Source organism: Paenalcaligenes hermetiae (assembly GCF_039543645.1).
Taxonomy (GTDB): Bacteria; Pseudomonadota; Gammaproteobacteria; order Burkholderiales; family Burkholderiaceae_B; genus Paenalcaligenes; species Paenalcaligenes hermetiae.
In genome coordinates, this window is record NZ_BAABKD010000009.1 from 287,621 (window position 1) to 402,963 (window position 115,343).

114 protein-coding genes and 1 tRNA gene (2 of these 115 running past the window's edge) are annotated in these 115,343 nt (G+C 48.7%); 63 read left to right on the forward strand and 52 right to left on the reverse strand.

Features of this window, described 5'->3' with window-relative positions; translation table 11 throughout:
* From ABD980_RS07095 to ABD980_RS07140, 10 genes are all read right to left on the reverse strand, one after another.
* Positions 1-359: the 5' portion of a F0F1 ATP synthase subunit epsilon gene (locus ABD980_RS07095; RefSeq protein WP_300646904.1), read on the reverse strand. Its footprint begins 64 nt before the window's first position; 359 of the gene's 423 nt are visible here — the first part of the coding sequence; it begins with the start codon at positions 357-359; its stop codon lies off the left edge, out of view.
* A 13-nt stretch (positions 360-372) separates the two neighbouring features.
* A complete protein-coding gene (atpD, locus tag ABD980_RS07100; RefSeq protein ID WP_260650174.1) occupies positions 373-1,791 on the reverse strand; it encodes a F0F1 ATP synthase subunit beta in 1,419 nt (472 codons plus the stop codon).
* 45 nt (positions 1,792-1,836) lie between these two features.
* Positions 1,837-2,751, reverse strand: a complete 915-nt coding sequence (gene atpG / locus ABD980_RS07105) for a F0F1 ATP synthase subunit gamma (protein WP_300646914.1) — start codon at positions 2,749-2,751, stop codon at positions 1,837-1,839.
* Positions 2,752-2,815: 64 nt separating this feature from the next.
* On the reverse strand, positions 2,816-4,357 hold the full coding sequence (atpA, locus tag ABD980_RS07110) for a F0F1 ATP synthase subunit alpha (RefSeq protein WP_300646903.1): 1,542 nt from the start codon (positions 4,355-4,357) through the stop codon (positions 2,816-2,818).
* Between the two features lie 36 nt (positions 4,358-4,393).
* Positions 4,394-4,930, reverse strand: a complete 537-nt coding sequence (locus ABD980_RS07115) for a F0F1 ATP synthase subunit delta (RefSeq protein ID WP_260650176.1) — start codon at positions 4,928-4,930, stop codon at positions 4,394-4,396.
* Between the two features lie 14 nt (positions 4,931-4,944).
* Positions 4,945-5,415 (reverse strand): F0F1 ATP synthase subunit B, encoded by a 471-nt coding sequence (locus ABD980_RS07120; protein WP_260650177.1) that lies wholly within the window; start codon positions 5,413-5,415, stop codon positions 4,945-4,947.
* A gap of 141 nt (positions 5,416-5,556) precedes the next feature.
* Positions 5,557-5,799, reverse strand: coding sequence for a F0F1 ATP synthase subunit C (atpE, locus tag ABD980_RS07125; RefSeq protein ID WP_260650178.1), 243 nt, complete (start codon positions 5,797-5,799; stop codon positions 5,557-5,559).
* 106 nt (positions 5,800-5,905) lie between these two features.
* On the reverse strand, positions 5,906-6,787 hold the full coding sequence (atpB, locus tag ABD980_RS07130) for a F0F1 ATP synthase subunit A (RefSeq protein WP_260650179.1): 882 nt from the start codon (positions 6,785-6,787) through the stop codon (positions 5,906-5,908).
* Positions 6,788-6,828: 41 nt separating this feature from the next.
* A complete protein-coding gene (locus ABD980_RS07135) occupies positions 6,829-7,263 on the reverse strand; it encodes an ATP synthase subunit I (protein WP_260650180.1) in 435 nt (144 codons plus the stop codon).
* Between the two features lie 297 nt (positions 7,264-7,560).
* On the reverse strand, positions 7,561-8,337 hold the full coding sequence (locus ABD980_RS07140) for an enoyl-CoA hydratase (RefSeq protein ID WP_345370624.1): 777 nt from the start codon (positions 8,335-8,337) through the stop codon (positions 7,561-7,563).
* 32 nt (positions 8,338-8,369) lie between these two features.
* Here ABD980_RS07140 and ABD980_RS07145 point away from each other — a divergent pair, with 32 nt between their 5' ends.
* From ABD980_RS07145 to ttcA, 4 genes are read left to right on the forward strand one after another with little or no spacing between them, the layout of a single operon-like run.
* Positions 8,370-10,148 (forward strand): M61 family metallopeptidase, encoded by a 1,779-nt coding sequence (locus tag ABD980_RS07145; RefSeq protein WP_345370626.1) that lies wholly within the window; start codon positions 8,370-8,372, stop codon positions 10,146-10,148.
* Positions 10,129-10,890: an SDR family oxidoreductase gene (locus tag ABD980_RS07150; protein WP_345370628.1), complete on the forward strand. Its 762-nt coding sequence runs from the start codon at positions 10,129-10,131 to the stop codon at positions 10,888-10,890. Before ABD980_RS07145 ends, ABD980_RS07150 begins: the two co-directional genes overlap by 20 nt.
* A 19-nt stretch (positions 10,891-10,909) precedes the next feature.
* Positions 10,910-11,281, forward strand: a complete 372-nt coding sequence (gene folB, locus ABD980_RS07155) for a dihydroneopterin aldolase (RefSeq protein WP_345370630.1) — start codon at positions 10,910-10,912, stop codon at positions 11,279-11,281.
* Between the two features lie 2 nt (positions 11,282-11,283).
* Complete coding sequence (gene ttcA, locus ABD980_RS07160) at positions 11,284-12,243, forward strand: tRNA 2-thiocytidine(32) synthetase TtcA (protein ID WP_345370632.1); 960 nt, start codon at positions 11,284-11,286, stop codon at positions 12,241-12,243.
* A 28-nt stretch (positions 12,244-12,271) separates the two neighbouring features.
* Here ttcA and ABD980_RS07165 read toward each other — a convergent pair whose 3' ends face one another.
* A complete protein-coding gene (locus ABD980_RS07165; protein WP_345370634.1) occupies positions 12,272-13,087 on the reverse strand; it encodes a helix-turn-helix transcriptional regulator in 816 nt (271 codons plus the stop codon).
* A gap of 1 nt (position 13,088) precedes the next feature.
* Complete coding sequence (metH, locus tag ABD980_RS07170) at positions 13,089-16,871, reverse strand: methionine synthase (protein WP_345370636.1); 3,783 nt, start codon at positions 16,869-16,871, stop codon at positions 13,089-13,091.
* A 350-nt stretch (positions 16,872-17,221) separates the two neighbouring features.
* Here metH and ABD980_RS07175 point away from each other — a divergent pair, with 350 nt between their 5' ends.
* The 7 genes from ABD980_RS07175 (at position 17,222) to ABD980_RS07205 (ending at position 24,462) form a co-directional block, all read left to right on the forward strand.
* The gene (locus ABD980_RS07175) at positions 17,222-19,063 is read left to right on the forward strand and encodes a TonB-dependent receptor domain-containing protein (protein WP_345370638.1); all 1,842 of its coding nucleotides are present in this window, start codon (positions 17,222-17,224) and stop codon (positions 19,061-19,063) included.
* Positions 19,063-19,875, forward strand: coding sequence for an ABC transporter substrate-binding protein (locus ABD980_RS07180; RefSeq protein ID WP_300646892.1), 813 nt, complete (start codon positions 19,063-19,065; stop codon positions 19,873-19,875). The genes ABD980_RS07175 and ABD980_RS07180 overlap by 1 nt, the downstream gene beginning before the upstream one ends.
* Before the next feature lie 81 nt (positions 19,876-19,956).
* A complete protein-coding gene (locus ABD980_RS07185; protein WP_260650339.1) occupies positions 19,957-20,769 on the forward strand; it encodes a thiazole synthase in 813 nt (270 codons plus the stop codon).
* Positions 20,762-21,598, forward strand: a complete 837-nt coding sequence (gene thiD / locus ABD980_RS07190; RefSeq protein ID WP_345370641.1) for a bifunctional hydroxymethylpyrimidine kinase/phosphomethylpyrimidine kinase — start codon at positions 20,762-20,764, stop codon at positions 21,596-21,598. The genes ABD980_RS07185 and thiD overlap by 8 nt, the downstream gene beginning before the upstream one ends.
* 44 nt (positions 21,599-21,642) lie before the next feature.
* Entirely contained in the window at positions 21,643-22,377 is a 735-nt protein-coding gene (locus tag ABD980_RS07195) for a 5'-methylthioadenosine/adenosylhomocysteine nucleosidase (protein ID WP_345370643.1), read from the forward strand.
* A 57-nt stretch (positions 22,378-22,434) separates the two neighbouring features.
* Positions 22,435-23,115: a protein-L-isoaspartate O-methyltransferase gene (locus ABD980_RS07200; RefSeq protein WP_260650192.1), complete on the forward strand. Its 681-nt coding sequence runs from the start codon at positions 22,435-22,437 to the stop codon at positions 23,113-23,115.
* Positions 23,116-24,462, forward strand: a complete 1,347-nt coding sequence (locus ABD980_RS07205) for a TolC family outer membrane protein (RefSeq protein WP_345370646.1) — start codon at positions 23,116-23,118, stop codon at positions 24,460-24,462.
* 10 nt (positions 24,463-24,472) lie between these two features.
* Here ABD980_RS07205 and ABD980_RS07210 read toward each other — a convergent pair whose 3' ends face one another.
* The 7 genes from ABD980_RS07210 to ubiE all read right to left on the reverse strand — a co-directional run bounded on the left by ABD980_RS07210 (position 24,473) and on the right by ubiE (position 30,549).
* Complete coding sequence (locus ABD980_RS07210; RefSeq protein WP_345370648.1) at positions 24,473-24,958, reverse strand: adenylyltransferase/cytidyltransferase family protein; 486 nt, start codon at positions 24,956-24,958, stop codon at positions 24,473-24,475.
* 1 nt (position 24,959) lies between these two features.
* Entirely contained in the window at positions 24,960-25,811 is an 852-nt protein-coding gene (locus ABD980_RS07215; RefSeq protein WP_260650195.1) for a ferritin family protein, read from the reverse strand.
* Positions 25,812-25,965: 154 nt separating this feature from the next.
* Positions 25,966-27,519 carry a ubiquinone biosynthesis regulatory protein kinase UbiB gene (gene ubiB, locus ABD980_RS07220; RefSeq protein ID WP_300646886.1) on the reverse strand — a complete coding sequence of 518 codons (1,554 nt, stop codon included), beginning with the start codon at positions 27,517-27,519 and terminating at the stop codon, positions 25,966-25,968.
* Between the two features lie 3 nt (positions 27,520-27,522).
* A complete protein-coding gene (locus ABD980_RS07225; protein ID WP_345370652.1) occupies positions 27,523-28,161 on the reverse strand; it encodes a ubiquinone biosynthesis accessory factor UbiJ in 639 nt (212 codons plus the stop codon).
* 51 nt (positions 28,162-28,212) lie between these two features.
* Complete coding sequence (locus tag ABD980_RS07230; RefSeq protein WP_300646883.1) at positions 28,213-29,187, reverse strand: Tim44 domain-containing protein; 975 nt, start codon at positions 29,185-29,187, stop codon at positions 28,213-28,215.
* A gap of 103 nt (positions 29,188-29,290) precedes the next feature.
* Positions 29,291-29,710, reverse strand: coding sequence for an acyl-CoA thioesterase (locus tag ABD980_RS07235; RefSeq protein ID WP_300646882.1), 420 nt, complete (start codon positions 29,708-29,710; stop codon positions 29,291-29,293).
* A gap of 74 nt (positions 29,711-29,784) precedes the next feature.
* Entirely contained in the window at positions 29,785-30,549 is a 765-nt protein-coding gene (ubiE, locus tag ABD980_RS07240; protein ID WP_260650200.1) for a bifunctional demethylmenaquinone methyltransferase/2-methoxy-6-polyprenyl-1,4-benzoquinol methylase UbiE, read from the reverse strand.
* Between the two features lie 147 nt (positions 30,550-30,696).
* Between ubiE and phoB the strand changes: the two genes are divergently transcribed.
* From phoB to ABD980_RS07255, 3 genes are read left to right on the forward strand one after another with little or no spacing between them, the layout of a single operon-like run.
* Complete coding sequence (gene phoB / locus ABD980_RS07245; RefSeq protein WP_260650201.1) at positions 30,697-31,404, forward strand: phosphate regulon transcriptional regulator PhoB; 708 nt, start codon at positions 30,697-30,699, stop codon at positions 31,402-31,404.
* Positions 31,405-31,413: 9 nt separating this feature from the next.
* The gene (phoR, locus tag ABD980_RS07250; protein WP_345370655.1) at positions 31,414-32,712 is read left to right on the forward strand and encodes a phosphate regulon sensor histidine kinase PhoR; all 1,299 of its coding nucleotides are present in this window, start codon (positions 31,414-31,416) and stop codon (positions 32,710-32,712) included.
* 43 nt (positions 32,713-32,755) lie between these two features.
* Positions 32,756-33,184 carry a VOC family protein gene (locus tag ABD980_RS07255; RefSeq protein WP_377536111.1) on the forward strand — a complete coding sequence of 143 codons (429 nt, stop codon included), beginning with the start codon at positions 32,756-32,758 and terminating at the stop codon, positions 33,182-33,184.
* 30 nt (positions 33,185-33,214) lie between these two features.
* Here ABD980_RS07255 and ilvA read toward each other — a convergent pair whose 3' ends face one another.
* Positions 33,215-34,723 (reverse strand): threonine ammonia-lyase, biosynthetic, encoded by a 1,509-nt coding sequence (gene ilvA, locus ABD980_RS07260; RefSeq protein ID WP_345370657.1) that lies wholly within the window; start codon positions 34,721-34,723, stop codon positions 33,215-33,217.
* A gap of 133 nt (positions 34,724-34,856) precedes the next feature.
* On the opposite strand from ilvA, the gene ABD980_RS07265 reads away from it, so the two are divergent.
* Together ABD980_RS07265 and ABD980_RS07270 are read left to right on the forward strand one after the other, a co-directional pair.
* Positions 34,857-35,399: a YqaA family protein gene (locus ABD980_RS07265; protein ID WP_345370659.1), complete on the forward strand. Its 543-nt coding sequence runs from the start codon at positions 34,857-34,859 to the stop codon at positions 35,397-35,399.
* 115 nt (positions 35,400-35,514) lie between these two features.
* Positions 35,515-39,447, forward strand: a complete 3,933-nt coding sequence (locus tag ABD980_RS07270; protein ID WP_345370661.1) for a DUF3683 domain-containing protein — start codon at positions 35,515-35,517, stop codon at positions 39,445-39,447.
* A gap of 48 nt (positions 39,448-39,495) precedes the next feature.
* Here ABD980_RS07270 and ABD980_RS07275 read toward each other — a convergent pair whose 3' ends face one another.
* The 9 genes from ABD980_RS07275 to ABD980_RS07315 all read right to left on the reverse strand — a co-directional run bounded on the left by ABD980_RS07275 (position 39,496) and on the right by ABD980_RS07315 (position 48,809).
* The gene (locus ABD980_RS07275) at positions 39,496-40,719 is read right to left on the reverse strand and encodes an MFS transporter (RefSeq protein ID WP_345370663.1); all 1,224 of its coding nucleotides are present in this window, start codon (positions 40,717-40,719) and stop codon (positions 39,496-39,498) included.
* A 110-nt stretch (positions 40,720-40,829) separates the two neighbouring features.
* Entirely contained in the window at positions 40,830-41,276 is a 447-nt protein-coding gene (locus tag ABD980_RS07280) for a DMT family transporter (RefSeq protein WP_345370665.1), read from the reverse strand.
* 54 nt (positions 41,277-41,330) lie between these two features.
* Positions 41,331-41,894 (reverse strand): adenine phosphoribosyltransferase, encoded by a 564-nt coding sequence (locus ABD980_RS07285; RefSeq protein WP_260650341.1) that lies wholly within the window; start codon positions 41,892-41,894, stop codon positions 41,331-41,333.
* A gap of 87 nt (positions 41,895-41,981) precedes the next feature.
* Positions 41,982-43,649: a thiol reductant ABC exporter subunit CydC gene (gene cydC, locus ABD980_RS07290; protein ID WP_345370667.1), complete on the reverse strand. Its 1,668-nt coding sequence runs from the start codon at positions 43,647-43,649 to the stop codon at positions 41,982-41,984.
* Positions 43,646-45,364, reverse strand: a complete 1,719-nt coding sequence (gene cydD, locus ABD980_RS07295) for a thiol reductant ABC exporter subunit CydD (protein WP_345370668.1) — start codon at positions 45,362-45,364, stop codon at positions 43,646-43,648. Before cydD ends, cydC begins: the two co-directional genes overlap by 4 nt.
* An 11-nt stretch (positions 45,365-45,375) precedes the next feature.
* Entirely contained in the window at positions 45,376-45,495 is a 120-nt protein-coding gene (cydX, locus tag ABD980_RS07300) for a cytochrome bd-I oxidase subunit CydX (protein WP_345370669.1), read from the reverse strand.
* Positions 45,496-45,507: 12 nt separating this feature from the next.
* Positions 45,508-46,668, reverse strand: coding sequence for a cytochrome d ubiquinol oxidase subunit II (gene cydB / locus ABD980_RS07305; protein WP_345370670.1), 1,161 nt, complete (start codon positions 46,666-46,668; stop codon positions 45,508-45,510).
* A gap of 12 nt (positions 46,669-46,680) precedes the next feature.
* Complete coding sequence (locus ABD980_RS07310) at positions 46,681-48,249, reverse strand: cytochrome ubiquinol oxidase subunit I (protein WP_300646584.1); 1,569 nt, start codon at positions 48,247-48,249, stop codon at positions 46,681-46,683.
* Positions 48,246-48,809, reverse strand: a complete 564-nt coding sequence (locus ABD980_RS07315) for a GbsR/MarR family transcriptional regulator (RefSeq protein WP_300646593.1) — start codon at positions 48,807-48,809, stop codon at positions 48,246-48,248. Before ABD980_RS07315 ends, ABD980_RS07310 begins: the two co-directional genes overlap by 4 nt.
* 189 nt (positions 48,810-48,998) lie before the next feature.
* Between ABD980_RS07315 and ABD980_RS07320 the strand changes: the two genes are divergently transcribed.
* The 10 genes from ABD980_RS07320 (at position 48,999) to ABD980_RS07365 (ending at position 56,361) form a co-directional block, all read left to right on the forward strand.
* The gene (locus ABD980_RS07320; RefSeq protein ID WP_345370671.1) at positions 48,999-49,994 is read left to right on the forward strand and encodes a KpsF/GutQ family sugar-phosphate isomerase; all 996 of its coding nucleotides are present in this window, start codon (positions 48,999-49,001) and stop codon (positions 49,992-49,994) included.
* On the forward strand, positions 49,994-50,602 hold the full coding sequence (locus ABD980_RS07325; RefSeq protein WP_345370673.1) for a KdsC family phosphatase: 609 nt from the start codon (positions 49,994-49,996) through the stop codon (positions 50,600-50,602). Before ABD980_RS07320 ends, ABD980_RS07325 begins: the two co-directional genes overlap by 1 nt.
* Complete coding sequence (gene lptC / locus ABD980_RS07330; protein WP_345370675.1) at positions 50,602-51,192, forward strand: LPS export ABC transporter periplasmic protein LptC; 591 nt, start codon at positions 50,602-50,604, stop codon at positions 51,190-51,192. Before ABD980_RS07325 ends, lptC begins: the two co-directional genes overlap by 1 nt.
* A complete protein-coding gene (gene lptA / locus ABD980_RS07335; RefSeq protein WP_345370677.1) occupies positions 51,189-51,743 on the forward strand; it encodes a lipopolysaccharide transport periplasmic protein LptA in 555 nt (184 codons plus the stop codon). Before lptC ends, lptA begins: the two co-directional genes overlap by 4 nt.
* Positions 51,744-51,748: 5 nt before the next feature.
* Entirely contained in the window at positions 51,749-52,507 is a 759-nt protein-coding gene (lptB, locus tag ABD980_RS07340) for an LPS export ABC transporter ATP-binding protein (protein WP_260650217.1), read from the forward strand.
* 152 nt (positions 52,508-52,659) lie between these two features.
* Positions 52,660-52,986: a ribosome hibernation-promoting factor, HPF/YfiA family gene (gene hpf, locus ABD980_RS07345; protein ID WP_260650218.1), complete on the forward strand. Its 327-nt coding sequence runs from the start codon at positions 52,660-52,662 to the stop codon at positions 52,984-52,986.
* A 147-nt stretch (positions 52,987-53,133) separates the two neighbouring features.
* Positions 53,134-53,613, forward strand: a complete 480-nt coding sequence (locus ABD980_RS07350) for a PTS sugar transporter subunit IIA (RefSeq protein WP_260650219.1) — start codon at positions 53,134-53,136, stop codon at positions 53,611-53,613.
* Positions 53,597-54,535, forward strand: coding sequence for an HPr(Ser) kinase/phosphatase (hprK, locus tag ABD980_RS07355; protein ID WP_300646591.1), 939 nt, complete (start codon positions 53,597-53,599; stop codon positions 54,533-54,535). The genes ABD980_RS07350 and hprK overlap by 17 nt, the downstream gene beginning before the upstream one ends.
* 15 nt (positions 54,536-54,550) lie before the next feature.
* Positions 54,551-55,426 carry an RNase adapter RapZ gene (gene rapZ / locus ABD980_RS07360; protein ID WP_260650221.1) on the forward strand — a complete coding sequence of 292 codons (876 nt, stop codon included), beginning with the start codon at positions 54,551-54,553 and terminating at the stop codon, positions 55,424-55,426.
* On the forward strand, positions 55,423-56,361 hold the full coding sequence (locus ABD980_RS07365; RefSeq protein WP_345370681.1) for a septal ring lytic transglycosylase RlpA family protein: 939 nt from the start codon (positions 55,423-55,425) through the stop codon (positions 56,359-56,361). Before rapZ ends, ABD980_RS07365 begins: the two co-directional genes overlap by 4 nt.
* On the opposite strand, the gene rsmI is transcribed toward ABD980_RS07365, so the two are convergent.
* Positions 56,358-57,281, reverse strand: coding sequence for a 16S rRNA (cytidine(1402)-2'-O)-methyltransferase (rsmI, locus tag ABD980_RS07370; protein ID WP_345371145.1), 924 nt, complete (start codon positions 57,279-57,281; stop codon positions 56,358-56,360). The two genes, ABD980_RS07365 and rsmI, sit on opposite strands and share 4 nt — an antisense overlap.
* Position 57,282: 1 nt before the next feature.
* On the opposite strand from rsmI, the gene ABD980_RS07375 reads away from it, so the two are divergent.
* The 6 genes from ABD980_RS07375 (at position 57,283) to ABD980_RS07400 (ending at position 61,371) form a co-directional block, all read left to right on the forward strand.
* Positions 57,283-57,744, forward strand: a complete 462-nt coding sequence (locus ABD980_RS07375) for a YraN family protein (RefSeq protein WP_345370683.1) — start codon at positions 57,283-57,285, stop codon at positions 57,742-57,744.
* Between the two features lie 138 nt (positions 57,745-57,882).
* Positions 57,883-58,476 (forward strand): phosphoheptose isomerase, encoded by a 594-nt coding sequence (locus ABD980_RS07380; RefSeq protein WP_300648936.1) that lies wholly within the window; start codon positions 57,883-57,885, stop codon positions 58,474-58,476.
* Entirely contained in the window at positions 58,473-59,195 is a 723-nt protein-coding gene (locus ABD980_RS07385; RefSeq protein WP_345370686.1) for a BON domain-containing protein, read from the forward strand. The genes ABD980_RS07380 and ABD980_RS07385 overlap by 4 nt, the downstream gene beginning before the upstream one ends.
* On the forward strand, positions 59,192-59,689 hold the full coding sequence (locus ABD980_RS07390; RefSeq protein WP_300648932.1) for a peroxiredoxin family protein: 498 nt from the start codon (positions 59,192-59,194) through the stop codon (positions 59,687-59,689). Before ABD980_RS07385 ends, ABD980_RS07390 begins: the two co-directional genes overlap by 4 nt.
* Positions 59,690-59,771: 82 nt before the next feature.
* Positions 59,772-60,671, forward strand: a complete 900-nt coding sequence (gene argB, locus ABD980_RS07395) for an acetylglutamate kinase (protein WP_260650228.1) — start codon at positions 59,772-59,774, stop codon at positions 60,669-60,671.
* A 4-nt stretch (positions 60,672-60,675) separates the two neighbouring features.
* Positions 60,676-61,371, forward strand: coding sequence for a pyrimidine 5'-nucleotidase (locus tag ABD980_RS07400; RefSeq protein ID WP_260650229.1), 696 nt, complete (start codon positions 60,676-60,678; stop codon positions 61,369-61,371).
* 49 nt (positions 61,372-61,420) lie between these two features.
* On the opposite strand, the gene ABD980_RS07405 is transcribed toward ABD980_RS07400, so the two are convergent.
* The 6 genes from ABD980_RS07405 to hemA all read right to left on the reverse strand — a co-directional run bounded on the left by ABD980_RS07405 (position 61,421) and on the right by hemA (position 66,311).
* On the reverse strand, positions 61,421-62,107 hold the full coding sequence (locus ABD980_RS07405) for a dienelactone hydrolase family protein (protein WP_300648929.1): 687 nt from the start codon (positions 62,105-62,107) through the stop codon (positions 61,421-61,423).
* 40 nt (positions 62,108-62,147) lie between these two features.
* Positions 62,148-62,726 (reverse strand): UbiX family flavin prenyltransferase, encoded by a 579-nt coding sequence (locus ABD980_RS07410; protein WP_300648927.1) that lies wholly within the window; start codon positions 62,724-62,726, stop codon positions 62,148-62,150.
* Positions 62,719-63,051, reverse strand: coding sequence for a Grx4 family monothiol glutaredoxin (gene grxD, locus ABD980_RS07415; RefSeq protein WP_260650232.1), 333 nt, complete (start codon positions 63,049-63,051; stop codon positions 62,719-62,721). Before grxD ends, ABD980_RS07410 begins: the two co-directional genes overlap by 8 nt.
* A 9-nt stretch (positions 63,052-63,060) precedes the next feature.
* A complete protein-coding gene (gene prmC / locus ABD980_RS07420) occupies positions 63,061-63,873 on the reverse strand; it encodes a peptide chain release factor N(5)-glutamine methyltransferase (RefSeq protein ID WP_345370690.1) in 813 nt (270 codons plus the stop codon).
* Positions 63,874-63,883: 10 nt separating this feature from the next.
* The gene (prfA, locus tag ABD980_RS07425) at positions 63,884-64,963 is read right to left on the reverse strand and encodes a peptide chain release factor 1 (RefSeq protein WP_300648923.1); all 1,080 of its coding nucleotides are present in this window, start codon (positions 64,961-64,963) and stop codon (positions 63,884-63,886) included.
* Positions 64,964-65,033: 70 nt separating this feature from the next.
* A complete protein-coding gene (gene hemA / locus ABD980_RS07430; protein WP_300648921.1) occupies positions 65,034-66,311 on the reverse strand; it encodes a glutamyl-tRNA reductase in 1,278 nt (425 codons plus the stop codon).
* A gap of 203 nt (positions 66,312-66,514) precedes the next feature.
* Between hemA and ABD980_RS07435 the strand changes: the two genes are divergently transcribed.
* Positions 66,515-66,590: transfer RNA gene (locus ABD980_RS07435), tRNA-Phe, on the forward strand.
* Between the two features lie 132 nt (positions 66,591-66,722).
* Here ABD980_RS07435 and ABD980_RS07440 read toward each other — a convergent pair.
* From ABD980_RS07440 to ABD980_RS07450, 3 genes are all read right to left on the reverse strand, one after another.
* Positions 66,723-68,285: a methyltransferase regulatory domain-containing protein gene (locus tag ABD980_RS07440; protein WP_345370692.1), complete on the reverse strand. Its 1,563-nt coding sequence runs from the start codon at positions 68,283-68,285 to the stop codon at positions 66,723-66,725.
* 68 nt (positions 68,286-68,353) lie between these two features.
* Positions 68,354-68,830 carry a hypothetical protein gene (locus tag ABD980_RS07445; RefSeq protein ID WP_345370694.1) on the reverse strand — a complete coding sequence of 159 codons (477 nt, stop codon included), beginning with the start codon at positions 68,828-68,830 and terminating at the stop codon, positions 68,354-68,356.
* An 11-nt stretch (positions 68,831-68,841) separates the two neighbouring features.
* Complete coding sequence (locus ABD980_RS07450; protein ID WP_300647726.1) at positions 68,842-69,357, reverse strand: hypothetical protein; 516 nt, start codon at positions 69,355-69,357, stop codon at positions 68,842-68,844.
* A gap of 408 nt (positions 69,358-69,765) precedes the next feature.
* Here ABD980_RS07450 and ABD980_RS07455 point away from each other — a divergent pair, with 408 nt between their 5' ends.
* Positions 69,766-70,470, forward strand: a complete 705-nt coding sequence (locus tag ABD980_RS07455) for a TerC family protein (RefSeq protein WP_345370697.1) — start codon at positions 69,766-69,768, stop codon at positions 70,468-70,470.
* Between the two features lie 176 nt (positions 70,471-70,646).
* Positions 70,647-71,069, forward strand: coding sequence for an Hsp20/alpha crystallin family protein (locus tag ABD980_RS07460; RefSeq protein ID WP_260650240.1), 423 nt, complete (start codon positions 70,647-70,649; stop codon positions 71,067-71,069).
* A 48-nt stretch (positions 71,070-71,117) separates the two neighbouring features.
* On the opposite strand, the gene ABD980_RS07465 is transcribed toward ABD980_RS07460, so the two are convergent.
* Complete coding sequence (locus tag ABD980_RS07465) at positions 71,118-73,283, reverse strand: ATP-dependent helicase (protein WP_345370699.1); 2,166 nt, start codon at positions 73,281-73,283, stop codon at positions 71,118-71,120.
* Positions 73,280-74,008: a SapC family protein gene (locus ABD980_RS07470; protein ID WP_260650242.1), complete on the reverse strand. Its 729-nt coding sequence runs from the start codon at positions 74,006-74,008 to the stop codon at positions 73,280-73,282. Before ABD980_RS07470 ends, ABD980_RS07465 begins: the two co-directional genes overlap by 4 nt.
* Before the next feature lie 96 nt (positions 74,009-74,104).
* Here ABD980_RS07470 and ABD980_RS07475 point away from each other — a divergent pair, with 96 nt between their 5' ends.
* From ABD980_RS07475 to dhbA, 13 genes are read left to right on the forward strand one after another with little or no spacing between them, the layout of a single operon-like run.
* Entirely contained in the window at positions 74,105-75,148 is a 1,044-nt protein-coding gene (locus ABD980_RS07475) for a FecCD family ABC transporter permease (protein WP_345370703.1), read from the forward strand.
* Positions 75,149-75,157: 9 nt separating this feature from the next.
* Positions 75,158-75,952 (forward strand): ABC transporter ATP-binding protein, encoded by a 795-nt coding sequence (locus ABD980_RS07480; RefSeq protein WP_345370705.1) that lies wholly within the window; start codon positions 75,158-75,160, stop codon positions 75,950-75,952.
* Positions 75,949-77,079, forward strand: coding sequence for an ABC transporter substrate-binding protein (locus ABD980_RS07485; RefSeq protein ID WP_300647738.1), 1,131 nt, complete (start codon positions 75,949-75,951; stop codon positions 77,077-77,079). Before ABD980_RS07480 ends, ABD980_RS07485 begins: the two co-directional genes overlap by 4 nt.
* The gene (locus ABD980_RS07490; protein WP_345370708.1) at positions 77,076-77,882 is read left to right on the forward strand and encodes an alpha/beta hydrolase; all 807 of its coding nucleotides are present in this window, start codon (positions 77,076-77,078) and stop codon (positions 77,880-77,882) included. Before ABD980_RS07485 ends, ABD980_RS07490 begins: the two co-directional genes overlap by 4 nt.
* Positions 77,879-78,544 carry a 4'-phosphopantetheinyl transferase family protein gene (locus ABD980_RS07495; RefSeq protein ID WP_345370710.1) on the forward strand — a complete coding sequence of 222 codons (666 nt, stop codon included), beginning with the start codon at positions 77,879-77,881 and terminating at the stop codon, positions 78,542-78,544. Before ABD980_RS07490 ends, ABD980_RS07495 begins: the two co-directional genes overlap by 4 nt.
* A 26-nt stretch (positions 78,545-78,570) precedes the next feature.
* The gene (locus ABD980_RS07500) at positions 78,571-80,214 is read left to right on the forward strand and encodes a (2,3-dihydroxybenzoyl)adenylate synthase (protein WP_345370711.1); all 1,644 of its coding nucleotides are present in this window, start codon (positions 78,571-78,573) and stop codon (positions 80,212-80,214) included.
* Positions 80,207-80,458, forward strand: coding sequence for a phosphopantetheine-binding protein (locus ABD980_RS07505; protein WP_300647746.1), 252 nt, complete (start codon positions 80,207-80,209; stop codon positions 80,456-80,458). Before ABD980_RS07500 ends, ABD980_RS07505 begins: the two co-directional genes overlap by 8 nt.
* Before the next feature lie 14 nt (positions 80,459-80,472).
* On the forward strand, positions 80,473-84,369 hold the full coding sequence (locus ABD980_RS07510) for an amino acid adenylation domain-containing protein (RefSeq protein ID WP_345370714.1): 3,897 nt from the start codon (positions 80,473-80,475) through the stop codon (positions 84,367-84,369).
* Positions 84,366-85,589, forward strand: coding sequence for an enterobactin transporter EntS (gene entS / locus ABD980_RS07515; RefSeq protein WP_260650251.1), 1,224 nt, complete (start codon positions 84,366-84,368; stop codon positions 85,587-85,589). Before ABD980_RS07510 ends, entS begins: the two co-directional genes overlap by 4 nt.
* 50 nt (positions 85,590-85,639) lie before the next feature.
* Positions 85,640-87,025, forward strand: coding sequence for a YncE family protein (locus tag ABD980_RS07520; protein ID WP_345370716.1), 1,386 nt, complete (start codon positions 85,640-85,642; stop codon positions 87,023-87,025).
* Between the two features lie 55 nt (positions 87,026-87,080).
* Positions 87,081-88,223: an isochorismate synthase gene (locus ABD980_RS07525; RefSeq protein WP_345370718.1), complete on the forward strand. Its 1,143-nt coding sequence runs from the start codon at positions 87,081-87,083 to the stop codon at positions 88,221-88,223.
* The gene (locus ABD980_RS07530; protein ID WP_345370720.1) at positions 88,220-88,867 is read left to right on the forward strand and encodes an isochorismatase family protein; all 648 of its coding nucleotides are present in this window, start codon (positions 88,220-88,222) and stop codon (positions 88,865-88,867) included. The genes ABD980_RS07525 and ABD980_RS07530 overlap by 4 nt, the downstream gene beginning before the upstream one ends.
* Positions 88,868-88,870: 3 nt before the next feature.
* Positions 88,871-89,635: a 2,3-dihydro-2,3-dihydroxybenzoate dehydrogenase gene (gene dhbA / locus ABD980_RS07535; RefSeq protein ID WP_345370722.1), complete on the forward strand. Its 765-nt coding sequence runs from the start codon at positions 88,871-88,873 to the stop codon at positions 89,633-89,635.
* 59 nt (positions 89,636-89,694) lie between these two features.
* On the opposite strand, the gene ABD980_RS07540 is transcribed toward dhbA, so the two are convergent.
* The 4 genes from ABD980_RS07540 to apaG are packed head-to-tail and all read right to left on the reverse strand — an operon-like array spanning position 89,695 to position 93,373.
* On the reverse strand, positions 89,695-90,447 hold the full coding sequence (locus ABD980_RS07540; protein ID WP_300647753.1) for a DsbC family protein: 753 nt from the start codon (positions 90,445-90,447) through the stop codon (positions 89,695-89,697).
* Between the two features lie 50 nt (positions 90,448-90,497).
* Positions 90,498-91,685 carry an FAD-dependent monooxygenase gene (locus ABD980_RS07545; RefSeq protein ID WP_345370725.1) on the reverse strand — a complete coding sequence of 396 codons (1,188 nt, stop codon included), beginning with the start codon at positions 91,683-91,685 and terminating at the stop codon, positions 90,498-90,500.
* On the reverse strand, positions 91,682-92,986 hold the full coding sequence (gene mltA, locus ABD980_RS07550; protein ID WP_345370727.1) for a murein transglycosylase A: 1,305 nt from the start codon (positions 92,984-92,986) through the stop codon (positions 91,682-91,684). Before mltA ends, ABD980_RS07545 begins: the two co-directional genes overlap by 4 nt.
* A 12-nt stretch (positions 92,987-92,998) precedes the next feature.
* Entirely contained in the window at positions 92,999-93,373 is a 375-nt protein-coding gene (gene apaG, locus ABD980_RS07555; RefSeq protein WP_300647758.1) for a Co2+/Mg2+ efflux protein ApaG, read from the reverse strand.
* 122 nt (positions 93,374-93,495) lie between these two features.
* On the opposite strand from apaG, the gene rpe reads away from it, so the two are divergent.
* The 7 genes from rpe to ABD980_RS07590 all read left to right on the forward strand — a co-directional run bounded on the left by rpe (position 93,496) and on the right by ABD980_RS07590 (position 100,000).
* Positions 93,496-94,197: a ribulose-phosphate 3-epimerase gene (rpe, locus tag ABD980_RS07560; protein WP_345370730.1), complete on the forward strand. Its 702-nt coding sequence runs from the start codon at positions 93,496-93,498 to the stop codon at positions 94,195-94,197.
* Between the two features lie 125 nt (positions 94,198-94,322).
* Entirely contained in the window at positions 94,323-95,006 is a 684-nt protein-coding gene (locus ABD980_RS07565) for a phosphoglycolate phosphatase (RefSeq protein WP_300647760.1), read from the forward strand.
* Between the two features lie 228 nt (positions 95,007-95,234).
* Positions 95,235-96,752 carry an anthranilate synthase component I gene (gene trpE, locus ABD980_RS07570; RefSeq protein WP_300647761.1) on the forward strand — a complete coding sequence of 506 codons (1,518 nt, stop codon included), beginning with the start codon at positions 95,235-95,237 and terminating at the stop codon, positions 96,750-96,752.
* A 62-nt stretch (positions 96,753-96,814) separates the two neighbouring features.
* Complete coding sequence (locus ABD980_RS07575) at positions 96,815-97,378, forward strand: anthranilate synthase component II (RefSeq protein ID WP_345370733.1); 564 nt, start codon at positions 96,815-96,817, stop codon at positions 97,376-97,378.
* 28 nt (positions 97,379-97,406) lie between these two features.
* On the forward strand, positions 97,407-98,438 hold the full coding sequence (trpD, locus tag ABD980_RS07580; protein WP_300647816.1) for an anthranilate phosphoribosyltransferase: 1,032 nt from the start codon (positions 97,407-97,409) through the stop codon (positions 98,436-98,438).
* Positions 98,435-99,226, forward strand: a complete 792-nt coding sequence (gene trpC, locus ABD980_RS07585) for an indole-3-glycerol phosphate synthase TrpC (protein WP_300647764.1) — start codon at positions 98,435-98,437, stop codon at positions 99,224-99,226. The genes trpD and trpC overlap by 4 nt, the downstream gene beginning before the upstream one ends.
* A gap of 15 nt (positions 99,227-99,241) precedes the next feature.
* Positions 99,242-100,000, forward strand: a complete 759-nt coding sequence (locus tag ABD980_RS07590; protein WP_345370735.1) for a uracil-DNA glycosylase — start codon at positions 99,242-99,244, stop codon at positions 99,998-100,000.
* Here ABD980_RS07590 and lipA read toward each other — a convergent pair.
* From lipA to ABD980_RS07620, 6 genes are all read right to left on the reverse strand, one after another.
* Positions 99,997-100,983 carry a lipoyl synthase gene (gene lipA / locus ABD980_RS07595; protein WP_345370737.1) on the reverse strand — a complete coding sequence of 329 codons (987 nt, stop codon included), beginning with the start codon at positions 100,981-100,983 and terminating at the stop codon, positions 99,997-99,999. The two genes, ABD980_RS07590 and lipA, sit on opposite strands and share 4 nt — an antisense overlap.
* Positions 100,976-101,650: a lipoyl(octanoyl) transferase LipB gene (lipB, locus tag ABD980_RS07600; protein ID WP_345370740.1), complete on the reverse strand. Its 675-nt coding sequence runs from the start codon at positions 101,648-101,650 to the stop codon at positions 100,976-100,978. The genes lipA and lipB overlap by 8 nt, the downstream gene beginning before the upstream one ends.
* 9 nt (positions 101,651-101,659) lie before the next feature.
* Positions 101,660-101,932 carry a DUF493 family protein gene (locus ABD980_RS07605; protein ID WP_260650267.1) on the reverse strand — a complete coding sequence of 91 codons (273 nt, stop codon included), beginning with the start codon at positions 101,930-101,932 and terminating at the stop codon, positions 101,660-101,662.
* Between the two features lie 4 nt (positions 101,933-101,936).
* Positions 101,937-102,806, reverse strand: a complete 870-nt coding sequence (locus ABD980_RS07610) for a D-amino acid aminotransferase (protein WP_260650268.1) — start codon at positions 102,804-102,806, stop codon at positions 101,937-101,939.
* A gap of 29 nt (positions 102,807-102,835) precedes the next feature.
* A complete protein-coding gene (locus ABD980_RS07615; RefSeq protein ID WP_486348659.1) occupies positions 102,836-104,032 on the reverse strand; it encodes a D-alanyl-D-alanine carboxypeptidase family protein in 1,197 nt (398 codons plus the stop codon).
* Positions 104,033-104,147: 115 nt separating this feature from the next.
* Positions 104,148-104,810, reverse strand: a complete 663-nt coding sequence (locus tag ABD980_RS07620) for an alpha/beta hydrolase (RefSeq protein WP_300647771.1) — start codon at positions 104,808-104,810, stop codon at positions 104,148-104,150.
* 73 nt (positions 104,811-104,883) lie between these two features.
* Here ABD980_RS07620 and ABD980_RS07625 point away from each other — a divergent pair, with 73 nt between their 5' ends.
* The 3 genes from ABD980_RS07625 to galU all read left to right on the forward strand — a co-directional run bounded on the left by ABD980_RS07625 (position 104,884) and on the right by galU (position 107,610).
* Complete coding sequence (locus ABD980_RS07625; protein ID WP_300647773.1) at positions 104,884-105,774, forward strand: biotin--[acetyl-CoA-carboxylase] ligase; 891 nt, start codon at positions 104,884-104,886, stop codon at positions 105,772-105,774.
* Positions 105,771-106,583 (forward strand): type III pantothenate kinase, encoded by an 813-nt coding sequence (locus ABD980_RS07630; protein WP_345370746.1) that lies wholly within the window; start codon positions 105,771-105,773, stop codon positions 106,581-106,583. The genes ABD980_RS07625 and ABD980_RS07630 overlap by 4 nt, the downstream gene beginning before the upstream one ends.
* A gap of 187 nt (positions 106,584-106,770) precedes the next feature.
* Positions 106,771-107,610: a UTP--glucose-1-phosphate uridylyltransferase GalU gene (galU, locus tag ABD980_RS07635; RefSeq protein WP_300647774.1), complete on the forward strand. Its 840-nt coding sequence runs from the start codon at positions 106,771-106,773 to the stop codon at positions 107,608-107,610.
* Here galU and ABD980_RS07640 read toward each other — a convergent pair.
* On the reverse strand, positions 107,607-108,050 hold the full coding sequence (locus ABD980_RS07640; RefSeq protein ID WP_260650274.1) for a MarR family winged helix-turn-helix transcriptional regulator: 444 nt from the start codon (positions 108,048-108,050) through the stop codon (positions 107,607-107,609). The two genes, galU and ABD980_RS07640, sit on opposite strands and share 4 nt — an antisense overlap.
* 203 nt (positions 108,051-108,253) lie before the next feature.
* On the opposite strand from ABD980_RS07640, the gene ABD980_RS07645 reads away from it, so the two are divergent.
* The 5 genes from ABD980_RS07645 to ABD980_RS07665 all read left to right on the forward strand — a co-directional run.
* Positions 108,254-110,464: a thiamine pyrophosphate-dependent enzyme gene (locus tag ABD980_RS07645; RefSeq protein WP_345370749.1), complete on the forward strand. Its 2,211-nt coding sequence runs from the start codon at positions 108,254-108,256 to the stop codon at positions 110,462-110,464.
* Positions 110,465-110,484: 20 nt separating this feature from the next.
* On the forward strand, positions 110,485-111,993 hold the full coding sequence (locus tag ABD980_RS07650) for an indolepyruvate oxidoreductase subunit beta family protein (protein ID WP_345370751.1): 1,509 nt from the start codon (positions 110,485-110,487) through the stop codon (positions 111,991-111,993).
* A gap of 166 nt (positions 111,994-112,159) precedes the next feature.
* Positions 112,160-112,678 (forward strand): MarR family winged helix-turn-helix transcriptional regulator, encoded by a 519-nt coding sequence (locus ABD980_RS07655; RefSeq protein ID WP_260650277.1) that lies wholly within the window; start codon positions 112,160-112,162, stop codon positions 112,676-112,678.
* Between the two features lie 114 nt (positions 112,679-112,792).
* Positions 112,793-113,236 (forward strand): acyl-CoA thioesterase, encoded by a 444-nt coding sequence (locus ABD980_RS07660; RefSeq protein ID WP_300647777.1) that lies wholly within the window; start codon positions 112,793-112,795, stop codon positions 113,234-113,236.
* Positions 113,237-113,377: 141 nt separating this feature from the next.
* Positions 113,378-115,343: the 5' portion of a bifunctional salicylyl-CoA 5-hydroxylase/oxidoreductase gene (locus tag ABD980_RS07665; protein WP_300647778.1), read on the forward strand. The gene runs 350 nt beyond the window's last position; the window shows 1,966 of its 2,316 coding nt (coding positions 1-1,966); the start codon lies at positions 113,378-113,380; its stop codon lies off the right edge, out of view.

The window sequence follows — 115,343 nt, forward strand, 5'->3', positions numbered from 1 at the left end:
TCCGCTTCCATTACAGCAATATCCACTTTATCTTTGGTATTGCGCAGGGCTTCTTCAGCTTGTTTACGTGCCTCTAATGCTTTTTGCTCATCCAGGTCCTCAGCACGAATCGCCGTATCCGATAAAACAACGACTTTACCAGGCTGAACTTCGAGAATACCGCCGGCAACGAAGATATGCTCTTCTGTGCCGTCGGCAAATTCGATTTTCATGGTGCCTGGACGGATACGCGAAATCAATGGTGTGTGACCAGGTAAGATACCAAGCTCACCGGACTCTCCGGGTAAAACAACAAACTTTGCTTCACCCGAGAACATTGATTTTTCCGCGCTGACTACGTCAACTTGAAGCAACGCCATGACTCAATCCTTATTATAGGGTTTTGGCTTTCTCGAAGGCTTCGTCGATGTTACCTACCATGTAGAAGGCTTGTTCAGGTAGCTCATCACACTCACCCTCAACAATCATCTTAAAGCCACGAATGGTTTCAGCCAATGGAACGTACTTACCAGGCGCTCCGGTAAAGACCTCGGCTACGTGGAAAGGCTGAGACAAGAAACGCTGGATCTTACGTGCGCGGGCAACGATGAGTTTGTCTTCAGGAGACAATTCATCCATCCCAAGAATCGCAATAATATCGCGAAGCTCTTTATAGCGCTGTAAGGTCTGCTGAACGCCACGTGCAACTTCGTAGTGCTCTTGACCAACGATCTGTGGATCAAGCTGACGACTTGTAGAGTCAAGTGGGTCTACTGCAGGGTAAATACCTAAAGCAGCAATATCACGAGACAATACAACAGTAGAGTCTAAGTGCAAGAAAGTTGTTGCAGGAGATGGGTCAGTCAAGTCATCCGCAGGAACGTATACCGCTTGGATCGAGGTGATCGAACCAGTCTTGGTAGAAGTAATACGCTCTTGGAGCTTACCCATTTCCTCGGCCAATGTAGGCTGATAACCCACGGCAGAAGGCATACGTCCAAGTAGAGCGGATACCTCTGTACCAGCTAGGGTATAGCGATAAATGTTATCCACAAAGAACAACACATCACGGCCTTCGTCACGGAACTTCTCGGCCATCGTTAGACCAGAGAGCGCTACACGTAGACGGTTCCCTGGGGGCTCGTTCATCTGACCGAACACCATGGAAACTTTGGACTCTTTCAAGTCATCTAGCTGAATTACGCCAGCTTCTGCCATTTCGTGGTAGAAGTCGTTACCTTCACGGGTACGCTCACCCACACCAGCGAAAACAGATAAACCGCTATGCTGCTTAGCAATGTTGTTAATGAGCTCAAGCATGTTAACGGTTTTACCCACACCCGCACCACCGAACAGACCCACTTTACCCCCTTTAGCAAAGGGGCAAACCAAGTCAATAACCTTAATACCGGTTTCTAGTAGTTCTACGGAGGGTGAAAGTTCGTCGAATTTCGGTGCTTCCTGGTGGATAGAACGTAATTCGTCGGAATCAATAGGGCCTACCTCGTCGATAGGACGACCTAAAACGTCCATAATACGACCTAAAGTGCCCACACCGACAGGTACAGAAATTGGTGCACCTGTATTGGATACGGCCATGCCACGGCGCAAGCCATCGCTGGAACCCATAGCAATGGTGCGGACAATACCGTCACCTAATTGCTGCTGCACTTCAAAAGTTAAGTCATCTTCTGCAAATTTAGAATCTGCATCGACTAGCTTTAGCGCATCATAAATCTTTGGAATGCTGTCGCGGGGGAACTGAATATCCACCACGGCGCCGATGCACTGAACGATGGTACCGTTGCTCATGTTTAGTCCTTGCTTAATAACGTATACGGTAAGCCTAGCGGATAATTATACCGCTGCGGCTCCCCCCACGATTTCAGAAATCTCTTTAGTAATAGCAGCTTGACGTGTTTTGTTGTAAACCAACTGTAGCTCGTCAATAACCTTAGCGGCGTTGTCGGAAGCAGCTTTCATTGCAACCATGCGTGCCGATTGCTCCGATGCCATATTTTCGGCCACAGCCTGATACACCAAACCCTCTACATAACGCTGTAATAGCTCATCAATTACAGTTTTTGCATCGGGCTCATAGATGTAATCCCAGCCGTACTCGGAGTTATTTACGTTTTGTGCGGCTTTGACGGCTTCGTCATCACCTGACTGGAAGGGGTCATCCAGACCACTTGGTAGAGGCAATAAACGAATAAACGTGGGGTCTTGTTTCATGGTATTCACAAAACGGGTGCTGGCTAAATAAACCGCATCAATTTTGCCTTCCATGTAATCATCAAGCTGCACTTTTATGGCGCCAATCAAACGAGATAGATTAGGTTCGTCGCCTAATTGGACTTCTTGGGAAACCAAGTTCGCACCAACTCGAGCTAATGTGCCCGCGCCTTTGCTACCCAGAGCGGTGGCTTGTACTTGAATGCCCTGCTCTTCAAAATCACGCAAGCGATTAAGCACCACACGCATCACGTTGGTGTTTAGACCACCACACAACCCCTTATCCGTCGTCACCACGATCAACCCTACGGCTTTGAGCTCTTTGCTTTCAACCATGTACGGGTGGGTGTATTCCGGATGGGCCTGCATTAAATGTGCGGCAATTTGGCGCACTTTATCTGCGTATGGACGGCCTGCTCGCATGCGCTCTTGTGCTTTACGCATTTTCGAAGCAGCGACCATTTCCATCGCCTTGGTGATCTTGCTCGTATTTTGTACGCTCTTGATCTTTGTACGAATTTCTTTAATTCCGGCCATCACACTTTCCTGTAAAGGCATGATGGAGCCTGCATTAGGCAAGCCCCTTCGATATGCCTATGAGTTAGAATGCGCCGTTCTTTTTAAAGTCTTCGATCGCAGCACGTAATTCGGCCTCATCTTCACTGCTGAGCTTGTTATTTTCAGCAATGCGTTGTACCAAATCCGCGTTTTTACTGCGTAGCGAGTCTTTAAGCGCTTTTTCAAATGACAGAATCTGCTCTACTTCGAGGTCATCAAAATAACCGTTGTTCACAGCAAAAAGAGCCACTGCCATTTCCCACACGGGTAGTGTTACGTATTGTGGCTGTTTGAGCAGCTCAACCACACGACGACCACGCTCTAGCTGACGGCGAGTTGCCTCGTCAAGATCCGAAGCAAACTGAGCAAAAGCAGCCAATTCACGATACTGAGCCAAGTCGGTACGAATACCACCGGACATTTTCTTCATGATATTGGTTTGCGCTGCACCCCCCACACGCGATACGGAAATACCAGCATTAATCGCAGGACGGATACCGGAGTGGAATAAGTCAGTTTCCAAGAAAATCTGACCGTCAGTAATCGAAATCACGTTTGTCGGTACGAAAGCCGATACGTCACCAGCTTGGGTCTCAATAATTGGCAATGCAGTGAGAGAACCAGTTTTGCCTTTAACCGCACCGTTCGTGAATTTTTCTACGTAATCCGCATTCACACGAGCGGCACGCTCTAACAAGCGGGAGTGTAAGTAGAACACATCACCAGGGTAAGCTTCACGCCCTGGAGGACGACGTAGCAGCAAGGAAACCTGACGGTAAGCCCATGCCTGCTTGGTTAAGTCATCATAAACGATAAGAGCGTCTTCACCGCGATCACGGAAGTACTCACCCATCGTACAACCTGCATATGGAGCTAAGTACTGCATAGCGGCGGACTCAGAAGCCGAGGCAGCAACCACGATGGTGTACTCAAGTGCACCGTGCTCTTCGAGCTTACGTACTACGTTGTTAATAGTAGAGGCTTTTTGACCTACCGCAACGTAAATACATTTAACGTCTTTGCCTTTTTGGTTAATGATCGTGTCAACGGCAACCGCAGTTTTACCCGTTTGACGGTCACCAATAATCAACTCACGCTGACCACGACCAATTGGTACCATAGAGTCGATGGCTTTAATACCGGTCTGTAAAGGCTGATCAACAGACTGACGTGCAATTACCCCAGGGGCAACTTTTTCGATCACGTCGGTTTCTTTAGCATTTACCGGACCCTTACCATCGATAGGGTTACCTAGTGTATCTACCACTCGGCCTAATAGTTCAGGGCCTACTGGTACTTCAAGAATGCGACCTGTTGTTTTAACAGGGTCACCTTCGGAAATGCTGGTGTACTCACCTAAAATCACAGCACCAACGGAATCACGCTCTAAGTTAAGCGCTAAACCGAAGACGTTGTTAGGGAACTCGAGCATTTCGCCCTGCATCACATCGGATAAACCGTGGATGCGTGTAATACCGTCAGTCACGGATACCACCGTGCCTTGGGTGCGAACGTCTGTGGACACGCTTAAGCCTTCAATGCGGCTTTTTAGCAGTTCGCTGATCTCAGACGGGTTAAGTTGCATGTTCAGACTCCTGGAATCCTGTATTCTGGCCTGCGATCAAGCTGCCAGTGTGTCGCGCATGCGGGCCAGTTGGGCCTGCACGGAAGTGTCTAGTACTTGGTCACCAACCATTACGCGTACACCACCGATCAAAGTAGCGTCCACGGTCACCACAGGCTTGAGCTTTAAGCCAAATTTCTTTTCGAGCGCAGCGACGAGATCGGCGATTTGCTCGGGGCTTAGTTCAAAGGCGCTAGTAATATGCGCTAGCTCCGTACCTTCGAGTTGGTGTTTCAAAGCGTCGAATTGCTCTGAGATATAAGGCAAAAGTAATACTCGGCCTTTATCTACGAGTAACTCGAGGAAGTTCCGCGCTTTGTCAGAAAGCGGGGTTTTCATCAGACCTGCAAAAAGCTCATAACGCTGTTGGTTAGATAGCCCTGGTGTTTTTAGGGTTTCTCTAACGTCTGGGTGACCGGCCACCTGAGCCATTTCGGACAACAGGGCCGACCACTGCTCTAGCGTACCCTCATTGCGTACAGACGCAAAAAGAGCCTCGGCGTAAGGTCTGGCAATAGTCGATAGTTCAGCCATGGCCTGCCTTCAGATTAAAGTTGAGCCTTAAGCTGCTCTAGCAGCTCGGCATGCGCTTTGGAGTCAACTTCGCGTTGCAAGATCTGCTCAGCGCCTTTAACTGCCAATACCGCAACTTCGCCACGCAGTGTGTCGCGTAAGCGTTGCACTTCTTGTGCGGCATCTTGTTGAGCCTGCGCAATGATGCGCGCTTTTTCCGCTTCTGCCTCATGGCGAGCCTGTTCGATTAGCGCAGCAGCTTGCTTTTCAGCTTCGGCCAAGCGCGAATGGTTATCAGACTTTGCGGATGCTTCCATCAGACTGATACGCGCCTGAGCTTGTGCTAGGTCAGCCTTGCCTTTTTCGGCAGCAGCCAAACCATCAGCGATTTTCTGGCGACGATCATCGATTGCTTTTGTCAAGGGAGGCCATACGAATTTCATCGTAAACCATGCCAAGACGAAAAACACGATCATCTGAAAAAAGAGAGTCGCGTTTAAATTCACGGTCGTTTCCCTTATATACCACTCGTGTCCGGCGCTAGTAGGAAGCTACCTGACACCATCTAATCAAGCCGCTAGCGGCGCGTATATGAGCACCGCTCACGACTGCCTGTCCGCCTTAGGGCAAGCGGACCCGCGCCGCAATTAACCAATAAATGGGTTAGCGAACGCAAACAACATAGCAATACCAACACCAATTAGGAAGGCCGCATCAATTAGACCTGCTAAAAGGAACATTTTGGTTTGCAAAGCGTTCATTAGCTCAGGCTGACGAGCAGAGGCTTCTAGGTATTTACCACCCATTAGGGCGATACCGATACTGGCACCAAACGCACCCAGACCGACGATAATACCGCAAGCAAGGGCAACGAAAGCAACGTTGGTCATGACAACTCCTTGGTTAAAAATCTTGTGAGTTCAAAATTACAAAAAAACGGCGTAGCAGAGGAATTCTGCATCCCGATTTTGGTGACCGACCAAAATCGGAAACTGATTAATGGCCTTCGTGAGCCTGACCTACATAGACGAGTGTCAGCATCATGAAAATAAATGCCTGTAGCAGCACGATCAAGATGTGGAAAATGGCCCACACCGAACCGGCTAATACATGGCCAATACCCAAGCCAAGGCTTGCGCCATTAAACCCTGTCCATGCACCGCCTAGTAAAGCGATAAGCATGAAAACTAATTCACCAGCAAACATGTTGCCGAACAACCGCATACCGAGAGACACGGTTTTAGCACCGTACTCAATCAGGTTGAGGAGAATATTAAATGGTGAAAGCAATACACCTGCAATCCCACCAAACGTGAAGGGAGCAGTAAAGAGTTCTTTGACGAAACCACCGGGCTTTTTGATCTTGATGCCGTAGTAAAGTGTGAGTAACAGCACACCTAAAGACATACCCATAGGTACGTTCAAGTCAGCAGTAGGCAAGATGCGATGGTAATACAAGGGATCGCCAGCTTCAGCGCCTAGGCCTGTTACAGCAAATGTCCAGGGCAACAAGTCGACAGGGAGTAAGTCGAGCACGTTCATGAGGACGATCCAGAGGAAAACGGTGAGTGCAAGAGGCGCCACAAAACGGCGGGATTCTTCACTAGGAACGATAGATTTAGCTTGGTCTTCTACCCAGCCAACAAGAATTTCAATCGCGGCCTGAAAGCGCCCAGGTACACCAGCTGTAGCCTTGCGCGCGGCACGGTACATGATGTAGATGGCAATAAGACCCATGAGCAACGACCAAAAAGCGGAGTCGTAGTTGATAACGCTGAAATTGGCGATTACATCTTGTTTTTCCCCGATGTTGTTCAAATGAACGAGGTGATGTTGAATGTAATCTGACTGAGGCGAATTAGCACTAGCAGCAGCCATCTGTAATTACCCTGTTATGTTAAAGGCCCTTAAGCCCACGATTAAGGCAGCTTGCCCAGAGCAAGCAGCACTACGTAACCCTTTAAAACACCTATCAAACCAAACAGCAAGGCAGGCCAAACCAACCACTCGTGAAACTGCCATGCTGCCACACCTAGTATAGCGATTGCTGTTCCGAGTTTAAACGCCTCTCCCCAAAAAAAGGACATAGCATTGGCGTTGGCGCCACCAATCAAACCCAACAATAAGCGCACCGCAAAAATGGCATTAGGTACAAAATATGCCCCAGCTCCGACCAGTGCCGAAACGGCTGCATATGTTCCCCCCCACCATGCTGAAAGCAAAATGGTGAGTAACGCCAAACTAGCCTGCGCTATGAGCACCTGTACTATACCCAATGAGGAACGCTGCGCCAAACGCTGGCGTTGCTCTGGGCTAAGCACAATGGCTTCGATTTCTGTTTGATTTCCAGTCATAGTATCCGAAGAATATGACTGATTAGGCCCGTTGACCCGCCGCATATCCTAATGGTTTCCATAAATTTTTGCAAAGAAGCTTTGATTCATAAGCCCTTTTTGCGCTAAATTGAACGTAACAAAGAACATGCCGTCGGCGTCAAGCCCATGAAGTATAGCTTCATTTTTTTGTTGCAAGCAAATCTGTTTTGCTTTTTGTGTAACAAAAAACAGCAAATTCTAAGCAAAAGCCACAAAAACCCCCACTGAAAACCTCTTGCAAGGCGCTTAAAATAAGGCTTTCAGTGATTTTTGAAATTATTTGTGCTTAAAGTCAGGCTGACGCTTTTCTACAAATGCCGCCATCCCTTCTTTTTGGTCTTCGGTGGAAAACAGCGCATGAAAGTTGCGACGCTCGAACATTAGGCCTTCGCTTAGACCGCTTTCATAAGCGCGATTGATGCTCTCTTTAGCCATCATCACAGAAGGCAAGGACATGCTTGCAATCGTTTGCGCGACTTCCATGGTTTTTTCCATGAGTTGCTCAGTAGGCACAACGCGTGATACGAGTCCCATTTGATCGGCTTCTTGCGCGCTAATCATACGCGCTGTCAACACCAAGTCCATGGCTTTAGCTTTACCAATCGCACGGGGTAAACGCTGGGTGCCACCATAGCCAGGAATAATACCCAACTTGATTTCAGGCTGCCCAAAACGCGCATTCTCAGCGGCAATAATCATATCGCATAGCATAGCTAGCTCGCAGCCACCACCTAATGCATACCCAGCTACAGCGGCAATCAGTGGCTTACGCACATCACGCAAATATTGCCAATCACCACCTAAGTAGTCCGCATTGTACACATCACTAAAATTCCATTGGCTCATTGCGCCAATATCAGCCCCTGCCGCAAACGCTTTTTCGTTACCCGTTAATACAATGACGCTGATGTTTGGGTCAGCTTCAAAGCCTCGGATCGCTTGCGCTAGCTCAGCAACCACCTCATTGCTCAGGGCATTCAGGGCTTTAGGACGGTTTAATGTTAAAACAGCCACACGACCATGGGTTTGGACTAAAACTAAGGGTTCGCTCACATTGCCTCCGCTTATTTCGTAAAATAAAAGTTATGGAACAAGATATTATTTTTTACCGCCTTTGTTTCGATGACCTATCTGGCCATCGCCTCACAGTTAGTCTAAGTATTCCGCAACCAGACCCCTCTGGTCAAAGGGTGTTTTTACCTGCGTGGATACCAGGCAGTTACTTAATTCGTGACTTCAGTCGTCAAATAGAAAGCATACAAGCTTTTGCGCAAGAAAAGCCAATTCGTATCCAAAAAATCAATAATCACGAGTGGCTTTGTGAGCCTTGCGCTGGCGAACTACGTATCGAATATACCGTTTATGCCTGGGACTTATCAGTGCGCAGTGCACATGTGGATGATAGCCATGCTTTTTTTAATGGCACAAGTGTGTTTTTGGGGGTGAGTGGCCAGGAACATAAACGCTGTCAAGTAGACGTGGTCGCCCCTAAAGGAAAAAACTGGCAGGTTTATACCAGCATGCCCGAGGCCGCCACCCACCCAAATGCCGCGCCACGCCATGGCTTTGGTGTCTACGAGGCACCTGATTATGATGCCTTTATTGACCACCCTTTTGAAATTGGCACCCCACAATATGTGCGCTTTTACGCCCATGGTGCGTTGCATGAGATGGTATTTACCGGGGTGGTTCCTGAGCTTGATTTAACACGTATTGCTGCCGATGTACAAAAAATCTGTGAAGCACAAATCGAGCTATTTGAACCAGAAAGTCGTGATATTCCCTTTTTAGACAGCTCTGATCGATATGTGTTCATGACCATGGTCACAGCGGATGGTTATGGTGGGCTTGAGCATCGCAGCTCTACTGCTCTGATGACCTCACGCTCTGACTTACCAACAGTTCACTGCGACCCAAATAAAAAAAGCCAGGGGTATCAAGACTTCTTAGGGCTGGTGAGCCATGAGTATTTTCATACATGGAACGTCAAGCGTATCAAACCCAAAGCCTTTGCTCCCTATGACCTATTACGCGAGAACCACACTCAATTACTATGGGTATTTGAAGGCTTTACCTCGTACTACGATGAGCTCATGCTCTGGCGCTCGGGTGTCATTGATCACACTACATTTTTAGCACGTCAAGCCCGCACTATTACTCAAGTGATGCGCCAAGGCGGTCGCAAAAAACAGTCCGTAGCGGAGAGCTCATTTGACACATGGACGCGTTTCTACAAGCAAGATGAAAACTCGCCAAACGCCTTGGTTAGTTACTACAGTAAAGGCGCTTTGGTAGCACTAGCTCTGGATTTATACATCCAACACCACAGCCAAAATGCGAAAAGCCTCGATGATGTCATGCGTCTTTTATGGCAACGTTATGGCAAACACTTTTATCGCGGCCAAGCATTAGGCATCGAAGAAAATGCAATGCCCGCACTCATTCAGGAAGCCACGGGCGTGGATGTATCGGCGCTCATCCAACGCTATGCAGAGGGGCGTGAAGACCCTCCTTTAATCGAGCTCTTTGGCTTGCATGGCATCACCCTTCAAGCCAAAGCTCCTGCTCAGCCCTCTTTAGACGTACGTCTCAAAGAACAACCACAAGGGTTACAAATCCTGACTGTTTATGAAAATGGCGCAGCGCACCGTGCAGGCTTATCAGCTGGCGACTGGGTGGTTGCTATCGATGGCTTGCGTGTACAAACACAACAGCAATGGGATCAGCGACTTCAGCGTTATGGGCTAGGCGCATCCTTAGACATCCATGTGTTTCGTCGTGATGAATTACGCTGCTACACCGTCACGCTTTCTGAAAGCATTGCTAAGGAATATGAGTTTACCCATGACACCAACACCAACTAAGACCGCCTTAGTCACGGGTGCCGCCAAGCGCCTTGGTAAGCATATCGCCCTTAGCCTCGCGGCTGAGGGTTGGGATATTGCCTTACACTACCACCGCTCTGAAAAAGACGCCCTTGCCACGGCCACCCGTATCCGTGAACTAGGGCGCCGGTGCGAACTGTTTTGTGCAGACCTACAGCAACAAGATGCCGGCCAGCAGCTGATGCAAGCCGTGATCACACGTCTGGGTCCCGTGCAACTGCTGGTTAACAATGCTGCGCGTTTTGAATACGATAGTGCCGCTGATTTTTCTAGTGAATGCCTCCAAGAGCATCTCGGCTCCAATCTCATCGCCCCCTTACAGCTTATTCAAGCCCTAGGCGCACAAAAACCACAAAAAACGCCAGCTGTGGCAATAAACCTGCTCGACCAAAAGCTTTGGGGCTACAATCCTGATTTTTTCTCATACACCTTATGCAAAGCAGCGCTAAAATCCGCTACGATTATGATGGCGCAAGCGCTCGCTCCGCATGTACGTGTAGTAGGCATCGCTCCTGGTTTGACTTTACCTAGCCATCTCCAAAGCCCAGAAGACTTTGCGCGTACGCATCGGCTTTCTCCTTTGGGACACGGCAGTAGTGTCGATGACATTTGTCGAACCGTGCTATACGTCGTCAACACCCCCAGTATTACTGGCAGCTGTATTGTGGTGGACGGAGGGCAGCACTTAATGGGTCTACAGCGCGACTTTAGCCTACTTTAATTTTGGAAGTACCGGTTTTATGATTACCCCCCCGTTTTTGCGTCGAATTTTTTTAAATAAGCTAACGATTGACGCACGTATTGGGATCCTAGAGCATGAATTACGCGCTACCCAACCCATTTATGTTGATGCAGAGTTTGATACCTTAGTCACAGCGCGTTGCAACGACCAAGACATACATAGTGTTTTAGACTACCGCCAACTACGACAGACTATTATTGATTGCTGTACCCAAGAGCATGTTAATCTTTTAGAAACATTGATTGAGCGTACTGCACAAGCGATCTTAGAGCGCTTTCCTTCCGTACAGCGCGTTAAACTACGAATTAGTAAACCCCAAGCATTTACCGACTGTGAAGCGGTGGGTATTGAAATTGAACTACAGCGTTAATTATGAACACTCAGGATTTCCCTACTAAAGCAGAGCTAAAACAAAAGCACGAAAATAACAAATTAGAAAAACGGTTATTAAGGGAGACCGGACGTGCTATTGCTGACTTTAATATGATTGAAGACGGCGATAAAGTCATGGTGTGTTTATCTGGGGGTAAAGACTCGTATGGTTTATTAGATATTCTATTAAAACTAAAAGCCCGTGCGCCGATTCATTTTGATATTGTGGCGGTTAACCTAGACCAAAAACAACCTGGTTTCCCAGCAGATGTACTCCCTAATTATTTAGAAAGCATTGGGGTGGATTACCACATTGAAACGCAGGATACTTATTCCATTGTCACCCGTGTTATCCCCGAGGGCAAAACTTATTGCTCGCTTTGCTCCCGTTTGCGTCGTGGTATTTTATACCGGGTGGCAGAACAGCTGGGGGCAACTAAAATTGCGTTGGGTCACCACCGGGATGATATTTTAGCCACATTTTTCTTGAATTTATTTTATGGCGGCCGCTTAAAAGCGATGCCTCCTAAACTCCAATCCGATAATGGTAAGCATATTGTGATTCGCCCTTTATCCTATGTAGCAGAAAAAGATCTTATCGCTTATGCAAAATTGCGTAACTTTCCCATCATTCCCTGTAATTTATGTGGCTCTCAGGAAAACCTAAAGCGCCAAGAAGCAAATCGTATGATTGCAGAGTGGGATAAAAAATACCCGGGGCGCACATGGAATGTGTTTGGAGCACTGAATACCGTTGTACCCTCACATTTAATGGATAGGAATTTATTCGACTTTGCTAATTTAGCAATTACCGGCGAAGCAGACCCAGAGGGAGATACGGCTTTTGATGCGCAGGACTTTAGTCCAGCCCCTGAAGCGGTACGCTTTGGCGATACGAATACCGAGCCCACAGCATCAGTGCAGCCTATGCCTAAGGTGATTCCTATTCAACGCCAATAAGGTGAAAAAGGCGGCTCCTGCCGCCTTATCAATGTGGTAGTAGCATAACTAGCTTACAGTCAGCACGTATTGCCAACCGAAAAGTAAACTGTTGGTACACCAGCAAGCCCTGCTTAGGGTGATTGAACTCACGAATCCCACCCTCACGCTCTGTCACCATTTGCCGCCCCCACCACTGAGCAAAGATAGGGCTCTGCTCTTGTAGCTCGGCGACCAGGGCGCGCACTTCGGGCTCATCCACATGCACCCCCACATCCGCTCGAAACTCCCCCACCACGCGCTGGGCACGGCGCTCCCAATCCACAACCAAATCACGAGCGCGGGTATCTAAAAAGATATAACGCAATAAATTAGGCTTAGAGCTGCAATCTGGCCAACCTGCAAATAAATCTAACAAAGCCTGATTACGTGCCAGCACATTCCAACTGCGATCCAAAATATACGCCGGCGCAAGGATGTGATCCACGCAGTCACTTAACCCCTGCGGCAATGGCTTAAGCTCAGCTTTGTCGGCCTCGGGGTCCGCGCATTCAGCTAGATCAAATAAGTACTGCCGCTCTGCGCGAGATAAGCGCAGCGTTTTTGCTAAGCGCGCACATACCGTAGGTGAAATCGAAACATCTCGCCCCTGCTCTATCCAGGTGTACCACGTGACACTAATAGCACAAAGCTGAGCGACTTCCTCACGCCGTAATCCAGGGGTGCGACGCCGTGTTCCTACAGGCAAGCCCCAATCTTGGGGCTGTACATGCGCACGCGCCTCTCGTAGAAAATTGCCTAATACTTTGCGGCGTAAAGCCGCCGCAGAGGTATCCGCTTTAGGGTAGCTAGAATTGTCGCACACATTAATTATCACGCAATGCAAAAGCCAACGCACGCCGTACCTCGGCTTCGTCGCGCCCACTACGTGCTATAAAATCGGCTAGCTGATCCTCTCCTATATCGCCAACACTAAAATATTGAGACTGAGGATGACTAAAATAAAATCCCGACACACTAGAAGCGGGGTGCATGGCCGAACCTTCGGTTAAAAACATTTCGATGTCTTCACAACGCATAACACGGAACATATCTGCTTTTACCGTATGCTCCGGGCACGCGGGGTAGCCAGGTGCCGGTCGAATCCCTTGGTATTTTTCACGAATAAGGGCGTCGTTGTCTAAGTCCTCGTCGGGCGCATACCCCCAAAGATCCCGTCGCACTCGAGCATGCAAGCACTCAGCAAAGCCTTCTGCAAAGCGATCACCTAGCGCTTTTAACATGATGTCAGAATATACATCCCCTTCGGCTAAAAAACGCTCCGAGTGTTTTTCTATGTCTAACCCGCCCGTTACCGCAAACATACCGATATAATCTTCGATACCGCTTGCTTTAGGGGCAATGTAGTCAGCCAAGCACTTGCTATCGACCCCTTCGCGTTTTACCGTTTGCTGGCGCAAATTACGCCAAGTAAATAACACCTCGGAGCGCGATTCATCCGTGTAGATTTCAATATCCTCACCATTGACCGTATTAGCAGGATAAAAAGCCACCACACCGTTTGCGCGCAGCCAGCGTCCATCGATGATTTTTTTCAGCATCGCCTGCCCATCCGCAAACAGCTTTTGCGCTTCTTCGCCAACCACCTCGTCCTCTAGGATACGTGGGTAACGCCCAAACAAGCTCCACGTCTGAAAAAATGGGGTCCAGTCAATAAACTTAACGATTTCGTTTAGATCAAAGTTTTTAAATAAACGACGCCCGATGAATTTTGGTTTGGGTGGGGTGTAATGATCCCAATCGATTTTTGGTGCATCTGCCCGCGCTTGCTCTAAAGAAATCAATGGTGTGTGCTGACGATTCGCATGGCGTTCACGCACCAAGTCGTACTCTTTACGTAAAGCCTCTAAATAAGGTTCGCGCGCGTCTTCTGACATCAACTGCGTGGCAACCCCAACCGAACGGCTTGCATCCGGCACATAAATCACTGGCCCATCATAATTAGGCGCAATTTTTACAGCTGTATGCACACGACTTGTGGTAGCCCCACCGATCATTAAAGGAATATTACGCTCGCGGAAATAAGGGTCTCGCTGCATTTCCGAAGCCACATAAGCCATTTCCTCTAGGCTAGGGGTAATCAAGCCCGATAAACCTACAATATCCGCATTGACCTCTTTGGCCTTAGCAAGAATCTCCGCACAAGGCACCATGACGCCCATATTAACCACATCAAAGTTATTACACTGCAGCACCACGTCCACAATATTTTTACCAATATCATGAACATCGCCTTTAACGGTAGCAATGACGATCTTACCTTTGGAACGCACATCGCCCCCGGCCGCTTCAATTTGACGTTTTTCCTCTTCAATAAAGGGCACCAAATGCGCAACGGCTTGTTTCATTACCCGGGCGGATTTGACCACCTGTGGCAAGAACATTTTGCCCTCACCAAACAAATCCCCCACAATATTCATACCGTCCATTAGCGGCCCCTCGATGACCTCGATAGGACGACCACCACGTGCAGCTATCTGCTGACGGATTTCCTCTGTGTCTTCTACAATATATGTGGTTATGCCATGCACCAACGCATGGGCTAAACGCCCCTCTACGGGTTGCTCTCGCCAGCTCAGGTCTTCTTCACGTTTTTTGCCATCGCCTTTTACGTTTTCAGCTAGCTCCACTAAACGCTCGGTATTGCTGCGTTCATCGTCGGGATCGGTTTTCCCCACTGGCTCTGCGCGATTTAAAATAACGTCTTCGACCATGTCGCGCACCACAGGGTCAATATCTGCGTAAACCCCTAGCTGTCCAGCATTTACGATACCCATCGTCAACCCTTCACGGATCGCGTAGTATAAAAACACGGTGTGAATGGCCTCGCGCATGGCTTCATTACCACGGAAAGAGAAACTAACGTTTGAAATCCCGCCCGAAGTACGTGCATGAGGAAGATTTTTATGAATCCATGTAATCGCCTGAATAAAATCTAACGCATAATTATTGTGTTCGTCTAAGCCCGTAGCTACGGCAAATACGTTGGGGTCAAAAATAATATCCTCAGGCGCAAACCCAACCTGATTCACTAAAATATCGTAAGCTCGACCACAGATTTCGATACGACGCTCAAACGTGTCGGCTTGACCAATCTCGTCAAAGGCCATCACCACCGCTGCCGCCCCATATTTTTTGCAAAGCTTAGCGTGTTCAATGAACGCCTCCTCGCCCTCTTTCATGGAAATCGAGTTCACAATCGCCTTGCCTTGCACGCACTGTAAGCCCGCTTCAATCACAGACCATTTAGAGCTATCGATCATAATCGGCACGCGTGAAATATCCGGCTCAGAAGCAATTAAATTCAAGAACCGCTTCATAGCTGCCTCGGAGTCCAACATGGCTTCATCCATGTTGATATCAATGATTTGCGCCCCGTTTTCTACCTGTTGGCGCGCCACATCCAACGCCTCTTCGTACTTTTCCTCGCGAATCAAGCGCAAGAAGGCTTTACTGCCGGTTACGTTGGTGCGTTCACCCACGTTCACAAACAGGCTGTCCTCATCAATATTTAAGGCCTCAAGCCCAGATAAACGCGTTTTAATGGGGATATTTGGCACCTGACGCCGTGGCAGTGATTTGACTTGCTCCACAATCGCACGAATATGCTCTGGCGTGGTACCACAGCACCCCCCTACCATATTCACCAGACCCGCTTGAGCAAACTCGTGTAACAGGCTGGATGTGTCTTTAGGGGTTTCATCAAAACCCGTTTCTGCCATAGGGTTAGGTAATCCAGCATTGGGATATACACACAAATAGGTATCACAGATTTTAGATAGCTCTGCAATATACGGGCGCATCAACGCCGCTCCCAACGCACAGTTCAGCCCTATCGTCACAGGGCGCGCATGACGTACAGAGTTCCAGAATGCCTCAACCGTTTGCCCTGATAAAATACGCCCCGAAGCATCTGTCACCGTGCCTGACACCATCACTGGCAAACGGATACCACGCTCCTCGAACACGGTTTCCACTGCAAAAATAGCCGCTTTGGCATTAAGGGTATCAAAAATGGTTTCGATCAAAATAATATCGACCTCGCCATCAATCAAACCATTCAATTGCTCTGTATATGCATCACGCAACTGCGCAAAAGTGATGTTGCGAGCGGCCGGATCATTGACGTCAGGGGAAATGGAAGCGGTTTTAGGTTGCGGCCCCAATACACCTGCCACAAAGCGTGGTTGCTCTGGTTGGGTATACGCATCACAGGCCTCCCGCGCCAACCGAGCAGAAGCCAAGTTGAGCTCATAAGCAATGTCATAAAGCTCGTAGTCGCCTTGCGCTACCGCGGTCGCTCCAAAGGTATTCGTACAAATCACATCGGCCCCGGCTTCTAAATATTGGCGATGGATCGCTTGAATAATATCGGGGCGTACTAAGGACAGAAGCTCATTGTCACCTTTCAGATCTTTATGGTGAGTCTTAAAGCGATCCCCACGAAAATCCTCTTCGGAAAGCTTGTATTGTTGAATCATGGTACCCATCGCACCATCCAAAATAACAATACGTTCACCAAGCAAACGCACAAAGTCAGCAGCACGAGTATACGAATCCAGAGGATAGGGAGCGGCAGGATAAGACACGGTAAATTCCTACAAAGTGTATCAATTAAGCAACAAAAAATAGAAAGTGAGCTAATCCAGTACACACACTTTCCTTAGCTACGTTTTAATTGTAGCCTTAGTACAGCATTACGCTGAATTTACATCATAGAAACAAAGGTTTATATAGGCGAACGCTAGAGTCTAACGGATTCTATATAACTTTCAGTCCTATACAGGAAACGTAACCGTATAACGGCAAAACGTGCTGCCCCCGCAACGGTATTAGCTCATCACTAAGCCCGATACTGGCCTTTGTTTTCTACCTGAATCATCCGTGCTTACGGTTTACTTTCATGGCGTGCGGGGACGCGCGCCCAGCAGGTATATTCATGAAATTTTCTTTTTATCGTCCGAGTCTAAGTCTACTCGCTAGTCTGCTTTCCGCTTCCGCTTTTGCACAAGCTTCTGTCAAAGAGCTGGATCATATCGTTGTCACCGCGGCGCGTGCGCCCCAATCAGAACAAGAGGCAATCGGCGATATCAGTGTCGTCTCAGCAGAAGAAATCGCTCGTGCAGGCCAGAACAGCGTAGCTGAAATCCTCGCCCGCCAACCTGGTATCGAGTTTTACAATAGTGGCGGACCACAAACCACGACAGGGGTATCGATCCGCGGCGCCGAGGCACGCCATACATTAGTGTTAGTCAATGGCATGCGTATCAACAGCAGCATCAATGGTAGCGCCAACTGGAATGCGATCGACCCAGCCAGTATTGAGCGCATTGAAATTGTACGAGGCGCGGCAAGCAGTCTTTATGGTTCCGATGCAATTGGTGGCGTAATTAATATCATCACCAAACAAGGTGCTGCTCATCAGCCCGCCCAGCTCTACGGATCGATTGGCTATGGCAGCCACCGTACCGTCAAAACCCACTTAGGGATGGATGGTGGCTCTGAAAGGCTCAGCTATAACTTTAACGCCAGCTTTGCTGATAGCAAGGGTTTTAATGCCACAAACAAAGACAACACTTTTTCCTACTACGCTGACAAAGACGGCTACCAAAGTCATAGCCTTAGTGGTGCCCTCGCTTATGAATGGGCTACTGGGCAAAAAATAGGAATAAACGCGTATAACAACTACATCAATGGGGATTTTGATGCGGGCGAGTTGATTCGAGACGCTTTTACCCAAACCCGCCAACAAAGCTATGATCTTTATAGTCAAAATCGCCTTGGTGCTAACTGGCTCAGCACTTTAAACTTTGGTCTAAGTAAAGAGCAAGTGGTAAACCCTGCCTATGACAGTCGCTTTAGTACGCTACAACGGCAATATCGCTGGCAAAACGATTGGGATTTAAGCGCCCATCAACAGCTCGCTTTTATCGTAGAGCGTCTCGAGGAGCGCATCACACATCAGTTGGCTTATACGGATACCAACCGCAATACCAACGCTGTGGCGGCTATTTACCGGGCTCAATACGGACAGCATCGCGTCCAAGCAAGCCTGCGCAATGACAATATCAGTGGTTTTGGGCATCGTATGACCGGTGGGCTCGGTTATAAAATGGATTTAAACGATTCATGGACCATCGGTGCGGCGGCGAATACAGGTTTCAAAGCCCCTTCTTTTTCTGATTTGTACTATCCCTTGGACTGGGGCTTTCAAGGCAATCCTAACTTAAAAGCTGAAAAATCTCGTAATGTCGAAGCCTCTCTTGGCTACGATGACGGAACCAGTCAATTCAAAGTCACCGCTTTTCAAAATAAAGTCCGTGATCTGATTGACCCCTATGTGTGTAATGACAACTTTGAATGTACCGCGCTAAATGTTGATCGCGCTACGATCCGCGGTGTGTCATTATATGGTGCACATGATATGGGCTCCGTTCGTCTATGGGCAGCGGCAGACTTCACCAATCCGCGCGACGACAGTAGCCGTAATCAGCTAGTACGCCGCGCAAAACAAAACATCAAAGCCGGGGTGCAATATCAATGGCAAGTGCTTGATCTAGGCGCAGAATACCAATACGTAGGCAAGCGCTATGAAGACAAAGACAACCAAACCCAGCTAGGTGGCTATAGTTTAGTGAACTTAACGGCTGATTATGCGCTCAGTAAAACCATGACCGCCCAGATCCGTTGGAATAATATTTTTGATAAAACGTATCACAACAGCTATGGCTACAACATGCCTGGTTCCAATGTGTTTGTGAACCTGTCTTGGCGTATGTGATGCAAGTTATACGCCGATGGCTTTTAGTAAGCGTAGCACTGCTGTACTGTGGCAGCAGTGCCGCTTATGAGCGCGTTATTAGCCTAGCCCCACATATCACGGAGCTCATTTACGCTATTGGTGCTGAAGATAAGCTCATTGCCACGGTCAACAGCAGTGACTACCCTCCTGCCGCCAACCAGCTCCCTCGGGTTGGGGATGGGGTCAGCATTTCTGCTGAAGCCTTACTTGCCTACGCCCCTGACTTAGTATTGGCTTGGCAGCCTACTGCACAATTACAACGCCTTGAGTCCGTCTTGGCTCAAAGCCAAATTACGCTGCAGTATATTCAGCCTCAGTCACTCACCGAGATCCCACAAGCCGCCCTAACATTAGGTCAATGGTTAAACCGCGTTGAGCAGGCAGAACAAATCAGCGCCGAGTGGCAACAGCGTATCGCTCAACTGCCTGCTCCGCCCCCTCATACCAGTGCCCTGATTCTTTTAAATATAACCCCACTCTATGGGCTCAATGACCCCATGCTAAATGATGTGCTCCGGCATTGTGGTCTATACAATTGGATCCCCGCCGATCAGCCTGTGATGACTGCTATTACGCTTGAACAACTATTACAGCACCCCGCTCAGACCCTTATTTCTAGCGATACGCTCGACGAGCTTGCACCGCTACTGCAGCTGCTGGAACCCTTTTATTCACAGTCACCCCACATTTTGTTTGTAAATGCGGATCATTTTTATCGGGCTGGGCCTCGGTTAATCGAAGCCACTGAAGCGCTATGCGCACAAGTTCAGGCCCAAAACGAAGCCCAATAGGACGAAAAAGAACAAAATCGTTTATGCTTAGGGGGTATGATTGAAATAGTCACTATTTTCACCACCTGAAGTACAAAAATGATGAATCCAACTACCCCTAACGATCCTTTTATTATTGCTGGAAAAACCTATTCCTCACGTCTATTGGTTGGCACTGGAAAATACAAAGACTTTGAACAAACGCGTGCCGCCATTGATGCAAGTGGTGCGGAAATCATCACAGTGGCTATACGTCGCACTAACATCGGTCAGGACCCAAACCAGCCTAGCCTATTAGACTATTTGCCCCCTTCGGAATTTACTATTTTACCTAATACAGCAGGCTGCTATAGCGCTGAGGATGCTGTACGCACCTTACGTTTGGCGCGCGAGCTACTCAACGGCCATAAGCTCGTCAAACTAGAGGTTTTAGGTGATCCGAACAACCTGTTTCCTAATATGCCCGAAACACTTAAAGCCGCAAAAACACTTGTGGATGAGGGCTTTGATGTGATGGTGTATTGTGCCGATGATCCGATTCAATGCAAGATGCTCGAGGACATTGGCTGCGTTGCGATTATGCCCCTGGCCTCACTGATTGGCTCGGGCATGGGTATTATCAACCCTTGGAATCTACGCTTGATTATTGATCAAGCCACCGTACCCGTATTAGTCGACGCTGGAGTAGGCACCGCCTCTGATGCCACCATCGCTATGGAGCTCGGTTGCGACGGTGTGCTAATGAACACCGCTATTGCGGGCGCTCAAGACCCGATTCGTATGGCCAGCGCTATGAAACATGGCGTACTAGCAGGTCGCCAAGCCTATTTAGCCGGCCGCATCCCGCGCAAATATTATGATGCAGACCCAAGCTCCCCACTCGAAGGTATGATTCACTCCCGTAGCAATGCATAACATCCCTAATACCCTTACCATTGCCGGCGTCGACCCGTCTGGGGGCGCTGGCGTATTTGCTGATATTAAAACCATGAGTGCCTTAGGCGCTTATGCTACAGGTGTTGTGGCAGCGCTTACTGCACAAAATACCCAAGGGGTCACTGGCATTTATCCGGTTGACCCTGCTTTTATTAAGCAGCAAATTGACACCCTTTTTAACGATATCAGTATCGATGCCGTCAAGCTCGGCATGCTTGGACAGCAACCTGTGATCCGCACTGTGGTAGAAGCGCTCACACACTGGCAGCCAACTCATATTGTGTTAGACCCCGTCATGATCGCTAAAAGTGGGGATCACTTGCTAGAAAAAGCCGCCATCGCAGAAATGCGAGAAGCCTTGCTTCCTTTAGCCACGATGATCACCCCTAATCTTCCCGAGGCAGGTGTATTTTTAGAGCAGCGCCCAGCAGAAACGGTGAAGGAAATGTATGCCGTTGCGGAAAAGCTCCGACGCTTAATGGCGGACACCGATCATCGCTGGGTACTTTTAAAAGGGGGGCATTTGCCAGGCAATGAGTGCACGGACCTCCTTTATAACGGCGATCAAATGATCGAAATGCCCGCGCAACGCATTCCCACTAAAAACACTCATGGCACAGGTTGTACCTTGTCTGCGGCTTTAGCCGCACTGCTCCCCCAGTCCTCGTCCGTCCCCCAAGCCGCCAAAGCAGCAAAAGCTTATTTATACAATGCAATTGCTCGCTCTAACGAGCTTCGGGTCGGCTCTGGCCATGGGCCTGTACATCATTTCCATGCTTGGTGGAAACCGTTACCCTCTACTGATTAACCTTGATGACGCCATCACAACGTTCTTTATAAGTCTTACTATCCATGAGTCAGCCTTTAATCGGTATTATTGTGGCAATGCAAGAAGAACTTGAAGTGGTCTTGCAGTCCCTCCAACAGCCTCAAGCTCACCAACGAGCGGGTATGACGTTTTATCAGGGTATCTATGCGGGTAGCCCTGTTGTCGCTGTTATTTGCGGGGTGGGTAAAGTCAACGCCGCGCTTTGCACGCAAATTCTTATTTCTGAATTTCATACCCAACGCATTATTAATATCGGCGTCGCCGGTGGGCTGCATCCAGAGATTCAACCTGGCGACGTTGTCATTGCCGACACGCTCATGCAGCACGATATGGATTTACGCCCGCTTGGCTTAGCTCGTGGGCATTTTTACCGCATGGATACCCATGCTTTCCCCTCTGACCCCATGCTATTACAATGGGCACGCCAAGCGTGTGCCGATCTAAAAAACCACCGTTTTTTTGTTGGGCGTATCGTAACAGGGGATCAATTTATTGCCAGTCCAGAGCTAGCTCAAGAATTACATCAACACTTTGATGCATTGGCTTGCGAAATGGAAAGCGCTAGCATTGCGCAGGTTTGTTTTTTAAACCACATTCCTTTTATCTGCATCCGCTCTATTTCAGATAATGCGAACACGGGTGCACACATGGATTTTGCTCAATTTACTCCTATTGCTGCGGCCAATGCCACGACGCTATTGCAAAATATGATTCCTTTGTGCCAAATTAATGCCGATACCATTGAGTTCAAGGCATAATAAGTCTTTACGATTGGTTAATGTCTTTTTTTATTGTCCTGCTACTGTGAACCTGCTATGAATATCAACGCGCTGTCTGAAATCGAACTTGCCCGCTATTACATGGTTGAACAACAAATTCGTCCTTGGTATGTCGAAGACGAAAAGGTATTGCAGGCCTTATTCGATGTACCACGCGAGCATTTTGTCCCTCCTGCTTTCAAAGGCATGGCTTTTGCTGATACCGAAATCCCGCTCATTATTGATGCCGTTGATACCAACGAATACATGCTAAAACCCGTCATCGAAGCACGCTTAGCGGTTGAACTCAACCTAAAGCCCACCGATGGGGTGCTGGAAATCGGCACAGGGTCCGGTTATCAAGCCGCCCTACTCGCTCGTCTAGCTCAGCAGGTCACTTCGGTAGAGATCAATAGCACCCTAGCTGCCTTTGCCACAGAAAATCTGCAACGCCAACACGTACAAAATGTAAATGTAGAAATCGGCGACGCCCACGAGGGCTGGGGCACGACGGAATATGATGCTATTTTGCTTACCGGTTCCGTCCCAGTTGTGCCCGATGCACTCAAATACCAGCTCTGTATTGGCGGCCGGCTCGTGGCAGTAGTCGGGCGCTCTCCAGTTATGACGGCTATGCGTATTACACGTACCAGTGCCGCTAGCTTTGAGACCACGCCTCTTTTTGATACGGTCATCAAGCCTTTACGTGGCAGCCGCGTCACCCGCTTTCAGTTTTAAATGATGAAAAAAAAGCTGTGTGGTTTTATCTTCGCTGGCCTATTGATAGCCACCCAAGCGGTAGCCACACCGCTCGACCTTTGGCAAGCGTGGCTGCTTGCCCAACAACATGACCCCATCTATGCGGCACAACGCGCACAAACACAGGCCTCTCAAGAGCAAATTGCACAAGCTCGAGCTCGTTTATTACCCGCCGTTGATGCCGTCGCAGGTATCACACACAACGACACCCGCCGCGCTAGCCGCCTGAATCAAAGCAGTGATACCCGTGTTAATCAATGGCAGCTGCGGTTAAGCCAACCCCTTTTTGACTTATCGGCTATCGCCCAGTTTGAACGCTCTCGTTACTTGGCATCAATTGCTGTTTTTGATTTGGAAAATGCCAAACATGAGCTCATGTTACGTGTAGCTCAAACATATTTTGCTATTTTATCTGCCCAAGACAACCTGCGTTCCCTTCAAAGCCAAAAACAAGCTATAGAGCAACAACTCGCTGCCGCGCAACAAAACTTTGCCTTAGGTGGAGCCACCATCACTGACACCTACGAAGCACAATCTCGTTTAGATTTACTCAATGCTCAACTTGTCATCGCCGAAAACAACCTCACTACCGAAAAAAACCAACTAAGTCGTATTTTAGGGCGGCCTGTGCAACATATTGCTCCGCTTCATCACCAAGCAACCTTGCCCACCCCCGAGCCCTTAGATCCCCACGCGTGGGTGCAACAAGCCAGCCTGGGCAATTTGTCCTTAATGCGAGCTAGCCTTGCTATGCAGGCCCAACAATATCAGCTCAAAGCGGATCAACACGAACACACCCCTACGGTGACACTACAAGCTCGTAGCGGCAGTCAAAGCAACATGGGAGTATTTGGCCCTAACACCAGCCCTCGTTCTTTGGATAGCAGCATAGGTGTGGAACTAAGCATTCCTTTATACCAAGGTGGTGCTATAGCCTCTAGAGTGCGAGAAAACGCTTCTCTTTTACAACAAAAGCATTACGAACAAGAAAATGCGCGACGCCAAGCAGAAGAGCAAGTCCGTAGTTATTTTAGTGGTGTATTGGCGGGCTTACACGAAGTGAAAGCCCTAGAGGCAGCAGAAAAATCTAGCCGTGCTGCATGGGAAGCCAACCAAACTGCTTATGAGATTGGTGTACGCATTAATATTGACGTACTTAATGCCCAACAACAGCTTTATGAAACTCAGCGTGCGCTTGCTCAAGCTCGTTACAACACCCTATTGCAGGGGCTACGCCTGAAGCAAGCAGCTGGGTTATTACGCGCTGAGGATATAGCCGCGTTAAATACATTGTTAGCACCAGCTAACTCATCACTAATGCAATGACCGCATCGCATTATTGTGGAGCGCGAATTTTTTTGACTAAGGCCGTCGTTGATCGATCAAATGCGATTGGGATGGCAACGGCGTCCCCGCCCCAACTGCGCACTAAGGCCGTCTCTGGCAGAGTTTCCATATCATAGTCCCCACCTTTTACGATTAAATCCGGCTTAAGTTCAGCAATCAATTGCTCCGGTGTGGACTCCGTAAAAATGGTGACCGCAGTCGTGGATGCCAAAGCGGCTAATAAAGCACAACGATCCTGCTCCTGATTAATGGGTCGATCAGAGCCTTTATTCAGGGTGCGCACCGATTGATCAGAATTCACCGCTACTATTAAGCTGGCTCCTAGCTGTGCCGCTTGATCCAAATAGCTTGCATGACCACGATGCAAAATATCAAACACCCCATTTGTAAAGACCAATGGGCGAGGCAGTTCCCCTGCTGCCACCGCCCTAATCAGATCGCTACGAGAATAGATTTTTTTCTCAAAGCTAGGCATATTAAGCCACAACTATTTTTTTGCTTAGGTCTTTACGATAACGGTTTAACGCCGCAGGCGACTCAAAGTCTTCTCCCATCAGCAGCGACATATTATGCAAAATACGTGTACTGACCTTGCCTTCCCATTCTTTATCAAAGCGGATCTGGTTGTCGAGCCAGTTTTCTAACCAACCAGGTGATGGCAGTTTAGATTGCACGGTGTCATTAGGGAACATGGACTTGTTCACGTGCAAATTCGTAGGGTGTAGAGCCTGAGCTGTACGATGCGCCGATGCCATCAATACGCCAATTTTAGAAAAAGCCAAACGTGTTTCTAATTCTGCCTGCTCATCACCTAACTTTAGAGCGCGACGCATATAGCGTAAATATGCTCCAGCATGGCGTGCTTCGTCCTGAGCCACGATCTGATAAATGGCTTTAATCACCGGCTCGGTATGCCATTCTGCAGCACGGCGATACCAGTGATTAAGACGAATCTCACCACAGAAGTGCAGCATTAGGGTCTCCATGGCTGGAGCAGGATCAAACTCGAAGCGTACTTTGTGCAATTCCTCTTCGGTAGGCACCAGCTCTGGACGAAAACGTCGTAAGTACTCAATTAAAACCAATGAGTGTTTTTGCTCTTCAAAAAACCACACCGACATAAATGCACAAAAATCACTGTCATCGCGGTTATCACGCAGGAACATTTCTGTCGCCGGCAAAGCAGCCCATTCAGTAATGGCGTTCATTTTAATGGTGTAAGCCTGCTCATCTGTGAGCTTGCTACCATCAAAATCATCCCATGGAATATCGTGTGCCATATTCCATCGTACTGCTTCCATGGATTTAAAGAGTTCAGGGTAAAGCATAGTTATCCTTATGGTATTGGTGGAGTGGTAACAAGACACAATGCTTACACCACTGCATAACACGTATTAGTCTGAAATTATTTGTTTAAATCTAATACGCGTATTCTTCAAAAAAATGACCATTGCCAATATACAACAGCCATTTAGCCTAGAGTTAACGCACTAATGCCCATAGTGCAACCACAACAGCTACGCCTAGTACAGCGCATAATGCGGCCAATAGCCGATTATTTTGTTGCTGCGACTGACGTAACAAACGTAATTCATCATGAAGCGCCGGCAAAGCATCAGGGCGACTTAAATTTTCGTAAACCAAACGGGGAATTTGGGGAAGTAGTTGTGACCACTGCCCGGCCTCTTTGGTTAAACGCTCTTTTAAGCCTTGAGCTCCTATGCGCTGACGCATCCAGTTTTCTAAATAGGGTTTAGCCGTATCCCAAAGATCTAACTCAGGATCCAGGTCACGCCCCATGCCTTCAACGTTTAACAACGTTTTTTGCAACAAAACCAACTGCGGTTGAATCTCTACATTAAAACGCCGCGAGGTTTGAAATAAGCGTAATAACACCTGACCGAGCGATATTTGCGACAAGGGTCGGTCAAAATAGGGTTCACAAACGGCACGTACGGCGCCCTCTAGCTCTTCCTCACGCGTGTCAGGGGGTACCCAGCCTGACTCGATATGCAGCTGTGCAACTCTCCGGTAGTCACGCTGGAAGAAAGCCAAAAAATTTTGGGCTAAATAGTTTTTATCAAACTCAGAGAGTGAGCCCACAATCCCAAAATCTAGTGCAATATAGCGCCCTAACGTGGCCGGATCATCAGAAACATAAATATTACCTGGGTGCATGTCCGCATGGAAAAAGCCATCGCTAAAAACCTGACTAAAAAAGATTTCAACGCCCTTGCGAGCCAAATCTTTTAAGTCAACACCGGCTTCGAGTAAGCGATCAACTTGGCTAACTGGTATGCCTTTCATGCGTTGCATGGTAAAAACATTTGTCGCGCAATAGTCCCAATACACCTCGGGAACTATTAATAAATCAGCACGCCCTGTTTCTGGTCCAAAATTTCGACGCAATTGACTACAGTTAGAAGCTTCGCGAATTAAATCTAGCTCATCATGCAAATATTTTTCGAATTCAGCCACTACCTCGCGCGGGCGTAAACGTCGCGCATCTACTAATAGACGCTGCACTATGTTGGCAAAAGTGCGCATCAACGCCAAGTCTTTGTCTATGACCTCGCGCATACCTGGTCGCAACACTTTGACCGCCGCCTCGCGCCCATCAGGCAAAATAGCAAAATGGACTTGTGCAATCGATGCCGAAGCCACTGGATCGACTTCGAAGTGTTTAAAAATCACATGCGGCGATGCACCCAGTGCTTTCTCTACCGTTTTTGCGGCTAGCTCTGATGAAAACGGGGGAACACGATCCTGTAATCGAGCAAGCTCCTGCGCTATATCCGCAGGAATCAAATCGCGCCGTGTAGACAGGACCTGACCAAACTTAACAAAAACGGGACCAAGCGCCTCCAGGGCTAGACGTAAACGCACCCCACGGCTTAATTTCGGTTGACGTCCCAAGCGTACCCAACGTAATAAACGATGCGTCCATGGGTGTTGAATACTTGAAAGCACCAGCTCATCCAAACGGTACTTAAAAGCAATGTATAAAATAAAGATAAACCGACGAATGCGCAGCATGGTTTATCCTTTTAGGGCGAGCAAATGAGTACGTTGCTCAAGAGCTTGCAAACGTTGCTCTAACTGCTGCAATTGCACTTGCCAGCTATGCAGATAATCGCGACTGACTAAGATACCGCTTTCCTCGCCCAAAAACTCGGCCATGTTTGCCTGCAGGTGTTGCTGTGTGCGCTGACCAAAACCGATCAACTGCTTTAAAGCAGCCATTACACGCACAGCGATAATATCCCCCGTAAAGCGTGCAATCTCGGCTTCGGGGTCCAAGCGCAACTGGCTTAACACTTGAGCTAATGCATTTGCTAAGCCCGCATCGCCTTGGATATGCACCAAAGCTAATAAAGCGTCGGGATCTTTTGTGGCCAACGCCGCTGGCAACTGATTAAGCCGTGGGGTTGGTATAGCCAACTGCACATCTGCCACAATAGCTGGATCTGTTAACTGCAGCAAACCAGCATAAGTGAATGTTAGCGGTAAATCTAAGGCCCCTACACGCAATAACAATGTACGCCCAGCATATACGGCTAAACGCTCTTGCGCCCATGGCTCCCGGCTTAAAACGGCATTAAGCGCCCGCACAAGCAGTGTTGTGGGGCGCATAGCTGCCGGTATGGGCAGCGAAGCAAAAAGGGTTGGTAACGACACAATCCACCTATAGCTTGGATAAAACCTTAGTTTAACCCGTAGTATAAGGGATTAGTGGCTTGGGTTAATCTGTTGGATACCAGCCAACAACCAACCGCTATTATCCGCTTTGTAAAGGTTCCAAACCTCTTCAAAACTAAATGCTTCAGAGTCTGGCGTTTCGCGTAACATGCCTGAATAGCGTACGCTAGCCAAATGTCCGTCCGCCACTTTTTCAATACCCAACAGCTCAGCATTCAACAACACGATCTGTGTTTGTTGCCCGCCCTCGCGTGCTGTGATTTCTGGGGTGAGCTCTTTCAGTAAGTCATCCGTTAGGTATTCGCGCAATGCAGCAGGATTACCCTGATCCCATAGCTCCTGAATATGGCGGAATTGCTGTTTAGCATTATTTAAAAAGACCGAGATATCAAAATCAGCTGGGATAAACCAAGAAGGATCGATTTCTTGAGTCGATGACTGAGCGCTTGCTGCAACGGAGGCAGCCCCTGCCGTTGCCGCCGTAGACCCCATTGCAGGGGACGACGCCGGCATTTGTGGCGATGACTCACGATACATTGGGGCAGATGTATTCGCCGCCTGCGTAACTGGGCGTGCTGCACCACCACGTAAACGACGTACCAAGAACATCACCGCAAAAATCACTAGACCAATAAGCACCATGCTAGACAGTGCTTCTAACAAGGGCCCGCCTAAGCCTAGGCTAGATAATAGCGCCGCAATGCCCAAACCTGCCGCAATCCCTGCAATAGGACCTAAAAAGCGAGAAAAACCGCTTTTGGGCTGCTGCGCAGCACTATTACGAGCCGCATTGGCATTGGCCGGTGTGGCCGCATTGCGATTGGCTGTAGCAGCTGGTGGCTGCACAGCTTGACGTTGTTTCATAACATTAGTGGATTGGCGCCCGAAGCTTTTGCCCCCGCCAATTCGACGTGCCTCGGCATCAAACGATGCCGTCAACATAGTAAGGGTAGATATCGCAAGAACGGCTACCGCCGCAAAACGGGATAAACGTTTAGAAATCATAAATGCTCCTGTGGGCGGTATCACCCCACCCTATACAGTGGATGTAAACTGACTATAAGCTGACAGCATAGCATAAAAAGGGCTTTTACTTTATTTTTTCCGCTCACATAATGCTTTTCAGTGCCGTCTTAGTTTCCTCTGACAACGGTTTTTTTTGGCGTGTTTCTCGATCTGCTGTCACGATCACGGTTTTACCTACAGCCACACAGGTATCCCCTACAAAAATCACTTGCTCTGTTGTAAAAGAGGTTGTGCCAATATGTATGACTCGTGTTCCTATAGTGACCGTATTCGGCCATGTTAGCTCTGCCAAATAATCCACAGAAATATGAGCCATCATAAACATGGTTTTACCATGTCCTAGTTTATGTTTAGGATCACGTAACAACTGCACACGCCCCACTTCTAAAAGTGTTACGTACACGGCATTATTAATATGTCCCTGAGCATCCGTATCACGATAACGCAAGCGCTCTTCTAAGCGTAAGGGATACTCCTCCAGCCTATATTTATTTTTCTGCATTTTTCCTCCAAAAACAGCAAAAGCAGCATCTTACAACGATGCTGCTTTATTTAATAGCGTAACAATAACTCTAACTAATCAAGCCGAATTCCTTCGTGCAAAGCGCAAATACCTGCCGTTAAGTTAAAATACTGTACGCGCTCTAACCCCACGTCACGCATCATTTGTGCCAGGGTTTCTTGATCTGGGTGCATGCGAATTGATTCCGCTAAATAACGATAGCTGTCTTCATCTTGTGCTACGATTTTTCCTATCTTGGGCAAGATATTAAATGAATACCAATCGTAAGCCGGAGCCAAAGGTTTAGCAATTTGAGAAAACTCGAGTACAAGTAATTTCCCACCAGGTTTTAACACCCGATACATTTCTGCCAACGCCTGATCTTTGTGTGTCATATTGCGCAAGCCAAAAGCCACACTGACACGATCAAAATAGCCATCAGGAAAGGGAAGATACTCAGCATCACACACAGCAACTGGTGTCACAATACCCTTGTCTAGCAGACGATCTCGCCCAACACCTAACATAGAGCTATTAATATCAGTTAGCCAAACCTGGCCACTGGGACCGACTTTGCGAGCAAAAGCCTTGGAAAGATCGCCCGTACCACCGGCGATATCCAGAATTTTCATACCCGGTCGCACTGCGGCGCGACCAATAGTGAACGATTTCCAAATGCGATGCAGTCCACCTGACATCAAATCATTCATGACGTCATAGCGCTGCGCTACTGAGTGAAAAACCTCTGCAACTTTGGTGGCCTTTTCATGCTCAGCGACCGTTTGAAAACCAAAGTGCGTGGTTTCAGTAGACTGGGGTTGAGGTGTTTTATTTTCCATGATGCTGTAATCGTACCGTAAAAAGCCACTAAAAAGCGAAGCGTCCGCTGAAAAAGTCCATATATTTACATCGAATTTTCACAAACCTGAAACATTAACGCCATATTATGGAGCTATTGTTAATTATCTCAGTTTTATTTCAGCACCATGAGCACCACTATTCTTGTTATTGAAGACGAACCCGCGATCCAGGAACTAATTGCGGTGAATTTATCCTTTGCCGGCCACAAGGTATTACGGGCTTATGATGCCGAGCAGGCACAAACCTTGATTCGTGCTGAGCTGCCTGATCTTATTTTACTCGACTGGATGCTTCCTGGCGCATCAGGTATCACACTAGCTAAAAAACTACGCTCCGATGAGCGCACACGACAAGTGCCTATCATTATGCTTACTGCCAAAGGCGCGGAATCCGACAAGGTGGATGGCCTAGAAGCTGGCGCGGATGATTACATCACCAAACCCTTTTCCCCTAAAGAGTTACTAGCTCGCATCAAAGCCGTTTTACGTCGACGCGCTCCGCAATTAACCGATGATATCATTGAAATCGGCAGTCTACGCTTAGACCCCACTACGCATCGGGTGACGGGGGATGAAAAAACGCTTACCATTGGGCCTACAGAATTTCGTTTATTACATTTTTTCATGACCCACACAGAACGTGTTTTTTCACGAGCCCAGCTTTTAGACAAAGTTTGGGGGGATCACGTTTTTGTTGAAGAGCGCACAGTAGACGTGCATATTCGACGCTTGCGCAAAGCGCTTGAACCAAGTGGCCATGATGCTCATATTGAAACCATACGTGGCGCTGGCTATCGTTTTGCAGCCGTTTTACCAGAGCGCCCCAATAAATAAACCACCGTTATGAAGAAAACCCTGAGCACCGTCAGTTTATGGGCCCTCCTCTCACTGGCTTTAGGTCTATGGCTAGGCGCAGCCATAGGATGGGGCGCATTTGCACTCGGCCTACTGACTCTGGTGCTCACGAGTGGACGCCAACTTCAAAAGATCCAGCTTTGGGTACGAGACGTAGACGCCGCCCCTCCAGCTGCTGTTGGCCCTTGGGACGATATATTAGCGCCTATCTATCGACGCCTTAAACAAAATCGCGAACAAATTCAAACTCTCAACCGCCATTTAGAAGGCATGATGATGGCGGCCGAGGCCTTACCCGATGGCGCCGTGACCTTGGACCAGTCCATGACTATACAATGGTGCAATAAAACTGCCAGTCAACATCTTGGCTTAAATCTGGCGACAGATCGGCATCAAAGTATTTTTAATATTGTTCGTACCCCTGAGTTTGCACATTATGCGCATACTCGCCAATGGGATCAGCCTTTATTACTACATATCAATCAGCGCGGTCCGGAACGTGCTCTTTTATTGCAGCTGACTCCCTATGGTTTCGGCCAATTTTTACTCGTCACCCGAGATGTCACCCAAGTCGAAAAACTCGAAACCACACGCAAAGATTTTGTAGCCAATGTTTCCCATGAGTTACGGACACCACTAACAGTGCTTCTGGGCTTTTTAGAAACGCTACGCGATATGCCCGCTGACTCCTTGCCTATGGAACAGCGAGTACGCTATGAGCAAATGATGCTAGAACAAGCCCAGCACATGCAAGCTATTGTGTCGGACCTATTAACCCTATCGACCTTAGAGTCTTCTCCTACAGCTGAAAACACCGCCGTGCCCCTTAACTGCGTTATCGAGCAAGCGCTGCAGCGAGCCAAAGCCCTATCTGATGGTCAACATGTTTTTGTCACATATATCGATGACAATCTCTGGGTTGAGGGCGCAGAAACCGAATTAGCCTCTGCTATAGGTAACTTACTGACTAATGCCATACGCTATACGCCCAAAGACGGCACGATTACAACGAGCTGGGTACTTAATGAGGACGGCTCCGCCACCTATTCCGTTCAAGACACAGGGATTGGCATTGCCCCTCAAGATATTCCTCGCCTGACGGAACGATTTTATCGCGCAGATAAAGGACGCTCACGTGCGACAGGAGGCACAGGACTAGGCTTAGCTATTACTCGCCATGTCGTTGCGCGACACCAAGCTGAGCTCGATATTAAAAGCCGTTATGGCGCTGGTAGCACCTTTAGCATCCATTTTCCTAAAGAGCGAGTTCGCTTTGCTAACACATAAGGCTATGATAGAGGCGTAAGAACACTCATTATGGAGATCCATCGTGTCACAAACAGAATTACGTCCATTTCACTTAGCTTTCCCCGTACGCGACCTAGAAGAAGCGCGTGAGTTTTATGGTAAAAAACTCGGCTGTCCAGAAGGTCGATCTTCTGATCAATGGATCGATTTTAATTTATATGGCCATCAAATCGTGGCACACTTAGCACCTAATGAATGCAATCCTGTCGCCACCAGTGATGTGGACGAACACAATGTGCCGGTGCGACATTTTGGTGTGGTCTTAGATATGCCCACTTGGGAGGCTCTAGCCGACCGCCTTAAAAAAGACGGCACGGAGTTTGTTATCGAGCCATATGTGCGCTTTAAAGGCCAACCCGGGGAGCAAGCCACCATGTTTTTCATGGACCCCTCTGGTAACGCCTTGGAGTTTAAAGCTTTTCACTCTTTAGATTCATTATTTGCCAAATAAAAAAGCGGGCTTAGCCCGCTTTTTTCTTCGCTATAGGAACAGTTTATACGCTGGATTATCACTTTCATTCCAATAAGGATAACCAAGCTCATCTAAAAATACCTTAAAATCTTTTTTGTCGGCTGGTGGTACTTGGATCCCTACTAGGATACGTCCATAGTCATCACCCTGATTACGATAATGGAACAAACTGATATTCCACTCTGGGTTCATACAGCTTAAAAAACGGCGCAACGCTCCAGGCCGCTCAGGAAACTCAAAGCGGTATAACACTTCGTGATGTGCCAAATCAGATTTACCGCCCACCATATAACGCAAATGGGTTTTAGCCATTTCATTATTCGTCAAATTAAGCGTAGGAAAGCCCTGATCCATAAAATGCTGCTCTAAATGATCGATTTCCTGTGCGGATTGTATTTGTAATCCCACAAAAACATGAGCCGTCTCTGCATCGGAGATACGGTAGTTAAACTCGGTGACAGACCGATCCCCCAAAGCCTCGCATAAACGTAAAAAACTTCCATGCTTTTCAGGGAGTGTGACAGCAAAAAGCGCCTCTCGCGCTAAGCCTACTTCGGCACGCTCCGCAACAAAACGCAAGCGATCAAAGTTCATGTTTGCCCCAGAGGTGATGGCAATACATGTTTTTCCTGTAAGCTGATGCTCACGGATATATTTTTTGGCTCCCGCCATGGCTAAAGCCCCTGCGGGCTCCAACACACTACGTGTATCTTGGAAAACGTCTTTAATCGCTGCACAAATCGCATCCGTATCTACCAACACAAAGTCATCCACGTATTTTTGTGTTAGTTTAAACGTCTCTGACCCTACCTGCTTGACAGCAGTGCCATCCGAGAATAACCCCACGTCATTTAACACCAAGCGACGTTTCGCTTTAACACTGCGCTGCATAGCAGCGGAATCTTCGGTTTGTACCCCAATAATCTTAATCTCTGGGCGTAACTGTTTAATATAAGCGGCTACCCCCGCAATTAAACCGCCCCCACCAATAGGCACAAAAATCGCATCAATGGGCCCGGGGTGCTGATGTAAAATCTCCATACCGATCGTACCTTGGCCCGCAATCACATCCGGATCGTCAAAAGGGTGAACAAAAGTTAACCCTTCTTTTTCCATTAAGGTCACCGCATGGTCATAGGCATCGGTAAAACTTTCCCCTGCCAATACCACTTCGCCACCCAAATTGCGCACGGCTTCAATTTTTAATTGAGGGGTGGTGACAGGCATCACAATCACCGCACGAATACCTAAACGTTTAGCTGAAAAGGCTACGCCTTGCGCATGGTTACCAGCCGAAGCCGCAATAACCCCTTTAGCTAAGTCTTCTGCCGGCATCTGAGCCATTTTGTTATATGCACCACGTAACTTAAAGCTAAAAACCGCCAATTGATCTTCGCGTTTAAGTAAAATACGGTTATTAAGTTGGGCAGAAGCCAAAGGAGCGAGCTCTAAAGGTGTCTCTGACACCACATCGTAGACCTTAGAAGTCAAAGTACGTTTAAGATAGTCGTTGGACATAATGGGTAGATTCTTTACTCTATACCGCTTAACACGGCAAAAATAGACGCGATTAAAACAAAAAAGAATAACATATGCACACTGAAAATAGGCGTAGCTCGCCTTTTTATGCTGTATTTTGATTTGGAATTACATGGAAGCGTGGACACACGATGCCGTACTGTGGCTTTTACAGGTTTTAGCTTTACCTGAAATTGGTCTCAGTGCCATATTTATCATTAGCTTGGTTTCAGCCACGCTACTCCCCTTAGGCTCCGAACCCGCGGTTCTTGCCTATGTCACCCTAGCCCCAACCATGTTTTGGGCGGCTATTGTCGTGGCAACAATAGGCAACACCCTAGGGGGAGCCATCAGCTACTGGATGGGCCTAGGCGCCGTCAAAACCTATGAAACATGGCGTGAAAAACACCCACATGATGACAAACAGTCGCATTATGCACAAAAAACCGGTGGACGTTGGCATCAGCAGATCAGCCAGTGGCTACAAAAACTCGGACCTAAGGCGCTATTGTTTTCATGGCTGCCTATTGTTGGCGATCCGCTTTGTGCAATAGCCGGCTGGATGCGCATGCCTTTGCTCCCCAGTTTAATTTATATGGCGATCGGCAAACTTTTACGCTATACCATCATGACAGCAGCGATTATCTGGATACTGCCCCATTTGGGCTGGGCTTAAATGAACGGAACGCGCCATAAAAACCACAACTCACTGCACCCAATTGCAATGAATGATTTACACTAAAGGGTTCTCTTATTGCTTAATCTTTCTCAAGGCTTTTAGTCAGAACATTATGAATGCTCCGGTCGCCAGCCAATTTTTAGCCGCTAATGCGTCTGAATCCACTCATCGTTTACGCGAAATCCCTTACAACTATACTTCGTACTCCGATCGCGAGATCGTACTACGCCTGCTTGGAGCAGAAGCCTGGGAAAAGCTATCTGAGCTGCGCTCAGAGCGTAAAACTGGCCGCTCAGCTCGTATGTTATTCGAAGTACTAGGTGATATTTGGGTAGTGCGTCGCAACCCTTACTTACAAGATGATTTGCTGCATAACCCTAAGCGTTTGCAACAGCTCATCGAAGCATTAAGCCATCGGCTCAACGAAATCAATGCTCGCCGAGAGATCGAGGTTCCGGAGCGTGACCATAAAGTCCTCACCCTACTTTCTGCCGCACGCCAAGCGGTTAACGATTTTGAGCGAGCCTTTCACGAGGCTCGAGAACTACGCCAACAAATCCAAAAACGCCTAGCCAATATCACCGCCAAAGACAATATTAAATTTGATGGGCTATCTCGTGTCTCGCATGTTACTGATGCCACCGACTGGCGCGTCGAATACCCATTTGTGGTCTTAACCCCTGATTCCGAAGAGGAAATCGCCGCGTTGGTCCGCGCCTGTATTGAATTACGCCTTACCATTATTCCTCGTGGGGGCGGCACCGGTTATACCGGCGGAGCCATCCCTCTAAGTGCACGCTCGGCCGTCATCAATACAGAAAAACTAGACGCTATCGGCCCCGTGGAATGTATTCAACTACCTGGTGTCAGCGAGCCAACTCATACCATCTTAACCGGTGCCGGTGTCGTCACGCGGCGGGTCGATGAAGCCGCCCAAGCGGCAGGACGCGTTTTTGCAGTGGACCCTACCTCTGCCGATGCTTCCTGTATCGGGGGCAACGTAGCCATGAACGCTGGTGGCAAAAAAGCGGTACTCTGGGGCACTGCCTTGGATAACCTAAGCTGGTGGCGTATGGTTGATCCTGAAGGCAACTGGCTCGAGGTCACGCGCATTAATCATAACTTAGGCAAAATTCACGAGGTCGAAGAGGCTGTCTTTGAACTGCACTGGTACGATGGCGCACATGCGCCTGGCGCAAAGCTGCTACGCCAAGAAACCCTGACGATTGCTGGTCACCGTTTCCGTAAAGCCGGCTTAGGCAAAGACGTCACGGATAAATTTTTAGCTGGCTTGCCAGGTGTACAAAAAGAGGGCTGTGACGGCATCATTACCGCAGCACGCTGGATTTTACATCGCATGCCCGAACAGACCCGCACTGTTTGTTTAGAGTTCTTTGGCTCGGCTCGCCATGCCGTACCCGCTATTGTTGAAATCAAAAACTATCTCGACCATGAAGGCAAAGCCATGGGCGCTTTGCTTGCTGGTCTGGAACATCTTGATGAGCGTTATCTGCGTGCAGTAGGCTATGCCACCAAAAGCAAACGTAACGGCCTACCCAAAATGGTACTAATTGGCGATATCGTTGGTGATGATGAAAATGCCGTTGCCAAGGCCGCAAGTGAGGTCATACGTTTAGCCAACTCACGTCATGGCGAAGGCTTTGTAGCAGTCAACGCCGAAGCGCGTAAACGTTTTTGGTTAGATCGTGCTCGCACAGCCGCCATTGCCCGCCACACCAATGCGTTTAAAATCAACGAGGATGTCGTAATTCCTCTCGAGCGCATGGGCGAGTACACGGACGAAATCGAGCGCATTAACATCGAGCTTTCTACTCGAAATAAACTACGCCTTATTGATGAAATCGAGCAGTTTCTCAATGGTGATCTACCCATAGGCAAAGTTGTGGATCATGATGATGCCGTGCATACTCGTGAAACTGTGCTCGAGGATCGTCGCCACGATGCGTTAGCAACTTTACAGCAAGTACGTCAACGCTGGAGCTGGCTCTTGCATCATCTAGACGCTAAGGTTAAGGATCACTTACACACCCTGCAAGAGCTTGCCGTCCCCAACTTTTCTGCTCTCCAAGCCCGCTTATCTGAACAGCCCGAGGTCCACATAATTGAGCTGTTACAAGATCACACCATCCGTATTTCATGGAAAACAGAAATCCGCGCGGCCATGGAAAAACATTTTCCTGGGGCTGATTGTGCGGCGGTCTTAGCGCAAATCCAATCTATTCATGATCGCGTCCTGCGTAGTCGTGTTTTTGTGGCGTTACACATGCACGCTGGCGATGGTAACGTACATACCAATATTCCCGTAAACTCTGATGATTACGGCATGCTCCAAGAAGCCAATGAAACGGTAGCACGCATTATGCAAATCGCCCGTCGTTTAGATGGTGTTATATCTGGCGAGCATGGGATTGGCTTAACTAAGTTCGAATACCTCACCCAAGAGGAGCTCCAGCCCTTCCAAGACTACAAACGCCGCATTGACCCCGAAGGACGCTTTAATGCAGGTAAGCTCATGCCGGGAGCAGACTTATCTCAGGCCTGGACGCCTAGTTTTAACCTATTAGGCTACGAATCCCTGATTATGCAACGTAGCGAAATTGGTGCTATCTCCCACGCAATTAAAGACTGTTTACGCTGTGGCAAATGTAAACCCGTCTGCGCTACTCATGTACCCCGTGCTAATCTGCTTTACTCGCCTCGCAATAAAATTCTTGCTACCTCTTTGCTGATTGAGGCTTTTCTTTACGAAGAGCAAACACGCCGGGGCATCAGCCTTAAGCATTGGGAAGAATTCGAGGACGTGGGGGATCATTGCACGGTCTGCCATAAATGCTATAACCCGTGTCCCGTTGATATCGACTTTGGGGATGTTTCTATGGAAATGCGGCATCTGCTGCGCCGCATGGGCAAAAAATCAGCAAACCCAGGCACCGCTGCCGCTATGTTCTTTTTGAATGCTAAATCCCCAAAAGTCATCAATGTGACGCGTAAAGCCATCGAGGTAGGCTATAAGGCACAACGCCTAGCTCACGACCTGCTCGCCGTGCCCGCACGCAAGCAAAGCGCACACCCGCCGGCCTCGGTAGGCAAAGCCCCTATTCAAGAGCAAGTGATTCACTTTGTGAATAAAAAAATGCCTGGTGGTTTGCCTAAACAACCTGCTCGTAAGCTACTTGATATTGAAGACCCCAATTACGTCCCTATTATTCGAGACCCCTACAAAACCACGACAGAAAGCGAGGCCGTATTCTATTTTCCAGGCTGTGGGTCCGAGCGTCTGTTTTCTCAGGTTGGGCTAGCTACTCAAGCCATGCTCTGGCACGCGGGTGTTCAAACCGTACTACCACCCGGCTACCTTTGCTGTGGTTACCCCCAACGTGGTAATGGCGACTTTGAAAAAGCGGATCAAATGATCACAGACAACCGCGTTTTATTCCACCGCATGGCCACCACACTTAACTATCTGGATATTAAAACCGTGGTGGTCAGCTGCGGCACCTGTTATGACCAATTATCCATGTATGAGTTTGAGAAAATCTTCCCAGGCTGTCGCCTCATAGATATTCACGAACTGCTTTTAGAAAAAGGGATTAAGCTCGACGACGTTAAAGGCGTGCGTTATATGTACCACGACCCTTGCCACACCCCCATGAAACAGCAAGATCCAATGCGCACGGTCAAAGCCTTAGTGGGAGAGCCCACGATCAAGTCTGAGCGCTGCTGTGGCGAATCCGGCACTTTGGCTGTTACGCGCCCCGATATTTCCACACAGATTCGCTTCCGCAAGCTCGAAGAGCTTCAAAAAAACCAAGCAACGATCGCTGCGGACACCGATCACACAGAAGTCAAAATGTTGACCTCTTGCCCATCCTGTCTACAAGGCCTGGCTCGCTATCAGGGAGATACAGGAATCGAAGCGGACTACATTGTGGTAGAGATGGCTAAACATTTACTTGGTGAAAATTGGATGGCAGATTATGTGAAAAAAGCCAATGCCGGGGGGATTGAGCGCGTTTTAGTTTAATGCCGCCCTCACAAAAAAGCCTGCACGGTTATCGTTGCAGGCTTTTTTTTATAAACGCGCCTGGCGAATTTTTTCTTTTACGATAGGATAAGAAAAATAAGCAAATGCCATCACCCCCACCACACTGACCAGCCAGACCCCTAACAGCTGCCAATGCCAATAAGCCTGTTTTGTTAGCTCAATTCCCACAGAGAAAAAAGTCATGCTTAATAATGCCATGGCTGCAGCTACCGTGCCTTTGGCCACGGGCGATGACATCAACGCAAAACGGTATAACACCCCAAAACTGAGCCCCTCGCCAAAAGCGATCAAACTCATGCCCACAATCAGCGCCCATAACACGTAAACCGGCCAAATTATTCCTAGGCCCATTATCACAACCCCAGCCAGCACAAAGGGAAAGCCGATTTGCACGGTGCGCCCTAAAGGCAGTCGGTCCACCCAACGCGCTACGGTTAAATTGCCTAAAATCAACCCGCCTAACACAGGAATTTGACTCAACGCATACTGACCGCTACTCAGCCCTAACCCCTCGATTAAAAAAACGGGAGATAAGGCAATCCATAACATGACAGGTAAGGCCAGCAGTGGACCAGCTAAGGCCAACACCACAAAAGCTCGATGCAGCAAAACCTGCTTAAAATCCTGCAAAATACCTAGCAAAGAACGCTTACGTCGCTGCTCTACCGCTAAGGTTTCCGGCATATGCTTAAATAAGCCAAATACAGCAAAACTGGACAAACAGGCTATGGCCACAAACCCCCAATGCCACGAAATATGCTCAATCATCACTGCCCCTATCACCGGGCCTAGCAGCGGGGCAAGCAGCGTAATATTCGCCATTAACGCCATCACTTTGACCGCTTGGGTTTCGGTGTAATGCTCTTGAATCGCCGCAAAACCCACTGCTGAAATCAGGGTTAAAGCGGTGCCTTGGAGCACACGCATCAACATAAACTGTTCAATTGATTGCGTAAACAAAATCCCTATGCAACATACAATAAAAAATACCGCCCCCCCAAGAAAGACCTTTCTTCGACCTAGCTGATCAGATAAAGGCCCCCAAATGGCGGCTACTAGCGCCCCACCCAGCAAATAAGCAGACATAGACGTGGGTGCCCAATGCGGATCGACCCCAAAACCCTGCGTCACGCTCAACATAGCGGGCTGCACCAGATCGTTACCGATATACACCGCAAGCTCAAAAAAAGCAAAAGCAAGAGGAAATAAAAGCGTTTTAAAACTTAAAGAAATAGGTTGTGGCATGCTCATCACTACGCTTGGCTTCTGCGGCCAAGCCTTAGACCTAGTCTTTTATAAGATTAGGTAATATCAAAAGAAAAACGAGTTATTATTAAAACACGTATTGCAAATCATTATTATTACTTTTTAGCAAAAAAGAATATCAGCAAGCCGGATAGAATCAACCCTACCCCTACGATTTTTTGCCAGTTAATCACGCGCACAGGCATATGAAACAAGCCAAATGAGTCAATAATTAACCCAAAAACCAACTGGCCTAAAATCATAAAAAACAGCATGTTTGCCACACCCAATTTGGGTGCTAAAAACACACTAGAAAAAACCAACCCAGCACCAAGCAGCCCACCAATCAGCTGCCACCAGGGCTGAGCAGGAATCTGTCCTAAGGCCTGAAAAAGCTGCCCTTTGGCTAAAGCCAAAAAAAACAATAATACGGTGCCCGAAGCAAAAGACCAAAAAGCAGCATACAAGGGCTGCGCGAATAGTGCTTTGCCTAGCTGTGAGTTCACGGCTGCCTGCATCGCCATGCCAGCACCAGCACTAAAGGCCATAATTAAATACCACATCGTCTTCTCAAGTGAAAAAAAGCAGCTGGGTGCGCTGCTTTTATCTGTGTTCATTTACCCTTGATTACCTGGATCGTCCTCGTGATAGGTACAGACGGTATATACTGGTAAGCCTGCATCCTTTACGGCTTGTGAACCACCCAGATCGGGTAAGTCAATAATCGCCGCGGCTTCTACCGTATTTGCACCAAGGCGTTGTAATAAACGAGAAGCAGCCACCATCGTGCCACCCGTAGCGATCAAGTCATCAATTAATAATACACGCTGTCCAGGGCGTACTGAATCGGTGTGGATTTCAACCGAAGCATTGCCATACTCTAAAGAGTAATCCTCTACCACGGTTTGATAAGGAAGCTTCCCCTTTTTACGTACGGGAATAAAGCCTAGGTTTAGTTCGTAAGCCAAAACAGAGCCTACAATAAAACCACGTGCATCAATGCCGGCGATCAAGTCTAGTCGTTGCCGCATATAGCGATACACAAACAAGTCAATTAAGACCCGAAAAGATTGCGGGTCCTGTAAAACAGGGGTGATGTCTCTAAACGTCACACCGGGTTTGGGCCAATTGGGCACACTGCGTATGGTTTGACGGATATAGTCGGCGGGATCGGTATGCATAGCAGAAGTAATAACCACAAAAAAAGCCCAAGCGCCCCATGCGCCTGTGGCATACAAGCAAGTTTACACAAAAGCGAGCCAAAGCACCTAATTTGTCGTGTTCTCGTCGAGAAATAGTTGACGATCACGTAACACGTAATTTTGATCCACCACACCAGCAGGCAAATCCGCATGGGTAACAATAATTACCGTGCGCTCTGCTGCCACCCGGTGTAAGTCTTTGAGCCAGGCTTGCGCTGTGAGGCGATCTAAACCTGCTGTGGGCTCATCAAGCAGCCATACGGACGCTTTGGACAGCAGCACACGCGCTAAGCTCAAACGCCGTATTTGCCCAGTGGATAGCGTGTTGCCACCCTCCCCCACCCAGGCGTCTAAACCACCGAGTGCTTTCACATGCTCTGCCAAGCGCACCTGCGCTAAGACCTGCCATAAACGCGCGTCATCGGCGTTGGGCTGCGCCAAGAGCAAATTGTGTCGAATCGTTCCCATAAACACAGGCGAGTGTTGTGACAACAGGGCAAAACGCTCGTAGAGCTGGGCTAAAGGAACTTGAGCTACATCCACCCCGCCATAAGTGATACGACCTGAGCGTAACGGCTGCACGCGCATCAAAGCCATAAGCAAAGTGGTTTTACCGGTGCCACTCACCCCCCGAATTGCAATGCGTTGCCCTTGCTCTAAGGATAACTGCACAGACTGTAGAACAGGGGTTTTATCATACGCAACCGTTACCTGATCCAATACCAAACTCCCTGTCTGAGGTAATGGTACCGCTGCCGCATCCGTTGGTGCTATGGGGGCAGGTGCTAAATCACGCAGACGTTGAGCCGCCCCTTGTACAGCGCCTAGGCTTGATGCGCCACGCATAATTGGCCCTATGACCTCGAATAAGCCCATGGCGCCTAACAACAGTCCCACCCAAATCGGGGCCGCTAGCTCTGCTTGCGCATGGGCCTCTGCGCCTAGCCATAATAAGACCAAAACAAAGATCCCCATCAACAGCTGTTGTAATAACGTACCCCAGCTACCCGCATTTGCCACCCGCTTTTGCGCTTGCGCTAACCGCAATCCAATCTGCTCAAACTGTGCCTGCGCTTGCCCGCTCATACCAAAAACCAAAATATCGGTATGCGCAGCAATCGCATCATGAGCCAAAGCGCGTAAATCCGCATGTGTTTTTTGCGCCTCTAGACCCGCTTTGGCGGTGCGTCGAGCTAAAAGATAAGGCAGTACAGCCGCTGCTAACAATAACACCACGAGCAGCACCCACCCCATCAAAGGAAGCGCCATGCCCATGAGCAAGCTAAATACCCCGCCAGCAATCAAAGCCGTAAAAGCGGGAGCAATAATCAACAAAAAGAAAGTATCTAAACGCTCAATATCATGAATTAACCGTGCAACCAAATCGCCATCGCGATACTGAGCGAGTTGCGCCGGTGTCAGCGTGGCCAAATGGGCAAAACTACGGGTTCGAATCTCGGCTTGTAAATCCAACGTCACCCTGTGGCCAACAACACGCTCTGCATATCGTGATGCAATCCGCCACATCGACAACCCCCGCACTAATGCTGAGGGAGCAAATAAATTAAAGGTTAAGGTAGTACCTGCTAAAAAAGCACCCGTTAAAAACCAACCTGAAACCGCTAATAAACCCACCCCAGCAAACACCGTAGAGAGCGCCAGCAATAAGGCAAACAAACTCAACCGCCAATGCGCTTTTAACCAAGGCCCCGCTAATTGCCACCAAAATCTCACGCTTCACCCTCTTTGATACGATGTAGCTGTTGATCCTGTAACTGCCAAATATGTGTAAACGACCGAGCAAGCGTCTCATCATGCGTGGCCACAAATAAGGCACGACCTTTAGAAAAGGCAAAAATAGCTTCTAGTACCGCGTCTCGGGTGCTTTCATCCAAATAAGCCGTTGGCTCATCAAGAAAAATGCATTTAGGATCGGTTAAGAACAGCCGCGCCAAAGCCAATCGGTGCGCCTGCCCACCAGAAACACCATGCCCTCGGGTCCCCAACACCGTATCTAACCCCGATGCTAAGCCTCGCACAAAGTCCGCCGCCTGCGCTTGGGCTAATGCGGCCCACAACTGCTCATCCGTTGCCTGTGGATTCACCTGACGTAAAAACTGAGCAATAGACCCCAAACCAATAAAAGGCTGCTGACCAATTAATACAGCTTGTCCCGCGTCAAAATAATGCGTGATCTGACCGGTGGCATAGGGGCGTAAGCCTAGAAGCGTTTCTAATAACGTCGTTTTACCAATCCCGCTTGCTCCCATCAGCGCCACCGGCTGATCGATATAAAGACAAAAATCACTAGGCTGTAATAACACATGCCCTTGTGGCGTTTGTACTGCCAACCGCCGCGCTGACAACACCACATCTGTATCAGTAGTGCTTTCAACCTGTACCACCGGTGACACGGTAGGCAGGGGTGGCGCATTATCCAACGCAGGCAACTGAGAATAAAGCTGCTGTAGCCCATGTACTGCGGCCTTGGCGGTAGCACGATCATGATAGCTAGCAGCCATCTGTCGCAAAGGGTTATAGACCTCGGGGGCTAACAGCAAACAAAATAATCCATGCTGTAAGGTGTAGCCTGAAAAATGTTCCCCCAGCATCCCTAGATAACTTAGACCGATATAAACCGCCACCCCAGCCACCCCTAATGCCGCAAATAACTCCAGCACAGCGGAAGAGAGGAAAGCAATGCGTAATACCTTCATGGTGGTTTGACTTAAGCGTTGGCTCGCTGAACGTATAGACGCCACCTCGTCTTGTGTACGCCCTAACAACGCCAAGGTAAATAAGCCACGTATTCGATCGGCAAACACCCCTGACAAACGACTTAATACCTGCTGATGTTTTTGATTAGCCGCCTCGGCACGCATACCAATTAATGCCATAAATAAAGGTATCAAAGGCGCACTAATCAAAAACAACAAGGCCACAACCCAGTCGACCGGGATCACAACAATAGCAAAAGCTAACGGTAAAAAGACAGCAGAGATGGTAGCGGGCAAAAACCGCTGCAAATACCCATCTAAGGCTTGCACCTGGTCAAGAATAGCCACGGCAAGTGAGCCTGCAGGCGTTTGTTTACTCCATGCTGGACCACGCGCTAAAAGCTGGGCAAAAAACTGTTGACGCAACTGCTGCTTAATATGCTCTGAAGCATAACTACCAGCACGCTCTCCGGACCAAAGCAAAATGGCTCGCAAAGCAATCAAAGCAGCAATTAACACCATTTGCCCTAGTAAGTCCGCAGGGACAACAGATAAACGAATGGCTTGGTCTAAGGTCTGAGCCAAAAACCAAGCCTGTAAAACCAAGACCCCTCCGGCCACCAAGGGCGCAAGAATCGCCCATAACATGGCAGCCGGGGCTATACGCCACAAGCTAGATAACCAGCGACGCTGTATAGCCGTTTCCGAAGAAGAAGGAGCTTTTGTTGTCATAACAGCAATAACTAGGGGTTGTTTGCTGCTTTTTCTTTAGCATCCGTCACGCGCAGTTCAAACCACATGGCGTTCAGAATGGAAAAAGCACATGCTAAACCCAAACCTAAAATCCAAGAAAAATACCACATTGTTAGAACTCCTTAATAAGCGTGAGGGGCGTCGTTAACAGTTTCGGCAGTGACCTTACCACGCATCACACGGTATACCCACGAGGTATAAGCAATAATTAAAGGTAAAAACACCGCTGTAATTAACAACATAACCCACAGGGTGAAATGACTGGCAGACGCATCAAAAATCGTCAAACTTGCGCCAGGCTCTAAGGAGGATGGCAGCAAGAACGGATACGTGGAAAAGCCAAAAGTCAAAATCACACCGGCGATGCTCAACGAGGACATGACGACCGCGGTTAACCCACCACGGCCAACCAACGCCATGGCCAGTACAGCACCTACCACACCCAGCACAGGGGCAATCCATGCCAGAGGGGTAGCACTGTAAATATTCATCCATGCGCCAGCTTGGGCAGAAATGGCTTTAGCATCTAAGAGGGGATTGGATGCTTCATTTGCAGGGATGAGGTTGGTATCCATGACATAACCGGTAACGGCCGATGCTATCCACACGCCACCGATTACAAACAACACAATCACAGCGATGCCAGACCATACCGCCCAACGCTTAGATAAACGTGCCACATCGCCTTCGGTCTTCCAGCCCAAAACTACTGCACCTTGGAGTAGCATCATGGCAATACTCAGCACCCCACACAACAGAGCAAAAGGCTGGAACAACCCAAAGAAACTGCCTTCATAAACAGGGCGTAAAGTATCTGGTTCGAAGCGGAAAGGTACCCCTAACATGACGTTACCAATCGCCACACCAAATACCAGAGCCGCCACAAAGCCGGTTAAACACCACGTTATATCCCAGTTTTGGCGCCATTTTACTGATGTCAGCTTACTGCGATATTTGATAGCCACAGGACGTAAAATCAGGGCTACCAATAACAACATCATGGCTAAATAAAAGCCAGAAAAAGACATGGCATACAACAGAGGCCACGCGGCAAACACCACACCACCGGCTAGAATCAACCACACTTGGTTGCCTTCCCAGACAGGACCGATCACGTTGTAGAGGACGCGGCGCTCATCGTCCGTTTTTGCAACAAAAGGCAAGAGCATCGCCACGCCCAAGTCCGCACCGTCCATCACCGTAAAGGCAATGAGCAACACACCTAACAGCAACCACCAAATGTGGCGCATGGTGTCGTAATCAAACAGAATTAACGATTCCATTTTTTTCGCTCCTTATTTAGCGGCAACTGCGCTAGCAGCAAAATCATTTGCTGGGGATTTTGGGTCTTCATCCGGACCTTGGCGTACAGCATGCAGCATCACTTTAATACCTAGCAAGGCCAAAACACTGTATAAGCCAATAAAGATGGCCAAGCTAATCGCTAAGTCGGCCACGCTCAAGCCAGAGGCTGCATAATAAGTCGGCAAGACCCCCTCGATAATCCATGGCTGGCGACCAAATTCGGCCACAAACCACCCACACTCCACCGCAATCCACGGCAAGGGGATCGTAAACACAGCCAATTTAAGAAAACGTGGCGATACGGTAAGGCGATCTTTGGCGGCCAAGTAAAACGCCACAATAAAGAAGCCAATGAAATAAAACCCTAGAGCCACCATAATACGGAAGGTCCAGAATAAGGGGGCAACCTGAGGCACGGTATCCCATGCGGCTTGAGCAATATGCGCATCGGTGGCCTCATTCAGATCCTCTACATAGCGCTTCAAGAGCAAGGCATAACCTAAGTCTTTCCAATACTCATCAAACACAGCTTGTGCTTGCGTATCGGTTTTGTCTGCTCGTAAAACCTGTAAGGCATTGTAGGCATCAATACCGTGAGCAATACGAATTTTTGCATGCTCAACGAGATCATTAATCCCTAACATAGGCGTTGTTAAGGAACGCGTTCCGATAATCCCCATGGCCCAAGGAATCTCTAAAGCAAAATCATTGCGTCGAGCTTCTTGGTTAGGAATTGCGATGACGTTAAAGTTAGCAGGCGCAGGCTCAGTTTCCCACATGGATTCCATGGCGGCGATTTTCATCTGCTGATGCTCTGTGCTTAAATAGCCGCTCTCATCACCTAACACCACAACAGAAAGCGAACCCGCTAGGCCAAAGCTTGCCGCTACCACCATAGAACGGCGTGCGAGCTCAATATGACGGCCACGCAACACATACCAAGCGCTTACCCCTAGTACAAAAATAGAAGCCAGCACATAGCCAGAGCTTACCGTATGAACAAATTTCGCTTGAGCTACGGGATTAAAAATCACCGCCGCAAAATCGTTCATTTCCATACGCATGGTATGAGGATTAAAGTAAGCACCAACGGGATTCTGCATCCAACCGTTCGCAATTAAAATCCAAAGCGCCGAAAAATTTGCACCGATTGCAACCAACCAGGTCACAATCAAGTGCGCCACTTTGGATAAGCGATTCCAGCCAAAGAAAAACAGCCCAATAAAAGTGGCTTCCATAAAGAAGGCCATCAGCCCTTCTACCGCTAGGGGGGCCCCGAAAATATCCCCTACGTAATGACTATAGTAGGACCAGTTCATCCCAAACTGGAACTCCATCACCACCCCGGTCGCCACCCCAACGGCAAAGTTAATGCCAAAGAGTTTGCCCCAGAACATGGTCATGCGACGCCAGATGTCCTTACCGGTCATCACGTAGACGCTTTCCATAATCGCCAGTAAAAAGGCGAGCCCTAATGTAAGCGGCACGAATATAAAGTGAAACATCGCTGTCAATGCAAACTGCAAGCGCGACAGCGTAACCACATCAAGATCTATCATTTTGATTCTCCCGAACCGACTGATTTACGCACTTTATCCGCTACCCCTAATACTTTTTGTACCTTTGAGCCTAAACGCATTAGGCTTTTAATCGTATCAGGAGGTAAACGATGAACCTCATCAAACCAGCTTGTCGCCAATTCGATTAACTCCAGCATATCGGTGATGCGCTGCTGCCCATATGCCTCTTGCTCGCTCGTAGGCTCCTCTAAAAGTAACCCACGTAATAAAGTTAATGTTGGATCAATTTCTCTTTTACGCTTTTCCTCGACAAGAACGCGAAAAATCTCCCATACGTCTTTGGGAGTCTCAAAATATTCACGTCTGTCCCCTACTTTGTGGACCATTTGCACTAAGCGCCATGACTGTAGCTCGCGCAGACTCATGGAAACATTAGAACGCGATATGCCTAATGTTTCCGCAATGTTTTCCGCGTTAAGTGGCTCGGGAGATAAAAACAACAATGCATAGATTTGGCCGACAGTGCGGTTCACGCCCCATCGCCCCCCCATTTCCCCAAAATGTAAAATAAAGCGCTCAGCTTGTGGTTCTAATTCCAACATTTTTCCAATTTTCAGTAATTACTGAAATGACGATACAGTTAGAATCATATCGCTGCTTGACGATTAAAACAAGATTCGCTAGCTTTTCTCGATAGAAAACGCGCCAAAAAGACCCAAAGTGTCGTGATTTATCCGCTTTAATTGTAAAATTAAGCTATGTAGCTTTAATGACAGCCTTATACCTTTATGACCAGTATCTCACCCCCACCTTTTAGCCAAGAGCAAGCCCTCCGATCTGCCCAGCGTACCTTTCAAGCAGAAATCAACGCGCTAGCTGATTTACAAGCACAATTAGGACAAAACTTCTATCAGGCTCTACAACAGATTTTGAATTGCAAAGGGCGCTTAGTGATCACTGGAATAGGTAAATCTGGTCATATCGCTCGTAAAATTGCCGCAACCTTTGCCTCCACAGGTACCCCTGCTTTTTTTATGCACGCAGCCGAGGCACTGCACGGGGATTTAGGCATGATTACCCCTCAAGACGTCATCATTGCCATTTCTTATTCTGGAGCAGCCGCTGAACTCTTAACCATTCTTTCTGCCACAAAACGTTTAGGCTGCCCATTTATTGCCATCACCGGGCATCATCAATCCGAGCTCGCCCAGAATGCCGATATTCATTTAGATGTACATGTTCAACACGAGGCCTGTCCGCTTAATTTGGCCCCGACCTCAAGCACCACAGCGACCTTGGTACTTGGCGATGCGCTGGCCGTAGCCTGCTTAGAAGCCAAAGGCTTTACCAAAGAAGACTTTGCCCGCTCGCACCCGGGGGGGGCTTTGGGAAGACAGCTTCTCACTTACGTAGGCGATATCATGCGTCAAGGTGACGCCCTACCCATTGTTGAAGCAGGCACCTTAATCCCCGAGGCGCTTGCGGAAATGTCTGCCAAAGGCATGGGAATGACTATCGTAATTAACCCCAAACTTCAGCCGATTGGCATTTTTACCGATGGTGACTTGCGTCGACTCATCATGCGTTGCGGCGATATTCGTTATCGCCCCGTCGAAGAGGGGATGACTCCTCACCCCAAAACCATTCCCGCCTCTGAGCTTGCCATCAAGGCCGCGAACCATATGGATCAACTTCGGTTAAATCAGCTTTTAGTTGTGGACACAAACGGGCTATTATTAGGAGCTCTACATATGCATGATCTACTTGCTGCAAAGGTAATCTAATGAACCAAGCTGATATCTCTTATCACCCCGTCGAATCCTTACTTCTTGCGCCTCTGAGCCCCGAAACGCGTGAGCGCTTGCGTGCCATCCGTCTTATGGCTTTTGATGTGGACGGTGTTTTAACAGATGGCCGCTTGTTTTATAACGAAGAGGGCGAGTGTATCAAGGCCTTTCATGCCTTAGATGGCTACGGCTTACGGCTACTCCAAGAGTGCGGTATTACGGTTGCTTTAATTACTGGTCGATCCGGCCCAATTGTGGCTCGACGCGCTAGCGAGCTGGGCATCGACGAAGTCCATCAGGGTATCCGAGACAAATCTATAGTGCTCCAACAACTCGCCCAAAAATACGCGCTGGACATGCAACAGGTTGGCTATATGGGGGATGATATTATTGATCTAAGCGCCATGAAACGCGTTGGTTTTGCTGCTACCGTACCCAATGCCCCACAATATATTCGCCAACTCGCCCACTGGGTCTCTGACATCGAAGGCGGCTATGGGGCCGCACGCAAGTGTTGTGATTTAATCCTCGCCTCTCAAGCACGCCTAGGTCATTATTTTACCCCTACCCCACCTGTTAGCTTAATCACCGGAAGCCCCCAATAATGCGTGAACGCTTGCCCGCCCTTACGGCTTTACTTTTATTGGCAGCCTTGGTTGCGGGCACTTGGTGGGCGGCGCACTACACGCACTCCACGGTTGAACTCGACCCCCCGCGACGCTACACCCATGAGCCGGATAGCTGGGCCAACGATTTTGTTATGTTACGCACCGATGAACAAGGTATTGCCGTCAACCGTTTAGAGGGCCGCTTTATGCAGCACTACCCTGACGATGACTCGTATCATGTTGATGCAGCAACCGCTCTTGTCAAACAAAAAGAAAACCCACTAACCACGGCTACTGCCGATCTCGCCATCATGGATGAGGCCGGTCAACGTATTCAAATGATAGGCAATGCGTATGTGCATCGTCAGCCTGATACAAAAGGTGATCGCTTCTCTATCCGTAGCGACCAATTAACGATCTACGTCGATGAGGATAAAATCACAACCGATCGTCCCGCTGTTATTATCAATGGGCCGAACATCTTGCAAGGTATTGGTGTGGAATATGACAATACTTCTCGCCAACTCCAAGTCCACCGCAATGCACAGGTCACCTTGACCCCTGCTCAACCCCCGCCTGCCCCATGAAAATTCTTTTTTTGCTTTTATCTATTTTGCTTAGTGTTTTTCCTGTATCGGTGCTCGCCCAACCCGCCGAGCCGGATACCGTGATTCTTTCAGACACGCTAGACTATGATGATATCAAACGCCAAAGTATCTTTAATGGCAACGTGATTCTTACGCGTGGCAATCTAAACTTGCATGCTGATCGCGTGACGGTTAATGAGCAAGCCGATGGCTCGCAACACGCGATCGCTACTGTACAACAGAGCCCACGTGTATTAGTACGCCAAGAAACCCCTGAAAAGTACGAGATCATCAAAGGTCAAAGCACCCGTGCCGAATACCACAGTGCCTCAGAGCAACTCACTCTTATCGGTCAAGCCGTATTAACACGCTCAATTTGTGGCAAAGTCATTGATAGTATTCAGGGCGAGCGCATTATTTACAATAAAAAAACAGATACCTATCAAGCAATCGGTGGCCACTCCTCGGCCAATCAGCGCGTACGTTCCGTGGCACGACCACGCGCTCAAATTGACCGTGCCATCGCTGAATGTAAACAAAAAGCCCAATAGCCCTTATGCCGAACTCTCTATCCCCTGGTAGCTTACGTGCAGTAGGCTTACGTAAAACCTATGGTAAACGCACCGTTGTTAAAGATGTCAGCCTACTTGTTGAAAGTGGCGAGGTCGTAGGATTACTCGGACCAAATGGTGCGGGTAAAACCACAAGCTTTTACATGATTGTTGGTATTGTACCGGTCGATTCGGGACGCATTGAAATTGACGGTCATGACATCACAGCGATGCCAATGCACCAGCGTGCCCAAATGGGTTTGTCTTACCTGCCCCAAGACGCCTCGGTATTCAGGCGGCTGAACGTAGAGAACAATATCCGCGCAGTACTGGAACTGCAGCGCGATGCTCAGGGCAAGCGTCTAAGCAAAGTGGCCGTCCAGGAACAGCTCGATCACCTTATCGAAGAGCTACAAATCCAACATATTCGCCATAATACGGCCGTGTCCTTATCCGGTGGAGAGCGAAGACGGGTCGAAATTGCACGAGCTTTAGCCACCAACCCACGCTTTATCCTGTTAGATGAGCCTTTTGCTGGTGTGGACCCCATCGCAGTCATTGAAATCCAGCGTATTGTGCAGTTTTTAAAATCACGCCAAATCGGCGTACTCATTACCGATCATAACGTACGAGAAACCCTTGGGATCTGCGATCGCGCCTATATCATTAGCGATGGTTCTGTACTAACCAGTGGACATCCTAATGAAATTATTCACAACGAGGCGGTACGCCAAGTCTATCTTGGTAAAAACTTTAAAATGTAATACACCTATAAAATAAAAACAGGTGTTGATATTACGCATAGATTTCTTTTGGCTTTTCGGTATACTGAAACTGTGTCGTTAACAAAAAGGAGGCCCATCACCACGCTTTTCATTGCTTGTATGCGTTGTTTTGTTTACACACAGGAGATACTATGAACCTGCATATTACTGGTCGCAACCTCGAAGTCACCCCCGCTATCCACGACTACGTTCACAATAAAATCGGACGATTGGATAAACATTTTGACTCGGTCATCGAAGCTCAGGTCATACTATCTATCGAACGCCTTAAACATACTGCAGAAATCACACTGCGGGTTGCCGGCAAAGATATTCACTGCTCTAACTCCGAAGACACCTTGTATGCTGCCATTGACGTTCTCGCCGACAAAGTCGAGCGTCAGGTCATCAAACACAAAGCTAAAACCACAAACCATGCCCACCAACCACATAAGCGCATGGAAGCCTCTCTGGCCTAACGGGTTAGCACTTACTCTTTTCACTCAAGTGATACACTGATACTATCAATAGCCCCGCTGCTCCATAGCACGGGGCTTTATTATTTCTCTGACTTCGTATTAAATGTCAGTATATTGCTTTTATCTAACCGCCCTATAATGGCAGCCATGAACTTACTGTCACGTATCTTACCCCCTTCTAATATCGTCTTGGATATTGCAGTCACCAGTAAAAAACGGGCTTTTGAGCAAGCTGGCCTGCTATTTGAAAACCATCACGGTATTGCGCGTACGGCAATTTTTCAAAGTCTTATTGCCCGTGAACGCCTTGGATCTACTGCACTTGGCCACGAAGTAGCCGTGCCACATGGTCGTATCAAAGACCTCAAGGATCCTATTGGTGCTTTTATGCGCCTAGCTGAGCCCATCCGGTTTGATGCCAGCGATGGTCGTAGCGCCCGTTTGCTTTTCTTTTTATTAGTGCCAGAGCATGCGACACAAATCCACTTAGACCTCCTGGCTGAAATTGCGCGCCTCATGTCCGATAACGACCTACGCTATCAGCTAGAAACGGAAAATGATCCGGCGGTCATCCATCAGCTTCTTACCACCTCTGCCGAAGGCAACTTCCATGCTGAGCATTCATGACCTAGTCACCGATAATCAAGCCCGGCTTAATTTCCAATGGCTGGCATCTGAGAACGCGGCCAAGCATATTGAACTTGACTACGGTGTTGCTTCTGCAGACCTAATCGGGCACCTGAATCTTATTCACCCCCGCCGTATTCAAGTATTAGGGGTGGAGGAAATCAACTATTACTTTAAGTTTGAAGCCTCGCGCCGACAGTACTACTTAACCGAGCTGGTCGAGGGTGGTGTGCCCGCCATGATCGTAGCCGGCACCAGCCAAGCACCGGCTGACCTGATTGACCTCTGCCAGCAGCTCAACATCCCTTTGCTTAATACTCAACACGATGCAGCCGAATTAATAGACGTGTTACGCGTTTACTTAGCAAAACGGCTCGCTCCCACCACATTAATGCATGGTGTGTTTTTGGATGTACTGGGTTTAGGGGTGCTGATTACTGGCGAATCGGGTTTAGGAAAAAGTGAATTGGCCTTAGAACTCATCTCACGTGGGCATGGCTTAGTCGCCGACGATGCGGTTGAGCTATCGCGCACCGCGCCTAACCTCATCGAAGGGCAATGCCCTCCTTTGCTCCAAAACTTACTCGAAGTCCGAGGGTTGGGTCTATTAGACATCCGTACGATTTTTGGTGAAACATCCGTACGGCGTAAAATGAACCTCAAGCTAATTGTTCATTTACTGCGCTCCACGCCTGATAATTTTGAGCGTTTACCTATTCAGCAACAGACTCAAAATGTACTGGGCGTAGAAATTAAACAAGTCATGCTACAGGTCGCCGCAGGACGAAACCTTGCCGTACTGGTCGAAGCTGCTGTACGTAATACAATATTACACTTACGTGGCATTGACACCATGAAAGAATTCATGCAACGCCAAGCTCTTGCTATCATGGAGAATACCCCATCTTCTTCCGACCCTTAATACTTATTGATATCCATGCTTAATGTCGTCTTAATCACAGGTATTTCTGGCTCAGGCAAATCGGTTGCCCTACGTCTGCTCGAAGACACGGGTTATACCTGTGTAGACAACCTGCCCGTTCCCTTTCTTGAAGAATTTCTTTATCGCGCACAAGACACAGGCATCGAACGCGTAGCCGTAGCCATCGATGTACGTGCACCCGGTGATCTGCATCAGCTTCCTGGCACTATTGCCCATTTACGCGAAGCAGGGCTACCTATTCGCGTTATTTTCTTAGATGCAAGTGACCATACCCTCATTCAACGCTATTCCGAATCCCGTCGCCGTCACCCTCTTACTGATCGTTTGCGCCAAGAAGGGCAGTCTCCCTCTTTACAAACCTGCATCAATATGGAGCGGCATCTGCTTGCTCCGCTACGTGAAACCGAACATGTCATTGACACAACGGACTTGACGCCAGGGCAGCTCCGCTCCTGGGTACGCGATTTAGTACAAGCAGAACGCGCTCCTGTCGTGCTCACCTTTATGTCTTTTGCGTATAAGCGTGGCGTGCCAGGCGATGCGGACCTAATCTTTGATGTCCGCTGCTTGCCTAACCCCCATTACGACCCAGCACTACGCCCACTCACAGGCAAAGACGAACCCGTTGCCAAGTGGCTGTCTCAGTTTGGTACGGTAGAAAACATGATTAATGACATTGCCGGTTTTGTGGAGCGTTGGCTCCCTTTATATATGCAAGATACGCGCAACTACCTAACCGTGGGTATTGGTTGCACAGGCGGGCAGCACCGCTCTGTTTATGTCACAGAGCAACTTGCCCTGCGTTTTGCCCACCATTCGCCCTTACTTATTCGTCATCGTAATCAGCCCCCAGCAGATCTCCCCTTATGATTCGGCGTTTTTTTGCTTTAGCTCTGATTAGTCTAAGTGTGATTGGTCTTATCGCAGGGTGCGCTAACCGCCCTACCTCAAGCTCTGGCGGCGGAGGCTACTATCAAGACGATGGTCCTGGCACGAATCTTCCTAAAAATTTGCATACAATTCCTAATGCCACCCCTCGTATTGAACCACATGCACCTGCAAACATGCGTCCCTACACAGTCTTAGGGCAAAGCTATACACCCTTGTCGGAAAATCAACCTTTTCGCCAAACAGGTACGGCTTCCTGGTACGGCAAAAAATTTCACGGTCGAAAAACCGCCAATGGTGAAATCTATGATATGTATGCCATGACGGCGGCACACCCTACATTACCTTTGCCTAGTTATGCTAGAGTTACCCGCCCAAAAACAGGTCAGTCTATTATCGTACGCATTAATGACCGCGGCCCTTTTCATAGTAATCGCATTATTGATTTATCCTATGTGGCTGCCGCTAAGCTAGGGTTGATTGGTCCTGGTAGCGGCACAGTGATTGTAGAAGCCATCACACACGATGATATCCGTACCGGTACGTACTTAGCCGATGCTGAGCAACCAGATGAGCTGGAGACCTTTATCAAAGAAGCTGAGCCTCGCCGCCTCACTACGGTAGATAGCCGACAAACCCCACCCCCTCCCAATACGCTTAGCCCAATTGCGGGTGATGTAATCCCACATATCTATTTGCAATTTGGTGCCTTTAAAAATGCAGAAAGCGCCACACGTTTAGCAGAACATATCAATAGCGAAATAGGCAGTCTTGATACTCGCGATGCCCACATTGAGCCCGCTAATGATTTATTTCGTGTGCAAATGGGCCCCTATCCAAGCCGTGAAGACGCTCTTTCTGCAGCCCAACTTATTCAAGCAGAAACCGGTTTACAACCTACCTTAGCTGTGCGTTAGGATTTATGGGCAAGCACCCAGTCATACACCACATCTCGCGCTAAGCCTGTCGCCTTAACCGCTATTTTTACCGCATCACGCGTCGATACCTGTGGTAATAAGGCTCGCAGCCAACGCTCTGTGGCCGGATCTATGCCGGCCACCACACTCTGAGCCTCTGCCGCATGCAAAATCAATACAAACTCACCCTGCTCATGGTGTGAATCACTATCCAACCAGGTCAACACCTCGCTTAAAGCGCAGGTATGCACCTGCTCAAAACGCTTTGTGAGCTCTCGTGCAATGGTGATATGGCGATCCGTGAATAAAGCGGCCATATCAGCAAGTGCAGCTCTAAGCCGATGTGGGCTCTCAAACATAACAATAGGTGCATCCACGGTCCCCCACTGCTGCAACCAGTTTTTACGCGCCGTGCTTTTATGAGGCATAAATCCCGCAAAGACAAAAGCGGGGTTTTCATCACTAGTTACGCCACTGGCCATCAGTGCGGTAATCACTGCCGAAGCACCTGGAATAGCAATCACCGTATAGCCCGCGGCACGAACCTCGCGCACAATGCGCGCACCAGGATCACTCACCGCCGGTGCTCCCGCATCCGACACCAAAGCCACGCGCTCCCCCTGAGCTAGACGCTGAATAATCTGCGCCGCTGCCTGTGCCTCATTATGCCTATGAGCCGCCATCAAAGGGGTCTGCACCCCCCATGTCTCAAGCAGTGGACGCGTAGAACGCGTGTCCTCGGCTGCAATCACATCACACCGCTGTAATGCTTGCCAAGCACGTAGGCTTAAATCACCCAAGTTGCCTATAGGCGTAGCCACCACATATAAAGTATGGTTAGGCCAAGACTGTTGCTCAATACGCTCCTGCAGTCGCGTCCAAATATGTTGATGTGTATCTACCTGATCCATGGTGTTCATCATGCCTAATGAAATGAGCCCAGAAACCCTTGCCACCCAAGCTCAAAAAAAACAACTAAATAAAAAGCCAAGTCGCCCCAAAAATCGGCCTAAATCCTATCGGCTTTCACCAACCCAACAGCGTGGCGAGCATTACGAAACGTTAGCTGCTCAATATCTACAGCAGCACGGTTTAGACATTCTTCTACGAAATATCCGTTCGCGCTTTGGGGAAATTGATCTGATTGCGCGCTCCCATCATAGCCTAATTTTTATTGAAGTACGCTATAGAAAAAATCAGCAGTACGGGGGAGCAATCTACAGTATCCACCCTACCAAGCAGCAGCGCATAAAGCGCGTTGCTGAGCAGTTACTACCTCATTTAAGTGCTTATTTTTTTGGGGGAGTGCAACCTTTTTGTCGTTTTGATGTCATAGCAATAGATAAGGATGGCTTGCAATGGATTCCTAATGCTTTTTACTAATTTCCCCTAGCCGCTATATATTCATTACAATAATTGGTAAATCAAAATGTGCTCGCTGATAGAGTTAACTAATTGCAACGATTGCGACCAGCTATATCTAGCGTTCCTTCCTTTATCACTACATGCCATAATTAGCCCATGGATTTAACCGCTTTAATGAACTCGCATTTTAATGACTCCGTGCTTGCCATGCAGCGCAGTGCCGAGGCACTGACCGAGCCGTTGGCCGCCGCCGTCGAGTTATTATTTGCAACCCTTGCCAACAATGGAAAAATTCTTGCCTGCGGCAACGGGGGCTCTGCTGCCGACGCACAACACTTTATTGCTGAGCTAGTCGGGCGCTTTGAACGCGATCGATTACCCTTAGCAGGTATTGCGCTTAATACAGATACCTCTATTTTGACAGCGGTCGGCAATGATTATGGTTTTGATCAAATTTTTGAACGTCAGATCTCAGCGCTAGGGCAAACGGGCGATATCCTCGTCGCTATCAGCACCAGCGGCAACTCACAAAATGTAATCAATGCCATTCGTGTGGCGCACGAGCGTGATATGGTAGTGATTGCGTTAACAGGTAAGGATGGCGGTCAAATTGGACAGCTTCTTACCGACACGGACATTCACCTTTGTGTACCCGATGATCGCACCATGCGTATCCAAGAAGTACACATTGTTTTACTACATGCCTTATGTGATGGCATTGATGCCTTATTGCTTGGAGAACCTTTATGATTCTCAACCTCAGTGGAAAAACTCAACGGCTATTCATTGCTACTTTATTTACCACTCTGGCAACTAGTCAACTTAGTGGTTGCGCACCTTTGGTTGTTGGGGGCGCTGCGGCCACGACAGCGATGGTTGCCACTGATAGACGCACCGCTGGTGAGCAAGTCGATGATAAAACCATTGGGGTCAAAATTGCCGCAGAGGTCCGCGAGATCCTTGGCGAGCGCCCAGGCCGCGTCAATAGCACCTCATACGGTGGCCAAGTTTTACTTGTGGGCGATGTTCCTAGCGCAGCAGATAGCCAAAAAATCGAAAATACCGTTAAACAAATTGATAGTGTTAAACAAGTCATTAATCGCTTACGTATTGGCCCTGTTACTGAACTAAGCGTACGTACCAATGACAGCTGGATTACCACCAAGGCCACCACAGCCCTGGTTAATGCCCAAGACGTCCCAAGTCGCACTATTTCCGTTACTACAGAACGCGGTGTGGTGTACTTACAAGGCCGCGTTACGCATGCCGAAGGGGATCGAGCCGCCCGTGCGGTAGCAACTGTTGCTGGCGTACAGCAGGTCGTAAAACTTTTTGAATACGTGAGTGCCGAAAAAATCCTGCTCCCGCAAAAACAGTCCGCGTCCCCAGCCGCCCCTAAAGAGCAGCCCTCCCCTCAGGTGACACCCGCTGCAAATGCGTCTGAACCCGAAGTTTTTACCATTGAATGATGTCATTAATTCGCTTATTACTCGTTAGTTTTTTTGCTCTTGCTCTTAGTGCATGTGGTGATCTATTTTCTGGCGCGACCAAAGCCCCTGAATTCCAATTTCAGTCGCTAAATGGCGACACCTATCACTCTGATCAACTCAACGGACGTGTGACCTTGGTAAAATTCTGGTCAACGGATTGCACAACATGTGTGGCCCAAATGCCAGACAACATCGAATACTACAACCAATATCATGATCAAGGTTTTGATCTGATCGCTGTTGCAATGAAACACGATCCGTTAGAATATGTACGTAACTTTACCGAATCCCGTCAGCTACCTTTTACCGTAGTCAGCGACCATGATGGTGCCATTGCCAAAGCATTTGGTGATGTTCGCATGACACCCACGGCTTTTTTAATCGATAAAAAAGGACGCGTAGTAAAACGGTATCTTGGTAACTACGACAAAGCCGCCTTTAAGCAAACTCTAGAAAAAGCATTAGCCGGCTAATCAGCAGCGGGTTTGCTTAACAAGATGCCGGGGGCCGCCTCCGGCTTTTTCTTATTTGTTTACTTTTCATCACGAAAACGCCATGACACAACACGCCGACCAACCTAACTATTCTTCTACAGTTAAAGCCGATGTGCTCTCCGAAGCGCTTCCCTATATTCGCCGTTTTCACGGTAAAACCATCGTTGTTAAATATGGGGGCAACGCCATGACCGAAGAGCATCTGCAGCGCAGCTTTGCTCACGATGTCGTACTACTAAAGCTCGTTGGCTTAAAACCCGTGGTGGTCCATGGCGGCGGACCTCAAATTAACGATGCACTGCGACGTATAGGCAAAGAAGGTACGTTTATCCAAGGCATGCGTGTCACCGATGCTGAAACCATGGAAGTCGTAGAGTGGGTGTTGGGCGGACAAGTTCAGCAAGATATTGTGATGATGATTAACGAAGCCGGCGGCAAAGCTGTCGGTCTAACCGGTAAAGATGGCCAACTCATTCAGGTCAAAAAGAAAATGCTTCCCGATGCCAATGACCCAGAAAAAATGCTCGATATTGGCTTTGTAGGTGATATTACACGTGTTGAGCCAGCCGTTGTCAAAGCCTTACAAGACGATGAGTTTATTCCTGTGATTTCCTCCATAGGCTTTGGAGAGGACGGGCGTTCTTACAACATTAACGCCGATGTGGTCGCTGGCAAAATGGCTGAAGTCTTAGGCGCAGAAAAACTGGTTATGCTCACCAATACCCCTGGGGTTCTCGATAAAGACGGAAATTTATTACGTCAGCTTTCTGCCCAAACCATTGATGAGCTCTTTAAAGATGGCACGATTTCAGGTGGTATGCTCCCTAAAATTTCCTCTGCGCTTGAGGCAGCGCGCCATGGCGTAAACTCGGTCCATGTCATTGATGGTCGTGTTGAACATAGCCTGCTACTAGAAATTCTTACCGACAAAGGCGTAGGCACTATGATTCGATCACACTAATCGCATGCGTACTGTTAATCAACCGCAGCCAGAGCCTCTCTGGCTGTTTGATTTAGATAACACCCTCCATAATGCTTCTGCAGCGATTTTCCCGCTTATCGACCGTCTTATGCAAGAAAGCATTGAGCAGCTTTTACAAGTAGATGCCAACACGGCCGACTACTTACGCCAACGCTACTGGCAACAATATGGAGCCACACTCATTGGTCTCGTTAAGCATCATGGTGTCTGTGCCGAGGACTTTTTACGGCGTAGCCATGACTTTGCGATTAGCGAGCATCTACAAAGCGAGCCGTACTTAGCCCAGCACTTAACACAGCTCTCTGGACGCAAGGTCATTCTAACGAACGCCCCGGCTAACTACGCCTTTAGAGTGCTACAGGCTCTCGGTATCACTCATCAATTTGAGCGGGTGTTTAGCATCGAAGACATGCAGCGCCAACAACGTTTTCGGCCTAAGCCATCCCGCGCCCTGATGCAGCAAGTCGTAACAGAGCTACAGCACGCCCCAGAGCATACAATTTTTGTGGATGATACCTTACGCAATCTCAAAGCGGCTTATGCGTTAGGCATGAAAACCGTGCATTTTGCTCATCCCGCCACGCCTTTTTCATCACGTTATGCCGGGCGTAGTGCTTATGTGGATTTGCGCGTACAGAGCATCAAAGAACTCAGCGCACGCTATCACCTACTCTATTAAAAAAAGCGCCAAACACAGGCGCTTTTTTATCCTTTTAAAAGAACGATATTTACACGTAACGTTGTAAAAACGCCATAGAGCGCTGAATGGCTAAACGGTCCGCGTCAGCATCAAAATGCATGCCTTTAGGTCGAGCAAATGCGTGATCACAACCTGCATACACATAAGACTCCCAGCCCTCGCGTTTTGCGACCTCGGCTTCAATAATAGTGCGAGCCTCGCCCTCTACCCACTTGTCTAACTCAGCAATATGTAAAATCATGGGGGCTGCGTCGCCCAGTGGGGGCAATACCTTATCTAAGTTCACGCCGTAATAGCTCACACCCGCTTTAATCGGGCTCTGTTTAGCAAACTCCACCACTAAACGCCCCCCCATGCAATAACCCACCGCCACAATCTTGTCATGACCAAGCTTTTGCGCTAGCTGTGCCCGGGTGCTTTCTAAATCCTTTAGCGTCTGCTCATTATCCATTTCTTGCATTAGTTCCAAGCCTAAATTGAGCTGCGCTTGGTTCGTAGGGTCCAACTCCAAGCCAGGCTCAGAGCGGAAAAATAGATCAGGACACCAAACATTAAAACCACGTTCGGCCCAGTCTTGAGCCAACTGACGCATGGAGGCATTCACTCCAAAAATTTCTTGGATTAACACTAAGCCAGGTGCATTTTTGTTGGTTGATAACACCTCAAAGGCTTGCATTTTTTTGCCATCGGTTGTTGTTACCTGCACAAAACTCATGAAGAACTCCTTCGTTAATGTGGTTCGCCCACAGAATCTATTAGGATGATAAGCCTTGCCAGCTTGGGCCGTCGATTTCCACACCTACATGCTCTAGCATACGGATCACCGAATGATCTACTAGTTCTGTCATGGTTTTAGGCTGAAAATAAAAAGCAGGCAAAGGCGGAAATACCACTGCACCCATTTCAGTGACGGTGGTCATATTACGCAAATGGGCTAAGTTAAAAGGGGTTTCTCTTACGGCTAGCACAAGACGACGGCGCTCTTTTAGTACCACATCTGCAGCACGTGTAATTAAATTATCAGCAAAACCATGTGCGACAGCAGCTAGGGTGCGCATAGAGCAAGGCACAATCAGCATACCATGGGTTTTAAAACTACCACTGGCTACACTAGCACCAACGTCCTTGAAGTTATGCACCACATCTGCCAAATCCAACACATCTTGGCGGCTTAAACCCAGTTCATGCTGCATATTCAAAATCCCAGCCGGAGAAATAATTAAATGACTTTCTACTTCGCTCTGAGTTTTTAAAAGATGCAAAGCCCGAATGGCATAAAGGGCGCCCGTAGCGCCCGTTACTGCCACAATAATCCGTTTTTTCGGATTAGGCATTCAAAACCCCTGCATCACGCAGCATGGTTTCAAGTTCCCCGCTTTCAAACATTTCAGAAACAATATCCGAACCGCCTACAAATTCGCCTTTAATATAAAGCTGGGGGATGGTTGGCCAGTTTGCGTATTGTTTAATACCCTCACGTACCTCCTCGTCATCAAGCACGTTGATGGTCACGACCTGGGATAAACCCACGGCACGTAAAATTTGCACCACACGCGCAGAAAAACCACACTGAGGCATCTGGGCGGTTCCCTTCATGAATAACACCACAGGGTGCTCAGTCACAGTTTCACGGATAAAATCTTGAACTTCTTGATTCATTGTTGTCTCTCAGGAGTAAGCACCGGTAATCCGAGGAATACCAGCTAGATCAGAAATGCTAGTAGGCTGATTAAAATCAGCTTCTGCCAACATATTACGTACTATCGCGGCTTGATCCCAGCCATGCTCTAACCAAATCGAACCGGTCGGGGTTAAATAGGCTTTGGCCCCTTGAATGATTTGCCTTAAGTCAGCAAGCCCATTTTGCGAAGCGGTTAACGCCGTTATTGGTTCAAACCGAACATCACCTTGATATAGATGGGGATCTTTTTCTGCAATATAAGGGGGGTTGGATACAATCATATCAAAAGGCGCTTGCCCTTTAAGAGCATCGTACCAACTCCCCTGAAAAAACTCGATATCAGCGCATAAATTGTGGGCATTTTCACGCGCCACAGCAAGCGCATCATGGCTGTAGTCTGTTGCTACTACGACCGCATCGGGTCGTGCCAACGCAATGGCAATAGCAACAGCACCGCTTCCTGTGCCTAGGTCCACAATGCGGGGCGCGGGGGTAGAGGGAAGCAGCGCCAAAGCTTGCTCAACCAAAAACTCGGTTTCAGGGCGGGGTATCAGTACCGCTGGCGTCACCTTAAACATATGCCCCATAAACTCACGCTGCCCTAAAATGTATGCCATGGGTTCACCGTTTAGGCGACGCTGCGCTAATGCAAAATACTTGGCTACTACCGCAGGGGGCAGTGGGTCCGTATCATGCGCAATCAACCACGCTCTTGAAACACCCAGCACATGCTCCCACAACATTTGCTGCTCTAAACGCGGCAGCGCGCTTTGCGCCATCACCGCTTTAATGGTTTGCATAATGGCCTAACTACTCATTTGCTAAAGCCGCCAGCTGTTCGGCCTGATGCTCGGTTAACAATGCATTGATGAGCTCATCCAAGTCCCCATCCATGACGTAGTTAAGCTTATGCATAGTCAGATTAATACGATGATCGGTAATACGACCTTGGGGATAATTATAGGTACGAATACGCTCAGACCGATCGCCTGTACCTACCAAGCTTTTTCGTTGCTCAGCCTCTTTGGCTTGCATTTCACGTAATTGCTGATCTTTTAAGCGCGCCGCCAATACCTGCATCGCCTTATCACGGTTCCGGTGTTGAGAACGATCATCCTGACACTCTACCACCAAACCAGTAGGCAAGTGGGTGATGCGCACCGCCGAATCCGTTTTGTTTACGTGTTGTCCACCTGCCCCACTGGCACGGAAAGTATCAATACGCAAATCGCTAGGGTTGATCTGAATATCTTCCGCGGCATCCGCCTCAGGCATGATCGCAACCGTACAAGTTGACGTATGGACACGACCCTGCGCTTCGGTTTCAGGAACGCGCTGCACTCGATGAGTACCAGACTCAAATTTCAGTTTGCCATACACCCCATCGCCATCAATACGCGCGATGACCTCTTTATAGCCCCCCATCTCCGAAGGGTTTGAGGACATGATCTCCACTCGCCAACCTTGTGTTTCTGCATAGCGAGTATACATGCGTAATAAATCACCAGAGAAGATCGCGCTTTCGTCCCCACCGGCTCCTGCGCGAATCTCCAAAAAGACGCTACGACCATCATCTGGGTCTTTGGGTAATAAAAGCACCTCCAGCTCTTTTTCTAATTCGGCAATTTTATCTTTAGCAATTTGGTATTCGTCTTCGCCCATTTCTTTGAGCTCGGGATCTCGCATCATTTCTTGGGCGGCCTCTAAATCGCCCTCGGTCGCAACATAGGCATTAAAAGCGGTCACCACAGGGTCTAGCTCGGCACGCTCACGAGACAGTTTACGGAAATTGTCCATATCGGAGGCAATTTCCGGTTCAGCAAGCATGGCATCAACTTCGATGAGTCGGTGAGCCAACTGCTCCAACCGATCTCGCATAGTGTCTTTCATACAGTATTTTGATAATAGTTAAATAGCAGAACGCAAGTGGGCATAACACCACAAGGGGGCGTGAGCCTAGCTAGCGACTGCGATTTTGAGAAGGAATTAAATGCGGCACTAGCTGCAGTAGTTGCTCGCGCTGAGCGCCTTGGCTTTGATTAAGTTGGGACAGGGGCCCGTGCAAGTATTTTTGTTGCAGACTATATGCTAACCACTCTACTACTTGTTCTGGGTTTTCACCACGCGCAATCATACGCTTAGCGCGATCTACCTCGTGATCAGAAACCTGCTGGGCTCGATCCTGCAGGCTTACAATTGTGGGTACCAGCTCACGGTTTTCTAGCCACTGCATGAAGTGTTGCACACGCGTGTCGATAATGGCTTCTGCCTGTACTACGGCGGCTTGGCGTGCATCACTAGCTTTTTGCACCATACGCCCTAAATCATCGACCGAGTACAAGTACACATCGGACAAACGCGAAACCTCGGGCTCGATATCTCGTGGCACCGCTAAGTCCACCATCACGATAGGACGATGACGACGCTGTTTAATCGCACGCTCAATCATACCCAAACCCAAAATAGGCAAGGTACTGGCCGTACAGGAAATGATGACATCATAATCGGCAATGCGCTCGGGTAAATCTGCCAAACGCATGGTTTGCGCATTATCAAAACGGGCTGCTAGATTTTGGGCCCGTTCTGCGGTGCGGTTTGCCACCATAATGTGTTTAGGATGCGTCGCTGCAAAATGCGCGGCACAAAGTTCGATCATTTCGCCCGCCCCAATAAATAATACATTGGTTTGAGACAAGTCCCCGTACACCCGCTGCGCCAAACGCACGGAAGCGGCGGCCATAGATACAGAATGCGCCCCAATCGCTGTTTGAGTGCGGACCTCTTTAGCCACGGCAAATGTACGCTGAAATAACTGATGTAACAGCGTACCCAGAGCACCGGCCTCGTTCGCGACACGTACCGCGTCTTTCATTTGGCCAAGGATTTGGGGCTCGCCGAGTACCATCGAATCCAAACCGCTGGCCACACGAAAAGCGTGACGCACAGCCTCGTTATGCTCGTAACGATACAGATGGGGAGTTAGATCATCGGAACGTAGGCTATTGAACTCCGCCATCCATGCCGGCACGTGATCAATCACATGCGGCTCTGCCGCACAGTATAGTTCTGTGCGATTACAGGTAGATAAAATCGCTGCTTCGCGCACCCCTGACCCAAAAGCCGAACGCAAGCCCTCTAATGCTGGACGCACCACATCAAGTGGAAAAGTCACACGCTCACGCACGGCAACAGGCGCCGATACGTGGTTAAGGCCAAAAGTAAGAACGTCTACAGACATGGGCAAAAAGAAGAAAAATCAAAAAGGTGGCACAGTTGCAATTATATGATTATAATCCCCCAACGCTGATAACTGAAATCTATCACTTATTAGCGGTCGTCCTGTGGCTAAAACTGTTGTTTTAGAGCGCAAGCAAAAGGACTAGACAAAACAGATTTTACTGTGCTATAGTTAAATCTTTAGCGCAACAGCACTAAATAAGTGGCCTTGTAGCTCAGTCGGTAGAGCAGAGGATTGAAAATCCTTGTGTCGGTGGTTCGATTCCGCCCAAGGCCACCAAAGAATTTCATAAAAAGCCCAGTCCTCGGACTGGGCTTTTTGTTTTTGGCTAGAGTTACAACACTAAAGTGTTTGTAATTTCTATCATGCTGTTCCTTCCTATAGCTTATTTCCCACCAAAAATAGCTTCTCTCACACATACATCGCATATTTACGTAAACGAGCGATGACTTCATCGACTAAGTCATCGGCCGCTTGTTCAAAATCAGCAGGCATAAGAACATCGGCAGGAAGCTGGCCCATGTGCCACGCTTGAGCCAATGCCGTTGCCGTGCGTAATGGGCTATACCCCTGATGTAAACGATCGATAACAAAAAGCTCAGCGGTACTAAACCGTTCTGTACTGCTGGAATACCAAGCATTCCACTCGCTCATTTGTGATAAGTGTTGCTGGCGATCGGCGATGATTTGACCTACACCCGGCACAAGCCCTGTGTAATAGTCTTGTAAACAGTAGGGCAAATCTTCATAACTGCGATTGATTTCTACAGGAACCTGAAGAAAAAGTTGTTGTAGCAAATAAAGGGGGTCGGTAGCGCCCTGCTGTAATGCATAATCCATTACATCCCGACCGGCTACAGGGCGCGGCCAGCTTTGGGTAAGCAGGTCCAGTAACGGTAACAAGCGCGCATCACGCAAAATAAATTGCCCAGATAAAGCACTTGTGACCGCATAACCACCATCTGCTAAAAGCTGCCAGGTAAACCAGCCGGCCAGACGCAGGTCAGCCACACGGGATAAGTCCGGCGCTACCGGTGTGGGGCAGCTTGTATGATGCGTGAGGAGACTTTTTCTAAATGTTCTTCCTACCGCATAGTCTAAATACTGCAGCTGCTCTAAGCGGGATTTATGTTGAGTCAGCCTCTGAAACCTTGCATTTGTGGTGAGACCATAAGTTTGGGCTAAGTCTTCTTTAGCATCTGCCTCGCCCACAAAAGCCAAGCCATATTGCTGTGCTAACGCACAAAAATCCTTAAAATATAGCGGGTGATTATGCGTTTCTAAGTATTCGTGCGCCAAATAATAATCATTTTGTGCCGAGGCTGGCACCTGCTGTGCCAACTGCTGCAACACAGGCGCCAATGGGTTCTGCACTGCTAAACCCTCTTGAATAAACGGCAATAAATCACGCGCTTGTTCAATACGCTCTTGGTAACAAACAGCGGGCTCAGTATGCCACATCATCCAATCACGTAGCAGCTCATGTGCTTTCCACCCGGGATACGTATTAAAACTGATATAAGCAATGCCCTGAGGGCTTAATAGTCGCTGGCAGGCATGAAGCAACTCCCGTTGCAGTGTTGGGGGAACCCAGCTAAACACCCCGTGCGCAATAATATAATCAAACGGCCCCCACGCGTCTGGAATATCCGTAAATGACATCGCGTGCAGCGAGATATTGGATAAGCCAGCTCGCGCAATGACCCCCTGTCCTTCACGAATTTGGACCTCAGAAATATCCACCCCTACAATGTGGGCATCTGGATATAAAAAAGCAGCGGGTAAACAATTGCCTCCGGCAGCACAACCGATCTCTAGAATACGAGCCGAAGCAACTGGAGGCGCATTTAGGCCATACAAATAGGCGACCGCACGAAGATGTCCCGGCGCGCACCATTTGAATGCATTAGAAAAATAAGGAAAAGCGTCATACGAGGTGGCTAACTGATGAAGAACGGCTTCTAGTTGTCCCATGCTCCTGCTCTACAGCTATAAATAAGTTAAAGCTATATACATTAGCCCAAAGACTGACAATTCGCTATTTATTGCAAACCACGCCAACGCGGCACGGCCGGCTCAGCACTCGCCCATTTCCACTGCTGCTGTTGTTTACAGATCACCGCCGTGTACGCTTGTGTCTGTTCTTTTTCCTCTACGGTAAACAATAACTCACGACAGAAGGCCAACGCATTAGGTATATCACGAATCACTTCGAGCTGCCCTTTTTCTCGACCATATGGAATCGTTCTATGTACCGCCCAAGCACGGCTTTGGCCTAATGGCAGCTCACCAGCAAGTTGAGCAATTAGGTCTTGCTGCTGCGTTGTCCAATGGCGCAGCACGGCTTTAATCGACGCATCAGTAGCCGCTTGCACCCCAATACCTACGGCATAGCCAACAGCGGGGTTAGCAGTAGCCGCGCTGGTGGCTAACCCGGACACGGCACCCACAGCGCTCCCGACTGAAGAGGTAGTACATGCCGAGAGCCACGATGCCATAGCTAATACAATAAACGCCATGATGCTGCGCATTATTGCAGTGCTCCCCACCGTGCTGTAGCGGGCTCAGCGCTTGCCCAGCGCCACGTTTTCCCATCTTGGCAAATCGTGCTCACATAAAACTGGCGCTCCGCCGCAGGCTCATCAGCAGATCTATCCACCACCGAAAACACCACCTCTTTACAGCTTAAGCCCATTCCACCGATCAAACGGCTAACCGTCACCTGCCCATAAGCATCCGGTTCCAAAGGCAACTGATGGGCCACCTGCCACTCAGCCACTTGCCCTACGGCTAATGGGCTCGCCGCCTGAGCAATCGCATCTTGCTCTTCGGCTCGCGTTTTTCGTTCTAAATATTGCAATGCTGCTTTAGCCCCAGCCTGCACACCCAAACCAATTCCTGTCGCAGCAGCAGCGTTGTCCGTGACTTGATCCGCAATGGCGACACCCGCTACTCCAGCCCCTGCGCTCACACCTTCGCTTAAAAACGAACTACAACCACTTAATAGCCACCCTACCCCAAAGATGAAAAATAATAATCTATGCATCCTATGTCCTCAGGCTTTGGCTTTACCGCTACCAGGCCACCTCTAAAATATCTTGTTGTGCTGAAATTAGACTTAGCCAGTGTAGCGAAAGGGCGACGACGATAAGGTAAAAGATCGTAAAGCACACCATCACGTCGCAACAAAGAAAAAATGATACAAACAACATTGACCTAGCATCACCATTTACCGCTATAATCAGCGCATCAAGGGGAGTAGCTTAGCTCCGTCGCATCGTCATCACGGTAAACCTCGGTTTCCCGGTGCGCGGGTAACGCACAATAGTGAAATGTGGTCTCAACCCACATCGTTACAAGCAAGACCTTGCCACTCAAAGGGCAAGGTGCGTTTACTCCAAACGAAATAGCCTGTCCTTTGTGGGATAGGCTTTTTTTATTGTTGGAGTTTTATATGTTGGAATTTTTTCAAACCCTAAGCTGGGCAGCCGTCTTTCAAATCATTATGATCGACATTCTGCTAGGCGGTGACAATGCGGTGGTGATTGCTTTGGCTTGCCGTAATTTGCCGCATAAGCAGCGTATTCAAGGCGTACTCTGGGGCACCGCTGGCGCCATTATTCTTCGGGTAGTGCTGATTGCCTTTGCCCTAACCCTATTAACCATCCCCTATTTAAAAATTGTTGGTGCTGTGCTCTTAGCGTGGGTCGCCTTACGTTTACTCATCCCCCACGATGAGGAACACGGCAATATCCAAAGCAGTGTAAGCATATGGTCAGCAGTCAAAACCATTATCATTGCAGACTTTGTCATGAGCTTGGATAACGTCATCGCGATTGCCGGTGCCGCAAAACTCGCCAGCCCGGATCACCAGCTCGGCTTAGTGATTTTTGGCTTAGTCATTAGTATTCCTATTATTGTCTGGGGCAGCACCCTGATTTTAAAGCTCATCGACCGCTTCCCTGCGATTGTGACGTTTGGGGCAGGCTTATTGGGCTGGATCGCCGGTGGGTTATTAGTGACTGATATTGCCTATATTGAGCATTTTGGTGAGCCCAGCTCTCTTGTGCATTATGGTGCGCAAGTAGCCGGTGCCCTTATCATAGTTGTACTCGGCAAATGGTTAGCGCATCGTAAAAAAGCTGCGGCCGTCGCTTAATACCAAACTGATCCTCTGCTTTTCACACTTGCCCAAAACGCTTTTCGCTTTTTGGGCTTTTTTATTATCAGTATGATTGAGGTTTTACTCCAAATACCCTACCCCTTGAAAATATCCACCCCCACCCCATATATAAAAACAAGAAAGATATATTGAATGAGAAAGGAGAATGATCTATGACTAACTTTCCTATTCGCAGTCGTTTTATGAGTGATATTTTTAATGATTTAACCGATGGCTTTTTTATTAAACCATTACAAGGTGAGCCATTACCAAATCGTATTGCAGTAGATATCACTGAAAATGAAAAAGCTTTTGAAATACAAGCCGAACTACCCGGCGTCAAAAAAGAAGATATCCATGTAGACCTCCATGGCGCTACTGTTAATATCAAAGCAGAAATCAAACAAGAGAAAAAATCTGAAGATAACCGAGTACTACGTACAGAGCGTTATGTAGGCAGCGTGGCACGCCGCTTTGAACTACCCGTAGAAATTGACGTGGATCAAGCCAGCGCCGATTACCAGGACGGGGTTTTAACATTAAGCCTACCTAAAAAAGACACGCTTCAAGGCGCACGCAAGCTACAAATCAAATGATCTTTATATGCCCACCCTCATGGTGGGCATTTTTATGTTACACCACTACTAACGGGGCGCTTTTAGCCAGCGCTCAAACCGGCTGGGGTCTCCCCCCGCGGGCACATACCATACACGCTTTACCGGATCCCAACGAGCGCCACGCTGCTTGGCCTGATCTTTTTCAGCAAAGGGTACAACCAAATCAATACGCGGTGTTTTATAAACCGCTTGGGGTTCTCTCACCGTAGGCGCTCCCTTTTGCGCTTGTTGTGCTTCCACACGTAATTGTTGTAAACGCTGCTGCGCCAGCGGCTTCACCTGCTCTAAAGACATGGCTGCTACATAATCACTCACCCAATGAGCTTTGTCAGGCACAAACAAACTTAATCGCTTTTGCGCGCGCGTTATGGCCACATAAAAAAGATTCTGCTCGATAAGTGCGGGGCTTTGTGCTGAAGGAAACTCGCCTTGGGCTAAAAATGGTAGCAACACATGCTCAAACTCTTTACCTTTGGCCTGAGCTACACAACTCAAATGCAAAGCCACCGGTTGTTGATTGATTTTTTCTCTATCTATACACCATTGATATAAACCATGTAAATCGCTTTGCTGTTGACTGGCCAGATCCATAAAAGCGTCAATGGACTTTTGAATCACTTGCGCTTGATGCTCCAAAACATATAAACGTTTTGCTGTATGTACGGTATCCATTATTGCTACCGCCTCATTTAAAAAATCAAACGCCATATGATGAGGAGCCGAAGATTGCGCTAAAGCTAATATTTTTTCTAAACGTGATACATTTTTAATCGAAGATGTTTTTTTAACTTGATAACGTAAGAAAACAGGTAGTAACTGGGGGCTAACGAGTAAATCTTCCACTACCTCTTCAAACTCAGAGGGTAAAATATCAATTTCAAAAAACAAAACCAATGCGCGCAGCATTTGACGTCGTAAATCTAAATTCACTTCGCCATAATCTTTTAAAGCCAAAGCTAATAAAGCGCGCAAAAATAAAATCTCATCACGCTGCAAATACCCAACCATACCCTCTAAGCGATAGGGAATATTCGCCGCCATCAGCGCATTTTCTATGGCAACCGATTGATGCGTATCACGCAAAAGCACGGCACACGCAGCTAAGGTCCCCCCTTGCTGCACCCATAATTGAATGGCTTGTACAAGCGGTGTGCTCATTGCCGCCCCTGTCATGGCATAGGGGTGCACATGAATCTGTGTAGCCAACGGTAAGGCACTCTCTACTCGTTTTTTCTTAAAAGCTCCCGCCGCGTAAGCCAAATATGGACCATGTCGATAAGTTTGGCTTAAAGGGTAACGTGCAATCGAATCAAAATACGCCGCAAAGCGCTCATACAGATAGGTGGCCTCGGCAGCTAAGTCCTGATGAATGACCTGATCCTTATCTCCGGCCGCTACCAAATAACTTTGCTGGCGTGACATCAATGCCCGCAAAATTTGAAACGCCGCTTCGTTGGCATCATGCAATTCATCGACCACAATGACACGATACACAGGTATATGCGCTAATAGCTCGGGTTGATCTAGCAGGGCACACGCCAAATCATAGGTCGCATCAAAAGGCCCCCTAAACAATACCCCCTCGTAGGGGCTTTGGCGCAGGCGTTCGTATTGCTGCGCCCACAAAAAATCCGTCACTGTGACCCCGGCTAAGGCTGCTTTTTCAAAAAGATCCTCGTCCTCGTCCAAACGTAAATCCATGCGCGCTTTTAAGCGCAACTGACTTTGGTAAAACTGACTCAGGGCCACATGATGTGAGCGTATTTCCAAATAAAACTCTTCACGATGCGCATACCGCTGGCTCAGCATCTCTTGTGCTTCTAGCATCATCGGTTGCAAAGCGTGTATCTGCGTCATACGCGGCGGCTCTTGCTCCTCCCAATACGTCAAGACCTGCTGCGCAAAGTCCTCGACACGATACAAAGCCAAACGCCGCACCACTGCTAGCGCTACGCCCAACTCCAACAACCGTTGTTGTAATACCTCCAAGGCCTCTGGGGTAAAAACCAGACCTAAGATTTGTTCCGGTGCCAAACCACGCGTCAAAGCCTCTCCAATGCGCAAGGCCAAAGTCGTGGTTTTTGCCGCACCGGCATTTGCCTCGATTAAGCTAATACGTTGCTGAGCACACTGAATCGCCTGCTGCTCGGGCGTTGGCAACAAGTTTTTAGGAAAAAAGCGCGGTCGAATCATTGTCCTCGCGCTGAAAGGCGCTGCGCCAAGATATCCAGATTAGCCAAAGATAAACGATGCTGCTCAATCAACGCTAACGTACCGTTGTGATACATCTGCGCAATTTCCGCGTCCTCTAATGCCGCTACCTTATCCATATCAACCACCCAAATCCCAGCCAGGCTCTCTGAGTGATCCCCATCAGTTAATTGAATCGACTGCGGTTTTAGTAAGCCTTGGTTTTTTAACCGCATAACCCATTGCTGAGTTTGATCTAATTCCACCTGTAAGGTGCGTAATGCATGCACCAATTGCGTTAAATAGGCAGAGGGCGCCCCAGCCTCAAAAAAAGCCATGCCATCGCTATGACTTAAACCTGGGTACTGTTTATCCACATAGACCAAGGGCTGTTGTGTTTTTTCATCAAAGCCCAAATGAAAAGGATGACGTTTTACCCATGCCGGAATATAACAAAATGGCTCCCATGCCCCTGAGCTTTGGACAAAAGCATTATCTTGTGCCTGAAAACTGGTTAACACCACGGACTGTAAAGTATTGCCTTGTGCGTCGGCCGCGATAAACACAATAGGATAGTTTTTACAGGCAAGCTCATATTCGCTTTGCGCTAAAGGCAACGCATTCTGTGTTTTTGCAAAATCATAATGATCTGAACGCAAAGTGATTTTTAACTGGGTATCGCTCCCATCTAAAGCCAAAAGATCCGGCATCGCCATCTGCTGTGACATAAATCCCCCAATAAAAATTCCATTATATAGGCATAGGCAACGCCCTAGAAAATCCACTATACTAAACCATAGTAATAACTATTCTCATTTCTATTTATGTCTGCTGCACCCGCTACGCTTGCGGTTTACCAACAGGTTTTACACCGACGGCTATTTATTTTATTCGGGCTTGTGCTCGCTATTGTGTTGTGCTTAATTGCTGATTTCATGTTGGGCCCCTCTGGGCTCGCTTGGTCTGAGCTCTATCACGCCTTATTTAATCCCAGCTTGGCGGACCCCACTACACGTGTCATTGTGTGGGACATTCGTCTGCCTTACGCGCTGATGGCTGTTGCCATTGGTATGGGGCTAGGCCTATCAGGTGCCGAGATGCAAACCATCTTAAATAACCCGTTGGCTAGCCCGTTTACGCTGGGTATTTCTTCAGCGGCGGCTTTTGGTGCTTCTTTGGCCATTGTGCTGAACTTTTCTGTTCCCGGAGTGCCAGCCAGCTGGATGATTGCCACCAATGCTTTTATTTTTGCGGTATTCTCGGCTTTATTGCTCGATGCTGTGGCCCGTTGGGGCGCACTAAGCACGTCTTCTTTGGTGCTTTTTGGGGTTGCGCTGGTTTTTTCCTTTAATGCCCTCGTGTCCTTAATGCAGTTTGTAGCTAGCGCCGAAGCCCTTCAAGGTCTGGTTTTTTGGACGCTTGGCAGCCTATCACGAGCAAGCTGGCCTAAAGTCGGCCTCATGTTTTTAATGGTGCTACTCCTATTTCCGCTCGCCATGCGCGATGCATGGAAGCTCACCGCCCTACGCTTGGGCGAAGAACGCGCTTTAAGCTTTGGTGTTAATGTTCAACGCTTACGCCTTAGCTCATTATTACGCATTAGTCTGCTAGCCGCGTTGGCGGTGTCCTTTGTGGGCACTATAGGTTTTGTAGGGCTGATCGCTCCTCATATTGCACGCCGGCTCTTTGGGGAAGACCATCGTTTCTATTTGCCTGGCAGTGCACTAGTGGGCGCTTTAATTTTATCCATGGCCTCCATTGCCTCAAAAAACATCGTCTCCGGTGTCATTGTTCCGGTTGGCATTGTGACGTCTTTAGTCGGCGTGCCCTTTTTCTTATCCGTCGTATTACGTCGCCAAACCGCATAAAGGAGTCCTATGTTATCCATCGACCACCTTCAAGTTGGCTATGGCAACAAAATCATTTTGCAAGATATCCACGTCGACCCGATCGCTCCCGGTCAGGTTGTGTCACTGCTGGGAGCAAACGGCTGTGGCAAATCCACCCTACTCAAAAGTCTAGCGGGGTTAATCCGCCCCAAAAAAGGGCATATTACGCTCAATCACCAAGACCTTACCCAACAAAATTTTGAACAGCGCGCTCAACACGTGGTGTATTTACCGCAATCTTTACCAGCTTCAGTGCATTTACGTGTTTTTGAGTCCGTGCTTGTGGCGGCCAATGCCACGCTACGCCCTACCCAACAAAGCAGCGCCGATGCCGATCGCATCATGGCTTTGCTTGAGCGCCTCGGGATCGCGCATTTATCCATGCGTTATTTAGACGAGCTATCTGGGGGACAAAAGCAACTGGTCGGGCTTGCCCAAGCGCTGATTCGGCAGCCAACGCTATTGCTTTTGGATGAGCCGCTTTCCGCGTTGGATCTTAATTATCAATACCACGTTATGGAGCTGCTTAAAGAGCAGACGCAACAACAACAAATGGTCAGTGTGATTGTGCTACATGATTTAAACGTTGCGCTTCAACACAGCCAACACTGCTTATTACTTAATCACGGACATATCTTAGCCCAAGGTCCGGTTGAACAAGTCATCCACGCTGAGCATTTAGCTACGGCTTATGGGGTTCGCGCACGTATCGAAGCCTGCAGCCGCCAACAGCTCCATGTTTTTATTGATGGTCTCAGCACCAATGCCGAGGTAAACACATGAAACGTTTTTTCTTGTTTTTTTATGGGCTCCTGTTTGCTTGGCAAGCCCACGCCGCACCCATTACCGTTACGGATATTACAGGGCGCGAGGTCACGCTTGCCCAGCCTGCCAAACGTATTATCTTGACTCAGGCACGTCACATGCCTGTGTTAGCCTTATTACATCCTGACCCAGTGAGCTTGATTGCAGGCTGGTCGGATGAGTTTAAAACCGCGTTTGTCAACGAATACGAGCAATATCAGAAGCAGTTTCCTGCCATTCGCGACATCCCTACCGTAGGGCGTCATACCGCTGAAAGCTTCTCTGTGGAACAAAGTCTTGCCCTTCGTCCCGATCTGGTTGTATTGACCGCTCGCTTTGCGGGACTTTTACCGAATCAGGATCCCAACGAATCAGCACTCATTCGCCGCTTTGAGGCCGCTGGCGTGCCTGTACTCATCGTGGACTTTTTTATGGATCCATTACAAAACACCGTACCCAGCCTAAAGGCTTTGGGGGCAGCCATCGGCGCAACGGAACGCACTCAAGCTTTTATCGATTTTTATCAAGAACAAATGCAAGCGGTACAACATCGGCTCCAAGATCTGGATGAGCAAGAGCGCCCCCCTGTTTTTATCCACGCACACGCTGGCAGTACCGATTGTTGTAACTCACCTGGCACCGGCACATTTAACGATATGGTGCGCTATGCCGGCGGTCATAATATTGGCGTCGATGTGCTTAAAACCCCGACAGGTAAACTTAATTACGAGTTTATTAACGCGCGCAACCCCCATGTATATGTAGCCACCGGAACGGGCGCAAAACGACGAGAACAAGCCGGTGGATTACTGATCGGCACGGCCATTGAGCCCGAACAAGCGCAAAAGAGCTTACAACGTGTTATCCAGAGCAATAAACTCCAGCATCTGCGTGCGGTACAACAACACAATGCACACGGGATTTGGCACGCGTTTAATGATTCCCCTTTGCATATGATTTTTATCCAAGCCTTAGCCAGCTGGATTCACCCACAACGTATGCAAGGCCTGTCTGCCCAACAAACCTTAGATTATGTCAATCAGCATTTTCTAACCGTGCCCATGCAAGGCACCTATATTGTGGACTTACCCGCGTCCGGATTATGATGCAACACCAGTTTTTTCAACTGCCTACTCCTTATGTAGCCACGGCTCCCCATACCGAACTATTGGCACAACCCTACCATATTCACCTATGGACCCCACCTTCCCAGCACGCCGTGCCTTTGTTGCTCTTACTGGATGGTGATTGGATCCATAACCATGTGCAGCAGTTTTTACAGCGTCAGCCCCGCCCACTTAATTATGCAATTGCTACGTTAGGATTTGGACTCGCACGCCCCGAGGCGCGCCAACGCCGCTCTTTTGAGTACACACCGATTCCACCTGCTCCCCACCCTGCCGTCGACCCACGTGTGCCCAACTGGTTAGCGGGGGGTGCGCCGGCCTTATTACACACTATCCAAACACGACTTTTGCCTCTTCTCAACCAACATGCGGTGATTCACCCACAACGCCTAGGCTTATTTGGGCATTCTTATGGGGGGCTCTTTGTGCTATGGGCGTTATTGCAGCAACCAGAGCTATTCCAACACTATATTTCCGCAAGCCCTTCGCTTTGGTGGTATCACCCGTTTATGCAACAACACGCCTCACACCTCCCACCGCTCAGCACACGCCTTCAGCTGGATCTGCTTATTGGTGAACAAGAACAATGGCGCCCTAAACCCGCCACCCCTGACGCCCCGCGTCCTGCGGGTATCCCCACATTGGGTTTTTTACAAGCCTTTTTACAACATTTACCTAGCTCAAGTCAGCTTAAGCAACAATTACGGCTCTATCCCGAGGCCGATCATGGCGCCATGCTAGGCTTAGCCACCGAGTTTGCGCTCACGGAGTTCATGGCATGAACTACTGGTTGCTCTTGGATCGTCAACAAGCCCCCGCTATGTCCGCCTTCATGCCCTATTTACATGAAAGCGAATTTAAGCACGCCCAACGTTTACGCTCTTTAGCGCTACAACAACGCTATATCATTGGGCGCGCCGTTGTGCGCCAACAGCTGGCTGTACAACTGCATTGCTCTCCACTCGATATCGAGCTCGCCTACAACCCTTACCAAAAACCCTTGGTCAAAAATCACGACCACTGTTTTTTTTCTATTAGTCATAGTCAGCAATACACTGCTGTGGCGTTCAGCTCAACGGTTATTGGGGTAGATATTGAACATATCGCGCCCACCATCGACCCAGCTTTACTTGATGTAGTGCTTACTACGCGTGAACGCCCTCATGTCCAAAGCGCTACTGACTTTTATGCTTATTGGTGTGCCAAAGAAGCCATACTCAAAGCCCATGGGACGGGTTTTCTTACCAACCCACTGCAACTGCATTTACATAACCATCAAGACTGGACTTTTCAAGCAGAGCTAGCCAATCAAAATTTTTATGCTCAGTGTGCTTTACCCGTTACGGGACTTATGAGCTGCGTGGCATCGCCTTTACCTCTACCAGACTTATCTCCACAAGGATGGGAGGTGTTGACTTTTTCTCTACCTAAAGTGATACACTAATATAATTAATAATCATTCTCATTATCATGACCAGTCACATTCCACTTCAACAAATTTGGCCTACTGAGTTCGTTCAAAAGTACACCCAAGCCGGATACTGGGAAGGTCAGTGCTTTGGGGACCTATTAGCACAACGGGCACAAGACTATGCCGACCAGCTGGCGGTGATTGGCCCGCAAGAACAATGGAGCTATGCTCAGCTAAATCAAAAGGCTTCTCTAGTCGCCGCCGGCTTACAGCAGCTTGGGCTCAAACAAGGCGCACGGGTTTTGGTGCAGCTGCCCAACATCCCTGAATTCATCAGTGTAGTTTTTGGCTTATTTCGGGCCGGTATGATTCCTATTTATGCTCTGCCCGCTCACCGCATCACTGAACTCGCGCATTTTGCTGATCAAGCCCCTGCCGACGCCTATATCGGCGTGGATCATTTTGATGGGTTTGATTACGTACAACAGGCTCAAACGCTGCACAGCCGCTGCCCCCAATTACAACATGTCATTCTCGTTGGCGAGGCCGGCCCTTTTATATCGTTAGAGCAGCTCATGCACCAAGGTCAAGGTATCACCGTCCCCGATAATGTCTCGCATGCGACCGATGTCGCCTTTTTACAGATTTCTGGCGGTAGCACGGGCTTATCCAAGCTTATCCCACGCACTCACAATGACTACATCTACACCCTGCGTGAAAGCGCACGCATTTGTGGTGTTAACGCCCAATCCCGATTTTTAGCTGCTTTGCCTATTGCACATAATTTTCCGATGAGCTCACCGGGGTTTTTAGGTACGTTATATGCAGGAGGTTGTGTGGTGCTTAGCTCAACCCCCGAACCCGAGGCCTGCTTTGCCCTGATTGAAAAACACCGGGTCAGTTTTACTAGCTTGGTACCACCACTATTATTGATGTGGCTTGAATACGCCCCCCATAGCCGCTATGACATCTCATCGCTGCAAACCATACAGGTTGGGGGAGCAAAACTCATCCCCGAGGTCGCAAAACGCGTCACCCCTACGCTGGGTGTGCAACTACAACAGGTTTTTGGGATGGCAGAGGGGCTGGTGAACTACACCCGCTTGCACGATGATGCGTATCTGGTTACTCATACTCAGGGTCGCCCCATTAGCCCAGATGATGAAATTCGTATTGTGGATGACAACGATCAGCCTGTTGCTCCTGGACAAGCTGGCCATTTGCTTACGCGCGGGCCCTATACCATTCGGGCTTATCACAACAACCCAAGCGCAAATGCACGCTCCTTTACTGCCGATGGTTTTTATCGTACCGGCGATATTGTGCAGCTTACCGAGCAAGGGTATTTAATTGTCCAAGGGCGTGCCAATGACCATATCAATCGCGCTGGGGAAAAAATCTCTGCCGAAGAAATCGAAGACCATCTATTAGCTCATCCGGCTGTTTTTGATGCGGCCGTTGTTTCTGTGCCTGATGACTACCTGGGCGAGCGTAGCTGTGCTTTTATTATCCCAAAAAGCGACCACGCTAAACCACGTGCCCTTGATATCAAACGCTGGATTCGTCAACGTGGTCTTGCTGATTTTAAAGTTCCGGACCAAGTCATTTTTGTAGATAAATTCGATATTACGGCGGCGGGAAAAATTAGCCGTAAACAACTACGTGCCCAACTTAGCCAACTGTTACAAAATTACCATGACTGATCAACACACTGTATTACCTATCACTATAGAAACCATGCGCGCCGATGTGGCTGCCATGCTCCACGAAGATCCAACCGAAATTCTCGATGACGATAACCTGATGGAATGGGGGCTCGATTCAATGCGTGCTATGAGCCTAGCCGCTCGTTGGCGCAAAGCCGGCGCTCAAATTGAGTTTGCCGATATGGCCGCCGAACCCACCTTGGCTCACTGGTGGGATGTCATTAATCGTCATCACATTTAAATCGTTGTCAGTGTATGTCTTCTTGTTTTGCTCTTAGTTCTGCTCAGCAAGGTCTTTGGTACGCTCAGCACCTTGATCCGAGCAATCCGATTTTTAATACCGCGCACTATGCCGATATTCAATCACCTTTAGACGTCTCGTTATTCACACAAGCCGTCAACCGCGTCCTAGAACAAGCGGATGTATTGCGCTTACGCCTTTGCATTCAAGATGACATGGCCCAACAATGTTTTGATGGTCCCCAACCGGTCTTAGAGGTCCATACCGCTTGCTCCACCACTGAAGAAGCCTTAGCCCACATGCGTGCAGACCAGCAACAAGCTCTTGATTTGCGTTACGACAGTGTCTCACGCTTTATTTTGTTTGTACTCAACACCCATCATTTTATTTTTTATATGCGTGTTCATCACTTAGCCGCCGACGGCTATGCCATGAACCTACTGGAAACACGCATCCTACAACATTACTTAGCGCTCACCGAAGGTAAACCCTGCCCCGCCCCCCTGAGCTCTATCCATCACGTTTTAGCCGATGATCAACGCTATTTACACAGCCCAAAATATCAAAAAGATCGTGATTTTTGGTTAGAACAGCTTCAGCCTGATCTGGATGTAGCGAGCTTAGCATCCACTACCGCACTGAGTGCGCATACGTTTTTAGCTCATCATCAACCAGTCAGCACACAATGGAGCCAAAAACTGCTCCAGTTTTGTGCTACCCACCAATACCCATGGCCAGACGTGCTAACTCTGCTTAGCGCTGTATATATTGCACGCCATACGGGTCAATACGATTCAGTCTTTGGGGTTCCCTACATGGGACGCATGGGTAACCAAAGCGCGCTTGCTATCGCCACCGTAATGAATGTAGCCCCTTTGCCGCTACAAATTGACGAGCAGTTATCTGTTCCCGACTTTTTACACCAAGGCATGAAAGCGCTGATGCGTACACGTCGTCATGGCCGCTACCGCAGTGAGCAATTACGCCGAGACTTAGGTCTGCTCGGTGAAATGCGTCGCCTACATGGTCCACTGATCAATATCTTGCCTTTTGACACGCCCTACGATCAGACTCCGCTGCATGCAACTTCACATGTGTTGTGCGCTGGTCCAGTCGAAGACCTTAATATTACATTTAGGGCCGGTACGCAGGCGCAAGGCATGCGTTTAGAAATCGAGGCCAACCCCAAACTCTATTCACTGGACATGCTGCAAGCGCACGGTGATCGCTTACTCACCTTTATCGAAAAAGCCTGGGATGCCCCTACTCTACAAGCCATCCCAACCCTGACCCCAAGCGAACAACATTATTATGTGCATACGCTCAACCACACTGAACACCCTGTTCCGGTAACCACGCTCAATGCACTGATCGCAGACACGGTATCCCTGCATGCTCAGCAAACCGCCCTAAGCGATGACAACCATTCCTATACCTATACCCAATATCAACAACGGGTAGAAGCACTTTGTCTGCAACTCTATCAAGCGGGGGTGCGCCGAGGCGATATTGTGGCTGTGGGCATGACACGCCGTGCGGAGCGGGTTTTATTGCTGCATGCTATCCTGCGTGCGGGTGCCGCGTACTTACCTCTGGATCTTAGCCAGCCCCCAGCACGCTTAATCAATGTCTTGCAACAGGCTCAGCCCGTCCTTTGTATTAGCGATACGACCATTGCTTCTGCTGACCCACTACCCTGCCCCACGTTGCCTATAGATGCTTTGCCCTCGGCCGCACCGCACCTTAGTTTTCAGCAGATAGAGAGCGCACACGCCACGGACGCAGCCTATGTACTATTTACTTCCGGTTCTACTGGTGACCCCAAAGGCGTGGTTGTCTCCCACCAAGCCATTGTGAATCGTCTACTATGGATGCGTGAACACTATGCTATCCAAGCAGGCACTCGCTTTATACAAAAGACCCCTTATACCTTTGATGTGTCTTTATGGGAATTGTTTTTACCCTTTATCAGTGGTGCCCATTTATACGTAGCGCCCCCCGAAGCGCATAAAGACCCCCAGCAACTGGCGCAACTGATTTGCCAGCACCATATTGAGGTCATTCACTTTGTGCCCTCTATGCTCGCTGCGTTTTTAGCCGATGCAAGCAGTCAGGGGCTAAGTATTCCTTTGGTTTTTTGCAGTGGCGAGGCCTTACCCGCTTATTTACGTGATCGCTTTTACACTCGCATCCAAGGCCAACTGCATAACCTATATGGTCCAACCGAAGCGGCGGTCGATGTCAGCTACTGGCATGCCAGCGCACAGGATCAAAGCGATCCTATCCCCATTGGTTTTCCGGTATGGAATACCGCCTTATATATTTTAGATGAACAACTACGACCCGTTCCTGCGGGTGTCAGCGGCGATCTGTATATCGGTGGTGTGCAACTGGCCGACGGCTATTTAGGGCGCCCCGATTTAACCGCCGCGAGCTTTATCCCCCATCCTTTTGCCACAGGACGTATTTATCGTACGGGTGATAAGGCACGCTGGCGCACCGATGGGGCCGTAGAATATCTCGGGCGTGCGGATTTTCAAGTCAAATTACGCGGTTTACGTATTGAGCTAGAGGAAATTGAACAGATCTTACAGCAGCACCCTGCCGTACAACACAGCGTCGCTCTGGTGCGCGAGGACCAACCTGGTCAACAATTGCTCGTGGCCTATGTGGTATTAACCACCCCAACCAACCCCGAAGACCTGCTTGAGCAGTGTCGCCAATACTTACCTGACTATATGGTGCCAAACCACCTCGTCATTCTGGATACCTTGCCCTTGAATCGCAGCGGTAAACTGGATCGCAAAGCGCTACCGGCTCCGGCACGACAAAATCAGGCGGGCACCCTGCCTACCACCGCTACGCAGCAACAGATCGCGACCTTATTTCAACAAGTACTACAGCTGCAACACCCTGTGTACATTGAAAATAATTTTTTCCGCCTTGGCGGACACTCTTTATTAGCGGCGCAACTGATTGCCCAGTTACGTCAATCCTATCCCGAGCTTAATTTAGGGGCGATTTTTGCTCATCCCTGTGTGGCGCAATTAGCCCATTATTTAGACCACGAGCTAGCCACCCGCACACATAGTGCTGGCTTTGAGCCGGTGTTGGCCTTACACCAAGGGGAGACACAGCGCCCAGCGCTATTTTGTATCCACCCAGCAGGAGGGCTCAGCTGGTGCTACGGAGCACTGGCACGCGCCGACTTAGATCAACGCTCGGTTTATGGGCTGCAAGCGGATACGTTCCATAATGAGTCTACCTCTCAAACTCATTTGAATACGATGGCACAACGCTATGCCGACCGTATTCAAGCCTTGCAACCCTCTGGCCCATATCACCTTTTAGGCTGGTCTGTAGGTGGTATTCTTGCCCACGCCGTGGGCGTCACGCTCCAACGTCGCGGGGAACGCCTTGGTCTGATTTGTTTATTAGACGCTTACCCAAGCTCCGCATGGCGCGCCCAACCATTACCGGCCGCCAATGCTATCTACAAAGCCTTATTACATATTGCTGGCTTTGATCCTAATGAGCTGCCCCATGTTGCCTTAACGCGTCAAAGCGTTATTGATTTTCTGCGCCAACAAAATCACCCTCTTGGTGCCTTAGATGACACACAACTCAATGGTGTCTTTGAGGCGGTGGCCCTAAATAATGCCGCCGTACGGGAACATCAGGAACAAAAGCTACATGCCAAGGTGCTGTATATCCAAGCGGGCTTAGATCACAAAGACACCGATTTAAACCCGGCTATGTGGCAACCATGGGTGGAACAACTTCATGTTCACACCCTGCCTTTTCTACATGCACACCTGACAGGCCCCGAAGCCTCAGCTCAAATCGCACCACTGCTCAAGCATGCTTTACAGCAGTCAGAAACACACCCTACCTTATCTATGGAATCATGAGTCGTTTTTTATTAGATATCAGTCCCTTACGTCAAAGCCGTGCTTTTCGTTACGCTTACGCCGCCCGTACAGCCACCGTGTTAGTCACTGGCATGCTCATGGTGGCCGCCAGTATTCAGCTGTTCGAAATGACGGGATCCAGTATTGCAGTCGCCGGACTCAATGCGTCCATGGCAATCCCTATGGTTTTGGCTCTGATGGTTGGGGGCGTGCTTTCGGATCGCATGGACCGACGCAAGCTGATGCTGTATTCACGCAGTGTGTATGTGTTTAGCGTGAGCCTGTTTTTAATTAATGCCCTCTTACCCAGCCCCACCATTTGGCTTATTTATCTTGCCGCCACCATTGGTGGTGCCGCCGGCGGTATTAGTGTGCCTGCCATGATGTCTGCAACACCGGCCTTGGTCGGTCGCGAACACTTGGCTGCCGCCGCTGCTCTTTCAGGGTTATCCATGCAGATTGGTGGCGTGATCGGCCCATCACTTGCGGGTTTGATTATCGCGGGGCCGGGCTTAATTTTTTGTTATGTAATTGTGTTGGCTGCCGTCCTCACCACCCCTTTTTTCTTAAAACAATTACCCGCTTTACCCCCTAAAGGGACACAGCCACAACAACCCGCCATATTCCATGCCTTTATCGAAGGTTTTACCTATATGGCTAAACAACCCCTTTTGCGCTCTTTACTGCTTATTGACCTGACGGCGGTGGTGCTGGCTACCCCTTTGGCCTTGCTTCCTGAGTGGGGAACACAGGTTTTACAACTAGGCCCCGAAGCTACTGGGCTTCTGTATTCTGCCCCAGCGGTGGGCGCTACCCTAATGGCATTAAGCTCTGGCTGGACCAAAACCGTAAAACATCCTGGACGCTTTATTATCGCGGCTGTGATGCTTTGGGGTGCCGCTGTGTTTGCCCTTTCCCAGTGGGTCTGGTTGCCTTGGTCTTTGCTTTGCCTTGCCTGCATGGGTGCAGCCGACACCGTCTCTAAAATCTTGCGTATGGCACTTGTACAAAAACACACACCAGATCACCTGCTAGGCCGTATGTCGAGTCTCTGGATGACCCAGTCGGCATTAGGCACGGCGGTAGGCAATATGCAAATGGGTGTGGTTTCACGTTGGTTCAATCCGACTACGGCTTTTTTCATTGGTGGGGGTGCCTGTTTTCTACTGAGCAGCGCCTTTGCTTGGCGTAATCGCAGCTTAAAACACATCGAAAACTAATCCATGTTAACTCAATCCTGTACTTACTCTCTTTTTAGCGAACTATAGAAATGCAAATCAATCTTATTACTAAAAACAACACGTGGAAGCGTTTTGCGCTAAGCACAGCGGCCCTCCTTTTAAGCACCCAACTGTTTGCACAAAACGCTGTGTTTGACCAGCCTGACACTGATTTTAATGCCATGCTCGGTGTCAGCGGCGTGGTGCACCCAGGCGATAAAGCAGAAGTATGGGGGCGTGGATTTAAACCCGGCCAAGAAGTACAGCTTATGCGTAATGGCCAAGTCCTAACCGGAAACCAGCCAGTGGTTGCCGACGATCAGGGGCAAATTCGTGTGGAAATCCATATCCCCCACGATGCGGCGCTAGGCTTACACCCCATCGTTACACAAGTGGCTAAACCATCGGCGGCTACGGTTTTTGATCTAAAAGTCTCGCCCAAAATTGAGGCCACCGGTGAGGACAAGTTCACCCTGACCCAAGCCCCCGTCACCGCAGGTTTATATCAAGTGGCCTACAGCGCTAAAAACGATGTGCTCTTTGTGACATCTGCCGTAGGACGCCCGCCCGTTAAACAATCTCAGCTTAGCAAGGTCGATCCAAAACAACTCAAAATAACACAACATATCACGCCCGCTGCGGACCCTGCACGTGAGGGGCAAGTCATGGCCGTCTATGGGGTAACGGTTGACGACAAGCAAAACACCGTATGGGTGACTAATACTCGGGCTGGCACTGTCGCTGTCTATAGTCAGGATGATCTCAAACTGCTTAAACAGTTTGAACATGGTAGCGCGCCTCATGCTCGCGATGTAGTTGTGGACGAAACGCAGCAAAAAGCGTTTGTGTCTTCGCCCACCTCTAACCAACTCTATGTTTTTGATAGCAAAGCGCTCAAAGCACTTGATCCCATTACGATTCCTTCTAAGACCCGTCAAAATTTTGCGGCGATGAGCTTAGCTTACGATGCCAAGCAGCAACGCTTATACACCGTTAGCCGCAGCACAAACGAGCTCGCTGTCATAAACACCAAAACCAATACTGTAGAAACCGTTGTGGCGCTTGCTGGTATTAAAAATGCCTCTGGGATTGCCATCGCCCCCGAACACCAACGCGCTTTTGTGACCGGACAATCTACCGATAACGTAGTCATTGTCGATCTAAAAGACAACAGCATTTTGCACAACACACCTGTGGGCGCAGGCGCACTGAATGTCGCTTGGGATGAGGCTTCTCAGCTTGCCTATGTCGCCGTTCGTGGTGCAGATGCCGTCACTGTGATCAACATTAACGGCGAGCTGGTTGCACACCTACCCATTGGCAGTTTCCCCAACCACATCACCACAGATCAAAAAGGCCATGTATATGTGGTGAATAAAGCGCGCGGTCAAGAGGATAACAGCGCTGATCAAATAACACGGATTCAACCTAAATAATTTTTAAAAAGGGGCTAGGTGTACACCTAGCCTATTTGCTATGAATGTGTTGCAGATGTACGAACCACACAGTGCCTTATTTGCGAGCCCCATGGGCACCTTATTAACTTACGGTAGCAAAAAACGGCAGTTTTTTACTAATGCCTCTGGGCTGCTCGCCCAACAAGCGCGGCAACTACTGCGGGCACACCCTGAGGTCGAGTACATGGTGGGTTTGCTGCCCTTTAATACTAACCAGCCCGCCCAGCTGCTTATCCCCGAGCAGGCCCATTACACTAAAGGCTATTCCTATGCAAAAAACACCACTTACGCCTCCACCGCCATCCAGCATATCCAAGCCCGCCCAACCGCCGCTGTCTTTGAAAAACAGGTTGAGCAGGCTCTGGCCGCATTACAGCAAACCCCGCCATTACAAAAATTGGTCATGGCTCGACACTTGGATTTGCAGCTCTCGCAGGCCTTAGATCGTACAGCGCTTTTAGATGCCCTGTGGCAAAAAAATCCAAAGGGTTATACCTATGCCATTCCTTTAGACAACAGTACTGACCCAGCTACCTTTTTGGGAGCCAGCCCAGAACTGCTGCTACGCAAGCAGGCAAACCGTGTTTATCTGAATCCCTTAGCAGGTACCGCTCTGCGCGACTTAGCAGACCCAGAACAAGACCAACGCATTGCCCAGCAGCTTCAAGCTTCTGCCAAAGACCGGCATGAGCATGCCATTGTTATTGAAAATATTCTAGAAGCCCTAAGTCCTTTTTGTGATCACTTAACGGCCGCAGCAACACCTAGCTTGGTGTCTACAGCAACACTGTGGCATTTATCTACAGAAATTCATGGCGAACTCAAATCACCGTATGCAGATGCGTTGACTCTGGCTTTGGCTGTGCATCCCACCCCCGCCGTATGTGGTCACCCCACCTTATTGGCACGCGATCTTATCGAAAGCATCGAGTCTGAGCACCGTGGCTTTTTTGCAGGAGCAGTCGGCTGGATGAATCAGGCGGGTGATGGCGAATGGGCGGTTGCCATTCGTTGTGCGCACTATCAAAACCAACAATTACGTCTTTCTGCAGGAGCAGGCATCGTGATTGGCTCTGACGCACAAGCCGAACGCATCGAAACAGGGAACAAGTTACGCACTATGCTCAATGCGTTACAGATCCCTGACGAACAAATTCAACAAGGAATTACCCAATGACAGAAAAAACCATTGCCGCTATCCCTAGCTACCCCATGCCCAACAGCACACGCCCCAATCGCGTGAATTGGACCATACAACCACAGCGGGCCGCCTTATTAATCCATGATATGCAGTATTATTTTTTAAAGAAATACAATATGGATCAGGCGCCTATTCCTGAGCTAATCAAAAACACGCAGGCCTTATATCAGGCATGCAAACAAGCAGGCATTCCCGTTTTCTATACCGCTCAACCCAAAGATCAAGACCCTAAAGACCGCGCGCTTTTAAATGATTTTTGGGGCTCGGGTGTAACGGCCCCCCACTTTCAAGCAGAGCAACCTATTATCGATGCGCTACGTCCAGCCGCTGACGATATCCTATTAACCAAATGGCGTTACAGTGCGTTTGTGCGGTCTGATTTTCAAGCGCAACTCGCTCAACGAGGGCGTGACCAACTCATCATTACCGGCATCTATGCCCATATTGGCTGCCTGACCACAGCACTCGATGCGTTTATGCGAGACATTCAGCCTTTTTTTATTTTGGATGCAACCGCTGACTTTAGTGCGACCGAACATCAAATGGCTATTGACCATGTTTCACAGCGCTGCGGTGTCAGCCTGGATACCGCCACGGCACTAGTTCAAATCCAGGAGTAAAACATGAGCGCTATTCAAAAAACCATTTTAATCACCGGAGCGGGAAGCGGTATTGGTGCAGAAATTTGTGCGCAGCTGCTCGCTCAGCAACACACGGTATGGGCCGTTGATAAAAATACATCCGCGTTAGCATCGTTACAGCAACAATACCCAAACCAGCTCTATTGTCAGGATTTAGATATACGTGATGCCCCAGCCGTGCAACGCTTTTTAGCGGATTTGCTTGCCCAGCAAACCATCGATACGTTGATCTGCGCGGCCGGCGTATTGCAGATGGGATATGGACATACGCTGAGCTTAGCCCAGTGGCAAGACGTGTTCGCCGTCAATACTCAAGGCGTTTTTTTATTTTGTCAGCCGGTTGCCGCGCGAATGCGCTCGCGTCAACAAGGCGCTATTGTCATTATTAGCTCAAATGCCGCCACCACCCCCCGCATCAATATGGGGGCTTATGCCGCCTCTAAAGCGGCGACCACTCAGTTTGCTAAATGCTTAGGGCTAGAACTAGCGCCTTTGGGAATACGGGTCAATATTGTTTCACCAGGGTCAACCGATACCCCCATGCAACAAGCCATGTGGCAACAAGGCAGCAGCCAACAAACCGTTATCGCTGGGAATGCGAAAGATTTTCGTTTAGGCATACCGTTACAAAAAATCGCCACACCAAAAGATATCGCACAAGGCGTGCTTTTTTTATTAAGCGATGCCGCCGCCCACATTACGTTACATGATCTACGTATCGATGGTGGTGCTACTTTAGATAGTTAATCATATGGTAGCACCGACCATTCCCTGAGTTATTTACGCCTCGGCTATAACTGAAAGACTTATTTTTCTAAATTTTTAGCTGCGTCTGCTAGTCGAGCTTTTAGCTGATCCGCAGGCAACCAGCCATTCGCACGAGAACCATCCTCAAAGAAAATCGCTGGTGTGCCTTGTACCCCTAGTTTCATACCAAACTCTAGGATTGCATCAATGGGTGTATCGCAAGTTTTTTCTGCTGGTTTTTTATTGTCTTTCATCCAAGCAGACCACGTTGCCGCCCGATCATCGGCACACCATACATGCTCAGATTTTGTACGCGAATCTGGGGTTAATATAGGAAATAAAAACGAGTACACAGTAATGTTATCGATTTCGTCTAAAGTTTGATGGAGACGTTTGCAATAAATACAGTTCGGGTCCTCAAACACAGCGATTTTTTGACTACCATCACCTTTGACCATTTTAATGGCATTATCTAAAGGCAACTGGGCAAAGTCGACTCGATTGAGCTCCTCGATACGCTGAGCAGTTAAGTCGGTACGGGTTTTTACATCCACCAATGAGCCTTGCAACACAAAATCTACATTCGGATTCGTGTAAAGCACATCATTACCCAAACGTAGTTCTAAAATATCTTGGAATGGAGTGGGCGAAACCTCGTCAATCACAATGCCATTGAACTCGGTCTCAAAGCGTTTTTTGGCCTGCTCTAATACCGCCGCAGATACCGTTGCCGACTGAGATTGTGCCCAGACATTCCCCCCCACCATTCCCACAGCACACGCAACCGTCGCTGCGACAAAACGCAATTTCATTCTGACTCCTGCTTTGTTTTTGCCTGTATTAGGCCGTTAAATCATTAAAATTAAAATAGTCCAGAGGTTTTACCCGCCGCTCCCGCGATTAAATGACGCTTAACAAAAGGAAGCTTATCAACTATGTTCATACCCACATTGCGTATTAACGCCGCGGGCGCCCCCGGCAAAGCAAAGAGCTGATGTAATCCATGTGTTACCCAACGCATGGCTAGAATCGGCTCGGAGCGTACGCGTCGGTAACGCTCTAATACACGTAGCTCCCCTACGGACTGATAAGAGGGTTTGTCTACTAAAACACGAATAAGTTCCTCGACATCAGCTAAACCTAAATTTAGCCCTTGCCCTGCCAAAGGATGCACCCGATGAGCCGCATCCCCAACCAAAGCCACTTTAGGTGCAATCATGTCGCTACGCTCTAAGGTGAGAGGAAAAGCAAACGGCTGGCTACGCAACGATAATGTGCCCAACCGGTACTGACTCAACGCACTGATATAAGACTGTATATGCTGAGCTTGAGCGGCCTCGTCCATTGCCATAAAAGCATCCGCTTGATCTTGTTTTACGGACCACACCATAGATACTTGTGGACCTTGATCGGTATCAGGCATGGGTAACAAAGCCAATACCGCATCCCCAGTGAACCACTGATACGCCACATGCTGATGAGGCAGACTAGCATCCAAATGCGCCACCACACCACTATAACCATAAGGTTTACAGTCATGGTTAATATGCGCAGCCGCCCGAACCTGCGAGCGCGCTCCATCCGCGCCAATAATAAGATCAGCGGGCAATTCAGCACCTGAAGCAGTCACCACCCCTTTAGGGCTCAGACGTACAAACAGGTCTGTTTTCCATGGTACGTTATAGACCTGCAGCGCCTGATGTAACACGCGCTCCATTTCGCCGGATTCTACAATCCATGTCAAATCAGACTGCGCGTTTTGCCATGCATCCAGCTGCATAAAACCATCACCGTCGCCATATAGCTCCATCCCTTCGACGGCGGTGATGCGCTCTGCTCGCATCAGGCTCCATACCCCCAGTCGCTCTAAAAAAGCACGACTGGTCGCTGATAGTGCATAGACGCGCGGATGATATTGATGAGAAGCTAAACCCCAAGGAGTATAAGCAGGTGCTAATAACTGCACCGCAAAATTGGCTTTTTTTAAACCCAGAGCGGTAGCCATACCGGCAATCCCGCCCCCGCAAACAAGAATGGATTGTTGTGTCATCGTGCACTTGGAGCGCCAGCCTGTTTAGGCCATAACACCCACATTTCTCCGGTTTGTTTCATTTTGCCAGCCTGTGCACCAGCTTGATCGCCCGTGCCCCAATAAAAATCCGTGCGCGCCGCCCCTTTAATCGCCGCCCCCGTATCTTGGGCAAAAACCAGTTTACGTAATGGCTGCTGTGTACCTGGGTAGGTGGTCGCCAAATACACCGGTGCACCTAAAGGCACAAAGGTTGGATCCACCGCTACAGCTCGCTCCGCAATCAAAGGAATACCGTAAGCGCCTTTAGGGCCTAATAATGGATCAGTAATGGTTTCCTCATTGAAAAATACCATGGCCTTATTCACATTGAGCATCTCGTGCACCCGATGTGGATTCTCTTTTGCCCATTTTTTTATATTTTGCATCGAGGTTTGTGCCAACGGGAGCTCCCCTTGGTCGGCGAGCCACTTACCAATAGAACTATAGGGGTGCCCATTGTGGTCGCCATAAGCCAAACGCACTGCGGCGCCTGTATCCAGCACCGCCCGCCCGGACCCTTGGATTTGTAAGAAAAACGCCTCGACCGGATCATCGGCCCACACTAATACTTTTGGTTGACGAGCTGGGTTAGCGGTAATTTCCCCGCGGGTGTCATAAGGAACGACGCGGTTACCATCTACGATTTTGCCACGTATACGCTTGCCAGCTAACTCTGGATATAAACCACCCAAGTCGATGGTTAATAAATCATTAGGAACCGCATAGAGCGGCCATTGATAAGGCCCGTGCTGACGTTTTGAAGCGCGAATTAATGGTTCGTAATAGCCCGTCACTGTATTTTTTGCGATCTTCCCGTTAGCATCGAGTAAACGCCAAGGTTGTAAATGCGTTTCTAAAAACTGTCGTATACGTTGGGTATCATTGCTATCAGGGCTAATACCACTGTTGTGCGCCGCCAAACAAACTGGCTGCCACGCTCTAGGCGCTGCACGCGCGGGCATGGCCAACGAGCCACTGACTGGCCGCATCAACCCTTTACAGTTATTGATAAAGCCTTTCCAAACGTGCTGCAAGTCGTCATTTGCCCAGCCCGGTAACGCCCCCCACTGCACCGCCTGGTATTTGCCCACCAAAGGGCGTACTGGGGTTTCTGGCAGTTGGGTTAAATCAGGCACCTGTAAAGGTTGAGTCGCAATATCAGTTTTGGGAGCGTGTGCACCCCCTAGCCCCACAGGTCGAGTTGAGTCTGAGGTCGTAGTAGAGCAAGCAGAAAGCAGTACCGCGATCAAACCTAAACTAAAATTTCTTAATGCTGTCATCGTTATCTCAGATTAATGCAAGGTTCGAGGCATCGCCAACACAAATTCAGCAATCGGCACGTCAAAAGGCACCCCGTTTTCCCCCACAAAGTGAAATGCACCTTTCATAGTGCCAAGTGGCGTGGGCAAAGGACAAGCGCTGGTGTATTCAAAAGCATCACCAGGAGCAATCAAAGGCTGTTTACCAATCACTCCTAAGCCTCGCACCTCTTGTACGCGCTGCTGAGCGTCCGTGATGACCCAATGACGACTGATCAGTTGTGCGGCTTGTGTGCCATTATTACGTATTTGCACATGATAAGCGAACAAAAAACGTTGCTGGCTGGGCTCAGACTGATCAGGCAGATAGTGGGGGGTAACAGTGACTACAATATCGTCAGGCTGCATAGAAATAAGCTCGCTCCATGTCTAATTGCTGTTTACAATGCATGATATGTATTACACCACAGCAGAGTGAAATTCTCATCGTCTGTGCCCATTGTACCTTTGATTTTTATCACCCTATCACTATGTCTCACATACAACCAGCTATTATTGCCCCCAGTATTCTCGCTGCCGATTTTGCTCGTCTGGGCGACGAAGTACGTCAGGTAATTGCCGCGGGCGCTGATTGGATTCATTTTGACGTGATGGACAACCATTACGTGCCTAACCTGAGCTTTGGCCCCATGGTCTGTGCGGCGATCCGTCCTTATACGGATGCGCCTATTGATGTCCATCTCATGGTAGAGCCTGTGGATAGTCTGATCGCGCCATTTGCAAAGGCTGGAGCGAATCTAATCAGCTTTCACCCCGAAGCTTCACGTCACCCTGATCGCACGCTTGCGCTGATCCGTGATCACGGCTGTAAGGCCGGACTGGTTTTTAACCCTGGTACACCTCTTCATTATTTGGACTACCTCATGGATAAAGTCGACCTGATCCTGCTTATGTCAGTCAATCCTGGCTTTGGGGGGCAGTCGTTTATACCAACCACCTTAGATAAAATTCGCCATGCCCGTGTTCGCATTGATCAATGGGTCGATCAAGGGGGGCAACCAATCCGTTTACAAGTCGACGGTGGAGTCACAACGCAAAATATCCGCGCTATTCGTCAGGCCGGCGCAGATGCTTTTGTAGCGGGGTCAGCGATTTTTGGCAAACAAAACTACGCTGAACAAATTACTGCTATGCGTCAGGAAATCACTTACGCTGATAGCATGTCGGCTTAGATCAGCCAGTCACGCGTCTCACAAATCATCACTGGCTCGCTGACCTGACTCATGCGTCTATTATCGAAGCTAAAAATTAGCAAGGTACACTATTAGCTATTCATTCATCTCTCAGGAGTTTGTTCATGCGTTATCGTGCTGTGCTATTTGATTTAGATGGCACATTAGTTGACTCTATCCCTGATATTGCCCAAGCCGTCAATCACATGCTCGAAGAAATGGGGCACCCTACACTCAGCCCTCAAAAAATCAGTACTTTTTTGGGCAAAGGAATGGATCACTTGATCTGGCTAGCGTTAAATGAACTGACCGACGCCCCCGCCCCTGCTCCCGAAGACTACCAAAAAGGCCGAGAGCTGTTTGCTAAGCACTATGATCTTCAACTCCAACAGCCAAGCTCTACCTTATTTGATGGTGTTAAAGAGGGACTGGACGCTTTTCAAGCAGCGGGTTGCCAGCTTGCCATCGTGACCAATAAGCCTATCGAGTTTGTCCCAGCTTTAATTCAACATGTGGGTATTGATCATTACTTTACCTGTCTGGTTGGTGGCAACACATGTGAAGAAAAAAAACCACATCCTATGCCTTTCCTTTATGCGTGCGAAAAACTCGGCGTAACTCCGGCAGAGGCCTTAGTTATTGGGGATTCCAGCAATGACAGCATCGCCGCACGTGAGGCTGGCATTGATGTACTGATCGTGCCCTACGGCTATAACGAGGGCGAAAGTGTGCAAAATCTCGATTGTGATGGTATAGTTTCCAATATCAGTGAAGCTGCTCAATGGGCGGCTCAACCTAAAGGACATTAATACCTATGCAACTGAACCGTAACTCTTACTCCATCTATGGCGCCTATTGGCGCTGGTGGCGTTTGGGTTCCGGGTCAGCTGTATTCTCGCCCGTGTTGATCATGCACTAATAGCGGTACTTTTGCACAACACGCGCCCTAAAAAGCCCGGAACTCGTTTAGAGCCGGGCTTTTTTGTATGCATAGCTCGGCTCTTGGTAACGTTTAACCACCTCAGTAGGCCTTAGCTATGACAGAAATCGAATTTAAAGCACTCGCTGCCCAAGGTTTTAACCGCATTCCCTTAATTATTGAAACCTATGCCGACTTAGACACTCCGCTTTCTATTTACCTAAAACTCGCTCATAACAGCAGCGAACATGGTGCCAATAGTTGCTTGATGGAGTCAGTAATTGGAGGAGAGCAATTCGGGCGTTACTCTTTTATCGGGCTTCCCGCTAAAACCGTGATTCGTGCCACTGGCACCACCACCGAAGTCCTTCACGCTGGTCAGGTAGTAGAAACGGTGGAAGGCAACCCCCTCGATTTTATTGAACAATATCAACAACGCTTTAAGGTGGCCTTACGTCCAGGAATGCCACGTTTTTGCGGTGGGCTAGCAGGCTATTTTGGCTATGATACTGTCCGCCACATCGAGCCTTCTTTAGGGGTCAACACCAAGCCCTTTCCCGACGGTCAAACGGGTACGCCCGATATCATGCTGATGCATATCGACGAGCTCGTCATCGTGGATAATTTGGCTGGGCGCACGTACTTAATTGTGTACGCTGACCCAAATGAACCCGAAAGCTACACCAAAGCCCGCCGTCGTCTACGCGATTTACGCGAAAAGCTGCGTCATCCGGTCACTATCCCTTATGCCTACGCCAGCATGGAGACCTTTGAGCAGCGCAATTTCAAAAAAGCGGATTATTTAGCGGCGGTTGCCCAGGCAAAACAATACATTACAGATGGCGAAGTCATGCAAGTACAAATTGGGCAAGTCATCACCAAGCCTTTTCGTGATGCGCCACTTTCTTTATACCGCGCTCTTCGCTCGCTTAACCCTTCACCTTACATGTATTTCTGGAATTTTGATGATTTTCAGGTGGTGGGGTCTTCCCCGGAAATTCTCGTGCGCCGCGAGCAAGTGGTAGAGCAAGGCCAAGAAAAACAATATGTCACTATCCGCCCACTCGCCGGTACCCGTAAACGGGGTGCTACCCCAGAAGAAGACGCACAGCTTGCCGCTGAACTGCAAGCGGATCCCAAAGAGCGCGCCGAACACGTCATGCTCATTGATTTAGCACGTAATGACATTGGACGTATTGCTAAACCTGGCACTGTTGAGGTCAGCGATACGATGAGTATCGAGCGTTATTCCCATGTTCAACACTTGGTTTCGAATGTACGTGGTGAGCTTAAAGACGATATGAGCAATATGGATGTACTCAAAGCCAGTTTCCCCGCTGGTACCTTAACCGGAGCACCTAAAGTACGCGCTATGCAGATCATTGATGAGCTTGAGCCTGTGCGTCGCGGTATCTATGGGGGAGCAGCGGGTTACCTTAGCTACACCGGTGAAATGGATTTAGCCATTGCGATTCGCACAGGTGTTATCCAAGACGGTATGTTACATGTACAAGCCGCCGCCGGCATCGTGGCGGACTCGAATCCTGAAGCCGAATGGCAAGAAACGGAAGCCAAAGCCCGCGCGCTATTACGCGCTGCCGAACAAGTGCAGTTTGGCTTAGACGAACCCATTTAAGGGAACACCCCGAGGGCTTCATGCCCTCTATGCCAGCCTTCTATACTCATAAGGATTCCATCATGTTGTTTATGCTCGATAACTACGACTCTTTTACCTATAACCTGGTTCAGTACTTTGAAGAACTGGGGATGCCAGTCACTGTCGCTCGTAATGACCAGTGCCGCATTGCTGATATTGAAGCCCTAAACCCTGACTATATTTGTCTTTCTCCTGGGCCCGGCAACCCGGATAGCGCCGGTATCACACTAGAGGTCATCAATTATTTTGCAGGGAAAAAACCCATTTTGGGCGTCTGCCTAGGTCATCAAGCCATTGCCCAAGCCTTTGGCGGTAAAGTCATTCACGCCAAAGAAATTATGCACGGCAAAGTCTCCCCTATCACCCACCAACAGCAAGACGTATTTGTCGGCTTACCAAGCCCAATGACCGTCACGCGTTACCACTCTTTAGCTGTAGACGCGAGCCAGTTACCGGAATGCCTTGAGATCACCGCACAAACCGCCGATGGTGAGATCATGGGGCTACGTCATAAAACACTGCCCATTAGTGCGGTACAGTTTCACCCTGAGTCCATTTTGAGTGAACACGGCCACCAGCTTCTCAAAAACTTTCTGAATCAATAAGAGACCTGCCATGAAACAAGACAAAACCATTACCATCACACCTACTGAAGCCTTAGTTCGCTGTATTGAACACCGCGAAATTTTCCATGACGAAATGCTCCATTTAATGCGTATGCTGATGCGCGGAGAAATGTCACCCGTGATGGCGAGTGCTTTACTCATGGGCTTACGTGTTAAAAAAGAAACTATTGGTGAAATCGCCGCCGCGGCCGAAGTCATGCGCGAATTTGCGCTACCCGTTGAGGCCCACGATCCAGATAATCTCTTAGATATGTGTGGCACAGGGGGTGATGGTAGCAACACGTTTAATATCTCCACAGCGGCAATGTTTGTCGTAGCTGCCGCCGGTGTCAAAGTCGCTAAGCATGGGGGGCGCAGCGCTTCCTCTTCTTCGGGTAGTGCCGATGTATTAGAAACGCTCGGTGCAAACCTCGATTTACATCCAGAACAGGTTGCTCAAAGTATCGAAGATATCGGTATTGGGTTCATGTTTGCCCCTGCCCACCACTCCGCGATGAAAAACATCGCCGCTGTACGCAAAGAGTTGGGGGTACGCACCATTTTTAATATACTAGGGCCATTAACTAATCCGGCACGTGCAGCCAACCAGCTAATGGGGGTTTTTCACCCTGACTTGGTTGGTATTCAAGTACGCGCTATGCAACGTTTAGGAGCCAAGCATGTACTGATCGTACATGGTAAAGACGGCATGGACGAGGCCTCTACAGGGGCTGCCACTATGGTGGGTGAGCTCAAGGACGACCGCGTCTACGAATACGAAATCCACCCCGAGGACTTTGGGATGGCGATGAGTTCAAACCGTAGTATTCGAGTGAACTCCAGCGAAGAGTCCGCACAAATGATAAAAGAAGCGCTTGCCAACACCCCTGGCACGGCTCGTGATATCGTGGCATTTAATGCTGGCTTAGCTATTTACGCAGGCAATGGCTGCGACTCTATTGAGGCCGGTCTAAAGATAGCTTTTGAAACCATTGCTAGTGGTGCAGCGCGCGCCAAACTTGATGAATTTTGTACGTACACTCGGAAATTAAAGGCATGAACGATATTCTCGCAAAAATCCTCCAAACCAAAAAAGAAGAAGTCGCTGCAGCACGCCAGCTACGCAGCGAATCTGACGTATTACGCGAAGCAAAAAGTCGCAAAGATGTACGCGGGTTTGCACGAGCTCTTAAATATAAAATTAGCCAAAACCAGCCCGCCGTGATTGCCGAGGTCAAAAAAGCCTCACCATCCAAAGGCGTGATCCGTGAAAATTTCAATCCCACTGAAATTGCTACCTCTTATGCCGCTCATGGTGCTGCATGTCTTTCTGTACTTACGGATATGCAGTACTTTCAAGGCTCCTACGATCATTTACGCCAAGCCCGTGCCGCGTGTGCTTTGCCCGTACTCCGTAAGGATTTTATGATTGACCCATACCAAATCATTCATGCTCGGGCCATTGGTGCGGATTGTATTTTGCTTATCGTCGCTGCGCTCAGTCTTAATCAGCTTTTAGAATTTGAAAGCCTAGCTCATGAGCTCGGTATGGATGTTTTGGTCGAGGTGCATGACCAAGCTGAATTAGAAACCGCCTTAAACATGAAAAGCACACTATTGGGGATTAACAACCGAAATCTGCGTAGCTTTGAGACCAGTATTCAAAACACCATTGATTTGCTTCACTTAGTGCCTGAAGACAAGCTAGTCATCACAGAAAGTGGTATTCTTAATGCTGAAGACGTAAAAACCATGCGCGATCATGATGTGAACGCGTTTTTAGTGGGTGAGGCTTTTATGCGCCAGCCCGACCCAGGGGTGGCATTGGAACAATTGTTTTTTAACTAAACACTCGTATCCCCTATGCACATGCAACAACTAGGGCTGCTCGATCAGCCAGAAACGCTTAATCAACTCACCGGCTCCCTTCAGCCTTTGGTTGCGGCATTGTCTTCTTCGTGGCAGCAGGTGCTTCAGCAAGAGCCCCTGCAGTCTAAACTTCAGCTTCTGGACCATTGGCTCAAGCAGCGTTTAGCGGCTGGTGCTGTGATCTACCCAGCTAACCCTTTTTATGCACTAACGCTTTGTCAGCCCGAAGACATTAAAGTTGTTATCTTAGGCCAAGACCCTTACCATGGCCCAGGCCAAGCCCAAGGGCTTGCTTTTTCGGTGCCAGACTATGTGCCTTGTCCACCAAGCCTGCGTAATATTTACGAAGAGCTCCATCTCGAATACCCCGAATACGCTAATCATCCCCCGCGTCATGACCTGACACCATGGGCACAGCAGGGCGTATTATTGCTCAACACCTCGCTCACAGTAGAGGACGGTAAAGCGGCATCTCATGCCAACAAAGGCTGGGAATACATTAGTGACGGTATCCTTGAACACATTCTAAGCTACCCTACTCCAAAAGTTTTTATGCTATGGGGTAACCATGCTCAAGCCAAACAAACTCTGGTAGATACTCACGCTAGCGGTCCTGTTTTGTCTTTGCATGCAAACCACCCCTCGCCCCTTTCTGCCAAAAGAAAACCCACACCCTTTATTGGATGTGGGCATTTCAAAGCCTGCAATCAGTGGCTAGAACAACAAGGCCAAACACCGATTAACTGGTTCTAAGCCACTACTCCAGCCGCTTCGGCTTGTTGATCCGCATGATAAGACGAACGCACCATGGCACCAATGGCTGCATGCGTAAAGCCCATGGCATAGGCTTGTTCCTCTAGATATTTAAACTCATCTGGGGTGACGTAACGTAACACAGGTAAATGGTGTTCAGAGGGCTGCAAATACTGACCAATGGTCAACATATCGACATTGTGTTTACGTAAATCACGCATTACCTCGAGGATTTCCTCGTTGGTTTCCCCAAGCCCTACCATCAGGCCAGATTTTGTTGGCACGTCTGGACAGCGAGCTTTGAAATCAGAGAGCAGTTTTAACGAGTGTTCATAATCTGCACCGGGACGGGCTTGCTTATATAAGCGTGGCACCGTTTCGAGGTTATGATTCATCACATCGGGGGGCGTTTGTTCAAAAATATCCAATGCCCGATCTAAACGCCCACGAAAATCGGGAACTAAGACCTCGATGGTGGTGTGTGGAGAATGCTCGCGGACTTTGGCGATACATTCCGCAAAATGCGCCGCACCGCCATCGCGTAAGTCATCACGGTCTACAGAGGTGACCACCACATAGGATAAACGCATGGCGCCAATTGCTTTGGCTAAGTTAATAGGTTCTTCTGTATCAAGCGGGTCGGGACGACCATGTCCCACATCACAGAATGGACAACGACGGGTGCACTTATCCCCCATAATCATAAACGTTGCCGTACCTTTACCAAAGCATTCGCCAATATTAGGACAAGAGGCTTCTTCGCAAACTGTATAAAGATTTCGTTCGCGCAAAATGGTTTTAATATCATAAAAACGCGAGCTAGGTGCCGCCGCTTTAACGCGGATCCAATCCGGTTTTTTGAGGCGTTCCGTTTGAACGATTTTGATCGGTAGGCGCGAGGTTTTGTCTTCGGCTTTTTGTTTACGAGTAGGATCGTAATCGCGCGGACGCACAGTGGGTTTGGGAGGAGTAACGTTATTCATAAGCGTTTTCAGTGGTTGCGCTAAATTGCTGTTTTAGCTGTAAAGACAAGACGTGAGCCACCTGATCTAACGGGATGATTTGCCCACACGAACGCATATCAGTGGTGCCTAAGCCGGCATAACCACATGGATTGATGCCATCAAAAGGACGCAAATCCATGTTTACGTTAAGCGATAAACCATGATAGGAGCGACCATTTCTTATTTTAACACCCAAGGCTGCAATCTTCACCAATTCATCAGCTGCGTAAAGGGCATTTTTTACTGACTGCCCTAACACATACACCCCAGGCGCTCCCGGTTTACGCACTGCCGTCAAATCAAAATGAGCTAAGGTGGCAATAATGGCGTCTTCGAGTTTCGCCACGTATTGGCGCACATACAGGCCTTGGCGGCGTAAATCGATTAAGCAATAAGCGATTAGCTGACCCGGTCCATGGTATGTGACCTGACCACCACGGTCAGTCTGTACCACGGGAATCGAAGCCGCATTTAATATATGTTCCCTTTTGCCCGCTTGCCCCAAGGTATACACCGGCGGATGCTCTAGCAACCAAATTTCATCGGGGCTCTGGGCTGTGCGGGCATTAGTGTAATCCTGCATGGCTTGCCATACCGTAGAAAACTCCGGCAAGCCAGCGATGTGACGAATAGAAAGCGGTATCATCCCAGTCGTTTAGAGCACAATGGAAACCAGTGGATGGCCATGCAATGCTTTATACAAGTTATCAAGCTGTTCGCGCGAAGTAGCCCAAACACGAAACGTGAGCCCTACATAGTTTCCTTTGCCACTCGGGCGCATTTCTACTGTAGCAGGATCAAATTTTGGATCATGCGCGAGCACCACCTCGGTTAAGGTTTGCGCGAACTCGGGCACCGCTTTGCCCATGACCTTAATAGGAAAATGGCAAGGGTATTCAATTAGGGAGTCTTCGGGTTTGATTTCCATTGTTTTATCCTTCGTGCTTAGCGAGCACCTCATCATAGCCGGCGCGTAATGCTTGGTATACAGGACCAGGCTGCCCTGTCCCCACCGGTTTGCCATTGTATTGCACGATGGGCAATACCTCTTTGGTTGCCGAGCTCAGCATAAGCTCATCGGCCGTATCGACCTCGGCTTGTGCGATAGGGCGCGCTTCAAAGGGAATCCCCGCCTTGGCGGCTAAGTCCTCGAGCAAGCGGTAACGTACCCCCTCAAGAATTAAATGATTACGTGGGGGAGCCAATAAAACACCGTCTTTTACTACCCAAATATTGGTCGATGAGCCTTCGGTCATAAAGCCATCTCGAAACTGTATGACCTCGTCTACGCCTGCTTCTACTGCCTGCTGACGTGCCAGCACATTCCCCAACAAGGAGATCGACTTGATATGACACATCAACCAGCGCAGATCTTGAACGCCAATCGCACTCAAGCCCTTTTCTCGTGCTACGGTAGGCCGCTCGAACGGGGTGACCATACAGAAAATGGTTGGTGTACTTTGTGCAGGGAAAGCATGATCACGCTTTGCTGGCCCACGGGTAACATGTAAATACACCATGCAATCCTGCCCACGCCCCACACGCGCCAACATATCCATCACCAGCTTTTCCCAGTCTTGGCGGGTATAGTCCACCTTAAGATCGATCAGCTTTAAACTGCGCTCCAATCGACCTAAGTGTTCATCAATACGAAAGGGTTTACCTTTATACGCCGGCACCACATCGTAAATACCATCACCGAAAATAAAGCCGCGATCCAACACCGAGACTTTAGCATCGGCTAAGCGCATATAGTCGCCATTCAAAAAGACAATGGTGTCTGGATCTACGTTTGGAATCATGAAAAACCTCGCCAACAAGAAAAGGGGAATTAGTTAAACCACATACGGACTTTGTCTATCATACGCCCAACAAAGCCGGCTTGGGGCACAGCGTTCAACGCCTGCAATGGCTCATTCGCAATAATATGATCATCTAGGCTAAATGCGACGGTGCCTACTTGCTGATCCTGCGCCACGGGTGCGATCAACGGCTGGGTATAATGCGCCACGGGTTTAATGTCATTACTACGGCCACGTGGAACCGTAACCCATACAGAGCGCTTCAAACCCAAGCCAACTGTATCAGTTTCACCTTCCCAAATGCGTGCGGTCACAATTGGCTGATTCGGCTGATAGAGCTCTACAGTTTCAAAATTTTGATAGCTCCAGTTTAAAAGCCGTAAGCTGTCTTCGGTACGAGCGGCATCATTAGCTGTCCCTGTTACCACGGTAATAATGCGGCGCCCATCACGTAGCGCTGTTGTAATCAGCCCATAGCCAGCTGATTTCGTGTGCCCGGTTTTTAAACCATCTACTGTATTGTCCAACCAAAGTAATCGGTTGCGATTCGGCTGGTTGATTTTGTTATATAGAAATTCTTTTTGGCTGTAATAGTGTAAGTACTGGGGGAAATCTTTAACCAGGTTTTTTGCCAGAATTGCCAAGTCTCGCACAGTGGTAAGATGATCTGGGTGTGGCAAACCACTGCTGTTTTCAAAATGCGTATTGGTTAAGCCTTGGCGTTTGCCTTCTTCGTTCATGAGAGCGGCAAATGCTTCTTCGCTACCAGAAATGGCTTCTGCCAAGGCTACGGTGGCATCATTACCAGATTGTACAATCACCCCCTGTAATAACTCGTGGACGGTTACTTTGGAGTTGGGGTTTAAAAACATACGCGAACCTTCGGTGCGCCATGCTTTTTCGGATACCAAGATCTCTTGATCTAATGTCAAACGCCCAGATTCTAGGGCATCAAACACCAAATATGCCGTCATCAGCTTTGTTAAGGAAGCTGGCTCAATGCGCTCATCGGCATTATGTGTTGCAATGATTTGATCACTGTTTACATCTAAGCTAAGCCAGGCTTTAGCCCCCAAAGTGGGAGCAGGAATAGAAGAAAGCTCACTTAAAAACACAGGCTCCGTCACACTCGCGCCAGAGTCTTGTGCAAACAAAGCCAGCGGAGCAAAGCTCAACGCTAGGGCCGCGACATAGCGGCGTAAAGAAGCACGACCTAATTTGAACATAGTCATTTTTATCGAATTAAAGCTATAAAAGGGATGCTTATCATTATAGGCATGCCACAACGGTCTGCGCCCATTCTCACGCAGAGTAAAGGCGATAAAATGAAATAAAATGCAACTAAGTGTTTCTAAGCAAGCCTAGCTGCCACTGGGCGGATACGAGTTCTCGCAATAAGATGAGCTTGCCATGGAAAAAATGCCCTGCTTCGGGAATCACATGAACGGCTAAATCATGGGCTTGAGCAAAGCTCATGCTTTCTGACAACGGCACCACTTCATCTTGTTCCCCATGCACCAAATAAGTATGTGTGGGAATAGTTAGCGACTCTAAAAACCGAAAGCGCTCCACCGCACACCCTGCTAAAACTAAAGCTTGGGGCAAGCGTTGCTGCTGTTGCGCCAATAAACTATAAAGCTGAGCAGCGACCGAGGTACCAAAAGAAAACCCACCTAGCACAAAATGCCCTTGTGCTAGGGATTCAAACTGGCTTTGAAACTGCTCTACCACGGCGAGCATATCCCAGGTTTCCCCTTGCCCTTGATCGAACTGCCCATCACTTTTCCCCACCCCCCGAAAATCGGGTCGCACAGCGACTAGACCAAGTTGTGTAGCAGCACGACTCATGGTGGTCACCACCTTATTATTACGGGCGCCACCGTGCAAAGGATGTGGGTGTAAAATAAGCGCCCAACCAGAGGGGGTGGGAGAGGTCGGCCAGTCGAGCGCACAATCAATGCTACCCGCCTGCCCTTGAAATTGAATGGTTTGCATACGTTCCATGTCTAAAATGCCATAATAGAGTCAATTTCATCTATTTTAACGAAATCCTTTTACTTTGCTTGTGAACCTGAGTATGTCCTCTCCACACTGCTCGGCTGCGCTAGGGCTTGCTGATCCTGCAGCAATGCAAAAAAGCCTCCAAAGCCAATTGCCTTTTTTCCCAACTATTCATTGGGTCGATAGAACTGAATCCACCAATGGCGATCTGCTTTCTCAAGCGCGCGCAAGCTCAGGACAACTGATTCGGCCTTGGCTTTTAGGCGCTCACTTACAAGACCGTGGTCGCGGTCGCGCTGGGCGTACTTGGCAAAACCAGCGTGGTGCGAACTTAATGTTCTCTTGTGCTTTTGATGTATTTTTACCAGCACGCCAGCTAGCCACCTTATCCCCCCTTGCTGGTGTCAGTGCCTGTGAGGCTTTACGTGCTTTTTTGCCCATACACGAGGCACCAAAACTCACCATGAAATGGCCAAATGATTTGCAATGGCATCAAGCAAAGCTTGCCGGGATCCTTACTGAAGTCACGCGTGCTAGCACTTCTCCACTGAGCGCCGATCACCATGTAGTGATTATTGGCATTGGCATCAATCTTAATGATGCCCGCGCCCTCAGTGCATCACTAAATCGTCGCATTGCTGACTGGTCTGAAATCGTCAGCGATGTGCCTTCGCTCAAACACATTACCGCTGTAGACATCGTGACACGCATTGCCCAAGCCTGGTACCAAAGCATGAATGAGGTAACCGCCTTTGGGTTTACGGATTTACCGGCTCGCTACCAAAAAATAGATGGTTTACGTGACCAACCTCTTTCTATTATGGATAATAATCGGGTGGTGTTATCTGGCCTAGGCTCGGGGATCAATGAACACGGGCAGCTACTGGTTCGCCAAGGCTCCACAACGCATGCCATTTCTGTGGGCGAGGTCTCAGTTCGTCCCGTCTCTGCTAACACTGCGCCATGAGTCTTTTAATCGATATTGGCAATACCCGCATTAAAATTGGCTATGCGGGCTCCGATGGTAGGCGTCAACAGCAACATACCTTAGCCCTACCACATCAACAAATTGAAGCCATCCTGCCGTGGCTAGAAGAACATGGGCTACGCCCTACTCGGGCGCTTGGTATTTCTGTGGCTTCCAAAGCCCTCATGTATCAACTAGAAGGTCTGCTGCAACACATCCAATGCAACATAAGCTGGCTTGATGCTACCACCCCTTGTCCACTGCTCCATAACAACTACGAACAGCCCGATCGCCTTGGCGCCGATCGCTGGCTCGCTATGATCGGTGTGCTTGCACAACAACACCAACACCGCTCACGCCCTATTGTGCATGTGAGTTTTGGTACAGCCACCACCATCGACACTATCATGCCTGCCACCACTTGCGCCGCCCAGTTTATCGGCGGGCTTATTTTGCCCGGTCCCCAGCTGATGTATGACAGCTTAGCCGACAACACGGCCCAGCTTGGTAACGGCTTAGGCAACATCACCGCCTTCCCCCTTGCTACCCGCTCGGCAATTAGCAGTGGCGTTGCCGCCGCTCAAAGCGGCGCCGTGCTGCGCCAATGGCAGCTTGCTTGGCAGCAACACCGAGGTACTCCTTTGTTAGTCTGTAGCGGTGGTGGCTGGGATCTGATACAGGAGGAAATACAAAATGCCTACCAACAGCAATTACAGCTGTTACACTTAGCCGTAGAGCCTGTTATTTGGCAACCTATGCCCGTTTTAGATGGTTTAGCTTATATGACAACATCATTTCGCAACCCTTAGCAAGCGCTTATCTCTATGCGTACTCTTGCCTTACTCCTGCTGCTATTTAATGTTTTTCTTTTAGCCTATGGCCAAGGTTTTTTTGGTATAGCCCCTCATGATTTAGGCCGTACCCCAAGTCCTAAGCCCTTTTTTAACCACGCCAATATTCATGTTGGCAGCCCCATAATATCTAAATAGGTCTTGTATGAAGCCCATTCGTAAAGCCGTTTTTCCTGTTGCCGGATTAGGCACTCGATTTTTACCCGCTACCAAGGCAATGCCCAAGGAAATGCTGCCCATTGTGGATAAGCCTCTCATTCAATATGCGGTAGAAGAAGCCATCGCCGCTGGGGTTACTGAACTCATTTTTATTACAGGACGCAATAAACGAGCCATTGAAGATCATTTTGATCGCACCCCAGAGCTGGAGGCTGAGCTAGAAGCTAAGAAAAAAAACCAGCTTTTAAATATAGTGCAAAATGTGCTTCCCCCACACGTCAACTGTATTTATACCCGTCAATCCACGCCATTAGGCTTAGGTCATGCGGTGTTATGCGCTGCCCCCATCGTAGGCAATGAGCCCTTTTTAGTGTTATTGGCCGATGACCTGATTGATGCCTCGCCTTCTGTATCTCTACAAATGGTCGAAGCTGCCCACCAGTACAATGGCAGTATTATTGCCACCCAACAGGTGGCTGCTAACGAAACAGATAAATACGGTATTGTTTCTGGTGAAGCCATGGATGCACAAACGATGCGCTTACACGGCATTGTAGAAAAACCCGCACCCGATAAAGCCCCCAGTCAATGTGCTGTGGTGGGACGCTATGTGCTCGAGCCAGAGATCTTTGATCATTTACGCCAAACCCAACCCGGTGTAGGTGGGGAAATTCAGCTAACGGATGCCATCGCTAGCTTACTCAAACAAAAACCAGTATATGGTTTTGAGTACCAAGGAACACGTTACGACTGTGGGAGCAAAGCGGGCTTTTTTAAAGCAACCGTAGAATTTGGTCGTAAATACCACGGTCTAAGTACGGATTAATCCTCAGTCCGATTTTCAGCAATCAGACGTCGCAATGTCAATTTTAGCGCCTCTACATCTAAAGGCTGTAGACGGCGCACTACCTCGTCTTCGTGCTTTTTGGCTTCTACAATTAAGCCGGCAATGAGCTCCCGCCCTGTTTCCGTAATCTCCACTAAAGTGACTCGCCTGTCTCCATGATGAGCGACACGATGCACATAGCCCGCATTGACCATTTTATCGACCACCCGAGTTACTGTAGGCTGTTTACTCGTAGCAATACGTGCTAAATGCCCAACGCTCACTACTCCTGCCCCAGATAACGTCGATAACACTCGCCACTCAGTAATCGACAAGCCATTTTTTTGCACCACTTGATGAAACTCTGTGGAAATAATTTGGCTCGCTTGTGCCAACAACGCTGGCAAATAATTATCTACAAATACCGCTTCTGTACCCACAAGCTCTTCACTCTCATTGTAATTAACAAATAGAAACCGGCTTAACTATACCTAAGCTTAAGCCTTTGGTGTTTGATCTAGCAAAAAAAACGCCATTATAGGGAAAACCATTAGGCTTGATATATTGAGTTCTAAATATATTCATATGAAAATAATAATCATCACTTAATTCAAAACTATTGCAGTACCACGAGGAGGACAACATGGCTGAACGCTCATTTGTCGAAGAAGTCAAAAAACTACGCCTGGGAGACGGCGAGGTTTTTAGTGGGGAAGGCATTCTTGCCGTCACTAAAGCTTTGCTGGAGTCCGGTGTTTCTTATGTGGCGGGCTACCAAGGCGCCCCCATTTCTCACTTAATGGACGTATTAGCCGATGCTCAAGACATCTTGACTGATTACGGCATTCGCTTTGAGAACAGCGCATCAGAAGCCACGGCAGCAGCCTCTTTGGCAGCTTCAGTCAACTACCCCTTACGCGGAGCGGTCACCTTTAAAGCCACAGTAGGAACTAACGTAGCCTCCGATGCCTTGGCTAACTTGGCCTCTGGTGGGGTGAAAGGCGGTGCCTTAATTATTGTGGGTGAAGACTACGGCGAAGGCTCTTCTATCATGCAAGAACGTAGTCATGCTTTTGCGATGAAGTCGCAGATTTGGATGCTTGACCCTCGCCCTAACCTACCCTGTATTGTGCAAGCGGTAAAAGACGGCTTTGACCTTTCCGAAGCCAGTAACACTCCCGTTATGCTGCAATTACGAATTCGAGCCTGTCATGTACATGGCCAGTTCGTGGCTTCGGACAACAAACGTGCTAAGTTCTCCTTAAAAGAAGCCATGGAACAACCCGAACGCGACATTGATCGCATTGTGTTGCCCCCCGCTAGCTTCCTGCACGAAAAAGAAAAAGTTGAACAACGCTGGCCAGCAGCGATTCGCTTTATCGAAGAACGCCAGCTCAACGAGTTCTTTGGTGATGACAACGAGGATATTGGCTTAATTGTTCAGGGTGGTGGCTATAACAGTGTCATCCGTGCCTTAGAGCATTTAGGTTTAGCTGATGTATTTGGCGAATCCAAAATCCCGCTCTATGTGATGAACGTCGCCTATCCGCTCATTGATTCTGAGCTGATTAAATTCTGCGAGGGCAAGCGCGCCGTCTTGGTGTTAGAAGAAGGACAACCTAACTTTGTTGAGCAAAATATCACCGCGATTTTAAATCGTCACAAATGCCAGACCGAACTACACGGTAAAGACTTCTTACCCATGGCAGGTGAATACAACACCCAAACAATGCTCAAAGGGATTCGAGCATTCCTAGAACACTATGGCCGCATTGAGCCCTTACCCGCTCCAAAACCCACTGTGGTGCCGCGCGTGGAAGATAATAAACGCAAGGTTGAAGTCAGTGACTTAAGCCAAGCGGTAGAAGCTGCAGAGGTCAAACCCATGGGGTCGTTAGATGAAAACGTCCATGCTCGCCCTCCTGGCTTTTGTACAGGCTGCCCAGAGCGTCCGATTTTTACTGCCATGAAACTGGTAGAGCGTGAGCTCGGCGAGCATCATGTCAGTGCAGATATTGGCTGTCACTTATTTTCGATTTTGCCTCCTTTTAACCTAGGTAATACCACCATGGGTTACGGGTTAGGGGGAGCCGGTGCCGCCGCACTGAATACAGACCAATCAGAAAAACGAGCCATTTCTATCATGGGCGATGGTGGCTTCTGGCATAACGGCCTAACCAGTGGTATTGCGAACGCGGTTTTTAACCAGAGCGACAACCTAACGATTGTGGTCGATAACAGTTACACCGCCGCAACGGGGGGGCAGGATATTCTCTCCTCTAAAGCCCAGAACCCCACACGTAGCACAGGGCATTTGATTGAAAAAGCCGCCCGTGGTGTTGGCGTGAAATGGCTGCGTACCATTAAGCGCACCTATGACCTTAAAGCGATGACCGAAAGTTTACGCGAGGCCTTAACCACCAAAACCAAAGGCCCCAAAGTCATCATCGCGCAAAGCGAATGTATGCTTAACCGTCAGCGTCGCGAGCGCGGTCAGGTGCGTAAAGCCATTGCGGCAGGTGAGCGTGTCGTGCGCGAACGCTTTGGGGTTGATCCCGATACATGTACTGGGGATCATTCCTGCATCCGCTTGTCTGGCTGTCCTTCCTTATCAATTCGCCCCAATCCGGATGCCTTACGCACAGATCCCGTGGCGACAGTGATGAACAGCTGCGTGGGCTGTGGCTTATGTGGTGAAGTGTCTCATGCCGCGATTTTGTGCCCTTCTTTTTATCGTGCCCAAATCATCAGTAACCCAACCGGCATGGACAAATTCCGTGAGAAATTACGCCGTGGAATTATTAGCTGGTTTCAGCGCCGTAGCGCTGCCAAACGTGAACAATACGCATTCTAATACGCTAGAGGTCTAACGCAATGCAAGCAAAACCAATCAAAATTGCCATTTTAGCGATGGGGGGTGAAGGCGGTGGCGTATTAGCCAACTGGATTGTCGCCCTCGGTGAGCATAACGGTTACATCGCTCAAACCACCTCGGTGCCCGGGGTGGCCCAGCGTACAGGTGCCACTATTTATTACGTAGAGCTTTTCCCAAAAAGCCAAATTAAAGGGGATAAAGCTCCAGTTTTAGCCCTAATGCCGATGCCTGGCGATGTGGATGTGGTGCTTGCCTCTGAGCTAATGGAGGCAGGCCGCGCCGTACAACGGGGCTTTGTGACCCCCGACCGCACAACACTGATCACCTCTACCCATCGTGTATATTCCATTGCAGAAAAAACAGCCATGGGTGATGGTCGTGTAGATAGCGAGGCGCTCATCGAACACACCCGTGCAGCCGCCAAGAAATATATTCATTTTGATATGGCAAAAGCCGCGGAAGAAGCCGGCAGCGTGATCAGTGCTGTACTTTTTGGCGCACTCTCTGCCTCTGGTGTTCTACCTTTTAGCCGCGAACAGTTTGAGCAAACCATTGAGCGCGGCGGAGTCGGGGTAAAACCAAGTTTACGCGCTTTTGCCAATGCCTACCGTCGTGTGGGTAATGAGGGAGCTGCCGATGAGCAAACCGATGCTAAAATCCGCGACCTGAGCCAAATCAACCCTAAGCACCCTAAAGTTGCCGCTTTAGTCAACCAAGTGCGCCAGCAATTCCCCGAAGACAGTCAAGCCATTATTGTGGAAGGGGTACGGCGCCTGATTGATTTCCAAGATGTGGACTATGCCCAGCTTTATGTGCAACGTCTTTTACAAGTTCAGCAAAAAGCACATGCGGATGACACCGCACTCCTTCGCGAAACCGGACGCTATTTAGCCTTGTGGATGTCATTTGAAGACGCCATCCGTGTTGCCGAGCTCAAAACCCGTAGCAGTCGCTTTGAGCGCGTACAAGATGAAGTCAAGCTCGCTGATGGTCAAATTCTCACCATCAATGAATACATGCACCCCCGCGTCGAGGAAATTAGTGAAATCCTTCCCTGTACGAAGCTAGGACGCTGGTTACTGAAGCCAAGCTCATGGGGGCATAAGCTATTACGTAAGTTCACTCAAGAAGGTCGCGTGATTCAAACCAGTTCCCTGCGTGGCTTTTTGATGTTGCATACACTTGGTGGTCTCAAGCGCTGGCGTCGTAAAACCCTACGCTATCAGGTTGAGCAAGAGCGTATTGAAAAATGGTTAGCGCGTATTGAGCAAAACGCTGGCTCTCACCCCGCATTAGCCTTAGAAATCGCTCGAACTCAGCGTCTAGTCAAGGGATACGGTGATACTCATTTACGTGGTCTCAAAAACTTCCATACGGTGATGGAAGCCTTAGATCGCCACCAAAATCGTATTTCGCCCGATATCTTGCAAACCTTGCGAGATGCGGCATTAGCTGATGAGCAAGGCAAAGAGTTAGACAAAGCGCTCAAAGCACATGCTTTGGCTTAACCCCTGAGGCATCTTATGGTTAACCATAGCTCACAATTGCTTCACTACTAAACTATTTATAGTAGAATACATTTTAAAGCAATGGAACAATGACAGCGGAATTATCCTTACTTATGGTTAACCATTTTGGTGTGTAAAAGCACCAAAATGCACAGGAATACGAATCATGAAGCAAAACGCAGCGACACATGACGAGGTACTAGAACAAAACCAAGACAGTGGCTACGAAGGGCGTATTGGTCCTAAAGACCCAGCGAGTCTACGTTTATGGCTCCGCCTTATGACATGTACCAAACAAATCGAAGACGAAATCCGCCGTCGCCTAAGAAGTAATTTTGATATTTCTCTGGCTCGATTTGACTACATGGCTCAGCTCTACCGTTACCCGGATGGTCTCAAAATGGGCGAGCTTTCTCGCTACTTAATGGTCACAGGGGGTAACGTCACTGGCTTAACCGATGAGCTCTCTCGCGAAGGACTAGTCTCTCGTCAAAGCAGTCCCACTGACCGCCGCGCTTGGCTTTTACGTTTAACCCCTAAAGGCAAAAGCACTTTCGAACAAATGGCAAAACAACACAATCAATGGATTGCGGAGCTTTTCGAAGGGTTGGATCACGACGCTATCGACAGCGTACACCAACATTTAGGGCAATTACGTGTGCATTTATTGAGCGTCATCAAATAAAGCACACCTAAAAACATGATAAAGCTTTGGTTTGGGTTTGCACTTCCTGTTTGCTTGACCCAAACCTTGATTAACTAAAGTGCAAACAGCGCTTCACGTTGTAAAGGTAAATGCATGGGATCAAAGCTGTACACAACTGAACATCGTATTCGTTTTTCTGAATGCGATCCGGCTGGCATTGTTTTTTATCCGCAATATTTTGTGTTGTTTAACGACCTCATGGAGCAATGGATTGATTCCATGATCCCCGAAGGGTTTAGCGGCCTCATTGCTCATAAAAAAGTGGGTATGCCAACCGTTCACCTCGAAGCCGATTTTCGCTCTATCAGTCAAATGGGTGATGATGTCGTTCTCAGTATCGGGGTGAAACACATCGGTAGCCGCTCCTTACAGTTGCGACTGCAATGTGTAGGTAAAGATGGTGTGTTACGTATGGAAGTGCAGCAGGTGATTGTGACCACCTCTCTGGTAACCCACCAAGCGATCGAGGTGCCTGAGTTTCTTCGTGAGCCAATGCAGCAGTATTTATTGCCTGCCGAAGAAGCCTTGGCCAACTAGGACATCACTTGGACACAAAGCAGGATACCAAGTCATTTTTTAGGTTTTTACTTTACCTAAATACTTTACTTGTATACTATTTATCAATAAATATACTGACTTGAATACATCAAGTCCGTAACATAACCATACGGGAAAGCTATGAAAATCGTATGTATTGGTGGAGGCCCAGCTGGCCTATATTTTGGTCTGCTGATGAAGTTACAAAACCCCGACAATGACATCGTGGTCGTTGAGCGTAACCGTCCTTATGACACGTTCGGCTGGGGTGTGGTGTTTTCTGATGCCACAATGGAAAACTTGCGTCAAGCAGATCCTGTATCCGCACAGACAATTGGTGATGCGTTTAACCATTGGGATGACATTGAAACGCATTTTAAAGGCCGTGCTATTCGTAGCAAAGGCCACGGCTTTATTGGCATTGGGCGTAAAAAACTTCTCAATATTCTTCAGGCTCGCTGTGAAGAGGTAGGCGTAGAACTCGTTTTCGAAACCAACGTTGAAGATGAAATCGAGGTCGCTCGCAAATACAACGCCGATCTGGTCATTGCCTCAGACGGTATCAATAGCCGTATACGTAATAAATACCCTGAAAGCTACCAACCAGATATTGATGAACGTAACTGTCGCTTTGTGTGGCTCGGTACCAAAAAAGTCTTCGATGCGTTTAACTTTATTTTTGTAGAAAACGAGCATGGCTGGTTCCAAGCTCATGCTTATCGCTTTGAGGATGGTCTCTCTACTTTTATTGTCGAAACCCCCAACGAAACCTGGGAAAAGGCCGGCATTGAAAACATGAGCCAAGAAGAAGGCATTAAGTACTGCGAAGCACTTTTTGCCCCTTACTTAGACGGTAACGAACTAATCAGTAACGCCTCGCACTTACGCGGCTCAGCCATTTGGATTCGCTTCCCTCGCGTCATTTGTAATAATTGGGTGCACTGGGCTGATGTGGATAACAAAAAAGTCCCATTTGTACTGATGGGTGACGCCGCCCATACCGCTCACTTCTCCATTGGCTCAGGTACAAAACTGGCCTTAGAGGACGCAATCTCTCTTGCGGAGCACCTTAAAAATGATGCCACTTTAGAACAAGCCCTAGAAGAATACAGCGCCGCCCGTAGTGTTGACGTGCTTCGAATTCAAAATGCCGCTCGCAACTCCACGGAGTGGTTTGAGAACGTAGCCCGCTATGCGCATATGGAGCCAGAGCAGTTTACGTACTCAATGCTCACACGCTCGCAGCGTATTTCTCACGAAAATCTGCGTCTACGCGATGCCGAAGGCATTGAGCAGTTTGAGCGCTGGTTCGCTCAGCAAGCCGGCATGACGCTATCCGCAGAACAAACTCCACCACCGCCGATGTTCACGCCCTATGCGCTGCGTGATATGAAACTCAAAAACCGTATCGTTTTTGCTCCAACTCTCATGTACAGCGCCGAGAACGGTGTGGTGAATGCGTTCCATCAAAATCACTATAGTGCTCGCGCTCTAGGCGGTGCAGCCCTTGTCATGGCAGAAATGACAGCGGTTACCCCCGAGGGTCGCGTCACCCCTGGCTGCGCCGGTTTATGGAACGACGAGCAAATGACAGCTTGGCGTGAGGTGGTTCAGCAAGTACAACAAAATGGCGCATGTATGGGCATCCAGCTCGGACATGCAGGTCGCCGAGGCTCCACACAACGCGGCTGGGAAAACGTAAATAAACCACTGCAATCTGACAACTGGGATCTGCTCTCGGCCTCAGCTATTGCCTATGACCAAGACAGTGCCACCCCTGCCGCGATCACTCGCGAGCAAATGGATACTATTCGTGATGCTTTTGTCGCCGCTACCCAACGTGCGGACCAAGCTGGCTTTGACTGTATTGAGCTTCAAGCGGCACATGGCTATTTGCTTTCTAGCTTTATTTCGCCCTTAACCAACCAGCGTACAGACGAATTTGGCGGCAGTTTAGAAAACCGCATGAAATTCCCCTTAGAGGTCTTTACAGCCATGCGCGCGGTTTGGCCAGAAAATAAACCCATGTTCGTGCGCATCTCTGCCACAGACTGGGCAGAGGGTGGAACTACCGTGGATGAAGCCGTCGAAATTGCACGCTTATTCA

Coding starts and splice junctions, on each gene's coding strand:
- ABD980_RS07575 (WP_345370733.1), top strand. CDS start 96,815: ATGTTGTTTATGCTCGATAACTACGACTCTTTTACCTATAACCTGGTT.
- ttcA (WP_345370632.1), top strand. CDS start 11,284: ATGAACACTCAGGATTTCCCTACTAAAGCAGAGCTAAAACAAAAGCAC.
- ABD980_RS07365 (WP_345370681.1), top strand. CDS start 55,423: ATGATTCGGCGTTTTTTTGCTTTAGCTCTGATTAGTCTAAGTGTGATT.
- ABD980_RS07495 (WP_345370710.1), top strand. CDS start 77,879: ATGAACTACTGGTTGCTCTTGGATCGTCAACAAGCCCCCGCTATGTCC.
- ABD980_RS07655 (WP_260650277.1), top strand. CDS start 112,160: ATGAAGCAAAACGCAGCGACACATGACGAGGTACTAGAACAAAACCAA.
- ABD980_RS07135 (WP_260650180.1), bottom strand. CDS start 7,263: ATGACTGGAAATCAAACAGAAATCGAAGCCATTGTGCTTAGCCCAGAG.
- ABD980_RS07275 (WP_345370663.1), bottom strand. CDS start 40,719: ATGAGCATGCCACAACCTATTTCTTTAAGTTTTAAAACGCTTTTATTT.
- ABD980_RS07590 (WP_345370735.1), top strand. CDS start 99,242: ATGCACATGCAACAACTAGGGCTGCTCGATCAGCCAGAAACGCTTAAT.
- ABD980_RS07630 (WP_345370746.1), top strand. CDS start 105,771: ATGAGTCTTTTAATCGATATTGGCAATACCCGCATTAAAATTGGCTAT.
- ABD980_RS07450 (WP_300647726.1), bottom strand. CDS start 69,357: ATGCATAGATTATTATTTTTCATCTTTGGGGTAGGGTGGCTATTAAGT.
- ABD980_RS07465 (WP_345370699.1), bottom strand. CDS start 73,283: ATGATTCGACCGCGCTTTTTTCCTAAAAACTTGTTGCCAACGCCCGAG.
- mltA (WP_345370727.1), bottom strand. CDS start 92,986: ATGACAGCATTAAGAAATTTTAGTTTAGGTTTGATCGCGGTACTGCTT.
- folB (WP_345370630.1), top strand. CDS start 10,910: ATGATTACCCCCCCGTTTTTGCGTCGAATTTTTTTAAATAAGCTAACG.
- lipA (WP_345370737.1), bottom strand. CDS start 100,983: ATGAATAACGTTACTCCTCCCAAACCCACTGTGCGTCCGCGCGATTAC.
- ABD980_RS07625 (WP_300647773.1), top strand. CDS start 104,884: ATGTCCTCTCCACACTGCTCGGCTGCGCTAGGGCTTGCTGATCCTGCA.
- phoR (WP_345370655.1), top strand. CDS start 31,414: ATGAAGAAAACCCTGAGCACCGTCAGTTTATGGGCCCTCCTCTCACTG.
- ABD980_RS07115 (WP_260650176.1), bottom strand. CDS start 4,930: ATGGCTGAACTATCGACTATTGCCAGACCTTACGCCGAGGCTCTTTTT.
- trpC (WP_300647764.1), top strand. CDS start 98,435: ATGAACGATATTCTCGCAAAAATCCTCCAAACCAAAAAAGAAGAAGTC.
- ABD980_RS07645 (WP_345370749.1), top strand. CDS start 108,254: ATGGCTGAACGCTCATTTGTCGAAGAAGTCAAAAAACTACGCCTGGGA.
- ABD980_RS07460 (WP_260650240.1), top strand. CDS start 70,647: ATGACTAACTTTCCTATTCGCAGTCGTTTTATGAGTGATATTTTTAAT.
- rapZ (WP_260650221.1), top strand. CDS start 54,551: ATGCTTAATGTCGTCTTAATCACAGGTATTTCTGGCTCAGGCAAATCG.
- ABD980_RS07195 (WP_345370643.1), top strand. CDS start 21,643: ATGAGTCAGCCTTTAATCGGTATTATTGTGGCAATGCAAGAAGAACTT.
- ABD980_RS07310 (WP_300646584.1), bottom strand. CDS start 48,249: ATGATAGATCTTGATGTGGTTACGCTGTCGCGCTTGCAGTTTGCATTG.
- ABD980_RS07650 (WP_345370751.1), top strand. CDS start 110,485: ATGCAAGCAAAACCAATCAAAATTGCCATTTTAGCGATGGGGGGTGAA.
- ABD980_RS07475 (WP_345370703.1), top strand. CDS start 74,105: ATGTCTGCTGCACCCGCTACGCTTGCGGTTTACCAACAGGTTTTACAC.
- atpA (WP_300646903.1), bottom strand. CDS start 4,357: ATGCAACTTAACCCGTCTGAGATCAGCGAACTGCTAAAAAGCCGCATT.
- ABD980_RS07505 (WP_300647746.1), top strand. CDS start 80,207: ATGACTGATCAACACACTGTATTACCTATCACTATAGAAACCATGCGC.
- ABD980_RS07180 (WP_300646892.1), top strand. CDS start 19,063: ATGCAAGTTATACGCCGATGGCTTTTAGTAAGCGTAGCACTGCTGTAC.
- ABD980_RS07215 (WP_260650195.1), bottom strand. CDS start 25,811: ATGCTTTACCCTGAACTCTTTAAATCCATGGAAGCAGTACGATGGAAT.
- ABD980_RS07530 (WP_345370720.1), top strand. CDS start 88,220: ATGACAGAAAAAACCATTGCCGCTATCCCTAGCTACCCCATGCCCAAC.
- atpD (WP_260650174.1), bottom strand. CDS start 1,791: ATGAGCAACGGTACCATCGTTCAGTGCATCGGCGCCGTGGTGGATATT.
- ABD980_RS07610 (WP_260650268.1), bottom strand. CDS start 102,806: ATGATTCCAAACGTAGATCCAGACACCATTGTCTTTTTGAATGGCGAC.
- lptA (WP_345370677.1), top strand. CDS start 51,189: ATGAAAATTCTTTTTTTGCTTTTATCTATTTTGCTTAGTGTTTTTCCT.
- thiD (WP_345370641.1), top strand. CDS start 20,762: ATGCATAACATCCCTAATACCCTTACCATTGCCGGCGTCGACCCGTCT.
- atpB (WP_260650179.1), bottom strand. CDS start 6,787: ATGGCTGCTGCTAGTGCTAATTCGCCTCAGTCAGATTACATTCAACAT.
- ABD980_RS07565 (WP_300647760.1), top strand. CDS start 94,323: ATGCGTTATCGTGCTGTGCTATTTGATTTAGATGGCACATTAGTTGAC.
- ABD980_RS07385 (WP_345370686.1), top strand. CDS start 58,473: ATGATTCTCAACCTCAGTGGAAAAACTCAACGGCTATTCATTGCTACT.
- ABD980_RS07380 (WP_300648936.1), top strand. CDS start 57,883: ATGGATTTAACCGCTTTAATGAACTCGCATTTTAATGACTCCGTGCTT.
- ilvA (WP_345370657.1), bottom strand. CDS start 34,723: ATGTCCAACGACTATCTTAAACGTACTTTGACTTCTAAGGTCTACGAT.
- hemA (WP_300648921.1), bottom strand. CDS start 66,311: ATGTCTGTAGACGTTCTTACTTTTGGCCTTAACCACGTATCGGCGCCT.
- ABD980_RS07150 (WP_345370628.1), top strand. CDS start 10,129: ATGACACCAACACCAACTAAGACCGCCTTAGTCACGGGTGCCGCCAAG.
- ABD980_RS07620 (WP_300647771.1), bottom strand. CDS start 104,810: ATGGAACGTATGCAAACCATTCAATTTCAAGGGCAGGCGGGTAGCATT.
- ABD980_RS07210 (WP_345370648.1), bottom strand. CDS start 24,958: ATGCCTAGCTTTGAGAAAAAAATCTATTCTCGTAGCGATCTGATTAGG.
- galU (WP_300647774.1), top strand. CDS start 106,771: ATGAAGCCCATTCGTAAAGCCGTTTTTCCTGTTGCCGGATTAGGCACT.
- ABD980_RS07545 (WP_345370725.1), bottom strand. CDS start 91,685: ATGACACAACAATCCATTCTTGTTTGCGGGGGCGGGATTGCCGGTATG.
- lipB (WP_345370740.1), bottom strand. CDS start 101,650: ATGATACCGCTTTCTATTCGTCACATCGCTGGCTTGCCGGAGTTTTCT.
- ABD980_RS07485 (WP_300647738.1), top strand. CDS start 75,949: ATGAAACGTTTTTTCTTGTTTTTTTATGGGCTCCTGTTTGCTTGGCAA.
- cydB (WP_345370670.1), bottom strand. CDS start 46,668: ATGGAATCGTTAATTCTGTTTGATTACGACACCATGCGCCACATTTGG.
- rsmI (WP_345371145.1), bottom strand. CDS start 57,281: ATGAACACCATGGATCAGGTAGATACACATCAACATATTTGGACGCGA.
- phoB (WP_260650201.1), top strand. CDS start 30,697: ATGAGCACCACTATTCTTGTTATTGAAGACGAACCCGCGATCCAGGAA.
- hprK (WP_300646591.1), top strand. CDS start 53,597: ATGCTGAGCATTCATGACCTAGTCACCGATAATCAAGCCCGGCTTAAT.
- prmC (WP_345370690.1), bottom strand. CDS start 63,873: ATGCAAACCATTAAAGCGGTGATGGCGCAAAGCGCGCTGCCGCGTTTA.
- ABD980_RS07520 (WP_345370716.1), top strand. CDS start 85,640: ATGCAAATCAATCTTATTACTAAAAACAACACGTGGAAGCGTTTTGCG.
- dhbA (WP_345370722.1), top strand. CDS start 88,871: ATGAGCGCTATTCAAAAAACCATTTTAATCACCGGAGCGGGAAGCGGT.
- cydD (WP_345370668.1), bottom strand. CDS start 45,364: ATGACAACAAAAGCTCCTTCTTCTTCGGAAACGGCTATACAGCGTCGC.
- ABD980_RS07230 (WP_300646883.1), bottom strand. CDS start 29,187: ATGATTTCTAAACGTTTATCCCGTTTTGCGGCGGTAGCCGTTCTTGCG.
- entS (WP_260650251.1), top strand. CDS start 84,366: ATGAGTCGTTTTTTATTAGATATCAGTCCCTTACGTCAAAGCCGTGCT.
- grxD (WP_260650232.1), bottom strand. CDS start 63,051: ATGAATCAAGAAGTTCAAGATTTTATCCGTGAAACTGTGACTGAGCAC.
- lptC (WP_345370675.1), top strand. CDS start 50,602: ATGCGTGAACGCTTGCCCGCCCTTACGGCTTTACTTTTATTGGCAGCC.
- prfA (WP_300648923.1), bottom strand. CDS start 64,963: ATGAAAGACACTATGCGAGATCGGTTGGAGCAGTTGGCTCACCGACTC.
- ABD980_RS07455 (WP_345370697.1), top strand. CDS start 69,766: ATGTTGGAATTTTTTCAAACCCTAAGCTGGGCAGCCGTCTTTCAAATC.
- ABD980_RS07235 (WP_300646882.1), bottom strand. CDS start 29,710: ATGCAGAAAAATAAATATAGGCTGGAGGAGTATCCCTTACGCTTAGAA.
- ABD980_RS07405 (WP_300648929.1), bottom strand. CDS start 62,107: ATGAGTTTTGTGCAGGTAACAACAACCGATGGCAAAAAAATGCAAGCC.
- ABD980_RS07445 (WP_345370694.1), bottom strand. CDS start 68,830: ATGGCGTTTATTGTATTAGCTATGGCATCGTGGCTCTCGGCATGTACT.
- ABD980_RS07265 (WP_345370659.1), top strand. CDS start 34,857: ATGGAAGCGTGGACACACGATGCCGTACTGTGGCTTTTACAGGTTTTA.
- ABD980_RS07525 (WP_345370718.1), top strand. CDS start 87,081: ATGTACGAACCACACAGTGCCTTATTTGCGAGCCCCATGGGCACCTTA.
- cydX (WP_345370669.1), bottom strand. CDS start 45,495: ATGTGGTATTTTTCTTGGATTTTAGGTTTGGGTTTAGCATGTGCTTTT.
- ABD980_RS07470 (WP_260650242.1), bottom strand. CDS start 74,008: ATGTCACAGCAGATGGCGATGCCGGATCTTTTGGCTTTAGATGGGAGC.
- ABD980_RS07350 (WP_260650219.1), top strand. CDS start 53,134: ATGAACTTACTGTCACGTATCTTACCCCCTTCTAATATCGTCTTGGAT.
- ABD980_RS07185 (WP_260650339.1), top strand. CDS start 19,957: ATGAATCCAACTACCCCTAACGATCCTTTTATTATTGCTGGAAAAACC.
- ABD980_RS07400 (WP_260650229.1), top strand. CDS start 60,676: ATGCGTACTGTTAATCAACCGCAGCCAGAGCCTCTCTGGCTGTTTGAT.
- ABD980_RS07410 (WP_300648927.1), bottom strand. CDS start 62,726: ATGCCTAATCCGAAAAAACGGATTATTGTGGCAGTAACGGGCGCTACG.
- atpE (WP_260650178.1), bottom strand. CDS start 5,799: ATGACCAACGTTGCTTTCGTTGCCCTTGCTTGCGGTATTATCGTCGGT.
- rpe (WP_345370730.1), top strand. CDS start 93,496: ATGTCTCACATACAACCAGCTATTATTGCCCCCAGTATTCTCGCTGCC.
- atpG (WP_300646914.1), bottom strand. CDS start 2,751: ATGGCCGGAATTAAAGAAATTCGTACAAAGATCAAGAGCGTACAAAAT.
- ABD980_RS07615 (WP_486348659.1), bottom strand. CDS start 104,032: ATGTTCAAATTAGGTCGTGCTTCTTTACGCCGCTATGTCGCGGCCCTA.
- ABD980_RS07270 (WP_345370661.1), top strand. CDS start 35,515: ATGAATGCTCCGGTCGCCAGCCAATTTTTAGCCGCTAATGCGTCTGAA.
- argB (WP_260650228.1), top strand. CDS start 59,772: ATGACACAACACGCCGACCAACCTAACTATTCTTCTACAGTTAAAGCC.
- ABD980_RS07145 (WP_345370626.1), top strand. CDS start 8,370: ATGGAACAAGATATTATTTTTTACCGCCTTTGTTTCGATGACCTATCT.
- ABD980_RS07205 (WP_345370646.1), top strand. CDS start 23,116: ATGATGAAAAAAAAGCTGTGTGGTTTTATCTTCGCTGGCCTATTGATA.
- trpE (WP_300647761.1), top strand. CDS start 95,235: ATGACAGAAATCGAATTTAAAGCACTCGCTGCCCAAGGTTTTAACCGC.
- ubiB (WP_300646886.1), bottom strand. CDS start 27,519: ATGCTGCGCATTCGTCGGTTTATCTTTATTTTATACATTGCTTTTAAG.
- ABD980_RS07200 (WP_260650192.1), top strand. CDS start 22,435: ATGAATATCAACGCGCTGTCTGAAATCGAACTTGCCCGCTATTACATG.
- ABD980_RS07490 (WP_345370708.1), top strand. CDS start 77,076: ATGATGCAACACCAGTTTTTTCAACTGCCTACTCCTTATGTAGCCACG.
- ABD980_RS07325 (WP_345370673.1), top strand. CDS start 49,994: ATGAACCAAGCTGATATCTCTTATCACCCCGTCGAATCCTTACTTCTT.
- ABD980_RS07280 (WP_345370665.1), bottom strand. CDS start 41,276: ATGTGGTATTTAATTATGGCCTTTAGTGCTGGTGCTGGCATGGCGATG.
- ubiE (WP_260650200.1), bottom strand. CDS start 30,549: ATGGAAAATAAAACACCTCAACCCCAGTCTACTGAAACCACGCACTTT.
- ABD980_RS07500 (WP_345370711.1), top strand. CDS start 78,571: ATGACCAGTCACATTCCACTTCAACAAATTTGGCCTACTGAGTTCGTT.
- lptB (WP_260650217.1), top strand. CDS start 51,749: ATGCCGAACTCTCTATCCCCTGGTAGCTTACGTGCAGTAGGCTTACGT.
- hpf (WP_260650218.1), top strand. CDS start 52,660: ATGAACCTGCATATTACTGGTCGCAACCTCGAAGTCACCCCCGCTATC.
- ABD980_RS07540 (WP_300647753.1), bottom strand. CDS start 90,447: ATGAAATTGCGTTTTGTCGCAGCGACGGTTGCGTGTGCTGTGGGAATG.
- ABD980_RS07510 (WP_345370714.1), top strand. CDS start 80,473: ATGTCTTCTTGTTTTGCTCTTAGTTCTGCTCAGCAAGGTCTTTGGTAC.
- ABD980_RS07480 (WP_345370705.1), top strand. CDS start 75,158: ATGTTATCCATCGACCACCTTCAAGTTGGCTATGGCAACAAAATCATT.
- ABD980_RS07390 (WP_300648932.1), top strand. CDS start 59,192: ATGATGTCATTAATTCGCTTATTACTCGTTAGTTTTTTTGCTCTTGCT.
- ABD980_RS07375 (WP_345370683.1), top strand. CDS start 57,283: ATGCCTAATGAAATGAGCCCAGAAACCCTTGCCACCCAAGCTCAAAAA.
- ABD980_RS07175 (WP_345370638.1), top strand. CDS start 17,222: ATGAAATTTTCTTTTTATCGTCCGAGTCTAAGTCTACTCGCTAGTCTG.
- apaG (WP_300647758.1), bottom strand. CDS start 93,373: ATGCAGCCTGACGATATTGTAGTCACTGTTACCCCCCACTATCTGCCT.
- ABD980_RS07285 (WP_260650341.1), bottom strand. CDS start 41,894: ATGCATACCGATCCCGCCGACTATATCCGTCAAACCATACGCAGTGTG.
- ABD980_RS07605 (WP_260650267.1), bottom strand. CDS start 101,932: ATGGAAATCAAACCCGAAGACTCCCTAATTGAATACCCTTGCCATTTT.
- ABD980_RS07660 (WP_300647777.1), top strand. CDS start 112,793: ATGGGATCAAAGCTGTACACAACTGAACATCGTATTCGTTTTTCTGAA.
- ABD980_RS07320 (WP_345370671.1), top strand. CDS start 48,999: ATGACCAGTATCTCACCCCCACCTTTTAGCCAAGAGCAAGCCCTCCGA.
- ABD980_RS07440 (WP_345370692.1), bottom strand. CDS start 68,285: ATGGGACAACTAGAAGCCGTTCTTCATCAGTTAGCCACCTCGTATGAC.